Origin of the sequence: Aureimonas sp. Leaf427 (assembly GCF_001425485.1) — a bacterium.
In the GTDB taxonomy this organism is placed as follows: domain Bacteria; phylum Pseudomonadota; class Alphaproteobacteria; order Rhizobiales; family Rhizobiaceae; genus Plantimonas.
This window is the reverse complement of record NZ_LMQW01000051.1, coordinates 112,373-226,852: the sequence shown is the minus strand read 5'-3', so window position 1 is coordinate 226,852 and position 114,480 is coordinate 112,373. Positions and strand designations below refer to the sequence as shown.

Genomic DNA, 114,480 nt, shown 5'->3' with positions numbered 1-114,480 from the left:
GGAAGACATGGGCGCGCTCGCCGAGATCGGCGGCGAGAGCATCGAGCTTCTCGCGGCGCGTGCCGTGCAGGCCGACGGTAGCGCCCGACTGGTGGAGGGCGCGGGCGATGGCCTCGCCAATGCCGCCGGATGCGCCGGTGACGAGGGCCTTGCGGCCGGTCAGGTCGAACATATGGAATCAGCTCCGATGTCTCGTCGGCCTCTCCGGCCGGTTTCGGCGCTCCGGACGGGCGCCGGGGCGATGAAGATCAGGTGGCGGGCGCCAGCGCCGCGTCGAGGTCGGCGGGCGTGCCGATGCTCTGTGCCTTCAAGGACTTGTCGATGCGTTTGGCAAGCCCGGCCAGCACCTTGCCGCTGCCGACCTCGAACAGCGTGTCGACGCCGGCCGAGGCCATGAACTCGACCGATTCGCGCCAACGGACCTGCCCCGTCACCTGCTCGACGAGACGGCGGCGAATCTCGCCGGGATCGGTGATCGGGGCTGCGAGGACATTGGCGACGAGCGGCACGACGGGCGGGCGAATCGTTGCACCCGCCAGCGCCTCGGCCATGCGCTCGGCCGCCGGCTGCATCAGGGCGGAGTGGAAGGGCGCGGAGACGCTGAGGGCAATGGCGCGCTTGGCGCCGCGCTCGGTGGCGAGCGCCATGGCGCGGGCGACGGCGCCGGCCTCGCCGGAAATGACGATCTGCCCGCCGCCATTGTCGTTGGCGGGCTGGCAGGCGCCGCTCCGATCGGACGCATCGGCGGTGACGGCTGCGACCGCCTCGTGATCGAGGCCGAGAATGGCCGCCATCGAGCCGCGCCCGGCCGGAACGGCCGCCTGCATTGCCTCGCCGCGGATGCGCAGGAGCTTCGCCGTCTCGCCGATGCCGAGCGAGCCGGCGGCCGCCAGCGCGGAATATTCGCCGAGCGAATGGCCCGCGACGAAGGCGGCGCGGGCGGAGAGGTCGAATCCGCGGGCTTCCATGGCGCGCAACGCCGCCAACGACACCGCCATGAGGGCGGGCTGGGCATTGGCGGTGAGGGTCAGCTCGTCGTCCGGCCCCTCGAAGATGAGTGTCGAGAGCCGCTCGCCGAGCGCCTCGTCCACCTCGTCGAAGACGCGGCGGCTCTCGGCGAACGCCTCGCTCAGCGCCCGGCCCATGCCGGCGCTCTGGCTGCCCTGACCCGGAAACATCAATGCCAGCGTCATTCCCGCCCCCCGAAATACCAGGCTCGCGGGCCGCGCGAAGTTCGCCGGCCCTGCCTCTTGTCGGGCGTGTTGAAGGCTCAAGCGCCCGGAGCTGTCAAGCGCCCCAAAGCCTCAACTCCGAGCCAAGTCCTTAAAGGAAGATCAACCTTGTCCGACCTAGAGTAGCATCTTCGGATCGTGGACGAGTTGCAAAGACGCAGCCTCCCCGGCGCTTTCGTCCTCGAAGGACCTTCATGACAGACGACGCGCAAAGCGGTTGGCTTGGCGAACTGGCACAGTCCGATCTTCCGCAAGTCGTCGTCGATTCCGACGGCGCTCTGCGGCATGTCGGATTGGCGGCCTTTCGCCAGCTCGGCCGCGCGCCCGGCGATGCGGAGGATCTCGTCGATCTTCTCTTCGCGCGTCTGGGCGGCGGCGGACGCGGGGATCGGCAGAAGGCGATCCAGCTCGTCTGCCGCTCGACCGGCTCGATCGTCCTTGAAGCGGGCGTGACGCGCATCATCCTGCGCGTCCAGGGTCTTCGCGCCGGCCTGAGGACGGTCGAATGGTCGGAGGAGTTCATCGAGGACGCCGACGGCGAACTGACCGACAGCGAACTCCTCGCCGAGGTGCTGAGCCAGGTCGATCACGGCATCATCCTCTACGACCGCGACCCCGAGGGACGCGACGTCGTGCGCCTTCACAACCAGCTTGCCGAAGACCTGCTGGAAGCGCCCGCCGGCTTTCTCCGGCGTGGCCTCCGGCGCGACGAGATCGTCCGCTTCTGCGTGGAGCGCGGGGATTACGGTGCCTACGATGCATCGGACTATCTGAAGAAGGTCGAGACCGGCGACGAGGTCAGGGCGACCGGCCGGCGCCCCTCCGGCCGCTACGTCGAAAGCCGCTCTCGCGCGCGCTCCGAGGGCCGGGGATCGCTGGCGCTGAACTTCGACGTCAGCGAGGACGTCGCGCGTCTGGAGCGGCTGGTAGAAGCCGAAGAGCGCTATCGTCTCATCGCCGAGAATGCGCCGACCGGCATCGTGAAACTCGGTGCGGCCGGGAATGTCGTCTTCGCCAACAAGGCGGCGACGGAACTTCTCGGCCAGCCGATCGAGGCGATCGATCTCTTCCGGCAGCTGATTCCCTCCGACGGCCTCTCCATCGAAGCGCATCTTGCTAAGAGCACGACCTTCGACGCCGAGATCCGGCGCAGCGACGACGTGCTGCACGTCATGGTTTCGATCGCACCGAGCCGGCGCGTGCGGGGCGCGCGAATCGTGACGCTCGCCGATTTCACGGCCCTGCGCGTCGCCAAGCTGCAGATCGAGCACATGGCCCATCACGACCCGCTGACGGGGCTCGGCAACCGCAGCCTTTTTTCGCTTCGCTGGGCAAGGATCGAGGCGCGGGACGTCGAGACCTATCCCGTCCATCTGGTCGCGCTCGACCTCGACCGATTCAAGCTCGTCAACGACGATCACGGCCATCACGTCGGCGACCTTCTCCTCGCGACCGTCGCGGAGCGGTTGAACGCCGCCGTCCGCAATCGCGGCGAGATCTTCCGGCTGGGCGGCGACGAATTCGCCGTCATCGTCAGCGACGATTCGCGCGGCGTTGCGCTCGACATGGCGGAGGAGATCGTCCTGCAGATCGGCAAGCCGTTCACGGTGGACGGCATCGTCGCCTCGATCGGCTGCTCGGCGGGCGTCGCGTCCATGCCGCTGGACGGGACGACCGGCATCGAGGTGCAGCGCGCGGCGGACGCTGCGCTCTACAGCGTCAAGCGCAACGGGCGGAACGGCTTTGCCTGCTACGATCCCTCGCTGGACGAGATGAGCGACGAGCGGCGGCTGGCCGGCGACCTGGCGCTGGCGCTGGCGCACGACGAGTTCGACCTCTATTTCCAGCCCACCTTCGACATCGACACGGGCCGCATCACGCGGATGGAGACGCTGATCCGCTGGTTCAGCCGGCGGATGAACGGCTTCGTCAGTCCAGGCCTCTTCCTGCCGGTGGCCGAGGAGGCGGGCCTGATCGTGCTCATCGATCTCTGGGCGCTCCGGCGGGCCGTGCAGCAGGCGAAGGACTTTCAAAAGGCAGGCATCCGGCGGCCCTGCCTTTCCGTCAACATCTCGCCGACGACCCTCTCGCGCTCCGGCATCGCCGAGCGGATGATCGAAACCCTGCGCAATGCCGAGATCGATCCATCGCTGATCGAGATCGAGATGACGCGAAGTCCCTTGCAGAAGGACATGGCCGCCGTCCGGCAGACGCTCGATGCGATCCGCGCCGGCGGCATGACGGTGGCGCTCGACGATTTCGGCGCGGCCGGCAGCGGACTTGCCATCCTTCAGGCCCTGCCCTTCGACCGGGTGAAGCTGCACGGCTCCATCATCGAGGGGATCGGGCGCGACGAGGATGCCGAGGCGATCGCCTCCGCCGTCCTTTCCATCTGCCGCCGCCTCGGCCGGAAGCTGACGGCCGAGGGCGTCGAGACCGAGCAGCAATATGCCGCGCTGAAATCCATCGGCGGAACGGATGCGCAGGGCTCCCTCCTCGCCCCGCCCGAGCCAGCCGAGGCCGCCCTCGACCGGCTCTTGCGCCAGGACGGGCTCTCGCGGTCGCGGGGCTCGTCCCTGTCCGCCCGCAAGGCCTGACGCCGGACGACGCCGGCTCGGGCCGCTCTTGCGTTTCAGGGCAATTGCGTCTAGGCAACCCTCGTCTCACTGCCCGGCGAACAGCCGGGGGCTGAACGGACTTGTGCCCGAACGACGGACGATCTTCGTCCGAAGCGAGGGCGAAGGCGGCTCGAAGGAGCCGGCGCGTCCCGTGTCCCCGCTCTCGACCAAATCTCGAAGACGCGCCTTTCCGCCAGTGCCCCAGGGCATTTGGAGAGTCGCAGAGGCTTAGCCGCTGTCTCGGGCAGGTTGCGACAACGCAAAATGGAAAGGCGAAAGTGATGGCTCAGTACGAGCATGTCTTTCTCGCCCGCCAGGACATCAGCGGCCAGCAGGTCGACCAACTCGTCGAGCAGTATCGCGGCGTGGTCGAAGCCAATGGCGGCAGTGTCGGGAAGGTCGAGAACTGGGGTCTGAAGACCCTCACCTACCGGATTCGCAAGAACCGGAAGGCCTACTACACCCTCATGAACATCGATGCGCCCGCATCGGCCGTTCAGGAGATGGAGCGCCAGATGCGCTTCAACGAGGACATCCTGCGCTACATCACCATCAAGGTGGAGAAGCATGACGACGCACAGTCCGTCATGATGCAGAAGCGCGACGACCGTCCGCGCCGCGATGGCGACCGCCCGGGCGGCGACCGTCCGCGCCGCGACCGCGACGACCGTCCGCGTCGCGACGACGACGATCGTCCGCGCCGTCCCCGCCCCGTAGATGCGGAGTAAGCCACGATGAGCGACACTTCCTCCTCGACCGTGCGCCGGCCGTTCCATCGCCGCCGCAAGTCCGACCCGTTCGCGGCGAGCGATTCGCCGAAGATCGACTACAAGGACGTCCGTCTCCTGCAGCGCTACATTTCCGAGCGCGGCAAGATCGTCCCGTCCCGCATAACGGCCGTCTCGCAGAAGAACCAGCGCGCCCTCGCCCAGGCGATCAAGCGCGCCCGCTTCCTCGGCCTTCTGCCCTACGTCATCAAGTAAGGCACAAAGGCGGCTCCCAAACGGCCGCCTCCAACCTTCGCGAGCGCCCTTTCCCCTCGGGGACCGGGCGCCCGCATCCCGCCCGGCCAATGGCATGGCCGATCAAAAGCGCGGGCCTTTCCGAACTTCCCGCCGAGTTGGGGCCTGAGCCCCTAACTGCGCTACGACGCAGGACAGCGACCAGGACGACATGAAACCTCAAGCGATCCTCATAGGCCTCGTCGCCGGCGCCGCAGCCGCGCTGCTCTTCGCCGGGCTGATCCTGCAGTCGTCGACCGCGCTCGTCCTCTCGCTCGCCACCCCCATTCCGATCTTCATCGCCAGCCTCGGCTGGGGCAGCGTCGCCGGCGCCATCGCCGCGATCGCGTCGGGCGCCGCGATCACCGCGCTGACCGGTACTTCGTCGAGCGCGCTCATCCTCATGACGACGATGACGCTGCCCGCCGCCCTCATCGGCCATCTGGCGGGCCTCGCCCGGCCGATCGAGCAGGCGCCGCGAAACGTCGCGACATCGTCCGCCACTCCTTCGACGCCTTCCCTAGACTGGTATCCGCTACCGCGCATCCTCCTCGCCATCGCGGCCGTCGCGACCACGGCCTGCCTCTTCGTCGGCTGGCTCGTCAGCTACGACACCGCCGAAATCGGCGCCTCGATCGGCGAAGCGCTGCGCACGCAGCTTGCCGCCAACGGCGCGGACCCCGTGACGCAGGACGAGATCCAGGCGATCGCCCTCGTGATGGTGAAGATCGTGCCCTTCGTGCAGCCGGCGCTTCTGACGATCATCCTCGTCGCCTGCCTGCATCTCTCCGGCCTCGTCACCCGCGCTTCCGGCCGCCTGCCGCGTCCGCGCGACGACATTCCGACGGCGGCAGGTCTGCCGAAGGTCGCGGTCGCGGTTTTCGGAATCGGCATTCTCGGCACGTTCCTTTCCGGCACGGTCGCCACCGTCGCGGCCGTCGTCTGCGGCACGTTCGGCGCGGCGTTCACGCTGGTCGGCCTTGCCAGCTTCCACCGCCGCACGCGCGGACGACCCGCGCGCGGCCTCGTTCTCTTCGCCGCCTATACGGCGATCGTCCTTCTCTCCTTCCCGCTGGTCGCCGCGACGATCCTCGGGCTCACCGAAACCATGCGCAGACCGGTCGAGCCGGCGGCATCGGCCTGATCATTCCACCACCCAACCAAAGGACCACAGCCATGGACGTCATCCTTCTCGAGCGCATCACCCGCCTCGGCCAGATGGGCGACACCGTCCGCGTCAAGGACGGCTTCGCCCGCAACTACCTTCTGCCGACGGGCCGCGCCCTTCGCGCCTCGGAAGCCAACCGCAAGAAGTTCGAATCGCAGAAGGCGGACCTGATCGCCCGCAACGAAGAGAAGAAGAACGAGGCGGCCGCCGTCGCCGAGACGCTGCAGGGCCAGACCTTCACGGTCGTGCGCTCCGCCGGCGAGACCGGCCAGATGTACGGCTCGGTGTCCGCGCGCGACATCTCCGACATCCTCAAGGAGAACGGCTTCAAGGTCGGCCGCAACGAGATTCTGCTCAACCTGCCGATCAAGGCGATCGGCGTGCACTCCGTCTCGATCCAGCTTCATGCCGATGTCGAGGTCTCCATCTCGCTGAACATCGCCCGTTCGCATGAAGAAGCCGAGCGTCAGGCCCGCGGCGAGACCCTCACCTCCGCCGCCGCCATCTACGGCGTCGACGAGGACCCGATCGTCCCCGGCAACGGCGGCGAAGACGAGATCGTGGACGACGAGTCCGAAGAGGCCTGATCCTCTCCGTCTCGGCGTTCCGCTGCGACCCAATCTGGAAAGCCCCGGTCACGCCGGGGCTTTTTTCTTGCGCCGCCTCGGCCCACCGACTCGTCGCGGGGCGCGCCGATCTCTCGACGTCGTAGAGTCAAGGACATCCGTCGCTCGCTCCACAGCGTCGTCCGTCGGCCTGTGGACGGGGCGCTTCCAGACTCCCATCTCTGGAGAGAAGCGACGGGAGCCTGTAGGACGGTCCTTTCGCCCCTCATACGATCTCGGGGCCCCTCTTAAGATCTCGGGAATGACCGCCATGGCCGAACCGGCCCGCAAGTTCGAGGAGGAGACCGCGCTCTACCGCGAGGCTCCCGGCAATATCGAAGCCGAGCAGGCGCTTCTCGGCGCGATCCTCGTGAACAACGACGCCTATTACGTCGTTCACGATTTCCTGAAGCCGGACCATTTCTTCGAATCGCTGCATCGCGACATCTACGCCCGCGCGTCCGAAATGGTGCGCATGGGCAAGATCGCGACGCCCGTGACGATCAAGACCTTCCTTCCCGCCAACGAGAAGGTCGGCGACATCACCGTCGCGCAATATCTCGCCCGACTCGCTGCCGAGGCGACGACGGTCATCAACGCAGGCGACTACGGCCGCGCCATCTACGACCTCGCCATCCGGCGCTCGCTGATCCGGATCGGCGAGGACATGGTCAACATCGCCTTCGACGCGCCGCTCGACATGGAGCCGAAGGCCCAGATCGAGGATGCGGAGCGCCGGCTCTTCGAGCTGGCCGAGACCGGGCGCTACGATGGCGGTTTCCAGTCCTTCACCGATGCGGTGACGCTCGCCGTCGAGATGGCGACCGCCGCCAAGGACCGCGACGGCGGCCTGTCCGGCATTTCCACCGGCATCATCGCGCTCGACCGGCAGCTCGGCGGCTTGCAGCGCTCCGACCTGATCGTGCTGGCCGGCCGTCCCGCCATGGGCAAGACCTCGCTCGTGACCAACCTCGCCTTCAACATCGCGGCCGCCTTCGAGCCGGCCAACCAGTCGGACGGGACCTTCGCGGCGAAGAACGGCGGCGTCGTCGGCTTCTTCAGCCTGGAAATGTCGGCCGAGCAGCTGGCGACGCGCATCATGTCGGAGCAGACGGAAATCTCGTCCTCCAAGATCCGCCGCGGAACGATCAACGAGGCCGAGCTCGTCAAGCTCATCGCCTGTTCCGAGCAGATGCAGAAGCTGCCGCTCTACATCGACCAGACCGGCGGCATCTCGATCGCCCAGCTCGCGGCGCGCGCGCGGCGCCTGAAGCGCCAGCGCGGGCTCGACGTCATGATGATCGACTATATCCAGCTCATGCAGGGCTCGGCGAAGAACTCGCAGAACCGCGTCCAGGAAATCACCGAGATCACGACCGGCCTGAAGGCGCTCGCCAAGGAGCTGAACGTCCCGATCATCGCCCTTTCCCAGCTCTCGCGACAGGTCGAGAACCGCGAGGACAAGCATCCCCAGCTCTCGGATTTGCGTGAATCCGGCTCGATCGAGCAGGACGCCGACGTCGTGCTCTTCGTCTATCGCGAGGAATACTACCTCTCGAACAAGGAGCCCAAGCAGGGCACGCCGGAGCATCTGACCTGGGAGCAGGAGATGAACGAGGCGCGCGGCAAGGCCGAGGTGATCGTCGCCAAACAGCGCCACGGCCCCACCGGCACCGTCCCCCTCGCCTTCCAGGCCGAGTTCACGCGCTTCGCGGACCTGGCCGACGAGGCCTATCTACCGGAGCGGTACGAGTAGGCGGATCGACGATCCCGGCGCTCCCGGCAAGATCGTTGCCATGGAGGCGCCGATCTCGGATCATGGAGACGGCCCATCGGACGAGCGTTATCAGGCGCCCGCCATATCGGAGACAGAGGTCATGACCCGTCTGGACAAGATCGAGCAGGATATTGCCGGCCTTTCGCACGACGAGTTGGCACGATTCCGAGAGTGGTTCGAACAGTTCGAAGCCGACCGCTTCGACCGGACGATCGAAGACGGGATCAAGGCCGGCGAATTGAACGCACTCGCGGATGCAGCCCTCTAGACTGATACGCTACCTCACCTGATCGCCGTGCGTCCGACGTCGGCATTGCGGCCTTCAAAGAGGCAATAGATGGAGCTTGTTTCCTTTTTGTTCTCGTGCGACATGGGGAGCGATCAGGGACTATCGCGACCGACATGGCCAAGACCAAAGCCACCTTCATCTGCCAGAACTGCGGCGCCGTCACCAATCGCTGGCACGGCAAGTGCGAGGCCTGCGGCGAGTGGAACACGATCGTCGAGGAGACGGTCTCCGGCGGGATCGGCGGCGGGCCGAGGCAGAGCGCCCGGCGCGGACGCCCGGCGGCGCTCATGTCGCTCTCCGGCGAGATGGAGGAAGCGCCGCGCATCCTCACGGGCATCGGCGAGCTCGACCGCGCGGCCGGCGGCGGCATCGTGCGCGGATCGGCGATCCTCATCGGCGGCGACCCCGGCATCGGCAAGTCGACGCTTCTGATGCAGGCGGCGGCCGGGCTCAGCCGCGGCGGCCACCGCGTCGTCTACGTGTCCGGCGAAGAGGCGGTGGCGCAGGTCCGGCTCCGGGCGCAGCGCCTGAAGGCCGCCGATACCGACGTGCTCCTCATGGCCGAGACCAATGTCGAAGACATTCTCGCCACGCTCCACGAGGACAAGCGGCCGGACCTCGTCATCATCGATTCGATCCAGACGCTCTGGTCCGACATGGCCGAATCGGCGCCGGGAACGGTGACGCAGGTGCGCACCGGCGTGCAGGCGCTGGTGAAATACGCCAAGTCGAGCGGCGCGGCCGTCATTCTCGTCGGCCATGTCACGAAGGACGGGCAGATCGCGGGGCCGCGCGTCGTTGAGCATATGGTCGACGCGGTCCTCTATTTCGAGGGCGAAGGCGGGCATCACTTCCGCATCCTGCGCACCGTGAAGAACCGCTTCGGGCCGACCGACGAGATCGGCGTCTTCGAGATGGGCGACCAGGGCCTGCGCGAGGTGCAGAACCCGTCGGAGCTGTTTCTGGGCGAGCGAAACGGGAAGTCGCCGGGCGCCGCCGTTTTCGCGGGCATGGAGGGCACGCGGCCCGTTCTCGTGGAAATCCAGGCGCTCGTCGCGCCCTCGACGCTCGGCACGCCACGCCGCTCCGTGCTCGGCTGGGACGGGCCGCGCCTCGCCATGGTGCTGGCGGTGCTGGAGGCCCATTGCGGCGTCCGGCTCGGGCAGCACGACGTCTATCTGAACGTCGCCGGCGGCTTTCGCATTTCGGAGCCGGCGGCCGATCTTGCGGTGGCCGCGGCGCTGGTCTCCTCCCTGTCCGGACTTGCCCTGCCCACGGATTGCGTTTATTTCGGCGAGATCAGCCTGTCGGGCGCGGTGCGTCCGGTGGCGCATGCCGCTCAGCGGTTGAAGGAGGCGGAGAAGCTTGGGTTCGCGCAGGCGGTACTCCCGTCCCTCAGTGCAGACCTTCCGAAGGGTCGGAGCGGCTCGATCAACGAAATCGACAGCCTTCCCCATCTCGTCGCGCGCGTCGCGGCGGGGCGAGCGAGCGAAGACCGATAGAAGACGGGGCGCCGGAACGGGCGTCCGAGCGAAGATGGCAGGGACAGCCGGGTCCAAGGCCGGCGCTCCGGCGCTCGGCGAGCGTTCGGGGCCACAGAGGTGGAAGTCATGACGGTCACACTGCTCGATGCCATCCTCGTCGGCATCATGCTGGTCTCGGCGCTGCTCGCCATGGTGCGCGGCTTCTCGCGCGAGGTCCTGTCGGTCCTGTCCTGGCTCGCGGCGGCGGCGGCGGCCTTCTTCTTCTACAAGCAGCTGACGCCCTACGTGAAGCAGTACGTGGAGAGCGACACGGTGGCGATGGGCCTGTCCGGCCTCGCGATCTTCTTCCTGACGCTGATCATCGTCTCCTTCATCACGCTGCGCATCGCCGACTTCATCATCGACAGCCGCATCGGCGCGCTCGACCGCACGCTCGGCTTCGTCTTCGGCGCGGCCCGTGGGCTCGCCCTCGTCGTCGTCGCCATGCTCTTCTTCAACTGGCTCGCGCCGGAGAACCAGCCGACCTGGATCGCCGAGGCTCGCTCCAAGCCCTTCCTCGACGATCTCGGCGCGCGCCTCGTGGCGGCCGTGCCGGAGCGGCCGGAGGAGCTTCTTCCCGAGCAGATCCGCGAGAAGCTGGATCGCCAGCCGGCGGCCGAGCCGTCCACGATCGAAGGCGCGATCGAGGGCGCCGCTCCCTCCGATACCGGCGCCGCCGACGCTCCGGACGAGGCGCCGGCCAACTGATCGAAGGCCCGAGACGGCGCTTTTGCCGGGGTTTGGGCAAGGATTCGCTGAACAAACCGTTTCGGGTGCAGTTTGTGCGTCGCGAAATCGGTCGGGGACGCCTATATAGACATCGCAGACGGTGCCATCGTCGAACGCCGAGCCTGTCCGAACCTCGTATAGGTTCGGCCGGGCCTTTCGGTATTTCAAAGTTCGTTCGGCGGGTCCGGCTCGGAGACTGCACGCGAGGCATGCCGGCCTAGCCCGGCGGATGGCGAGACGAGACATGGGCGAGACCCCTTTCGGCGATCCGGACGACGACACGCTGCATGAGGAATGCGGTGTCTTCGGCATCTTCAACCGCGCGGATGCCGCTCCGTTCGTGACCTTGGGGCTCCACGCCCTGCAGCATCGCGGACAGGAGGCGGCGGGCATCGTCTCCTTCGACGGAACGCAGTTCCACGTCGAGCGCCATGCCGGGCATATCGGCGACACGTTCACCAAGCAGTCCGTGCTGGAGCGCCTGCCCGGCACCTCGGCGATCGGCCATACGCGCTACTCGACCTCTGGCGGCGGCGGCCTGCGCAACGTGCAGCCCTTCTTCGCGGAGCTTTCCGCCGGCGGCTTCGCGGTCGCCCATAACGGCAACATCACCAATGCGATGACGGTCCAGCGCGAGCTGCAGCGCCGCGGATCGATCTTCTCCTCTACCTCGGACACCGAGACGATCCTCCACCTCGTCGCGACCAGCGCGGCGCGGATGTTCACCGACAAGCTGATCGATGCGCTGTCGCGGCTCGAAGGCGCCTTCTCGCTCGTCGGTCTCTCGCCGAAGAAGATGATCGGCGTGCGCGATCCGCTCGGCATCCGGCCGCTCGTGCTCGGCGACCTCGAAGGCTCGCCGATTCTCGCCTCCGAGACCTGCGCGCTCGACATTATCGGCGCGACCTTCGTGCGCGACATCGCGCCGGGCGAGATGGTGATCGTGACGGAAAGCGGGATCGAATCGATCTTCCCCTTCCAGGCGCGCCGCCCGCGCTTCTGCATCTTCGAATACGTCTACTTCGCCCGCCCCGATTCCAACATCGAGGGCCGCAACGTCTACGACATCCGCAAGCGGATCGGAGCGGAGCTGGCGCGCGAGAGCCACGAACCCGCCGACATCGTCGTGCCGGTGCCCGATTCCGGCGTTCCGGCGGCGATCGGCTACGCGCAGGAGGCGGGCCTGCCCTTCGAGCTCGGCATCATCCGCAACCACTATGTCGGCCGCACCTTCATCCAGCCGACGGACGCGATCCGCCACATGGGCGTGAAGCTGAAGCACAATGCCAACCGCGCGATCCTCGAGGGCCGCCGCGTCGTCCTGGTCGACGATTCGATCGTGCGCGGCACGACCTCGCAGAAGATCGTGCAGATGGTCCGCGATGCCGGCGCCAGCGAGGTGCATATGCGCATCGCCTCGCCGCCGACCCGCTCCAGCTGCTTCTACGGCGTCGACACGCCGGAAAAGGCCAAGCTCCTGGCCTCGCGCATGTCGGTCGAGGAAATGGCCGACTTCATCAAGGTCGACAGCCTCGCCTTCCTCTCCATCGACGGCCTCTACCGCGCCGTGAAGGAGCCTGCGCGCAATCCGCTGCAGCCGCAGTTCTGCGACGCCTGCTTCACCGGCGACTATCCGACCTCTCTGACGGACCATGAAGGGTCCGCCTCCAACGTCCGCCAGCTCTCGATGCTGGGCGGCGCCGGCTGAGACATCAGACGATCGAGCTGCCCGGCCCGATCGCCTCGACCGGAAGCCGAATGCGGCTTCCGCAAGTTTCCCATCTCATCGATCCGCCTGCGGCCGGAACGGCTGCTCGCCTTTCTCCGTGCGGCGTACTATCGGAAAGCCTGCTTCGGTCCGAAGAGGCCCGACGGTTTGGAACGCATGCGGAGTGGCATCCATGGGAAAACTGGACGGGCGGATCGCCCTCGTCACCGGCGCCTCGCGCGGCATCGGCTATAGTCTCGCAAAGCTGCTCGCCGGCGAAGGGGCCCATGTCATCGCCGTCGCGCGGACCGTGGGCGGGCTGGAGGAGCTCGACGACGAGATCCAGGCGGCCGGCGGGGCTGCGACCCTCGTTCCCCTCGACCTCTCCGACATGGCCGGCATCGACCGGCTGGGCGGCGCGATCGCGGAGCGCTGGGGCAAGCTCGACGTGCTCGTCGCCAATGCCGGGGCGCTCGGCGTCCTCGCACCCATCGGCCATATCGAGGCGAAGACCTTCGAGAAGACGATGACGCTGAATGTCACCTCGACCTGGCGTCTCATCCGCTCGACCGATCCGCTGCTGCGCCGCTCCGATGCCGGACGCGCGATCGTTCTCTCCTCGGGCTCCGCCCATTCCGCCAAAGCCTACTGGGGCCTCTATGCTGCGACCAAGGCCGCCGAAGAGGCGCTGGCGCGCTCCTGGGCGAACGAGACCATGAACACGGCCCTTCGCGTCAACTCGGTCAATCCCGGCGGCACGCGCACGGCCATGCGCGCGCTCGCCATGCCCGGCGAGGACCCGCAGACGCTGCCCTCGCCGGCCGAGGTCGCGACGCGCATCCTGCCGCTGGCCTTTCCGGACTGCACGGAAACGGGCCGCATCTTCGACGTGCGCCAGAACCGGTTCACGACCTACCGCATGCCGGACTAAGACCGGAGATATCGAGCCGCGACGATCAGGGAGATCCTCCTTCATGGGTGTCATGTCGCTTCCCGCCGAGGGCGGTTGCCGCTGCGGTGAGATTCGGTTCCGGCTCTCCGCCGCACCGGTCTTCACCGCCGTCTGCCATTGCTCGGGCTGCCAGCGCATGAGCGGCAGCGCCTTCTCGACCACGATCTCCGTCCCATCGGACGGTTTCTCGCTTCTTTGCGGCGCGCCCGTCATCGGCGGGCTCCACGGCCCCCAGGCGCGGCATCACCACTGCCCGCATTGCAAGAGCTGGATCTTCACACGGATCGAGCCTGACATGGGCTTCGTGAACGTTCGCGCGACAGCGCTCGACGATGCCGCCTGGTTCGAACCCTTCCTCCAGACCTATACGAGCGAAGCCCTGCCCTGGGCCCTCGTCGCGGCCCCGCACAGCTATCCGCGCTTTCCTGACATGGCGGATTTTCCGGCGCTCGTCGCCGAATTCGCCGCGACGCAGCGTCTGGCGTAAGCCGCCGCGTCCGGCGCGATTAGAGTTTGTCAGGGATAAGTGGGAACCGATTATCCCGAAAAGACAAACGGCCACAAAAGAATCGAGAGTCTGTCTGGTTCAGTATGAACCTGACAGACTCTCGTCGATAGGCAGTCCCGTCGGCAGGCCGTCGAGGCTTTCGACGTTCTTCTCGCGGCGGTAGGCGACGAGACCCTCCTCGCCCTTGGCCATCGCCCAGCGGTCGAGAACGTTCCGCTCTCCCGCATGGTCGAAGAGGGGGACGCCGTAACCGCAGGAGGTCTGGACGAGGTCCACGTCGAGAAAGACGATCTGGCGGGCGCCGAGCGGCTCGCCGGCCGGACAATGGCGTTCGAGAAAGGCGTCGTAGGCGGGCGAGCCGCGAAAGGCGATGCGGCCTCGCCCGTAAAGGCGCAGGATCAGCGGCGGCCCCTCGAAGGCGCAGAGCATGATCGTCAGCCGACCGCCCGCCTTCACATGGGCTGCGGTCTCCGAGCCGCTGCCGGTGAGGTCGAGATAGGCGACCTCGTTCGGCCCGAGCAGATGGAGATGCTCGGTCGAGCGCGGCGAGAGGTTCACGTGGCTGTCGCCGGCCGAGGAGGCGGTGAAGAAGATCTTCTGCCGCCCGATGAAGGCGGCCTGTTTCTCGTCGATTTCAGGAAACTGCTTGGCCATGGCCGTCCGTCCTCAAAGCGCCGCCGCCTCGCGATCGGCCTTCGCCTGACGCCGGAAGGAGCGGACGGAGAAGATCATCGCGATGAAATAGGCGATCGTCGTGGCGCTCAGCGTCTCCCAGAGGAAGCTGACGAGCAGCGCGACGTAGAGGACGAGGCCGAGGATCACCGGAATAACGAACTCGCGCCGGATCTGAACGCCGATCGTCTTGCCCGACCAGGTCGGAATACGGCTCGCCATGAGAAAGCCGATGACGAGAAGATAGCCCGCCGACAGAAGGGCCGTCGCCTTGGGCGAGCCGAGGTCGATGCCGGTGAAGGAGAGATAGAGCGGCAGCATGGCGAGGCCGGCACCGGCCGGCGCGGGCACGCCGGTGAAGAAGGCGCTCTGCCATTCCGGGCGCTTGGGGCCGTCCAGCATCGTGTTGAATCGCGCCAGACGCAGCGCGCAGGTCGCGGCGAAGAGAAGCGCGGCGATCCAGCCGGCAGAGCCGGCCTCGCGCAGCGAATGCGCGTAAAGCACCATGCCCGGCACGACGCCGAAGTTCACGATGTCGGCGAGCGAATCCATCTCGGCGCCGAACCGGCTCTGGCCCTTGAGAAGGCGCGCGATGCGGCCGTCGATCCCATCCAGAAGCGCCGCCCCGATGACCATGCCGACGGCCAGCTCGAACCGGCCCTCGAAGGCGAGGCGCATGCCGGTCATGCCGGCGCAGATCGAGAGGATCGTGATGAGGTTCGGCACGATGTGACGAAACGGGATGCGGCGGCGAACGGCGACCTCGGCGGTGGCGTCCGAGGCGGCCGCGTCGTCGAGATCGGTCGGGGGCAAGGGCGCGGTCATGGCGGCGTTCCTCTCCTCAATCCCGGCGGAAAGGCCAGGCGGGGCCGGAGCTGCCGAACTCGGCGAGCACGGTCTCGCCGGCCTTGGCGCTCTGCCCTTCCGCGACGCGCGGGCGGGCATCCTCGGGCAGGTAGACGTCGAGGCGCGAGCCGAAGCGGATGAGGCCGAAGCGCTCGCCGGCCTCCAGGCGGTCGCCCGTCGCCGACCAGCAGATGATCCGGCGGGCAACGAGGCCCGCGATCTGCACGACGCCGATCTCGCCGCGCGGCGATTCGATCACGACGGAATTGCGCTCGTTCACCTCGCTCGCCTTGTCGAGCTCGGCATTCTTGAACTGGCCCTCGCGATAGGTGATCCGCGCGATGCGGCCGCGCATCGGGGCGCGGTTCACGTGGCAGTCGAAGACGTTCATGAAGACGGAGATGCGCAGCATGGGCTCGACGCCGAGCTCCAGCTCCGGCGGCGGCACGACATGGCCGACCAGCGAGACATGGCCATCGGCCGGGCTGACGACGAGATGATCGGCGATCGGCGTGACGCGCTCGGGATCGCGGAAGAAATAGGTGCACCAGGCGGTCAGGACGAGGCCGATCCAGAAGAGCGGCTGCCAGAGCAGGCCGAGCAGGATCGCTCCCACGAAGAAGGCCGCAATGAACGGAAACCCTGCCCGATGGATCGGAACGAAGACATTTCGGATCGACTGGATGATGTCCATGACGCTCGGCACCCCTTTTTCGGGGGATGACTACAGCATCGCGGCGGGCGGTGGTATCTCCTTTCCGAACCCGCGGCGGTCACGAAGCCGCGGGTTGGGCCGGGTGGAGAGGCCGAGCGACAAGCGCTTGCAGCGGCGGACGCCGCCCGCACGGCCGGGTCGCGAGGCCTCGCCCACCATGAGCGCTGGCACAGATCGCTGACGGCGGCTCGAGCTTACTGGCTGACGTAGAGCGCCTTGTTGTCCGAGTTGCAGGTCAGGTCGTACTCGAAATCCTTGTAGTTGGTGTCGCCGCCGTCCTCCCAGTGATTCTCCTGGGTCGGCCGGCATTTGCCCACCACCTGCAGGCGTTTCGATGCGTCCGCCGCGTCGCTCCAATAGGTCTTGGTGGAGCCCTTCCGCTGATCCTGAAACTGGTCCCAGACGATCATGCCGACCCCGAACGTGTCGTACGTGCTTCCCAGCACGTAGGTTTCGGATGCCGATTTCAGCGGCGGGACGATGGTCTTCTTGCCGGACACGATGTTGTAGTCGTAGGTGATGACGTCCTTCTTCATCAGGATCTTGCCGTCCTTGTCCTTGGTGAAGACGAAGATCGTCTTCGGATACCAGCCGGACGCGCCCGTCGGCGTGAAGGTGACGCTGATGATCTTGGGCAGGCTGGCCTTGTTCGCGACGTTGAAATCGAGTTTCGGGATCTGCGCGAGCTTCAGGAAGGACGTGGGGGCCGATCCGGAGACGGCACCCGTGATGTCGCCCGTGGTCGTCAGCGTGAAGGTCGGCTTATAGGTCTTGGCATCCGCGCCCATATTGGCCGCGAAGAAGGCGTTCGCGGTCGCGACCTCGTTGCCGGGCGGCGCCTTGGCGCCGGCGAGGATCGCGGCATCGAGACTTCCCAGGACCTTGCGCCGTTCCGCGATCATCTTGGCATAGTCGACGCTGCCGCCGATGCCGATCACGATAGGAACCGTCGCCAAAGCCGCGATGACCGCGAAATTGCCGCGGCGGGACTGAAAGAACGTCTTCAACAGCGACATCTACGCCTCGGATCGGAGCTTCTCGATGCGCCGTCTATACCAAGTGCGCATTGAGTAGATTTTAAGCCTGACCCTAAGTTTGGATTTGCACTCTTTCCCTCTTGTTGACCATGCGCGTGCCGCAGCGCGGTCCCGGTGTCGTTGTCGTAGCCGACTCTACCGATCGGATGGTTCCGGCGCCGTCCGGCGGCGCTCGAGAATGCCGAGTTCGTCGGCCTCGCGTGCCCGGCGCAGGGTCTCCTCGGCCTCCGTCGCCTCGCGCTGCATGCGCCACATCTCGGCGTAGAGGCCTGCCGTCTCCAGAAGTTCGCGATGGGTGCCGCGCTCCACGATCTGGCCGGCGCGCAGGACGATGATCTCGTCGGCGTCGATGATGGTGGAGAGGCGGTGGGCGATGGTGAGCGTGGTCCGCTCCTTGGAGACGAGATCGAGCGCCGACTGGATCTCCTGCTCGGTATGCGTATCCAGCGCGGAGGTCGCCTCGTCGAGGATGAGGATCGGCGGCGCCTTCAGGATGGTGCGGGCGATGGCGACGCGCTGCTTCTCGCCGCCCGAGAGCTTCAGCCCGCGCTCGCCAACCATCGTGGCGAAACCATCGGGCAGGATGTCGATGAAGCCGGCGATCTGCGCGAGTTCGGCGGCATGGCGCATCTCCTCGTCGCTCGCCTCGATCCGCCCGTAGCGGATGTTGTAGGCGATCGTGTCGTTGAAGAGCACGGTGTCCTGCGGGACGATGCCGATGGCGGCGCGCACGCTTGCCTGGGTGACGCGGGAAATGTCCTGCCCGTCGATCAGGATGCGCCCGGAGGCGACGTCGTAGAAGCGGAAAAGCAGACGCGAGATCGTCGACTTGCCCGCGCCGGAGGGTCCGACGATCGCCACGGACTTGCCTGCCGGAACCTCGAAGGAAATGCCCTTCAGAATTTCGCGCTGCGGATCGTAGTGGAAGCGCACGTCCTCGAAGCGGATGGCGCCGTCGGTGACGCGAAGGCTGACCGCGTCCGGCCGGTCCCTGACCTCCTCCTCGACCTCCAGAAGATGGAACATCTCCTCGATGTCGGTGAGGCCCTGACGGATCTCGCGGTAGATGAAGCCGATGAAGTTCAGCGGGATCGACAGCTGCATCAGCATGGCGTTGATGAAGACGAAGTCGCCGAGCGTCTGCGTGCCGGCCTGCACCTCGCGCGCCGACATGATCATGGTGATGCCCATGCCGATCGCGAAGATCACGCCCTGGCCGAAGTTCAGCCAGCCGAGCGAGGTCCAGGTCTCGGTCGCCGCCTTCTCGTAGCGCGCCATGGAGCGGTCGAAACGCTCGGCCTCCATGGCCTCGTTGCCGAAGTACTTCACCGTCTCGAAGTTGAGCAGCGAATCGATCGCCTTGGTGTTCGCCTCCGTGTCGGAATCGTTCATCTCCCGGCGGATCGTGATGCGCCAGTCGCTCGCCTTGATCGTGAACCAGGAATAGACCGCGACCGTGCCGGCAATGACGACGAGATAGGACAGGCCGTAGGAGAAGCCGAAGATCGCGGCCGTCAGCGCGAATTCGAGAACGGTCGGGACGGAGTTCAGGATCGTGAAGCGCACGATCGTCTCGATGCCCTTCGTGCCGCGCTCGATGATGCGGCTGAGACCACCGGTGCGCCGCTCCAGATGGAAGCGGAGCGAGAGCGCATGCATGTGCGTGAAGGTGCGGAAGGCGAGCTTGCGCACGGCATACTGGCCGACGCTGGCGAAGAGCGCATCGCGCAGCTGGTTCAGGGCGACGGAGAGGATGCGCGCGACATTGTAGGCGACGACGAGCGTGATGGCGCCGGTCAGCACGATCGGCAAGACCTTCAGCGCGCTGTTCGTGCCGTTCAGCGCATCGGTCGCCCATTTGTAGAAGTAAGGAATGCCGACCGTCAGGAGCTTGGCGAGCACCAGATAGAACGTCGCCCAGACGACGCGCGCGCGAAGATCGGGCCGGCCGACCGGCCACATGTACGGCCAGAGATTGAGAAGCGTCGAGAAGGTCCGTCCGCGATCGGCGGAGACCGTCTTCGGTGTCGATGAGGGCAAGGGAACCGTCCGATAGGGAGCGCCGGGCGCCCGGATGCCTCAAGGCGAGGCGGCGCGCCGGCTTTCGAACCGTTCTAAAGTCTCGCGGCGCCCGGGGAAAGCCCCTGCCCCGGTCGGCCCGGTCGATCGGCTACTGCGCCGCACCTTCGGGCATGCGGAAGACCTGGCCGGGATAGATGCGGTTGGGGTCGCGGATCTGGTCGCCATTGGCGAGGTAGATCGTCGTGTAGCGCGCGCCCTGGCCATAGGCCTGACGGGAGATGCGCCACAGCGTGTCGCCGCGCCGGATGATCACGCGGGCGCCCGCCGCCTGGAGCGGCGCCTGCCGGGCGGACGCGACATCGCCGTCGCCCGCCGTCTCCGTCGCATCGGCGGTGGAGACGGCGGTCTCCCTGCCCGGAGCGCCGGTCGAGACCGCGCCCGGCTCGGCAGTCGCCGAGGACGCGTCGCCGGCGGGAACGTTTCCGGCCGGCGGCATCGCGCCGTCGGCAGCCAAGGTCTGCGAGGAGGGTTCGCCGGAGCCGGGTGCCGCACCCGGCGCCGGTGCCGCGTCGCCCGTGGGCGCCGCGTTCGACCCGGCGCCGGCGACGGCGGACATGCTGCGACCCTCGGGCTTGACGAAGGGCACTTCGACGCGGGCGAGGACACGGCCGTCGGCCGCGACCTGATCGGCGCGAACCATATGCTGTCCCGGCGCGACGGCCGATCTGGTCGAAACCAGGAAACGGTCGGTCCGGCGGCCGGCATGTTCGGCCAGGAAGACGTTGTCGATATAGACGCGGATCGTCAGGCCTGCAGGCGCCCGGCCCGCGACATAGACCGTGTCGTCCTCGATCTCGACGGCCTCGACCGCGAGTGCGCCGTCTCCGACGAGGTTGGAGGCCGGCGACGGGTCGGAAACCGGCGGGGTCACGCCATCGGCGGCGGCCTCCGTCGTGCCGGAACCGGCGGCGAGCGCCGTCCGACCCGTGGACTCGCTCGCCTTCGGCACGCTGATCAGTCGGGAGGGCTGGTCGGGCGTCTGCACCAGGGCGAGGAGTTCGTCTTCCCGGCCCGGCTCGGGCACGCTGACGATGGCGGTCTCGCGCGAGGTCGCGGCGGCGCCGTCCGCGCCGGTCGCCTCGATGCGGATCTGGTGCTCGCCGACGGGAAGCGGCTTGTCGAGAACGATCGCGAAATCGCCGCCGGGGCCGACCTTGTCCTCGCCGAGGACGGAGGTGCCGTCGGTCAGCCGCACCGTGGAGCCGGCCGCGGCCTTGCCCGCCATGACGGTGGAGCCGTCCGGCTCGACACGAAGGATATCGAACGTGGGGACGGGGGGGCCTAAGTCGGCGGCCGCGGTCGTCGCCGCCGTCTCGCCGGTCGCCGTCGCCGGTGCCGTTTCGGCCGGGCCGGGCTCGGCCTTGGGCTCGGCCGACGCGCCGGCGGAGGCCGACGGTTCGGACGGCGTCTCGCTCGCGACCCGCAGCTTTTCGGTGTTCAGCATATCCCAATAGCCGGCGAAGATCGCGGCCAGCAGGACGAGGCAGAACAGAGCTATGCCCACGATACGACGTTTCATTCCAAAGTCCGTCCCATGCCGCCCACCGAGACTTCGAGGGCCCGCATGGGTCGAAGACTTAACGAACCCTTTACGCGCTCACAAGCGAACAACGAATCATCCTGCCATGCTGGTAAACGGCAATGCCTGCCGTTCCGTCCGAGGGGGCGCCGCAGGCGGTCGTGCGGGTTTCGATGGGATGCGCCATGCCGGACGCGACCGAACGGGCCGACGCACCCGGAGCGCCCTCGCCGACATGACCCGGCGGGAGGGGCACGACACCTATCCAAGGCCGGATACAGGCTCTAGAAGTCGGCTCGACCCTCAAAAGCCCCGCGCCTTCGCGCCGCGCCCGGAAAGGCCGCCCGATGTCCTCCCTCCCGTCCGAACAAAAGACCGGGGCCCGCCGCTTCGAGGTCGGCTCCGTTTCCTTCGGCAACGATCTGCCTTTCGTCCTGATCTCCGGCCCCTGCCAGATCGAAAGCCGCGACCACACGTTCCGCATGGCCGAGGCGCTGTCGGGAATCGCGGCCGAGGCGGGCGTTCCCTTCGTCTTCAAGGCCTCCTACGACAAGGCGAACCGGACCTCGCTGTCGGGCCAGCGCGGCGTCGGCATTGAGGAGGGTCTGAAGATCCTCGCCGACGTGCGCGAGCGCTTCGGCTGCCCGGTCCTCACCGACATCCACGACATCCCGCAGGCCGCCGCCGCCGGCGAGGCGGTGGACATTCTCCAGATTCCGGCCTTCCTCAGCCGGCAGACCGATCTTCTCGTCGCCGCCGCCAAGACGGGACGCTCGATCAACGTGAAGAAGGGCCAGTTCCTGGCGCCCTGGGACATGGCGAACGTGGCGGCCAAGCTGTCGCAGTCGGGCAACGAGCGGATCATGCTCTGCGAGCGCGGGGCCTCCTTCGGCTACAACACGCTCGTCACCGATTTCCGCGCCCTGCCGATCATGGCCGAGACCGGCTATCCCGTCGTCTTCGACGCGACCCATTCGGTGCAGCAGCCGGGCGGCCAGGGCACGAGTTCGGGCGGCGAGCGACGCTTCGCCCCGCCGCTGGCGAGAGCCTCCGTCGCCGTCGGCGTCGCCTCGGTCTTCGTGGAGGCGCACGACGATCCCGACCATGCGCCGAGCGACGGGCCGAACATGCTGCCGCTCGAATGGATGCCCGGCTTCCTCCAGAGCCTGAAGCGCATCGACGAGATCACCAAGGGCTGAGAGCCCTCGCAACCGAAACCCGGGACGCCGCCATGCTGGACAGAGCCGAAGCCCCCTCGCCCAAGCTCGCCGCCGCCATCGACGAGGCGCGGCAGACGATCGAGATCGAGATCGCCGGCCTTCACGCCCTCGCCGCCTCGATCGACGAGCGCTTCGTGACGGTGGCTTCGATGGTGAAGCGCTGCAAGGGCCGGGTCATCGTCACCGGCATCGGCAAGTCCGGCCATATCGGCCAGAAGATCGCGGCGACGCTGGCTTCCACCGGCACGCCCGCCTTCTTCGTCCATGCCGCCGAGGCCGCCCATGGCGATCTCGGCATGGTCGGGGCCGAAGACCTCGTCATCGCCATCTCCAATTCCGGCGAGAGCACGGAGCTTCAGGCGATCATCGAATATTGCCGGCGCTTCCAGGTCGCGCTCGTCGCCATGACGGCGCGGCCGGACTCCGCGCTCGGCCGCAATGCCGATGCGATCCTCCTCCTGCCGGATGCGGCGGAGGCCTGTCCGCTCTCGCTGGCGCCCATGACCTCGACGACCATGTGCCTCGTGATGGGCGACGCGCTGGCGGCGGTGCTGATCCGGGCACGGGACTTCCGGCGCGACGACTTCGCCAAGTTCCACCCGGCGGGCAAGCTCGGCGCCCAGTTGCTGCGGCTCTTCGAAGTGCTCGACCGTCGCCCGCATCTGCGGGACGTGCCGCGCGTCGAGACGACGAGCCCGATGCCGCAGGTGATCTCGGCGATCAGCCAGGGCCAGCGCGGCATCACCGCGGTCTACGACGGCACGCGCTTCGAAGGCGTCGTCACCGATGGCGACCTGCGCCGCGCGATGACGGACCGCACGATCTTCGACAAGACGGCGGCCGACATCATGTCCCGCCATCCCCGCCGCATCGGCGCCGACCGGCTCSCCGTCGACGCGCTCGCGCTCTGCGACGAACACCGCATCTCGGCGGTCTTCGTCATGGATGCGGAAGGCGACGTCGCCGGGCTGGTGCAGCTCAAAGACCTGCTCCAGCTCGGCATCGTGTAGAGTTTGTCAGGGATAAGTGGAAACCGGGTATCCCGAAAAGACAAACGACAACAAGGAACTCGAGAGTTTGTCTGGTTCAGAATGAACCTTACAAACTCTAGGCTTCAGGCGTTCGACACGCGCCAGATGACGTCGCCGACATCGTCGGCGACGAGCAGCGATCCGTCCGCGCCGAGCGTGACGCCGACGGGGCGGCCGTAGGAGACCTTCTCGTCGGGGGCGAGGAAGCCGGTGAGGATGTCGCGCGGCGGGCCGGAGGGGCGGCCGTTCTCGAAGGGCACGAAGGCGACCTTGTAGCCGCTGAGCTTCGAGCGGTTCCACGATCCGTGCTGGCCGATCACCATGCCCTCGCCGAACCCGTTCAGCGTGCCGGCCGGCAGCCAGCAGAGGCCGAGCGAGGCCGTGTGGCCGCCGAGCGCATAATCCGGCGCGATCGCTCCGGCGACGAGGCCCGCGTCCTGCGGCACGCGATCGTCGACCGTCCGGCCCCAATAGCTGTAGGGCCAGCCGTAGAAGCCGCCCTCCCTGACGGATGTCAGGTAGTCCGGCGGAGTCTCGTCACCGAGCCCGTCGCGCTCGTTCACCACGGTCCAGAGCGCGCCGGTATCGGGCTGGATCGCGAGGCCGACCGGATTGCGAAGGCCGGAGGCGAAGACGCGGCTGGTGCCGGAGGCGAGGTCGATCTCGTAGATCATCGCCCGCCCCTCCTCGACCGCCATGCCGCTCTCGGCGATGTTGGAGAGCGAGCCGACGCCGACGAAGAGCTTGGTGCCGTCCGGGCTCTTCAGAAGGCTGCGCGTCCAGTGTCCGTCCGGCTTGTAGGTCGAGATGCGCCGGGGCTGCGCCGAGATGCGCGTCTCCCCTTCCGCATAGGGGAACGCCACGACGCCGTCGGTGTTGCCGACGTAGAACGTGTCGCCGACGAGTGCCATGCCGAAGGGCTGGTTCAGGTTCTCGACGAAGGTGTGGCGCGTCTCGGCCGTGCCGTCCTTGTCGGTATCGCGCAGGAGAATGATCCGGTTCGGGCTCGTGCCGACCGCCGCCGCGCGCTTCATCGTCGCGTACATGGCGAGGTCGAAGGCCGACTTGATGGGTCCGGCAAGGCCGATCGCCTCGGCGACGAGCACGTCGCCATTCGGCAGGACCTCGATCCAGCGAGGATGCTTCAGCCCGCTCGCGAAGGCGTTGACCTTCAGGCCCGGCGCCGCCGTCGGCGCCTGCCCGACCTCCCAGCCCTTGGCCGTCGGCATCTTCAGCGTGGGAACGGCGCCCTGCGGGCGCGCTTCCGGAATCGTCGGCGCCGTGCCGTAGGCCGGCGCGCGAATGGCGTCCTTGCGGTGGCGGACCTTGACGGCGCCGGCGCCGATCAGCGCGACGACCTCGGCGAAGATGCCGGACAGGCTCATGATGGGTTCACTCCCGGAAGGTCCCGCCGACGCGGCGCCAGGGGCGTCGGTTCGCGGTTCGACATATCAGTAGGGCTACGAGGCATAAGGCAGCTCGCGGGCGATGCGAAGCCCCATCGACACAAGCTGGTATCCAAGATCGGTTCGTAAAGGCTCGGCTCCGGCGAAGCTGGTGGCAAGGCAGCGGTTCGGCCCTTTCCCCGGCACGCCCGGCAATTCTATATGCCGGCCTTGCCATCGCCGGGAGCCTGGGCGATGGCGTCATGATCGCGGGTGCGGACGGCGCGCCGGCCTTCGACGGTTTGGGAGAACGGGATGATCACGATCGAGCGGCATGCGGCGACGCTGGCCCTGGCCGAACAGAGCCGGGCGACCCTGGTCGGGCGGGTCTTCCGGCCCGAGCTCGGCGGCCCCTCCGTCGTGCGGATCACGGATGGTCGCGTCTTCGACATATCGGCAAGCTTCGCCACCGTCCGCGATCTCTGCGAGACGGAGGACCCGGCAGGCGCCCTCAGAGCGGCCGTGGGCGAAGATATCGGCGCGGTCGCCGACCTCCTCATTGCAGCGGACCCGCAGGCGCGCGACGGCGAGCGGCCCTATTTTCTCGCGCCCGTCGATCTCCAGGCGCTGAAGGCGGCCGGCGTCACCTTCGTCGCCTCGATGCTGGAGCGCGTGATCGAGGAGCGCATCCGGGGCGATGCGAACGCGGCGGCCGGCGTGCGCGCCACGGTGGAGGGGCTCGTCGGGCGAGACCTCAAGGCGCTGAAGCCGGGCTCGGCGGACGCCGCCAAGCTGAAGACCGCGCTGATCGAGGCGGGCGCCTGGAGCCAGTATCTGGAGGTCGGCATCGGCCCCGATGCGGAGATCTTCACCAAGGGCCAGCCGCTCTCGGCCGTCGGCACGGGCGCCGAGATCGGCGTCCATCCCGCCTCCACCTGGAACAATCCCGAGCCCGAGATCGTGCTCGTCGGGGCGTCCAGCGGCCGCATCGTCGGTGCGACGCTCGGAAACGACGTGAACCTTCGCGACGTCGAGGGCCGCTCCGCCCTTCTCCTCGGCAAGGCGAAGGACAACAACGCGGCCGCCGCGATCGGCCCCTTCGTGCGGCTCTTCGACGAGCACTTCACGCTCGACGACGTGCGCGCCGCGGACCTTTCGCTGACGGTCGACGGACCCGAAGGCTATCGCCTCACCGGCCGGTCCTCCATGCGCGAGATCAGCCGCGATCCCGCCGACATCATGGCTCAGGCGGTGAACGCGCATCATCCTTACCCGGACGGGCTGGTGCTCTATCTCGGCACGATGTTCGCGCCGGTCGAGGATCGCGACGAGCCCGGCCGCGGCTTCACGCACAAGGTCGGCGACATCGTCTCCATCGAAACGCCGGCGCTCGGCGTCCTCGTCAACCGCGTGCAGCCGACGGACAAGGTCGCCGGCTGGTCCATGGGCACCGCCGATCTCATGCGGAATCTGGCGAAGCGCGGCCTTCTCGCGTGAAACGTCAGGCAAAGAAAAACCGGTAGGCCACAGCAGCCTACCGGTTTTCCGGTTTCGCTCGCTCGTCGGGATCGGCGTCAGCGGACGACGCGATTGCCTCGAACGGCCCGCACGATGGCGATCAGGATGCAGGCGCCGATGAAGCCGGCGACGAGATAGCCGATCCACCCGCCGAAGGACACGCCGATCAGGCCAAAGAGGAAGCTTGCGATCGCAGCGCCGACGATGCCGAGAACGATGTTGAGGAGCACGCCCGTGTCGCGGCCCATGAAGCGGTTGGCAGCCCAACCCGCAATGCCGCCGATGATGATGGCCGCGATCCAGCCGACGCCTGCATCGTTCATGTCCTGCTCCTTCTTACGCATAGGGACCCGGCACATGCCGCCCTTGGCCTGCGTAATGGCCGGGGGGCGCCAGAGTTCCCGGCGGACGACGTTATAGGCGCGAAGATCGGGCGGGCATCGGACCGACAGCTCTCGAAGGTCGCCGTCGCGGCCCGGCACGGGAACATGGGCCCGTGCCGAGGCTCCGCCCGCTGACGACCTCGTCCAGGCGGCGATCTTTCGGCAACACTGCGTCACCTCATGGCCTCGTCGGCTTAAGTTGACGTTTTGAGAACACATTCTCATAGTTTCCCATCTTCGCAGACAGATCAGTCTGCCTTACCGAGAGCGGCATTCCGAGCACCGAAACGGAAGGCGAAGCTCGAAAGGTCTCGGCTTCCATGCGTCTTTGTTCCTGCCCTCCGTCCGACGCCGTTCTCGAAGAGGCCGGCCGGAATCGCCGCGACTGGACGGGAACCCCGAAACCACAGCCGACGGGCTGGCTGATCTCGGTCCTCGTTTCGATCCTCGCCGCCGCGGCCCTGGCGCTGTTCCTCCAATATGCGCCGGACGCTTCGACGCTCTTCCGGGAGGACGGGCCGATCGAGACGCTACAGGCGGCCGTGCTCGTCGTCGTCGCCGGTCTCTTCGCCGTCGGCTTCAGGCGCTCGGCGGGATCGCGGGCCTTCTTCTGCCTTCTGGCCGCCTATGCCTGCATCTTTGCGGTGACGCGCGAAATCCCCCGCTGCGGCAGCGCCTTCGTCGGGGGCGAGGTCTGCCTCCCCTCGTCGTGGAAGCGCGCCGTCGTTCTCGGCGCCTCGGCCCTGGCGGTCCTCGCCCTGGTGCTGCGCCCGCTCGACTGGCGCGCCGTGCTGCGGCCGTCCAACATCTTCTGGGTCTGGCCGAGCGCCATCGTTCTGGGCTTTCTCGTCTCGGCCGAAGCCCTGGAGAGCTTGGTCTATTACAGCGCGATCGAGGAGTTTCTCGAACTCGTCGCCTATTTCCATCTCGGCTTCATAGCCGTCTCGATTCTTCGACAACCCGTCCTGCGCTAAATCTCCCCTCCACGAGGCCGGGAGAATCGGCGACCCACGCTCGCACGGCTTCGCCCCAAGGTTGCGGTCAGACGACCGCGGCGGCTACACACGTCCTGCGTGTCCCGAGAAGGCGGTTTTGCGAACCGACTGCAGGCTCGCAACCTATCCCTCTGCCTGCGCTATCGAAATACACGCGTAACCGCAATTCCAAGTTGATCCATGCGTTTTCGATTTGTAGCTATAGGTTGATATTTATCCTCCACTCTATCACTGGTTGATAGAGATGGGGTCGGTGCATGCCGCAGAGGATCGAAGCGTTCATCGCGCGTTGGCAGGGGCGCGAGGGCGGACAGGAGCGCGCCAATTACGGCCTGTTCCTCGCCGAGCTCTGCACCGCCCTGGACCTGCCGCGGCCCGATCCGGCTTCCGTCTCCAATGCGGGGAACGACTACGTCTTCGAGCGGCGGGTTCGCGAGGTGGCGAGAGACGGGAGCGTCTCCCATCGTCGCATCGATCTCTACAAGCGCGACAGTTTCGTGCTGGAGGCCAAGCAATCGCGTTTCTTCGGCGAAAAGAAGCTCGACGACGAACCGGAGCCCGGCGCCGATGCCGGCCGGCGCGGGCGCCGCAGCGCCAATCGCGGCTGGGACGCGCTGATGCTGAACGCGCGCAACCAGGCGGAGGGCTATGTGCGCCTCCTGCCCTCCGATCACGAGCCGCCGCCCTTCGTGCTCGTCTGCGATGTCGGCCATTGCATCGAGGTCTATGCGAACTTCCGGCGGGACGGGAAGGCCTACGATCAGTTTCCCGATCGCCGCTCCTTTCGGATCTATCTGGAGGAGCTGCGCGACCCCGCCGTGCGCGAGCGGCTGCGCCTCGTCTGGTCCGACCCGATGGCGCTCGATCCCGCGCGCCATCGCGCCGAGGTCACGCGCGATATCGCCGCGCGGCTCGCGACCGTCTCGAAGACGCTGGAAAAGGCCGGCCATCCCGCCGAGGAGGTCGCCATGTTCCTCATGCGGCTGCTCTTCACGATGTTCGCGGGCGACGTGGACCTTCTGCCGAAGGACGCGTTCACGGCGCTCCTGCGCGACTGCGAGCGCCAACCGGACATCTTTCCCGCCATGCTGGAGGATCTTTGGGCGGCGATGGACAAGGGCACGTTCACCGCCTCGATCAAGCACAAGGTCAAGCGCTTCAACGGCGAGTTCTTCAAGAACCGCACCGCTCTTCCCCTGTCGCGCGAGGCGATCGGCGAGCTCGTGGCCGCGGCCGACCGGAACTGGCGCGAGGTCGAGCCGGCGATCTTCGGGACGCTGCTCGAACAGGCACTGGAGCCGAGCGACCGCCGGCGCCTGGGCGCACACTACACGCCCGGCCGCTATGTCGAGCGTCTGGTCGTGGCGACCGTCATCGATCCGCTGCGGGCGGAATGGGCGGAGGTTCTCTCCACGGTGGAGCGTCAGAAATCGGCCGGCCGCAACCGCGACGCGATCGCGACCGTCCAGGCGTTTCACGACAAGCTCTGCGAGATGCGGGTGCTCGATCCCGCCTGCGGCACCGGCAACTTTCTCTACATCGCCCTCCTCCTCATGAAGAAGCTCGAGGACGAGGTTCTGGAGGCCGTGGTCGATCTCGGCGGCCAGGAGGCGCTGACGGGCCTTGCCAGTCACAGCGTCGATCCGCACCAGTTCCTGGGGCTCGAACTCAACCCGCGCGCCGCCGCCATCGCCGAACTCGTTCTCTGGATCGGTCATCTCCAGTGGCACATGCGCTCCAAGGGCGGCATTCCGGGAGAGCCGATCCTGCGGGCCTTCCACAACATCCAGGTGATGGACGCCGTGCTGGCCTCGGACGAGGACCGGGCGGACGACGACGTGCCCTATCCGAACCCGCGCCGGCCGGACTGGCCGGCGGCCCATTTCATCGTCGGCAATCCGCCCTTCATCGGCGGCAAGGATCTCAGGGCCCGCCTGACGCCCGACCGGGTCGAAGCGCTCTGGGCCGCGCATCCGCACATGAACGAGAGCGCCGACTTCGTCATGTACTGGTGGGACCGGGCCGCCGAGCTTCTCTTGCGCAAGGGGTCGATCCTCCGGCGCTTCGGCTTTGTCACCACCAATTCCATCAGCCAGGTCTTCCAGCGCCGCGTCATGGAGCGGCATCTCGGCGCCAAGCGCCCCCTGTCGATCGTCATGGCCATTCCCGACCATCCCTGGACGAAGCAGGCGCGCGACAGCGCCGCCGTGCGCATCGCCATGACGGTGGCCGAAGCCGGCTCCGTCGAAGGCGTCCTCGGCGAGGTCGTATCGGAGGACGGGATCGACACGGATTCGCCGGCGATCGTCCTGCGCGAGGTTCGCGGACGGGTGAATTCCGATCTGACGGTCGGCGTGGACGTGAGTTCAGCTCTCCCACTTCTCGCAGGCTCGGGGCTTTGCTCGCGTGGCATGTCGCTTCATGGCGCCGGCTTCATCGTCACCCTGCGGCAGGCGCTCGCGCTCGGCCTGCGCCGGCATCCGGGCCTTCGCGACCATATCCGCGACTATCGAAACGGACGCGACCTCACGGCGCGGCCGCGCGGGGTCATGGTCGTCGATCTCTTCGGGCTCGGCATCGACGACGTCCGCCGTCGGTTTCCCGAAGTCTATCAACACGTCCGGCTGGAGGTGAAGGAGAAGATCGAGATCGTGGACGGGCAGGAGAAGCGAACCGGCCGCGACTGGAACAACCGCCAGAGCTATCGCGACAACTGGTGGATCTTCGGCGAGCCCCGCCGGGAGCTGCGGCCCGCGCTCGAGCCGCTGCAACGCTACATCGTGACGGTGGAAACCGCCAAGCATCGCGTCTTCCACTTCGTCGATCGGGCGATCATACCGGACAACATGCTCGTGGCCGTGGCGGTCGACGATCCGTTCGCGCTCGGTGTCCTGTCCTCGCATGTTCACAAGGCCTGGGCCTTGCGGGCCGGAGGCTGGCTCGGAATCGGCAACGATCCCCGCTACTCGAAATCCCGCTGCTTCGACCCGTTTCCGTTCCCCCTCGCTTCCGGCATCCACGCGCCGACCATCCGCGCCATTGCCGAGGAGCTCGACGCCCATCGAAAGCGTGTCCTCGCCGAGCATGGCCACCTCACCCTGACCGGCCTCTACAACGTCTTCGAACGCCTGCGTGCGGGCGCGAGACCTGCGCAGCTGACGCCGAAGGAGCGGCGCATCTTCGACGACGGCGTCGTTCTCGTCCTGAAGGAGCTTCACGACCGGCTGGATGCGGCGGTCGCCGCGGCCTATGGCTGGCCCGCCGATCTCCCGCAGGAGGACATTCTCGCCGGGCTCGTAGCGCTGAACCGCGAGCGGTCGTCGGAGGAGGCGCGCGGGCTCGTGCGCTGGCTGCGGCCGGACTATCAGGTGCCCCGCTTCGGCACGGAGACCGAGCGGGCGCGCCAGCTGGAAGCCGATTTCGGCGCCGCGGTGGCCGCGACCGCGACGGGGCCCAAGGCCCCCTTCCCGAAGAACGAGCTGGAACAGACCGTCGTCGTCATGGCCGCCCTCGCCGCCGCCGGAAGGCCGCTCGACGCCGCCGGCATCGCGGCGCGGTTCAAAGCCGCCCGCCAAGTTCGCACCGCGGTCGGCGACGTGCTCCATGCCCTGCGCCGCATGGGCCAGGCGTCCACCGAAGACGAAGGCCGCACCTTCGCCCTCAAACGCGCGGCATGACCCTGGGATCGCCGGCCCCAAACCTGTCCGCCTGCCGGCACGCCAACCCGAATTCTCGGGACACCGCCGCCGAAAGCACCGGAAAGGCTTGAAACCTCGGCCCGACTCCTTTAGACGCCCCGATTGGAGAGGTGGCCGAGTGGTCGAAGGCGCGCCCCTGCTAAGGGCGTATACGGGAAACCGTATCGAGGGTTCGAATCCCTTCTTCTCCGCCATCCCGTCGATCTCACATCAAAGCGCGATATTCTGGGCGATGGCTATGCAGTCACCGCCGCGTGGCCGAGAGTTGCGCGCTCGTGCGCTACGCCCAAGGGCGCCGCCACCGGCGCCATCGGACGATTGAGGGCACCGTTATTCGTCCTGTGCGCATGTCCTGCTCGCTCGGCTGATCGGGAGGCGAAGCGTGGTTCCCCAAACCATCAGGGCGACGGCGCTGAAGCTTGCTCCGAGCAACGACACGCCGGACCATCCCGCGCGGGCATAGGCCATCGTCGAGCTGATGGCCCCGATGGCGCTGCCGATGGAGTAGAACACCATGTAGCCCCCGACGAGACGGCTGCTCGCTTCGGGATGGCGGCCGAATATGATGCTCTGATTGGTGACATGGACGGCTTGCACGGCCAGATCGAGCAGGACGACGCCAACGAGAAACAGCGGCAAGGATGCCGGCAGCATCGCGATGAGCGCCCATGAGGCCAATAACAGCGTGAGCGACATTCCCGTGGTCCATTGCCCGAGATCGCGATCGGCGAGCCGGCCCGCGCCTGTCGCCGCCACCGCCCCTGCCATGCCGACGAGGCCGAACAAACCGATCTGCGTATGGGAATACGAGAAGGGCGGGACGCTGAGCGGCAGGACCAGGGCCGTCCAGAACGTGCTGAACGTCGCGAAGACGAACAGGGCCAGGAGACCGCGAACCAGCACTATCCGGTCGCGCAGGAACAGGATGGGGATCGAGCGCAGCGTGGCGGCGTAGCTGTCGATGCTGTCGGGCGAATGCTGGCGCGGCAGGACACGGATCAGCAGTCCGACCATTGCCGCCGTCAGAATGGCCGAGGTCAAATAGACCGAGCGCCAGCCACCGAGATCGGCCAGCAATCCAGCGATGAAGCGGGCGGCGAGGATGCCGATCACGACGCCGCTCGTCACCATGCCGACCGTCTTGCCACGCTCGGCAGGAGTGGCCAGCGTCGCTGCGAACGCCACCAGGGTTTGCACCACGACGGCAAGCAGGCCCATCGCCGCCAGACTGGCGAACAGTATCGCCTCGCTGCCCGCCGTCGCCACGGCAAGCAAGGCAACGACCGACAGGATGCCCTGGCCGAGGATCAGACGGCGGCGGTCTCTCAGATCGCCAAGCGGAACAATGAAGATCAGCCCCAGCGCATAGCCAACCTGCGTCAGCGTCACGACGAGACCGATCGCGGACGGGGAGATGCCGAACTCCCGTGCCATCGAATCGAGCAAGGGTTGGGCGTAGTAGATGTTTGCGACGCTGAGGCCCGCGGCGACGGCGAAGATCAGCGTGGTGATCCTCGACAGTCCCGTGCCTGTCTCGCGCCGCGTGCGGCTTTTGTCTGCGTCCTGCATGGCGGTTCCGCTCGCGACGTTTCATCTAGTCCTATATCAAGACCACTTGAGCGCGCGTCAATCTAGTTCTATTTTGGGACCAGAGTTGACCGATGGAGATCGAAGATCATGGCCAAGCGGGTGAGCCAATGGGATGCGGGATGTCCGGTCGCGCGCGCGCTGGATGTCATCGGCGACTGGTGGTCACTGCTGATTGTCCGCGACGCCTTCGACGGCGTCAGGCGGTTCAGCGATTTTCAGACGGGGCTCGGCATCGCAAAGGGGATGCTGGCGACGCGACTGCGAGACCTGACCGAACGCGGCATTCTAGAGATGGCTCCCGCCTCGGACGGCAGCGCGTACCGGGAATATGTCCTGACGGAGAAGGGGCGTGGTCTTTTCCTCGTCATCGTCGCGTTGCGTCAATGGGGCGAAGGTCATCTCTATCGCCCCGACGAACCGAAATCCTCGCTGGTGGACATCGAAACAGGCGTTCCCGTCGCCCGACTCGAGTTGCGTTCGCAGGACGGGCGGCCCCTGGATTGGAGCGATACAGAAGTGAAGAAAACCGATGGCCGCGGCCCGGATGCCGACGGTGCGGGAAACTCAGCGAGAACCGTGAAGCGTCAGGGACAAGTGGAAACCGGTCATCCCGAAACGACAGACGATGTCACGAGAAGTCGGAGTCTGTCCGGTTCGGAACGAAGCTGACAGACTCCGGCAGGTTGTACGGCTCTGGCGCAATCCGTTGCGAATGGACCGGAAATGCCGTCCCTCGCATATCGGCCTACGGCGCTACGTTGCCGGAGACAGCTGCGAGCCGCCGGCATGACCTCGGTCCGCGGCGAAGAAGCGATCGCCATGGCAATCGAAAGGATCAACGGATGCTGCTCGACGACTTGCAGGAACAGATTCGCTCGGCCGCCCGCGATTTTGCGGTCCATCGTCTCGCTCCCGGCGCGGCCGCCCGAGATCGGGACAGCGCCTTTCCCCATGCCGAGCTCAAGGAGCTGGGAGAGCTCGGCTTCCTCGGCATGCTCGTGACGGAAGAGTATGGCGGCTCCCAGATGGGAACGGTCGCCTACGCCCTGGCGCTGGAGGAGATCGCGGCCGCGGACGGCGCGTGCTCGACGATCGTATCGGTCCATTCCTCGGTCGGCTGCGTGCCGATCCTGCGCTTCGGAACGCCGGAACAGAGGGCACGCTTCCTTCCCCGGATGGCGTCCGGCGAATGGATCGGCGGTTTCGCCCTGACCGAAGCCCAGGCCGGGTCCGATGCCTCGGCCTTGCGCACCCGCGCCCGGCTGGACGGCGATCACTATGTCATCGACGGCTCCAAGCAGTTCATCACCTCCGGCAAGAACGGCAAGGTGATCATTGTCTTCGCCGTGACCGATCCGCAAGCGGGCAAGAAGGGCATCTCCGCCTTCATCGTGCCCACCGACACGCCGGGTTATCAGGTCGTTTCGGTCGAACATAAGCTGGGGCTGCACAGCTCGGACACCTGCTCGCTGGCCTTCGACGACATGCGCATCCCGGTGGAGAACCGCCTGGGCGCGGAGGGCGAGGGCTACAGGATCGCGCTGGCCAATCTGGAGGGCGGACGCATCGGCATCGCGTCGCAGGCGGTGGGCATGGCGCGGGCCGCGTTCGAGGCGGCAACGGCCTATGCCAAGGAGCGCAGGAGCTTCGGCAAGGCGATCATCGAACATCAGGCCGTCGGGTTCAGCCTCGCCGACATGGCGACCCAGATCGAGGCGGCGCGCCAGCTGGTGCTCCATGCGGCGAGCCTGCGCGACGCGGGACGACCGTGCCTGACGGAAGCCTCCATGGCCAAGCTGTTCGCGTCGGAAATGGCGGAGAAGGTCTGTTCGGCGGCCATTCAGGTGCATGGCGGCTACGGCTATCTTGCGGACTATCCGGTCGAGCGAATCTACCGCGACGTGCGGATTTGCCAGATCTACGAGGGCACCAGCGAAGTGCAGCGCCTCGTCATCGCCCGTCAACTGTAGGAAAAGACGATGCCAAACGCGATCGAGATCAGCAGGGAAGGCCGCGTCGCACTGATCCGGCTCAACCGTCCGGCGCAGCTCAATGCGTTGAATTCGCAGATCGCGGCCGAGATGGTTGCGGCGGTGGAAGAGCTGGAGACGGACAAGGATATCGGCGCGCTCGTGGTGACGGGTTCGGACCACGCCTTCGCGGCCGGTGCCGATATCGCCGAAATGGCGGGCAAGAGCGCCGAACAGATGGTCGAGGAAAATTTCTTCGGCATCTGGGACCGCTTTGCGGACAGTCGCCTGCCGAAGATAGCGGCCGTCAACGGCTATGCGCTGGGCGGCGGCTGCGAACTGATGATGATGTGCGATTTCGCCATCGCGGGCGAAAGCGCGAAGTTCGGTCAGCCGGAGATCAAGCTCGGCGTCATCGCGGGCATGGGCGGCACCCAGCGCATGACGAAGCAGATCGGTCGGGCGTTGTCGATGGACCTGCATCTGACGGGGCGGACGATGGCGGCGGACGAGGCCTTGCGCGCCGGTCTCGTGGCCCGCGTCGTGCCCGACGCGGACGTGGTCGCAACCGCGATGGCCGCGGCGACGCAGATCGCCGGCTACTCGCGCCCTGCGGCACGCCTGGCACGCGAGGCCGTGATGAAAGCGGAGGAATTGTCGCTGCGCGAAGGCATTCTCTACGAGCGGGCCCTCTTCCACCGTCTGTTCGGCACCCACGACCAGCGCGAGGGCATGGCCGCCTTCATCGAGAAGCGCCAACCCGACTTTCGAGGGGAGCGCTAGAATGTCCGAGGCGCCGCGAAATGACGTCACGCCACACGACACCGTTCTCATGGCGGTGGAGGGCGCATTGGGGCGCCTTCATCTCAACCGACCGGAGGTTCTGAACAGCCTCGATCTCGATATGGTCCGCAAGATCGCACGAGATGTGGAAGCGCTGGAAGGCAACCCCGCCGTTCGCGCGATCGCGCTGACCGGGGAAGGCCGGGCGCTCTGCGCGGGCGGCGACGTCAAGATGATCTGGCAGTCGGGGCGAAGCGCGCCGGCGAAGGCTCTCGCCTTCTGGGCGGAGGAATACCGGCTGAATGCCCGGATCAGCCACCTCAGCAAGCCCTGGCTCGCCTTGATGGACGGAATCTGCATGGGCGGCGGCGTCGGCCTGTCCGTCCATGGCAGCCACCGCGTCGTGACGGAGCGCACGAAGTTCGCGATGCCGGAAACCGGCATCGGCTACTTCCCCGATGTCGGCGGCACATGGGCGCTGGCGCGCGCGCCGCGGCGCCTCGGGTTCTGGATCGGCCTCACCGGGGCCAGCATCGGCGCGGCCGATACGATCGCCGCCGGTCTCGCCGATATCATGGTTCCGTCCGATGCCATTCCGGCCCTTTTGTCGGATATCGCATCCGGCCGGAGCGTGGATGCGGCTTTGGCGGCCCATGCGGTCGATCCCGGCCGTTCGACGCTGAAGGAGAATGCCGGGCTCATCGACGACATCTTCCGCATCCCGGACATGGGAGGCATTTTCGCGGCCCTGCGCGACGACGGCTCGGACTTCGCCATGGCGACGATGTCCCACCTCGAGCGGAAATCACCCACCAGCCTCGTTCTGACGCTGCATCTCATGCGCGAGGCGCAGAGGTCGGCCTCGCTCGAAATGTGCCTCGACCGCGAATACGCAACCGATGCGGCGATCCTCGGCGGTCACGACTTCTATGAAGGCGTCCGCGCTGCCGTCATCGACAAGGATCGCAATCCGGTCTGGTCTCCGGCCAGACTGGAAGAGATCGATCAGCCGGCCCTTCTCGCGACGATCAAGCCCCTACCCTCCCTGTTTCCGACAGCGGCGTCGGACCACCTTCCATGGAAGCAGAGCTGATCGGAACCGGCCGGTCGCCTTCATCAGCCCCTAAAAGGGCGCTGCGCCATTTCGCTCGTCCGGCAGGGCTCGACCGCGGGAGACCGTCGGCGCGAGGCGACTGCGACCGAACTGGACGCACCCGTTCGACGGAGCGATGATGGGCGCGTGGCAGAACGGGATGGGTCATGAGCTTTACGTTTCGCCAGCTTCGATACTTCGTGGCGGTGGCGGAGGGGGGAACGGTTTCGGGGGCGGCGCAGATCTTGTCGGTGTCCCAGTCGGCCGTGACGGAGGCTGTGAAGGATCTGGAATTCGATCTCGGCGTCCAGCTCTTCGAGCGCCACCGGCGCGGCCTGTCGCTCACCCATAAGGGCCAGCTCTTCCATCGCCATGCGCTGAAAATCCTCGGCGCCGTGTCCGATGCGCGGCAGAGCTTCGCCGAGGAGACGCGGTCGGAGCCCGGCCATCTCAACTTCGGCGTCACGTCGCTCGTCGCGGGCTATGTCCTGTCCGAGATCCTGGCGCGCTACCGCCGCGCGTTCCCCGCCGTCGAGACCCGCGCCATCGAGGACAATGGCGACTATCTCGAACATCTCCTGATCGGCGGGGAGCTCGACGTCGCGGTCATGGTGATCTCGAACCTGCGCGATGGAGTGGCGCTCCAGTCGCAGGTCTTCGAGCGCTCGCCCTACCAGCTCTGGATGCCGAGCGGCCATCCGCTGGCGGCGAACGACGTGGTGGAGGCCGCCAGCATCGGGCGCGAGCCGCTGATCATGCTGACCGTGGACGAGATCGAGGAAAACACCGGCCGGCTTCTCTCCGCGCTCGGCGCCAAGCCGAACGTCGCCTTTCGCACCCGCTCCGTGGAGGCCGTCCGCAGCCTCGTGGCGACCGGTGCCGGCATCGCGCTCCTGCCCGACCTCGTCTATCGGCGCTGGTCGCTGGAAGGCGACCGGATCGAAAGCCGGCCGGTCTCGGGGGACCTGCCGATGGTCGAGGTCGGGGTCGTCTGGCGGCGGGGTTCGGTGCTCGGGCGCGCGGCCAGCGACTTCATCGCCATGGCCGGCGCCGACCACGGGCCCGCGCGGCCGCGCTGACTGATATTCCTCGATCGGCTGGCCACCGGGCTTCTGAGTGGGATCGCCCATCCGCGCGCATCGAAAGGCCGCCTTCGGCGGCAACCTTCAGCTATCGGTTTTTCCGAATTCACGTATCGGGCGAATGCGTTTGCCATGTTCGAACCTGCCGCTAATCTCGCCAGGACGGCTTGCTGCCCAGTTCCTCACCTCGATGGAGAGTCTCGATGAAGCCCATGCTCAGGACATGCATAGCGCTGACGGTCTCGGCGGCATTTTGCGGCCAGGCGCTTGCCCAAAGCGCGATGACGGCGGTGGGCGACGGGGAAGGCGAAGTCCGCATCGTCGCCTGGCCCGGCTATATCGAGCGCGGCGAGACCGACAAGGCCTATGACTGGGTCTCCGAGTTCGAGACGGCGACCGGCTGCAAGGTCTCGGTCAAGACCGCCGCCACCTCCGACGAGATGGTCACGCTGATGAACCAGGGCGGTTTCGACCTCGTGACCGCCTCGGGCGATGCCTCGCTGCGGCTCGTCGCGGGCAAGAAGGTCCAGCCGGTCAACACCAGCCTCATCCCCTCCTTCGCCAAGGTCGACTCCCGCCTCCAGGATGCGCCCTGGTACACGGTGGGCGGCGAGCACTACGGCGTTCCCTATCAGTGGGGGCCGAACGTGCTCCTCTACAGCACCGAGGTCTTCAAGGAGGCGCCGACCAGCTGGGGCGTCGTCTTCGAGCCGCAGGACCTGCCGGACGGCAAGCCCAACCAGGGCCGCGTCCAGGCCTATGACGGCGCGATCTACATCGCCGACGCCGCCAACTACCTGATGACGAAGAAGCCCGAGCTCGGCATCAAGAATCCCTACGAGCTGAACGAGGAGCAGTATGCCGCCGTCCTCGAGCTTCTGAAGGGCCAGCGCGCGCTCGTCGGCCGCTACTGGCACGACGCCGCCGTGCAGGTCGACGACTTCAAGACCGAAGGCGTCGTCGCCTCCTCCTCCTGGCCCTTCCAGGTGAACACGCTCCTCGCCGACAAGCGGCCCGTCGCTTCCACCATCCCGGCCGAGGGCGCCACGGGCTGGGCCGACACGACCATGCTCGCCACCGACGCCGCCCATCCCAACTGCGCCTACAAGTGGATGGAACATTCGCTCTCGCCGAAGGTGCAGGGCGACGTCGCCGCCTGGTTCGGCTCGGTGCCCGTCGTGCCCGACGCCTGCAAGGCCAGCGACCTGCTGGGCGCGGAAGGCTGCGCCACCAACGGGTTCGAGAATTTCGACAAGATCAAGTTCTGGCGCACGCCGACCGCCCAATGCGAAGCCGGCACCTGCGTGCCCTATTCGCGCTGGGTCTCCGACTACATCGCCGTGATGGGCGGCTGATGCCCCGCACGAACGGGACTGGCACCGCAGGGGACGCCGTCCCCTGCAACCCCGCCAAGGGACGTCGTCCCTTGGAACCCGTTCTCGCATGTCTCTCAGGATGGGGCCTCCGGCCTCATCCTGAGAGACACCTGAAAAGAAGGGCCCGGGACTTCGCTCCGCCCGAAGGACGGGCGAGACCAGCGGGCCGCGCAGAGGGTTCAGGGCGCCGGGCTCGGTGCACCAAACGCCAGCGTGCGGCATGAGCGCCGTCGAGCTTCGAGAGATCAGCCGTGTCTTCGGCACCGTGCGGGCGCTGGACAAGATCGATCTCGCGATCGCGGAGGGCGAGTTCTTCGCGATGCTGGGGCCGTCCGGGTCGGGCAAGACGACCTCGCTGCGGCTGATCGCGGGCTTCGAGCAGCCGAGTTCGGGCGCGGTCCGGATCTTCGGAGAGGACGTGACGGGCGTTCCGCCCTATCGGCGGGCCGTGAACACGGTCTTCCAGGACTATGCGCTGTTCCCGCATATGAGCGTCCTCGACAATGTCGCCTATTCGCTGATGCTGCGGAAGGTGGCGGGGCCGGAGCGGCATAGGCGGGCGGAGGCGGCCCTGGAGATGGTGCGGCTCGGCGGCTACGGCGCGCGAAAGCCGGGGCAGCTCTCCGGCGGGCAGCGGCAGCGCGTGGCGCTGGCGCGGGCGATCGTGAACCGGCCGAAGGTCCTGCTTCTCGACGAGCCCCTCGGCGCGCTCGATCTCAAGCTGCGCGAGGAAATGCAGGAGGAGTTAAAAAGCCTCCAGCGCACGCTCGGCATCACCTTCGTCTTCGTCACGCACGACCAGGGCGAGGCGCTGTCCATGGCGGACCGGGTTGCCGTGTTCGACACGGGGCGCGTGGCGCAGGTTGGAACGCCGGAGGAGATCTATCGCCGCCCGGCGAGTCGCTTCGTCGCGAGCTTCGTCGGCTCCTCGAACATCCTGCCGCCGGACTTCACCGAGGCGGTGACGGGCCAGCGGCGCTGGGCGAGCCTCCGGCCCGAGGCGATCACGGTCACGACGCTCGGAGAGGCGCTGCGCGGCCGGATCGTGACGCGCAGCTTTCTCGGCGCGACGACCCGTCTCGGCATCGAGCTTCCCGACGGCACGAAGATTCATGCCAGCGTTCCGGCCGGGCAGTCGTTGCCGGCGGATGGGCAGGTCGGGCTGAACTTTCCGCGCGAGGCGCTGCATCTGATGGAGGCGGCGACGTGAGGGCCGGCCGGACCCATCGATCTCCCCCCTCTGGCAAGGAGACCGAGCCTGCCCCGACCGCTGCGGGGGACGTTCGATGAGCGTCGTCGTTCAGCCGGAATCGGGACGAAAGCCCTCCATCGCGGATGCGCTCTGGCGCCGGCCGACGCTTTTCGCCGCGCTGCTTCTGGCGCTGCCGCTCGGCTGGCTGGTCGTCGTCTATCTCGGCTCGCTGGCCGCTCTCCTCCTGCAGAGCTTCTATTCGCTCGACGACTTTTCCGGGCTCGTCGTGGAGGAGTTCACGCTCTCCACCTATGGCCAGCTCTTTTCCGCCTCGAACCTTCAGATCATCCTGCGCACCGTGGTCATGGCGGCCTCGGTGACGGTCGCGGCGGCGATCGTCGCCTTCCCCATCGCCTATGTCGCCGCACGCCATGCCAAAGGCGCGTGGAAGGCGGCCTTCTATCTGGCGGTCATGCTGCCGCTCTGGTCGAGCTATCTCGTTAAGGTCTATGCCTGGAAACTGATCCTCGCCAAGGAGGGCATTCTCGGCTGGGCCTTCGCGACGCTGCACCTGACACCCGTGCTCGACGCGGTGCTGGCGATCCCCGGCATCGGCGGCAACTCGCTGTCGGTCTCCGCGCTCGGCACCTTCCTCGTCTTTCTCTACGTCTGGCTGCCCTACATGATCCTGCCGCTGCAGGCCTCGCTGGAGCGCGTGCCGAAGACCCTCACCGACGCCTCGTCCGATCTCGGCGGCTCGCCGGCGCAGACCTTTCGCCATGTCACGCTGCCGCTCGCGCTGCCCGGCCTCGTGGCGGGCTCGATCTTCACCTTCTCGCTGACCCTCGGCGACTACATCATCCCGCAGATCGTCGGAACGTCCCGGCTCTTCATCGGGCAGGCCGTCTACACGCAGCAGGGCACGGCCGGCAACATCCCGCTTGCCGCCGCCTTCACGATGGTGCCCATCCTCATCATGGGCCTCTACCTCTGGGCCGCACGGCGCGCGGGAGCCTTCGATGCGCTCTGAGCCCGGCACGCCCTCTGCCCTGAAAGCGGCGGCCGCAGCCGGCCTTCTCTTCCTGCTGGCGCCGCTCGCGCTGATCTTCGTCTATGCCTTCACGACGGAGGAGCGCTCCTTCGTCTGGCCGCCGCCGGGCCTGACGCTGCGCTGGTTCGCCGTCGCCTGGGAGCGGCCGGACATCTGGGCGGCGCTGACCCTGTCCTTGAAGGTCGCGGCGGTCTCGACGCTGCTGGCGCTGATCCTCGGCACGCTCTGCGCCGCCGCGGTCAGCCGCTTCCGCTTCTTCGGGCGGGAGGCGGTGTCGCTTCTCGTCATCCTGCCGATCGCCCTGCCCGGCATCGTCACCGGCATCGCGCTCCGCTCCGCCTTCGGCGCCTTCGAGATCCCCTTCTCCTTCTGGACGATCGTCCTCGGCCACGCGACCTTCTGCATCGTCGTCGTCTACAACAATGCGGTCGCGCGATTCCGCCGCCTCCAGGGGTCGCTGATCGAGGCCTCGATGGATCTCGGCGCCGACGGGTTTCAGACTTTCCGCCACATCGTCCTGCCCAACATCGGCTCGGCGCTTCTGGCCGGCGGAATGCTCGCCTTCGCGCTGTCCTTCGACGAGGTCATCGTCACCACCTTCACCGCCGGCCAGGAGCAGACTTTGCCGCTCTGGATGCTGGAGGAGTTGATCCGGCCAAGGCAGCGCCCCGTCACCAACGTGGTGGCGATGATGGTGGTGCTCGTGACCTTCCTGCCGATCCTCGCCGCCTACTTCCTCACCCGCGACGGCGGCGAGACCGCCGGCGGGGGCAAATGAACGACCACCCGGAGAGCACCCCCATGCACACAGAGATGCTGATCGGCTCGAGCTTCGAAGCGGGCACCGAAGCCGAGGAAACGGTTCTCGATCCGAAGACCGGCGAGACGATCCTGATGCTGCCGGAGGCCTCGGCCTCCCAGATCGACCGCGCCGTGGCCGCCGCCGAGACGGCCTTCAAGAGCTGGTCGCGCACGACGCCGGCCCAGCGCTCGGCCTATCTTCTGAAGATCGCGGACGCGATCGAGCGGGACGCGGAGGCCTATGCGCGCCTGGAGGCGCTGAACTGCGGCAAGCCGATCAATGCCGTCTTGAACGACGAGATCCCGGCGATCGTCGATTGCTACCGCTTCTTCGCGGGCGCCGTGCGCACCGTGCCTGGCCAGGTCGCGGGCGAATACCTGCCGGGCCACACGTCGATGATCCGGCGCGATCCGATCGGCATCGTCGCCTCCATCGCGCCCTGGAACTATCCGCTGATGATGATGGCCTGGAAGCTCGCCCCGGCCATCGCGGGCGGCAACACGGTCGTCTTCAAGCCCTCCGAGCAGACGCCGCTGACGGCGCTGAAATTCGCCCGGCTCCTTGCCGACATCCTGCCCGAAGGCGTCGTCAACATCGTGCTCGGCCAGGGCGGCAGCGTCGGCAACGCGCTGATCAACCATCCGAAGATCGACATGGTGTCGATCACCGGCGATATCGCGACGGGCAAGAAGGTGCTCCAGGCGGCCGCCAAGACGGTGAAGCGGACGCATCTGGAACTCGGCGGCAAGGCGCCCGTCGTCGTCTTCGACGATGCCGATCTCGACGCCGTGGTGAGCGGCCTTCGCGCCTTCGGCTTCTACAATGCCGGGCAGGACTGCACGGCCGCGTGCCGCATCTATGCCGGGCCGAAGATTCACGACAAGCTCGTGGCCGATCTCTCCGCCGCCGTCTCGACCATCCGCTATGCCGAGGCCGACGACACGGTGAACGAGATCGGACCGCTCATCTCCAAGCGCCAGCGCGACCGTGTGTCGAGCTTCGTCGAGCGCGCCGCCGAGTTCTCGCACATGGAGGTGACGGCCGGCGGCAAGACCGCGGGCGATCGCGGCTTCTTCTTCCAGCCGACCGTGATCGCGGGCGCCCGGCAGGACGACGAGATCGTCCGGCGCGAGGTCTTCGGCCCCGTCGTCTCGGTGACGCGCTTTTCCGAGCCCGAGGAGGCCGTCGCCTGGGCCAACGATTCCGACTACGGCCTCGCCTCCTCCATCTGGACGAAGGACATTTCCAAGGCGATGGAGACGGCGGCGCGGATGCGCTACGGCTGCACCTGGATCAACACCCATTTCATGCTCTGCAACGAGATGCCCCATGGCGGCCTAAAGCAGTCCGGCTACGGCAAGGATCTCTCGACCTACGCGCTCGAAGACTACACCGCCGTCCGCCACGTCATGATCGCCCACGGCTGAACCGGCGAGCGCCGTGCGTCGTCGGGGACGCGCGGCGCGGCCTCTCCTCGCAACCGTCAACGAGCGGTTTCGGCTCATTGCAAATGTGAGAGGAGCCGCCATCCGGCAGCGTGCGACGGGTCGCTGCGCGCCTCCACATCGGCCCTTAACCATCTGACCGCGAAAGCGGTTCGGCTGGCATCCGGTCATGTCCTTCGGTACGCAAACCCACATATCCGCGCCTTGCGGACCCGGATATTGTCATTATACCATCGGATGTGCGCGGGGGCGCTCGGGAGACGGCGGGAGAGCCGGAATTGCAATTGGCTCACGGCTTTCAGACCACAGCCGACAATGATCTGGTCTCGGCTATCCTTTTCCCGGACATTCAGCGCATTCTTCGCACGATCCGCGTCCATCTCGGAATGGACATCGCCTTCGTGTCCCATGTCGTCGGAGCCGAACGCGTCTTCCGCTACGTGGAGGGCGCGTCGTCGCTGGTGGAGCTGAAGGTCGGCGACTGCGGACCGCTCGACGAGAGCTACTGCCAGCGGGTCATCGACGGGCGGCTCCCGGAACTCGTGCCCGACACGTCGGCGGTGTCCGAAGCCATGGCGATCCCGGCGACGAGAGAGCTTCCCGTCGGCGCCCATATGAGCGTGCCGCTGCGGTTCTCGGATGGCAGCGTCTACGGCACCTTCTGCTGCTTCAGCCATGCGCCGCGTCCGGCCCTCAACGATCGCGATCTCGACGTGATGCGGGCCTTCGCCGAGATCACGGCTCACCAGATCGAGTCCAGCGAGGCGCAGCAGCGCGAGCGGGACGTGAAGCGCGCCCGGATCGAGGCCGTCCTGGCGGCGGGCGGGCCCTCCATCCTGTTTCAGCCGATCATCCTTCTTTCGGATCGCCGCGTGGTCGGCGTCGAAGCGCTGTCGCGCTTCGAGAGCGAACCGCGGCGCTCGCCCGACCAGTGGTTCGCGGAGGCCGCGGAGGTCGGGCTCTGCACGGCGCTGGAGCTGGCGGCCGTTCGCAACGCCCTGAAGGCCTGGGCGCCGGTCTGGCGCGACATGCCCCTGCAACTCGGCCTCAACTGCTCGCCGAAGCTGATCATCGAGGGCGGGCTGAAAGACGTCCTCGCGGAGGTTCCGGCCGACCGGATCGTTCTGGAGCTGACCGAGCACACCGAGGTCGACGACTATCTGCTCCTGAATGACAGGCTCCAGCCGCTGCGCGATCTCGGCGTGCGGGTGGCAATCGACGATGCGGGCTCGGGTTATGCCAGCATGCGCCATATCCTCACCACGCGCCCCGACATCATCAAGCTCGACATCAGCCTGACCCGGCGGATCGACAGCGATCCGATGCGCCGGGCGCTGGCCCAGGCGCTCATCGGCTTTGCCGCCGGCTTCGACGGGCGGATCGTCGCCGAAGGCGTCGAGACGGAACAGGAACTGGCTGCCCTGCACGAGCTCGGCGTCCACGCCGCTCAGGGCTATTTCATCGCCCGGCCGATGACCGTCGAGGCCTTCCGGCAGTTCCTCTCCCACCGCTAAGCCGGCGGAGCACCGGCTCGGTGCCTTCGACAAGGCCGATGCCCCGTATCTCCCCCCAAACGAAAAAGAGGCCCTGGCGGCCCCTTCTTATCGTCGATCGATCGGGCGAACCGCCGTCAGAACTCCGCCCACTCGTCCGCGGCAGCACGCGGAGCGGCGCCGCCATGTCCCGTGGCCCGCATCTGCGGGACGGGGCCCCTCGGGGCGGCAGCGGCGGGCCTGGACGGAGCAGACCTTGCGGCGGCCGGCGCGGCGGAGCGCGTGCGGAAGGTCTCGACCAGCTGCGCCAGTTCGTTGGTTTCGGCGGTCAGCGTCTGCGCGGCGGCGGTGGTTTCCTCCACCATCGCGGCATTCTGCTGCGTGACCTTGTCCATGTGGTCGGCGGCCGTCGAGACCTCCTTGAGGCTCGTCGACTGCGCCTTTGCGCTCTGCGCGATCTCGGAGATGACGCGGTTCATCTCGGAGACGCCGGAGAGAATGTCCCCCAGCGAGCGGCCGGAGGCGGAGACGAGTTCGACCCCTCGCCCGACCTGCGCGGCCGAAGCCGAGATCAGCGTCTTGATCTCCTTGGCGGCTTCCGCCGAGCGCTGGGCAAGACCACGGACTTCCTGCGCGACGACCGCGAAGCCGCGACCGGCTTCGCCGGCGCGGGCCGCCTCGACGCCCGCGTTCAGGGCGAGAAGGTTCGTCTGGAAGGCGATCTCGTCGATGACGCCGATGATCTGGCCGATCTTGTCCGAGGACTGTTCGATCTGGCTCATGGCCTCGATGGCGCGGCCGACGATCTCACTGCCTTTTTCCGCGTTCTTCTGCGCCGTGGCGACGGTCGCCTGCGCCTCGCCGGCATTGCCGGCCGTCTCGTCGATGCCGCGCGCGACGTCGGACAGGGCGGCGACCGTCTCCTCCAGATTGGCCGCCTGCTGCTCGGTGCGCTGCGAGAGATCGTTCGACGCGGTCGAGATCTCGCCGAGGCCGACGCGGATCGAGCCGATGGAGCCGACGACCGAGCCGATGGCGGTTTCGAGCGAGGCGACGGCGGAGTTGAAGAGATCGCAGATCGCCTGGTACTCCGCCGCGACCGGCCGATCCAAGCGAACGGTGAGGTCGCCCTTGGCCAGCGCGCCGAAGCCCGTGGCGATGTCGTCGACGAAACCGGTCAGAGCGCGGGCCTTGGCCAGTTCCACCTCGGCCTGACGATCCGCCTCGCTGCGATTAGCCTCGCGCGTCGCCTCGGCCTCGCGCTCCAGGCGCAGCTTCTCGATCGCGGCGTCCTTGAAGGTCTGCACGGTGGCGGCCATCTCGCCGATCTCGTCGCGCCGCCCGGCATGGGGCACCTCCGCTTCGCGGTCGCCGGCCGCAAGGCGGCGCATGGCGGCGGTGATCGCCGCCAACGGGCCGGCGATGCTGCGGGCGATGGGCAGCGCGCTGGCGCAGAGGACGATCAGAATGAGAGCCATCCAGCCGAGCGACTGGTAGAGCTGGTTCTCGAACTCCGCCTGCAGGTCGTCGATGTAGACGCCGGTGCCGACCGTCCAGTTCCAGGGGGCGAAGAGCTGCGAATAGGAGAGCTTGGGCAGCGCCTCGGTCTCGCCCGCCCGCGCCCGGTAATAGGTGGTGAAGCCGCCGGCCTTGCCGGTCTCGATCAGCTTGCGGACATGATAGAGGCCGGTCGCGTCCTTGTCGTCCCAGCCGCTCTTGCCCTCGAGCTTGCGGTCGCCATGGATGACGCGGGTGCCGTCGGGCTGGAAGGCGAAGATATAGTCGCCCTTGCCGTAGCGCATGGAGCTGACGGCATCTCGCGCGGCCAGCTGCGCCTGCTCCAGCGTCAGCGAGCCGTCCGCGGCCTTGTCGGCATAGAATTGCAGCGCGGAGACGGCCGACTGGACCTGCGCCTTCAGAAGCGTTTCGCGGCCCTCCCAGATCATGCCCTTCATGGCGACGAGCTGAACCGTCATGGCGGACAGACAGATCACGGCCGACACCGCGATCAGCAGCATCAGCTTACGCCAGATTGTAAAACGCATCGAAAGCCCCGATCCCAAACCCCGTGACGGACAGTTCTAGCGTTAAATTTATAAGGAACTCTTGTGCCGCCGCTTCATAATGCCACTGCTACGCTTTCATCGCAGCACAGCACACGCGAGCACATATCCACCGATCGCATTCCAGTTCATTCGACTGTCGAACGAGCTGAACCCAAGACGCTCGACCGAGCATGGCTCTGGGCCCATCGAGCGCCGATCTGTTCATGTCCCGATGCGGCAAAGAAGGCGCGCCCTCACCCGGAGAGGATCGCGGGTTTCTATTATCCGATGGCGGGCTTGCCGGGCCTTTTGAAACGAAGCACGGGGCACGCGCCGTTCCCCCCCCCTCCCAGCGTGGACTGCTCTCGAAGGCATCATGTCCACGAGAACCGCCAGCCCGGCCGGATGACGAGCATCGACGTGGATCGTCTCGATCGCGCCGGCACATCCCGACAGAACGGCGGCACTATGCCGGCCGAAAGGCCGTCAGCCGCCGGCACGATGACTGTCTCGTCTACCCTACCGAAGGAGACCGTCTCTCGACGGTGCCTCAGTGTTAAAACTTGTCTTGAAGATTTTCAGCGAAGATAATGGTGGGTGTGCACAGGTTCGAACTGTGGACCCGCTGATTAAGAGTCAGCTGCTCTACCAACTGAGCTACACACCCATCATGCGGCCGAGGCCAGCACCGCGCCGCCGGGGCAGCGCGTTCGGTTCCGAAGAACCGATGGCGGCTCTATAGCCAGAGTCGCCGGTCGTGTCCACCATCCAAAGGCGCGAGGTGCATCTTTTTTGGCGGGTGGCTCCCCTTTTGCCCTCACGCCCAGGGAAAACGCCGGGTCAGCGCGGCCGGAAGCGTCTCCGGCACGATGCGGCGGATGTGGCCGGCGGCGTGGGAGGCCTCGGAGCCTGGCGAGGAGGCGCGGTCGTTGAATGGATCGCCGGGGCCAAAATCGGACTGGTCGGAGCCCGAAGGCTTGGCGTCGAAGCCATGCGCCGCCTGTTCCTCTTCCTCCGAGACGACGTCGAGAAAGCGGATGCCCGCGAGCATGCCTCGGCGATAGACGAGCTTGGCCGGCCGCTCGGGGTCGTCGCCGATCCGAACCTCGAAGGTCTTCGGAAGATGGGCGGCTTCGTCGATGGTCAGGAGGGCGCCGGTCGCGGAAATGTTGCGGACGATGCAGTCGTAGGTCGAAAAGCGGTTGTTGAAGAGGATCTTCGCGCGCTTCAGCGTGCGGGTTCGCGGGGCGACACGACGCTCGGAGCCATCGGGTTCCTCGTGGGTCACGGCGCTCACGGCGGCCTCCATCGGGTTTCGATCGATAGCCGACCATATGCGATCAGACTTAAAGCTTTACCAAGATAACCCGGCGGAAGCATGCGCTTCCCCGGCTCGAAGGCCGGGGAAGAATGGTCGTCGGCGGCAAAAGCCCGGGTCCGGATGATCGCGGTCGCGACAGGCCGGACACGGGCCGCGGCCGGGGCTCCTGCCGGATCTCGTCCGGCGGGAGCACCCGTGCCGCTTTCTTGCCGAAGGCTTAGTTGCGGGCCTTGTCGACCAGCGCGTTGGACTTGATCCACGGCATCATGCCGCGCAGCTTCTCGCCGACGGCCTCGATCTGGTGGCTGTCGTTGTTGCGGCGGATGCCCTTGAAGCGTGCGCCGCCCGAGCGGTATTCCTGCATCCAGTCGGAGGTGAACTTGCCGGTCTGGATGTCCTTCAGGACCCGCTTCATCTCGGCCTTGGTCTCTTCCGTGATGATGCGCGGGCCGGTGACGTACTCGCCCCACTCGGCGGTGTTGGAGATCGAGTAGTTCATGTTGGCGATGCCGCCCTCGTAGATGAGATCGACGATGAGCTTCACCTCGTGCAGGCACTCGAAATAGGCCATTTCCTCGGCATAGCCGGCTTCCACCAGCGTCTCGAAGCCGGCGCGGATCAGCTCGACCAGACCGCCGCAGAGCACGACCTGCTCGCCGAAGAGATCGGTCTCGCACTCTTCGCGGAAGTTGGTCTCGATGATGCCCGAACGGCCGCCGCCGACGCCGCAGGCGTAGGAGAGCGCCAGTTCCAGCGCGTTGCCCGAGGCGTTCTGGTGAACGGCGACGAGGCAGGGCACGCCGCCGCCCTTCTGGTATTCGCCGCGAACGGTGTGGCCGGGGCCCTTCGGCGCGATCATGATGACGTCGACGGAGGTCTTGGGCTCGATCAGGCCGAAATGGACGTTGAGGCCGTGGGCGAAGGCGATGGCGGCGCCGTCGCGGATGTTCGGCGCGATGTCGGCCTTGTAGATGTCGGCCTGCAGCTCGTCCGGCGTGGCCATCATCATGAGGTCGGCCCAGGCGGCGGCCTCGGCGACGGTCATGACCTTGAAGCCGTCGGCCTCGGCCTTCTTGGCGGTCGGAGAGCCGGACTTCAGCGCGATGGCGACGTTGCCGGCGCCGGAATCCTTGAGGTTCAGCGCGTGGGCGCGGCCCTGGCTGCCATAGCCGATGATGGCGACCTTCTTGGACTTGACGAGGTTGAGATCGGCATCCCGGTCGTAATAAACGCGCATCGCTTCGTTTCCTTCGTTTCTGACGTGGTTGGTGCTGGTAGAGCGGCGAGACGGCCACATTGCTCGATCACCGGCGGCTAGGGCCGCGCTCGGCGTTGGGGATCGGCGCCCGATCCCGGCCTTGCCCCGTGAAGGGCGAAGAACTGCTCGGTCGCCCGCCGCGCATTCTGCGCGATCTCGTCCGGCGTCGGCGCGAGCTGCTCGCCGAGGAGAAGACGGATCTGCACGTCGCGCACGACGAGACCGAAGAAGGTGGCGAAGGCTTCGTCCGCGTCGTCGAAGACGATCAGCCCGGCGGCGCGACCGGCCTCGATCATCGGACGAAGGCGGCGGCGCATGGCGGAGGGCCCGTTTTCCAGCACGATCGAGCCGAGCGCGACCGAAGCCGCCTCCCCGCCCCGATCGGCGACGGCCTCGCCCACCGCAAGCCGGTTCAGCGCGACGGAGGTCCGCCCGGTGATCACGGTCAGCCAATCGCGCGCAAAGCCCTCGAGGCTCTCGAAAAGCGCGTCCCGATCGAGCCCGCCGGCCGGCACGGGCGGCATGCGGACCTTGGCCGCCTGCCACTGCACGGTGGCGGTCAGAAGACCGTCGCGGCCGCCGAACCACTTGTAGAGCGTTTCCTTGGAGCAGCTCGCCCGCTGCGCGACCGCGCTCATGGTCAGCGATTCCCCGGCATCGACGAGGAGGCCGAGGGCGGCATCGAGCACCTCGCGCTGACGCGTCGTCAGCGGCCGGCCTTCGATTTCGGCATCCTCGATGTCCAAGTTCCTGCCGCTCCGCCTGAAGTACCGTACGTTACGGTACGGCTCTCTAGCGGGCTTCGATGCGCGCCGCAAGAGGTCCTCGCGGCGATCGCCGGCGAGACGGTGCGGCTCGGCCTGCGCAGGCGGCCGGGCGCCGGCTAGATCCTTCGTCGCGCATGACGTTCTGGCCTGGTGCGGGTAAAGCAGCTTTGGAAAGCGCGGGCGCGTGCGGAGGATCGTTCGCGATCGGGGCATGCGCGGATGCGTGATGAACTCTCTGCGACGGGAGCATGGCGGCAGTTGACAGGCCCGACCCAGGCCTGTTCCCTGCCAGCGCCGCGGAGAACGGCTGGAGGATGCAATGGGAAGTTCAAGATTCGTGCCGCTCGTGATCGCCGGATTCATCGGCCTTCTCGTCGGCTGGCTGCTCGGACCCGACGTCGATGACGTCGAGGAGGCGCTCGGCGACCGGCTGACGCAGATCGAGGCGAAGGTCGATGCCGTGCAGGCGCCGCTCGGCGCGCTCCAGACGGGCTTCAAGGGCGTCGACGAGCGAATCACGCAGATCGCGACGCAGGTCCAGGCCGTCGGCACGCCGACGACGGATGCCGTCACCGCGCTCTCCGCGAAGCTCGACGAGGCCAATGCAGCGACGAAGGCCGCGACCGACGCGCTCGCGCAGAAGCTCGACGCGATCGCCGCGGCACCGGCTCCCGCAGCGTCCGCCGGCGGCGGCGAGTTCGCGGCGCTGGCCTCCGGGCTCGGCAATAGCGGCGCCATCCTCCTTGCCGGCCAGTCCGCGATCTTCGGATCGCAGACGCTGACGGTCGCCAGCGTCGCCGACGGCAAGGCCTCGCTGGCCCCGCAGGGCGGCACGCCGAGCGAAGTCGCATCCGGCGCATCGGTCGATCTCGGCAATGGCTGCTCGGTCACGCTGAAGGGCGTCGCCGGTCCCGCCGCGCTGCTCGCACCCGCCGGCTGCGGCGCTCCCGCCTCCGGCGCCGCCGCTCCGGCAGCGGCTCCTGCACCGGCGGCCCCGGCAGCGGCTCCTGCGCCCGCAGCGGCCCCTGCTCCTGCTGCCGCTGCTCCGGCCGCAGCCGCGGCTCCGGCCGCCGGAAACGGCTCGCTGGTGATCGGCCAGACCGCCGTGTTCGGCGAGAAGAAGGCCTTCCTGTCGCGCATCGACGCCGGCGCCCAGACCGCCCACTTCTTCGTGCCCGGCAAGGGTCAGGTTCCCGGCAAGGCCGGCGAAGCCGTCGATCTCGGCGATGGCTGCAGCCTGACGGTCGCCAGCGTCGAGGCGACCTCCGTCTCGGTCCAGCCGACCGGCTGCGGCGAGGCGCCCGCCGGCGCAGCGCCCGCAGCACCCGCCCCGGCAGAGGCAGCGGCACCGGCGGCGCCGGCCCCGGCCCCGGCCACAGCGCCCGTCGCCCCTGCCGAACCCGCCGCTGCACCGGCGGCGGCCCCCGCGGCCGCTCCCGCCGGCGCGGCCGGTGCCGGCGCACCGATCGGCATCGGACAGACCGCGACCTTCGGCGAGAAGCGCATCTTCCTGTCCCGCCTGACGCCGGATGCCGCCTACATCGTCGTGATCGGCTCCGGCCCGCAGGAAGTGAAGACCGGCGCATCGGCCGATCTCGGCGGCGGCTGCACGGCCAAGCTCGACAAGATCGATGCCGCCACCGCGAGCTTCACGCCCGCCGGCTGCTGACCCCAGGGAACGACCAGCGCAAGACGGCGGCGGAGCGATCCGCCGCAGTTTTCATTTGAGCGCAACGAAAAACGCGACGCGCGAGGGAATTCGTCGGTCGGGAGGCCAGCTCGGTATTGGGCCGCTCTCACAGCGGGTGGAAGCCCAGCCTTCCGGACTGCCTTCAGCGGACGATCGTCAGCTTCTCCGCCGCGCGCGTGATCGCGGTGTAGAGCCAGCGATCCCGGGTCTCCTTGAAGGCCCAGCTCTCGTCGAAGAGCATAACGTCGTTCCACTGCGAGCCCTGCGCCTTGTGGACGGTCAGGGCGTAGCCGTAGTCGAAGTCGTCGTAGCGCTTCTTCGTCGCCCAGGGCACTTCCTCGTCCGGCGCCTCGAAGGCCTGTTTCAGGAGCTTGATCTTCGCCGCGCCCTGATCGACATCGTCGTCGTCGGGCTTCACGATGAGATTGACGCCGGGCTTGGTGGATTCCGGCGAGGCCGTCATGACCTGCCAGAGAGAGCCGTTCAGGAGGCCCTTGGCGGGATCGTTGCGTAGGCAGACGAGCTTGTCGCCGGAATAGGGCAAGGCGCCCTGGAAGCCCTTCAGCTCCCGCAGCCGCGCATTGTAGCGCCGCCGCGTCCGGTTGGTGCCGACGAGAACCTGATCGGCGGCGAGCACGCGCTCGCGATCCACGTCCTCCTTGCCGATCACCTGCGCCGATCCGTAGTCGCCCTTCATCAGGGGGCGTCCCTCTCGCACGGTGAGCGCGAGGTCGATGATCGGATTGTCGCGGGCCTGACGATGGATTTCGGTCAGCAGGAAGTCCGGCTCGGCTTCGGTGAAGAAGCCGCCGCCCGAGACGGGCGGGAGCTGTCCGGGATCGCCGAGCACGAGGACGGGCGTTCCGAAGGACAGGAGATCGCGCCCGAGCGCCTCGTCCACCATGGAGCACTCGTCGACGATGATGAGCTTGGCCTTGGCGACCGGGCTCTGGCGGTTCAGCGAGAAGGTCGGCGACATGCGCGAAGAGCCCTTCTCCTCGTCCGTCACCGTCTCCTCCCCCCGGGGGCGATAAATCAGCGAATGAAGCGTCCGCGCGCTCTTGGCGCCCTTCGAGCGCAGGACCTGCGCGGCTTTGCCCGTGAAGGCGGCGAACTGGACGGACCCGTCGATGCCTTCGGCGAAATGCCGGGCGAGCGTCGTCTTTCCGGTTCCGGCATAGCCGAAAAGGCGGAAGAGCGGCTTGTCGCCGGCTGCCAACCAATCGGCGACCTCTTTCAGGGCCTGATCCTGCTGGGGTGAGAATTTCATATCCCGTCAGTGACAGGATTCGGCGGCCAAGGGCAAGGCGATCAGCCGGCGGAGAACCGATAGTCGACATCGGCGAAACTGTCGGTCGGGAAGACGTAGAGAAAGCGCACGGGCGCACGGCCCTCGTTGCGGATGCCGTGCTCGGCATTGCCGGGAATGAAGACGCAGGCGCCCGCCCCGACCTGCGTCTCGACACCCTCGACGGTGACGATCGCCACGCCCTCCGTCAGAAAGTAGAGCTCGGCTGGATCGTGCCGGTGCAGCGCCAGATGCCCGCCGGGTTCCAGATGCGCGATGCCGGCGGTGAGCCCGGCCGTCGGCGTGCGGTCGGCGGAGAGAAGCGTCTGCCAGCCGACGACGCCGCGCCCCTTCGGCTCGCTCCACCCCTCGCTCGCCAGCCCGGTATCCTCGACGATGAAGGGCTGGACCGGCATGGCTGGAACTCCGCGCTTTAGAGAAGGATGGGAACGATCGACAGGAGAAGCGCCAGACCCATCGCCCCGTTGAAGATCCGCAGGCGGCGGGGATGGGCAAGGAAGCCGCGAAGCGCGACGCCGAAGCCGGCCCAGACGGAGACGCTCGGAAAGTTCACCAGCGCGAAGGCGGTGCCGACGAGCACGACCGAGAGCGCGGGATGCTCCGCATTCGTGTAGGCGCCCATCGCGACCAGCGCCATGGCCCAAGCCTTGGGGTTCACCCATTGGAAGGAAGCGGCCTGGAGGAAGGTCAAGGGGCTGGACGAAGCCGCACCCTCCCCAATCGAGCGCGAGGTCGCGACCTTCCAGGCGAGCCAGACCATGTAGACGACACTCGCGATCTTCAGCGCGGTCTGTGCGAGGGGAAAGGCGAGCAGCAGCGCGCCCAGCCCGAAACCGACCGCCAGAAGCAGCGCGAAGAAGCCGAGCGCGATGCCTAGCATATGGGGAATGGTCCGCCTGAAACCGAAATTCACGCCGGATGCCATGAGCATCATGTTGTTCGGGCCCGGCGTCACCGAGGTGACGAAGGCATAGACGACCAGCGCGAAGAAGGTTTCGAGCGGCATCGCCTCACGTCTCGAACTTGCCGCGCGTGAGAGCAGCGACGCCGGTGCGGCAGACCTCGACGAGACCCAGAGGCGCCATGATGGCGATGAACTGATCGATCTCCGAGACGCGGCCGGTGATCTCGAAGATGAAATGCTCGATGGAGGCATCGACGATGGTGGCGCGGAAGGCATCCGCCAGACGAAGCGCCTCGACGCGGCTGTCGCCGGTGCCGGCGACCTTGACCACGGCAAGCTCGCGCTCGATCGGGCCGTCATGCCCGTTCTGCCGGGCCGCGACCGTGAGGTCGAGCACGCGGTGGACGGGCACGATCCGGTCGAGCTGGCTCTTCAGCTGCTCGATGACATGCGGCGCGCCGCGCGTGACGACGGTGATGCGCGAGAGATGCTTGGCATGCTCGGTCTCGGAGACGGTCAGGCTCTCGATGTTGTAGCCGCGGCCGGAGAAGAGCCCGATGACGCGGGCGAGAACGCCCGGCTCGTTGTCGACGACGAGCGCGAGCGTGCGCGTCTCCACCTGCTCCTTCTCGTCAGTGATGAAATAGGCGGAAGCAGGCGGCTGGACGGGACGGTTCACGTTGGTCTTTCGAATACAGTTGAGGGAGTCACAAAAGGTGCACGGGAATGTCGAGCCACAGACGCTGGGCACTTTTGGCGAGCGCGCGGTCGAAGGTCACGAAGTCGTCCCGCGGTCCCGATCCGAGGATGTGTAGCGCATCGGCGAAATCCATTCCGCCTTCATGCAGGGCGATAGCGGACCCGACGCGGGTCGGGTCGATGAAGCGTAGGTTCGGATGATCGAAGAGCTTTCGCAGTAGATTGCTCACCGACGATCGTCCGAGGCGATAGGCGCTTCGCAGAACCCATTCGGTCTCGAGGATGACGGTGGTCTCGACATGCAGCACATGCCGGGACAGGAGTTCCAGCGCGCGGTCGGACTGCTCGGCATCGTCGATGACGGAGAGGCGGACGAGAATGTTCGTATCAACGATTCTTCGCATGCCAGCGCCGCGCAGCCTCGTCTAGAACCGTGGCGTCCATCATCTCCTGCGTCACAGGCGGGCCCGTGTAACGGATTCTGGCCGCCAGGAAGGCTTCGATGGCCGCCTTCTTCTCCTCGTCGGAGCGCTCGGACGGGTCGTCGGCCGGAACAGGTCGCAGGACAACCTTCTCGCCCTCGCTGAGGACTTCGAACTCGGTGCCCGCCTCCCACCGATGCGCATCGCGCACGTCCTTCGGGATCGCGATCTCACCCGTCTCCGACAGTCTCACCCGGATCGTCACGGCCCTCTCCTTCTCGCCCGAACCCTCCGCGCCCCATACGAGGCGCGGAGGGTTGGATCGACCTTACACCAAAGCCTTGCCCTTGGCGTCGATCGCGTTGGCGACGGCCTCGTCGGTGGCCTCGTCGGGCAGCATGATCTCGTTATGCGCCTTGCCGGACGGGATCATCGGGAAGCAGTTGGCGAGCTGGGCGACGTGGCAGTCGAAGATGACCGGGCGGCGGACGTTGATCATCTCCTGGATCGCGCCGTCGAGATCCTCCGGCTTGTCGCAGCGCAGGCCGACGCCGCCATAGGCTTCGGCCAGCTTCACGAAGTCCGGCATCGCCTCCGAGTAGGAGTTGGACAAGCGGTTGCCGTGGAGCAGCTGCTGCCACTGGCGGACCATGCCCATGTACTGGTTGTTTAGGATGAAGATCTTGATCGGCGCGTCGAACTGGACGGCCGTCGACATTTCCTGCGTCATCATCTGGATCGAGGCGTCGCCCGCAATGTCGATGACGAGCGAGTCCGGGTGGGCGATCTGGACGCCGAGCGCGGCGGGCAGGCCGTAGCCCATGGTGCCGAGGCCGCCGGAGGTCATCCAGCGGTTGGGCTCCTCGAAGCCGTAGAACTGCGCGGCCCACATCTGATGCTGGCCGACCTCGGTCGTGATGTAGGTGTCGCGGTCCTTCGTCGCCTCGTAGAGACGCTGGATCGCATATTGCGGCATGATGATCTTGTCATCTTGGCTGTAGGCGAGGCAGTTGCGCGCGCGCCAGCCTTCGATGGTCGCCCACCAGGCCTTCAGAGCATCGCCGTCGGCCTTGCGCCCCGCGCCCTTCCAGGCCGCGACGATATCGCCGAGGACATGGGCGACGTCGCCGATGATGGGCAGTTCGACATGGACGTTCTTGTTGATCGACGAGGGGTCGATGTCGATATGGATCTTCTTGGAGTTGGGCGAGAAGGCATTCAGCCGGCCCGTGATGCGGTCGTCGAAGCGCGCGCCGATGCAGAGCATGACGTCGCAGTCGTGCATCGCCAGATTGGCCTCGTAGGTGCCGTGCATGCCGAGCATGCCGAGCCAGTTTTCGCCCGAAGCCGGATAGGCGCCGAGGCCCATCAGCGTCGAGGTGATGGGAAAGCCGGTCAGGCCGACGAGCTCGCGCAGCAGCTGGCTCGCCGCGGGGCCGGAATTGATGACGCCGCCGCCGGAATAGATGACCGGCTTCTTCGCCGAGGCCAGCATCTCGACGGCCGCGCGGATGCGGCCCTCGTCCGTGTCCATGCGCGGGCGATAGCTCTGGTGGCTCTCGATGGGCGCCGGCGGCGTATAGGTGCCGGTCGCGAACTGGACGTCCTTCGGAACGTCGACGACGACCGGGCCGGGTCGTCCCGACGTCGCGACGTGGAAGGCCTCGTGCAGGACGCGCGCGAGATCGTTGACGTCCTTGACCAGCCAATTGTGCTTGGTGCAAGGCCGCGTGATGCCGACCGTGTCGCATTCCTGGAAGGCGTCCGAGCCGATCAGCGTCGTCGGGACCTGGCCGGTGATGCAGACGAGCGGAATGCTGTCCATCAGCGCGTCCTGCAGCGGCGTGACGGCATTTGTCGCGCCGGGGCCGGAGGTGACGAGCATGACGCCCGGCTTGCCGGTGGAGCGGGCATAGCCTTCCGCGGCGTGCCCCGCGCCCTGCTCGTGGCGGACGAGGATGTGCTTGACGTCCGACTGCTGGAACAGGACGTCGTAGATCGGCAGGACGGCGCCGCCGGGATAGCCGAAGAGGTGCTCGACCCCGTGGTCCTTCATCGCCTGGACGACCATCTGGGCGCCCGTCATCTGTCGTGTACCGGCCTGCATCTCGTCTCTCCCCGCTCCGGGCTCGTTGTGCGACCGATCTCGCTGTCCCCCTGGGGGATGAGCCGGCCTTTCGTCTCGTGTCTGCTGGTTTTAGGTCTGAATTCCGAGCAATAAAAAAGGGCCCTCGAAGGGGCCCTCAGCGCACACGCGGCTTTCGCCGGACGATCCTCAGATCGTCACGCGTGTGCGCCCCATAAGTACGAGAATCATCTTGCTCATGGGAAACACCGTAAACACCCGCCGCTTCAGCGTCAAGTTGGCGTGATGGCGCTCAGCCCAGCTGGATGCGCCGATAGCGGGCCTCGGTGAAGGCATAGCCGCCGAAGGCGATGAGGCCGATGCCCGTGGCGGCCAGGAAGAGCCAGCCGAAGGGCCAGGCGGACATGGCGTCGAGCGCGGTTTCGAGGCCCGGCGTATGGCCGTCGCGGTAGGACGCGGCGCCCGTGCCGAGGAGCCAGGCGAGGAGAAGATAGGTGAAGCCGCGCGCGAGCAGGCCGAACTGGCAGACCGGCTTCACCCAGGCCTTCTTGTCCGCCGGGATCGTCATGTACTTCTCGAAACCCGCGCTGACGGCCTTGAACACATGCGCGCCGCCGACGACGACCATCAGCGCGGCCACGGCATAGGTGAAGGTCTGGCCCCAGCCGGCCTCGTAGGCCATGGCGATCCATTCCTTGGTCGTGCCGCCGGAGGAGGACGATCCCGCGCCCCAGGCCAGCGCGCCGGCAAAGAAGGCGAGCGCGGCGTAGGAAATGCCGCTGCCGACGAGCCCGGCCCGAACGGCGACGCCTTTGGCGCCCGTTCCGTGGCGGTCGACGTCCCGGATCGCCTGCAGGAAGCGCCATGCGGCAAAGGCTGCGAGCGCCGCGACCAGCGCGACGAGCAGCACCTTGCCCCCGACCGTTCCGAAGACGAAGCTGACGGCGTCCTTGGAATCCATGGTCTGGCCGGTCGAATAGGCGGCCTTGAAGGCGAAGTAGCCGATGATGACGAAGACGATGCCGCGCGCGACGTAGCCCGCCCGCGCCGCCTTTTCGATACGGTCACTGTGGCGGCGGATGACCTCGGTCGCAGACATGGCTCAGTTTCCTCTTCCGCCGTCACCGCATGTTGACGCCACCGTGAACGGCAGTCGGGCAAGGGAGTTCCGCCGGCGGCTAGGGCCGATCGCTCGTTACGTCCCCAGCTCCTGCAGGAGCCGCGGAAGGTCGATCTCCGCTGGATCGTCGAAGCGGCGCCAGTCGGCCCCGAACTGGTGGCGAAACCAGGTGTCCTGGCGCTTGGCATATTGACGGCTGCGCGTGACCGCGCGCTCGACGGCGGCCGCCAGCGTCAGCTCGCCGGCCAGATGAGCGCCGAGTTCGGGAAGGCCGATCGCCTTGGCGGCAAGGCCCTCCCTCGCCGTCGGCCGCGCGAGAAAGGCGCGCGCCTCCTCCAGCGCGCCGCCCGCCATCATCTGGTCGAAGCGCCTGGCAATGCGCTCGCGCAGGAGGTCGCGCGGCGGGGTGAGGACGATCTTCACCGCCCGCGCCGCGTCGACGACGGCTTCGCCCTGCCGGCGCTGGAGATCGGCAAGCGGCGCGCCGGTCGTCTCGCCGAGCTCCAGCGCCCGGAGGATGCGCTGCGCATCGCCCGGGCGAATGCGGGCGGCAGCTTCGGGATCGCGCAGCGCGAGTTCGGCGTGAAGCCGCGCCGGCCCTTCTTCGGCCATGCGCCCGCGCCAGCGCTCCCGAACCTGTGGCTCCACCGCCGGCATGTCGTCGAGGCCGCCGAGCAGCGCGCGGAAGTAGAGCCCCGTTCCGCCGCAGACGATCGGCAGGCATCCGCGCCCTCCGATCTCGGCGAGAACCGCCGCCGCATCTCGGACATAGGCGCCGGTCGAATAGGGCGATTCCGGCGAGACGTGGCCGTAGAGCCGGTGCTCGGCCCGCGCCAGATCCTCGTCGGAGGGCCGTGCGGTGAGGATGCGCAGGCCCTCGTAGACCTGCATGGAATCGGCGTTGACGACGACGCCGCCGAGCCGTTCCGCGATGGCGACGGCCAGGGCCGACTTGCCGCTCGCGGTCGGCCCGGCTATCAGCACGGCTGTCGCCTTTTCCCCGCCAGAGACCCGTCCTGTCATGATCGTCGTCACGCTGATCTCCGCGCGCGGTCGCGCCGGTCTCTCCAAGGATGTCGCCGAAGGCGCCGCCGCGCTGCTCGGCTCCGCCGCGCCGGACTGGCTGGAGGCCGGCGTCGCCTGCGACCTTCGCCTCGACGCCGCACCGTCCGACGAGACGATCGCCGAGCTGCGGCGGCGGCTCGCCGAGGCTCGGCTCGACGTCGTGGTGCAGGAGGAGGCCACCCGGCGCAAGCGGATTCTGATCGCCGACATGGACTCCACCATGATCGGCGAGGAGTGCATCGACGAGCTCGCCGCCATGGTCGGCATCAAGGACGAGGTCGCCACGATCACCGCGCGCGCGATGAACGGCGAGATCGCCTTCGAGCCCGCCCTCGTCGAGCGCGTCGCGCTTCTGAAGGGCCTCGACGAGAGCGTCATCGGCGAGGTCATCCGGACCCGCATCACCCTTGCCGCGGGCGGACCTGCGCTCGTCGCCACGATGCGCGCGAACGGCGCCCGCACGGCGCTCGTCTCCGGCGGCTTCACCGCCTTCACCTCGGTGATCTCCGAGCGGCTCGGCTTCCACGAGAACCGCGCCAACCGCCTCGTCATCGCCGACGGGAAGCTCACCGGCGAGGTCGAACGCCCGATCCTCGGCCGCGAGGCGAAGGTCGAGGCGCTCGAAGCCATCGCCGCCGAACTCGGCCTCACCACGGCGGACGCGATCGCGGTCGGCGACGGCGCCAACGATCTCGGCATGATCGGCATCGCCGGCTCCGGCGTCGCCGTCCACGCCAAACCCTCCGTCGCGTCAGCCGCCCCGCATCGGATCGACCATGCGGACCTGACGGCGCTGTTGTTCATGCAAGGCTATCGGGGCGAGGAAATCGTCGAGGGCTGAGGACCATCGATGCAGCCGATGGCTGCTTCTATCCGACCGAAGGACGGCGCGCGGGCCAATAGGCGGCCAGAATGGCGGAAGCCGGCTTGGAGACGAGGCTCGCGGCCGTCTCCCCTTCGTGAGCCGTCAGATACGCGTCCACGACCAGCCGGCCGAGCGCGTAGCCTGACCATCGCGGAAGACCGTCTCCGCCGAAGAACCAATCGGCGTGATCGTAGTCGTCGCGATCGAGCATGCCCGCCGCTCTTTCTATGACCGCATCGGACAGATCGTCGACCCGAGCCCAGATCGGAGTCCGGCAGCCCGTCACTTCCATCGCAAACCGGTCTGCCAAACCTTCCGAGACCACCGCTTCGCCGAGCGTGGCGCCGTAGCCGCAGGCGGCATGGCGCAGGGCATGGTGCAGTTCGTGGGCGAGGATCATGCCGAAGGCTCCCTCCCCGACACTGCGCTCGAAGGTCTCCGATCCCGGCGCAACCGCGATCGTCAACGCGCTTTGCTCGTAGCAGGCACCCCCGAGACCCAGTTCCGGAATGATCATCATCGAGTCGTGGCGAACCACGACATCCAAGGCATGACGGCGATCCTGTTCCGCGACGAGTGCATCGGTCCGGCGGGACACGGCATCGGCTTCGATCCCCATCCGCACCTTCCAGCGCTCCAGCGATCCCGCAGCTTCGAGCATATGCAGCCGAAGATCCAACGCCCCCCTCCCAAGAAGCCCAAAAGCCGTCAGCCTCGCCTCAAGCACCGCTTCTTCGCCCCTCCGGGGAGAAGTGCCCGGCAGGGCGATGAGGGGAATTCGGCGCAATTTTTGGCCTTCGGCCACCCCCTCATCCGCCTGCCGGCTCCTTTTCCCCGCCGGGGCGAAGAACGCAGCTCGACCCTTCAGCTCTATTCGATCGGCACCACCACGAAGCGCAGCTCGCCGCTGGCGGAGGCCAGCAGGAACAGGGCGTTCTTGCGGCCCTCGCCCTTCAGCTTGGCGACCTTGGCGGCGACGTCCTTGGCGGTCTTCACCGTTTCCTGCGCGACCTCGCGGATGACCGCGCCGGCCTCGATGCCCTTCTCGGCGGCGCTGGAACTCGGCTGGACGGCGGTGACGACGACGCCGGCGGCGTCCTTGGCGAGGTCGAACTCGGTACGCGTCTTGTCGTCGATATCGGCAAGGGTCATGCCGAGCGTCTCGACCGCGGAGACGATCGCATCGCCGGTTTCCACCGGCTCCGGCTTGGCGTCGTCCTCGGCCATCAGCTTTTCGGCGTCCTCCAGGCGGCCGAGCGTGATCTCGACCGTGATCTCCTCGCTCGGATCGCTCGTCAGCGCCTTCTTGCGCAGGAGCTTGACCGGCACCTTCCGGCCGATCGCCGTCTCGGCGACGATGCGCGGCAGGTCGCGCGAGGAGGTGATGGGCTTGCCGTCGAATTCGGTGATGACGTCGCCGACCTTCAGGAGCCCGTTGTCGGACGGGCCTCCCGCGACGATGCCCATGACGAGCGCGCCCTTGGCGTCGGCGAGATTCAGGCCCTTGGCGATCTCGTCCGTCACCTCCTGGAAGCGCACGCCCAGCCAGCCGCGCCGCGTTTCGCCGAACTCGCGAAGCTGGCTGACAACATTGGCGGCGAGGACGGAGGGGATGGAGAAGCCGATGCCGATCGAGCCGCCGGTCGGCGAGATGATCGCCGTGTTGATGCCGACGACATCGCCATACATGTCGAAGAGCGGGCCGCCGGAATTGCCGCGATTGATGGCGGCGTCCGTCTGAATGAAGTTGTCGTAGGCACCCGCATTGATGTTGCGCCCGCGCGCGGAAACGATGCCGACGCTGACGGAGCCGCCGAGGCCGAAGGGATTGCCGACGGCCATAACCCAGTCGCCGATCCGCAGCGTCTCGGAATTGCCGAACTTCACCGCCTTCAACGGCCTCTTGGCGTCCACTTTCAGGACTGCGAGATCGGTCTTGGTGTCCACGCCGACGATCGTCGCGTCGAGCTTGGTGCCGTCGGTGAAGTTGACGCTGATCTCGTCGGCGTCGGCGATCACGTGATTGTTGGTGACGATGATGCCGGACGGGTCGATGACGAAACCGGAACCCATGGATTCCGCCTTGCGCGCGACGCCGTCGCCATCCTTGTTCAGGTCCTCGAAGAACTCCTGAAGGGGCGAGCCTTCCGGTGCCTTCGGCGTCGGAATGCCGCGCCCGGCATCCTCCATCGTCTGCGAGGTCGCGATGTTGACGACCGCGTCGAGCAGCGGTTCGGCTACATCCGCGACCGAAGCCGGGCCGTGGCTCGTCGGGCGGGAGGCCGGCGGCGCGGCGGGCGTGACGCCTGGCGCGGCGGGCCTCAGCGTATCGGCGACGGGCGGCTGCGGGGCGATGGCCTGTCCTTCGGCGGGCGGCGAGATGACCCCTTGCGCCAGCGCCGAACCCTGGCCGAAAACGGCGAGAGCACCGAGCGCCGCGCCGGCGGCGGCGCCGCGAAGCAGGAGAGTTGTCGATCCGGCCATGAAGAATCCCGCTCGTCGCCGGCCGTCTCGATCCTCCCGGCGAGGACCCGATCACGCGCTGCGACTCGAGCCGTCAGGCAAACCGAAAAAAGCGTCTGAATCAAGGGAATTGCCGGTAACGTGAGCGGCGGTGAACAGCCCGACGCAAAACGGCCCGCCCCGATGATCGGGACGGGCCGCCTGTATCTAAGGGCCTCTGGACCTCGCGGCCGGCCTCAGGGCGTCGTCGTCGCAGGCGCCGGCGAGAGGTCGGCGGACGCCGGAGGCGTCTCTGCCGGGACGGCGGCCGGAGCGGGCTCCACCGCACCCGTCGTCGTCGGCTCGGAGGCCTCCGGCGCCGGTGCAGCCTCGGCGGCCGGCGCTGCGGACGGCGTCGCCGGCGCCGCGGGAGCGCCGTTCGAAGCGACCGGGGCGCCCGGCTCGTTGAAGTAGCGGAAGAACTCGGAATTGGGCGACAAGACCATCGTCGTTCCGGTGTTCTGCAGCGCCGTCTCGTAGGCCTTCATCGAGCGGTAGAACTCGAAGAACTCCTCGTTGGCGCCGAAGGCCGTCGCGAAGATGCCGTTTCGCTCGGCTTCGCCCTGACCCTGCAGGATCTCGGCGTCGCGCCGGGCGCCCGCCACCGTCTCGACGACCTCGCGGTCGGCGCCGGCGCGGATCGTGCGGGCGGAGACCTGACCACGCGCCCGAAGAAGCTCGGCTTCCGCCAGACGCTCGGCCTTCATGCGCTCGTAGGTCTGCTGCGAGACCTCCTGCGTGAGGTCCGTGCGGCGGATGCGCACGTCGAGCAGTTTGAGGCCCAGCGAAGCCGCATCCGGCCGGATCTGCTCGGCGACCTGCTGCATCATCTCGCCGCGCTCCTCGGAGAGCGCCGCCTCGAAGCCGCGCTGGCCGTAGACCGTGCGCAGGGCGGAGTCGAAGCGCGTGCGCAGCCGCTGCTCGGCCTGCGGCACGGAGGCCGAGACCGTTCGCCGGAAGAGCGCCGCATCCTCGATGCGATAGGCGAGGAAGGCGTCGACCTCGTAGAACTTGCCGCCGGAGACCTGGACGCGGATGTTGTCGAGGTCGAAGCGCTTGGTCTGGTCCGAGAGCTTCTGCACGGTGTCGGCGCCGGAGAAGCCGAAGGGCAGCTTGAAGTAGAGGCCGGGCTCCTCGACGACGCGGCGGATCTCGCCGAAGCGCAGGACGATCGCCTGCTCCTTTTCCGTGACGATGAAGAGGGAGTTCCAGAGGACGAAGACGGCCGCGAGCGCGACGACGAGAATGCCGGTGAAACGGGTGCTCATCAGTTGCCTCCCTGCGGGGCCGAGAGGCCGGCGCGGGGCGCCGCCGCCGGGGCCGCGCCATTGATGCCGCCGGCGCCCTGGAGCTGGTTCAGCGGCAGATAGGGCACGACGCCCTGTGCGCCCGACGTGCCGGGCTCCATGATGACCTTGGAGGAGCCCTTCATCACGCCTTCCATCGTCTCCAGGAAGAGGCGCTTGCGCGTCACTTCGGGCGCCTTCTCGTATTCGGCGAGGATCGAGGAGAAGCGCTGCGCCTCGCCCTCGGCCTCCTGCACGACGCGGTTCTTGTAGGCGGCGGCGTCTTCGCGGATCTGCGCGGCCTCGCCTCGGGAGGCGCCGACCTGCTCGTTGCGATAGCGGTTGGCCTCTTCGACGAAGCGGTCCTCGTCCTGCTCGGCGCGCTGGACCTCGTCGAAGGCATCGGCGACCTGCGTCGGAGGAGCGGCGTCCTCGATGGCGATCGCGTTGATGCGAAGGCCGGCATTGTACTCGTTGAGCGTGCCCTGCGCGATGGCGCGGACCTCCTCGGCGATCCCGGCGCGGTCGTCGCGGAAGACGGCCTGCACGGGACGACGGCCGACGACCTCGCGCATGGCGCTTTCAGCGACCTGCTGGAGCATGGCCTGCGGATCTTCCACATTGTAGAGGAAGTTCTTGGGGTTATCGACCTGGTAGAGAACCGCGAACTGGACGTCGACGATGTTCTGGTCGCCCGAGAGCATCAGGCCCGACGTGTCGCGCGACTGGGCGCTGCCGATGGTGATCTGGCTTTCGACGACCGGCACGGTCTCGACCGTCTCGACCGGCCAGAAGGCGAAGTGCAGGCCGGGCTCGGAGAGCTCTTCCTTCGGCTTTCCGAAAACGGACTCGACGCCCACCTCGTCCGGCTGGACCGTATAGACCGAATTGAACAGCCAGAGCGCCGCGACGCCCGCAAGCAGGATCGCGCCGAAGGCGAGGTTGCCGCCGGAGCCGCCCCCACCGCCGCCGCCGCCCCCGCCGGGGATCGCCCGACGAAGCCGATCCTGGCCGCGGCGCAGGATGTCCTCGAGGTCGGGCGAATTGTTGCCGTTGCCGCCGGGGCGCGGGTTCTGCGGGCCTTGTCCCCAAGGGCCGCCATTGTTGCCGCCGCCCTTCCAGCCGCCGCCACCACCCGTCTGATTGCTCCAGGGCATCGATATCCTTTCGGCCGATAAATGAAGCGCGGGGTCCTGCCCCGCGCGACGTCAACATCAAAGCTCTTATAGGAACTGCCAAATCCGCTTTCAACGCGAGCGCGACTTTTTAGGCCGGAAGGATGAGGCTTCGCGCGGGAATGCTGAACGAGGCCTTCCGGCCCGCATGCCGTTGTTTCGATGGCGCTCGGAGGCTCTTTCGAGGGCCGCGGGGCTCCTACATAAAGCTTAACGATGCCCGGCGTTCGTAGACCGAATATCTCGTCGGCGAACTGTCGTCCGGGCCGGCCTCGGCCGGCTCGTCGTGGATCAGCGCCCAGACGGCCGGGTCGATCGGCGGGAAGACGGCGTCGCCCTCCGGCTCCGCCTCGACATGCGTCACATGAAGCCGCGTCAGGCGATCGAGAAACAGACGGTAGATCTCGGCACCGCCGGCGACGACGATCTCGGATGAACCGCGCGCTGCCGCGAGACGCTCGGCGAGCGCCAAGGCCTCGTCCGGCTTTCCCGCACGATACGCGCCCTCGAAGGGCAGTTCCCCGCCGCGCGTCAGCACCACGGAATCGCGCCCGTCGAGAACGCGGCCGATCGAGACCAGAGTCTTGCGGCCCATGATCATGGGCTTTCCCATCGTCAGCCGGCGATAGCGCTTCAGGTCGCTCTTCAGCCGCCAGGGCATCTCGCCCTCGCGGCCGATCACGCCGTTGCGGGCCATGGCGACGACCGCGACGAGGGGAAGCCTCTCCACCGGATCAGACCGCGACGGGCGCGGCGATATGGCCATGCGCCTCGTAGCCTTCGATGGCGATGTCGTCGAAGATGAAGGCGAAAAGATCGGTGATCGCCGGGTTCAGCCTCAGCGTCGGCAAAGGCAGAGGCTCGCGCGAAAGCTGCAGCCGCGCCTGCTCGAAATGGTTCGCATAGAGATGGGCGTCGCCCAGCGTATGGATGAACTCGCCCGGCTTCAGCCCCGTCACCTGCGCCACCATCGCGGTGAGCAGCGCATAGGAGGCGATGTTGAACGGCACGCCGAGGAAGACGTCGCCCGAGCGCTGGTAAAGCTGGCACGAGAGCCTGCCGTCCGCGACGTAGAACTGGAACAGGCAGTGGCAGGGCGGCAGAGCCATGTCGTCCACCATGGCCGGGTTCCAGGCGGAGACGATCAGGCGCCGCGAGTTCGGGTTGCGCCGGATTTCGCTCACGACACCGGCGATCTGGTCGATCGAGCCGCCCTTCCCGTCCGGCCAGGAGCGCCATTGCGAGCCGTAGACGGGACCGAGATCGCCGTTCTCGTCGGCCCACTCGTCCCAGATGCGCACGCCGTTCGCCTTGAGATAGGCGATGTTGGTCTCGCCGCGCAGGAACCAGAGAAGCTCGTGCACGATCGAGCGCAGATGCAGCTTCTTGGTCGTCACCAGCGGAAAGCCGTCGGCGAGATCGAAGCGCATCTGGTGGCCGAAGACCGAGCGCGTGCCCGTGCCGGTTCGATCGCCCTTCACGGTGCCTTGGGAGAGGACGCGGTCGAGAAGATCGAGATACTGGCGCATGGAAAGCTCCGCTCCGGTGCCGTGCGGCCCACCTTCGGCCCCGCTCGCGGACGGGTCGTCCCTCGGAACATCGACAGACATCGGCAAAACCGCCGCCGGTGTCCAGACTGGGATCGCAGGGGAGCACGGTTCTCCCCCGGGAAATGGAGGCGCAGGCGGCGATCCCGGAAACCGCAGCGGGGCCGTCCGGCTCCGTTGCGGACGGCGGCGGACGCAGACCTTGTCCGCGCGACGTGTTCGCGGCCTCGCTCTCCGATGTCGTTTAACGCTTGTTCAGAGACGCGGGAGAAAAGCCGGTCGCGCAAGACGCCCGTCGACGCTTTCGGCCTTTCCAGACGCGGGCGTTGTGCCTATATTCCTCGGTGCCGGTGAAAGCCGGCTATGGCGATAAACTGACGGTGTAATAAACCATTCGGACCCGGGGGCGGTACCCGGCGCCTCCACCGGAAGCTCTCTCCTCATCCCGCCGACAGGCGGCGACGAGGGATCGGAGAGCTTGCGGCGGGGGCGAAATAGGATCGACGAGGGTGTAAAGATCGGACTTTCGCTCGGCATTGTACCGCCGTTATCGGGCTATTTTTATAGTTGCCAACGACAACTATGCGGAAGTCCGTCTCGCTGCTTAAGGCAGCGCGATAGCTTCGAATCAAGCCCTGGGGGTTCGCACTTCTAGGCGGGGTCCGGAGGCACCTGGCAACAGAAGCCTCTACTTGATTTTGTCCGGCACCCGCGCTGACCGCCGGTTCCCCGGTCGACGACATGCTGTGCGAGACGCCATTATGGGCCAGGACCTGATCCGCTACGACATCCTTGCGCAGGACGCGCTTCGCGGCGTCATCCGGAAGGTGCTGAGCGAGGTGATCAAGACCGGATTGCCCGGCGAGCACCACTTTTTCATCACCTTCCTGACCTCGGCCCCCGGCGTGCGCATTTCCTCGCGGCTGCGGGAGAAGTATCCGGAGCTGATGACGATCGTCATCCAGCACCAGTATTGGGACCTCGCCGTCACCGACACGACCTTCGAGGTCGGCCTGTCCTTTTCCGACATTCCCGAGCGCCTGCTGATCCCGTTCGCGGCGATCCGCGGCTTTTACGATCCGGCCGTGAACTTCGAGCTGGAATTCGACGTGCGCGATGTCGAGGCCGCCAACGGGTCGTCCGACGAGACCCCGCTGCCGCTGGCCCCGCCCTCCTCCGCGAAGCTGCCGCGCATGCCCGCTTCCGCGCCGTCCAAGCTGCCGGCGAAGATGGCCTCCAAGGATGCCGCCGGATCGGCCTCCGAAGCCGAGGACGCCGAGGAGACGGGCGAGAAGAAGCCCGCCGAGGTCGTCTCGCTCGACGCCTTCCGCAAGAAGACCTGATCGGCCTTGGGCGAGGTCGTCAACCTTCGCCTCCAGCGTAAGCGTGCCGCCCGGCGCGCGGCGGACGCTGCGGCGGACGAGAACCGGATCGCGCATGGATTGCCGAAAGCGGTCCGCGAGATCGCCGGACGCCGGACGGCCCAGGACATGGCCCGGCTCGACGGCCGCCGCCTGACATCCAAGAGTAATGTGGCGAAGACGGCCGTTTCCGCCGATGCGACCCCGTCGGTCGTGTCCGACCGGGACGACGACCACTGAGCGAGCCGCGCGCCTCGGCCGGCGTCGTCAAACGCTCGCTCACCATTCGCGGGCACCGCACCTCCATCAGCCTCGAAGACCCGTTCTGGCGCGAGCTTCAGTCGATCGCCAGCGCGAAGGGCCTTTCCCTTGCCCGCCTCGTCGCCGACCTCGACGCCAACCGCCCCGACGGCACGAACCTCTCGTCGCTCCTGCGCGTCTACGTGCTGGAAGAGGCCCTCTGCCGAACGGCGCTGTAGGCGGCGGACGAGCGCGAAGTTTTCCGTATCGTGTGCCGATAGCGGTTCGATCGAAAGCGTCGGCGGTCTGCCGTGGTTCGCTCCTGGGCGAGGCTCGGCCACGACCATCCGATCAGTCACGAACGCAGCCACCCACCTCGGCGAACGACCGTTGCCGCTGCCGATCCCGTGCGGCTGCTTTCTAAAACTTCAAAGGGTCGTTCACGCCGGGCAGCGACGGGAAGGGTTCGGACGGGGTCGGAGGAGCCGGGGCCGGCGCGATCGGGGGCGTGAGGTCGAGTTGGCGCGGGAGCGCGGGACGGGTCTCGGCGCGGGGTTGGTTTCGCGGAGCGGCAGGGGATGCGGCTTCCGGCGCGGGCGTCGGCGCCGGGACGACCGGGGCCGGCGGCGGGTTCGCTTCCATCTGGCGGCGAGCGGCCTCGACGGCTTCGCGGCGCCTGATCTCCTCGTCCTGCGGCGTCTCGGTCTGTGCAGGCTCCGGTGCCTGCGTCGCCGCGCGGGCCTCTTCGCTCCGTCGGCGCGCCTCTTCGGCCGCCGCGGCGGCCTCGGCGCGCGCGGTGCGCTCGGCCTCGCGGGCCCGGTCAAAGCGCGCCTCGCGGCGAAGGCGCAGACGCTCCTGCAGCTGCTCCTGGATGGCCTGCACCCGCGCCTCCTCACGCTCGATCGCGCGCGCGGCGAGATAGGCCGCAAGCGGCTGCGCGTCCGTCCTGAAGACGGGCGCGCTCAAGGGGCCGTCCAGCGTGTAGGCGACGGCGGGATCGGCGCCCGCGACGGCCTCCTCCCCCGCCTGGAGAGCGAGGCGCAGGCCGGCGTCGATCGTCTCGCGCCGCAGATCGACCGTCCCGGACAGCGTCAGGGCCTCTCCCGTTGTCTCGGCCGTGATCGGCGAGATGCGGGCGACGCCGCCGGCGATCGCGATCTCCGTCTCGGCCAAGCCGATCGGATAGCTCGCGCCCTTCGCTGCCTCCGCGACCAGCCCCGCGACGCGGCCGGCCTGCGGCTCGAAGCCCTCAGCATCCGCCGATGTCAGCACCTTCGGCAGAAGGCCGGTCGGGATGCCCGCGATCGATCCGCTGTCGATGCTGGCCCGCCCGGCTCCCGCGAGAGACGCGATGAGCGCGGGATAGGACTGGCCGGAGGCTTCGAGCTTCAAGGTCGCGTCGAGCGTGCCGGCGGCGGGCGCGTCCGCGACCTCAGCGCCGCTCGACACGTCCTCGGCGTCGCCATCCGGCGCCTGCTCGGCAGGATCGGCTCCCTCCGGCGTCCCCGCGCTCGAAGGGTCGGCGGCATCGGGCCACGGCTCCTGCCCGGCGCCGTCGGTCCCCGCATCGGCAGCATCCGAGGGCGCGGTGCCGGGGATCGTCACGCCGCTGTCGCGGAAGATCGCCCGCAGCTCCGCGTCGGTCAGCCCTTCCGTCGCACCTCCGCCGCGGGACAGAATGTTGCCGATGTCGAGGCCGGAAAAGTCCATGTCGGCGGAGAGGCCCGCGACGCCGTTGGCATTCTGGAGGCTGACGCCGCCGCGCAGATAGCCGCCGGCGATCGAACCCGAGATGTTCTCCAGCGCGATGCGGGCCGGGCCGGTTTCGAGCGCGGCGGCGGCATCCGCGACGACCGCGCCGCGACCGAGGTCGAGGGCGCCGACATTCAGATCGAGCGCCGTCTCGATCGGCGGCAGCAGCGGGGTGCCGAACCCCTCGGCCGCCCAGGGCGAGGCTCCGTCCGAACGTTCCGGCGAGCGGCCCGTCACCAGCGTCGCGAGCCAGGGCACCGAAAGCGACGTCGCCTCGATCCGCCCTGTCACCGGGCCGTCCGTCGTCTTCCGAAGCTCGCCTCTCAGCGCGCTGTCGGCGATCTCGGCGGTCAGCCCCTTCAGCGTCCAGTCGCCTTGGAACCAGGAGAGATGGCCATCGAGCGAGAATGGCAGCGCTTCCGTGCGCGACTGGCCGGCCTCGATGGCGAGCGCGGTGAGCCAGGGCGAGAGGTCCTCGCTCTTGGCGCCGACGCCGAACTCGGCCGAGGCGATGCCGGCCGTCGTCACGTCGAACGTGCCCTCCGCCGCCGCGCTGGAACCGGGCGCGTCGAGCGAGGCGCTGGCGGCGACGGGCCCGGTCGCGCCGGCGGAAAGCTGGAGCTTCAGGCCGAGCGGCGCGGGCGGGCCGGTGGCGATGGTGTCGAGGCCGAGCTGGCCGAGGAGCGCGGCCGGATCGGGGCTCGAAAGCCCCGCCTCCAGGCCGAACCGCCCGCTCGTGCCCTTGGCGTAGATGCCGTTGCCGAGCGCCACCTGAAGCGTCACGTCCGTCGCGGCGGCCTTGCCGTCCAGCTGGATGCGCAGCGTCGGCTTCTCGCCGGGGGCCTCGGTCACGGTCGCGACCGTGCCGCGGATCGCGAGCGGCGCCAGCGTCGAGGCATGCTCTTCCAGAACCGCGAGCGCGGGGCTCTGCGGCAGGCGCGTGCGCAGAAAGGCCGTGAGCCGCGTCGGGTCGGCGGTGGAGAGGTTCACCGAAAGACTGCCGCCGGCCTCCGTGTCGAGGCCGGTCAAGGTGCCGGACACGGCGAAGTCGGCGCCGGCGAGATCGGCGACCGCCATCCGGTTCACCGCCAGCGTGTGGCCGTCGAAGGAGAGGTCCGCATCGATCCGCTCGGCGGCAGCGCCGGAAGAGCGGACGGGCCCGGCGCCGAGCTTCAGCGCGAAGCGGCTGGTGGGGCTGAAGCCGGCCGTGTTCGGCTGCGAGAAGAGGCGGGAGAGCGCGAGGAGCGCGTCGAGATCGACGCCGCCGGCAGAGAGATCGGCGGTCAGCCCGTCCGCTCCCCGATCGAGGCGCCCCGTCACTGTCTCGCCGCCGATGTCGAGTTCGAGATCGTCGAAGCTCTGCCGCTCCGCCGTCAGCGCGACCTTGGCGGAGAGCCCGGCCTGACCGAGGCGGCGAAGCGCGGGGTCCACGCCGCCGGTCAACCAGTCGGAAAAGCCGCTCGGCTGGCGCGAGGCGAGAAGGAGATCGCCGGAAAAGTTCAAAGGCTCCAGGCCGAGCGTGCCGGTCGCCTCGAGGCGCGTGCGCCCGGGCAGCTCGGCGCTCAGCCCCTCCACGCGCCAGCCGTCCGGCGCGGGCGTCGCGCCGAAGGCGACGTCGCGGATGGTCGTATCGCCGACGAGGACGATAGGCAGCGAGAGCTTGACCGTTCCGGGAATGGTGGGCCGGGGTACGGCGCTGAGAACGCGGCGGGCCGCCTCAAGCCGCTGCTCGAAGCTCGTCGCCTGACGGACGGAATTGCCAAGCCCGGGCTCCGTGCCGTTGGCGACGGCGTCCACATCGACCTGCTCGCCTTCGAGCGCCAGATCGAAACGCGGGGCGGCGCCGAGGGCGAGCCGGCCGCCGCCGGTGAGGATATAGGGCCGATCGCGACCGCCGGTCGCGATGCGCGTGTCCTCGAAGCTCACGGCCGACGGGCTCGCCACGAGCTTGGAGGTCAGCACCATCGGCGGCAGGATCGAGGCGGGAGACCCCGTCGCGGGCTTCGGCGCAGCGCCCGTGTTCGGCGGCGGCGGCAGCGGGCTCGAAAGGCGGATCGTGCCCTCGAAGCGGGGCGAGGCGGGATCGCCATGCGCGGTTCCGTCGAGAACGATCTCGGCATCGAGCGTCTTGGCGTCCAGCGTCAGGCGCAGCGGCAGGCCGCCCTCCGGCTGCACGGCGCCGCTGGACAGGAGAACCTCGTAGGGCGCCCCTCCCATCTGGAATGTGCCGGTGCCGGCGAAGGGTCCGGCGAGCGAGCGGGCGGAGAGCTCGGCGTTCAGCCCGTTGAGATCCTGCGTGCGGCCGGCGGCACGATCCTCGATCGTGACGCGCCCCTCCTCGATCGCGACCTTTTCGAGGATGACGGTCGCCCTTCCGGCCAGACCCGCCGTGCCGCCGAGCGCGGGGATGCGGCCGGACGTCTCGATGGGAACTGTCAGATGCGGGCGCTGCAGCTCCATGGAGAAGATGCGGATTTCGCCGGAGAGGTAGGGCGCGAGTTCGGCATCCATGCGGAAGTGGTCGACGGCGAGAAGCGGCGCGTCCTCGGGGCGGGCGCCGACGACGACCACATCGGTGAAGGTGACGCTCGGAAAAGGCAGAAGGCGCGCCGAGGCCTCGCCCCGCACGGTGACCTGGCGCCCGAGGATGCTGCCGGCCTCGCGCTCGAAATCGGTGCGATAGGCGGTCCAGTCGATGAAGAGCGGCGCGATAAGCGCACCGAGAAGCGCGACCACGAGAAGCCCGCCGATCGCGACGAAAGCCTTGACCAGAACCCTGTTCCTTCAACCTATGCGCAGATCCGCACGGGCTAAGCTTACGCCAGAACACGGCGCTTTTGTCGATGCGGCCCGGTCTACAGGTTCGGGAAAATCTTGCCGGGGTTCAGAATGTTTCCGGGATCGAGCACGGCCTTGATCTGCCGCATGACGTCCACGGCCTCGCCGAGTTCGTCGTCGAGATAGGCCCGCTTGCCCTGCCCGATGCCATGCTCGCCCGTGCAGGTGCCGTCGAGATCGAGCGCGCGTCGGCTCAGCCGCCCGATGAAGCCCTCCGCCCGGTCGATCTCGGCGGGATCGTCGGTGTCGATCAGCAGCGTGACGTGGAAGTTGCCGTCGCCGACATGGCCGACGATCGGCGCGATCAGCCCGGCCTCGTCGGCGTCGGCCTGCGTGTCGGCGATGCAGACCGCCAGCTTGGAAATGGGCACGCAGACATCGGTCGCGATGGCTTTGGCGCCGGGGCGAAGGGTGAGGCTCGCCCAGTAGAAATCGTGCCGCGCCTTCCAGAGCTTCGCCCGCTCCTCCGCCTTCGTCGCGACGGCCAGCGGTCCGCCGCCGTTCTCGGCCGCGATGAGGCCGAAGAACTCCGCCTGTTCGGCGACGCCCGCCTGCGACCCGTGCAACTCGACGAAGAGGCAGGGCGAGTGCGGCAGGTCGATCTTGGAATAGGAGATGGCCGCGGAGATGGCGAGCGCATCGAGAAGCTCGATCCGCGCAACGGGAATGCCCGCCTGGATGGTCTGGATCACCGTGCGGCAGGCGCTCTCGACGTCGGGAAAGGGGCAGACGCCCGACAGAATCGCCTCGGGAATGCCGTAGAGCCGCAGGTTCAGCTTGGTGATGATGCCGAGCGTGCCCTCCGAGCCGACGAGAAGCCGCGTCAGGTCGTAGCCTGCCGCCGTCTTCTTCGCCCGCCGCGCGGTGCGCACGATGCGCCCGTCCGCCAGCACGGCGGTGAGGCCGATGACGTTCTCGCGCATCGTGCCGTAGCGGACGGCGTTGGTGCCGGAAGCGCGCGTCGCCGCCATGCCGCCAAGGCTCGCATTGGCGCCGGGATCGATCGGGAAGAAGAGGCCGGTGTCGCGCAGCTGCGCGTTCAGCGCCTCGCGCGTGATGCCCGGCTCCACGGTGCAGTCGAAATCCTCGGCATCGACCTTCAACAGCCTGTCCATGCGCGACAGATCGAGCGAGATGCCGCCCTCCGGCGCGTTGACATGACCCTCCAGCGAGGAGCCGACGCCGAAGGCGACGAGCGGAGCGCCATGCGCGGCACAGGCGAGCACGACCGCCTGCACCTCCTCCTCGCTCGTCGCATGGATCACGGCGTCCGGCATCTGGTTCGAGATGTAGGTCGTGGTGTGACCATGGGCGCGGCGCACGTCCTCGCCGGTCAGAAGCCTCGCGCCGAACCGGGCGCGCAGCGCCTCGATGGCGGCCGGGGTGCCGGCGCGGGGCCGGGGATCGTCGCGTCTCAGATCTGCAAGGGTCATCGTATCCGCTCGATGGTCATGGCATCAGCCGCAATGGTCATGGCATAGGCAACAGGAGCCGCAAACCTGGAACGAGAGGACCGAGAGCCATGAGCCCAACCCCGACGGAGGCCGCCGCCGGTTCCCGCTCCCGCCCCTTGACGGTCCGGCCGGAGTGGATCGATCTCAACGGTCATCTGAACCTTGCCTACTATCACGTTCTCTTCGACGAGGCGGCCGCCGACGAGCTCGATGCGCTCGGCCTCCTGCGCGAGGAGGTGGCGACGACCAAGCGCTCGACCTTCGTGGCGGAAAGCCATGTCGTCTACATCCGCGAGCTGCACGAGGGCGCGCGCGTCTTCGTCACCACGCGGATCATCGATTTCGACGAGAAGCGCATGCACATCTTCCAAGAACTCCATCACGAGGACGGCTGGTTGGCCGCGACCGTCGAGGCCATGGTTCTCTCCATCGATCTCAACGGTCCGAACGTCGCGCCCTGGCCGCCCGTCGTCTTCGAGAACATCAGAGCCGGGGCCGCGTCGACCGCCGCCCTGCCCCGCCCGCCCGGCGTCGGGCGGCGCGTCGGCATCGTGCGCAAGGCGCCCCCCGTCGCCTGAGCCTCACTCGCCGCCGAGCTTGTCCTTCAGGAACGCCGTCGTGCGGCCCCAGGCGAGATCGGCGGCCGCCTTGTCATAGCGGGCGGCGGAGGTGTCGTTGTTGAAGGCATGGTTCACGCCGTCGTAGACGAAGACCTCGTAGTCTGTGCCCGCCGCCTTCAGGGCCGCCTCGAAGGCCGGAATGCCCGCATTGATGCGCTCGTCGAGCCCGGCATAGTGCAGCATCAGGGCCGCCTTGATCTTCGGCACGTCCTCGGCCGGGGCCTGCCGCCCGTAATAGGCGACACCGGCCGCGAGATCCGGCTGGACGGTGGCGAGCGTGTTGACGAGCCCGCCGCCCCAGCAGAAGCCGACAGCGCCGACGCGCCCGTTCGAGCCCTCCGCCGTCTTCAGCCACTCGACCGTGGCCGCCGCCTCCCTGGCGGTCTTCGCCGCATCAAGGGCGCCGATCATCTCGCGCGCCTTGTCCTCGTCCGGCGGCGTGCCGCCCGCGGAGGACAGGAAGTCCGGCGCGAGAGCCAGGAAGCCCTCGGTCGCGAAATGGCGCGCGACATCCTGGATATGCGCGTTGAGGCCGCGGTTCTCGTGGATCACGATGACGGCCGGAAAGGGCCCCTCCCCCTTGGAGGGCTTGGCGAGATAGGCCTTCATCTCCGTGCCGGCGGCATCGTAGGTGGCCCAGACCGCGTCGATGGCGGGATCTGTTTCGGCGATCATCGCGGCCTTGGCCTTGGAGGCGCCTAAGAGCGGCGCGATGGCGGCGGCCGCCGTCGCGGAGCCCGCGAGCGCGGTCAGCTTCGACATGAATCCGCGCCGGTCGAGCGTCAGATGGGTGTATTCGTCGTAAGCGTCGATCATCGCCTGCGTGACCGCTTGTGTCGGTTCGTCGTTCCTGCCCGCCATCGTCGATCCTCGCCAATTCTTCTCTCCTCGGATAATAAGGGCGCCAGAGTCCTGCGGCAATGCGCAGACCGGCCAAGGGACGGGCGCGGCGGGGCGAAACGACGCGACGGCCTTCGGCCCCTCGCGCGAACGTTCCCCTAGTGTTCCCCGATCTTTCCGTGAGATAGAGCGGCATGAGCGATTCAGACGACAGGCTCCCATCCGCACCGTTCCCGGCCGCGCCGTCCGGCGGCATCGCCGCGCGGGCATTGGCCGCGCGCGGCCGCAGCGCACCGGATTATCTGACCGGCCTCAACGACGAGCAGCGCCTCGCGGTGGAGACCACGGAAGGGCCCGTGCTCGTTCTGGCGGGCGCGGGCACCGGCAAGACGCGCGTCCTGACGACGCGCATCGCGCATATCCTCCAGACGAACCGCGCCTATCCAGGGCAGATCCTCGCCGTGACCTTCACCAACAAGGCCGCGCGCGAGATGAAGACGCGCATCGGACTTCTGGTCGGCGGACAGGTCGAGGGCATGCCCTGGCTCGGCACGTTCCACGCGATCGGCGTGAAGATGCTGCGCAAGCATGCCGAACTGGCGGGGCTGAAGTCCAACTTCACCATCCTCGACACCGACGACCAGATCCGGCTGATCAAGCAGCTGATCCAGGCCGAGAATCTCGACGACAAGCGCTGGCCGGCCCGCACCTTCGCCCAGCTCATCGACGGCTGGAAGAACAAGGGCCTGACGCCGAAGGACATTCCCGAAGGCGACGCCCGCGCCTTCGCCAACGGGCGCGGCCGCGAACTCTACCAAGCCTATCAGGACCGGCTGAAGGCCCTGAACGCCGCCGATTTCGGCGATCTCCTGATGCACCCGATCGCGATCCTGCGCACCCACCCGGACATTCTCGCCGACTACCACCGCCGCTTCCGCTACATCCTGGTCGACGAGTATCAGGACACGAACACGGCGCAGTATCTGTGGCTGCGCCTGCTCGCGCAGCGGCCGAAGACGCGGGCACCTCAAGCACAGCCATCTCAGGCACAGCCGATCTCCCACCTTGAGGGGGAGATCGGCTCGTCTCCGCCGCCCGTCAACATCTGCTGCGTCGGCGACGACGATCAGTCGATCTATGGCTGGCGCGGGGCGGAGGTGGACAACATCCTGCGCTTCGAGCGCGATTTCCCCGGCGCGACCGTGATCAAGCTGGAGCGCAACTATCGCTCCACCGAGCATATTCTCGGCGCCGCCGCCCATCTCATCGCCCATAACGAGGACCGGCTCGGCAAGACGCTCTTCACCGATCTCGACGATCCAGAGCACGAGAAGGTCGCGGTCCATGCGGGCTGGGATTCGGAGGAGGAGGCGCGGGCCGTCGGCGAGGAGATCGAGCAGCTTCAGCGCAAGGGCCACAAGCTCAACGACATGGCGATCCTCGTTCGCGCCTCCTTCCAGATGCGCGAGTTCGAAGACCGCTTCGTCACGATGGGCCTGAACTACCGCGTCATCGGCGGCCCGCGCTTCTACGAGCGCCAAGAGATCCGCGACGCCCTCGCCTATTTCCGGGGCGTCGTGCAGCCGGCCGACGACCTCGCCTTCGAGCGCATCCTGAACACGCCCAAGCGCGGCATCGGCGACGCGACGATCCGCCAGCTCCGCGACTATGCGCGCGCCAAGGGCATTCCGCTGATCGCGGCGGTCGAGGAGATGGTGGCGACGCAGGAGCTGACCGCCAAGCCCCGCAAGTCGCTGACCGAGGTCGTCGGCAATTTCCGGCGCTGGTCGCAGCTCCTGCCGACGACCAAGCACACCGACTTGGCCGAAATGATCCTGGAGGAATCCGGCTATACCGAGATGTGGCAGAACGACCGCTCGGCGGACGCACCCGGCCGGCTGGACAATCTGAAGGAACTGATCCGCTCGATGGATCTCTACGAAAGCCTGCCAGGCTTTCTGGAGCATGTCGCGCTCGTCATGGACGTCGACAAGAACCCGGACGCCGACGCGATCTCGCTGATGACGCTCCATTCCGCCAAGGGGCTCGAATTCGAGACGGTCTTCCTGCCCGGCTGGGAGGAAGGGCTTTTCCCCCACCAACGCGCGCTCGACGAGGGCGGGCGCTCCGCGCTGGAGGAAGAGCGGCGCCTCGCCTATGTCGGCATCACGCGCGGCAAGAAGCGGGTGAAGATCTGGTTCGTCTCCAACCGGCGGATTCACGGGCTTTGGCAGTCCACCATTCCGTCGCGCTTTCTCGACGAACTGCCGGAGGCCCATGTCGAGGTCATGGAGGCCAGCGCCTCCTATGGCGGATATGGCGGGGGCGGCACGGGCGGCTACGGCGCCAGTCGCTGGGACGCCGACGCCTTTTCCACCACGTCCTATCAGACGCCGGGCTGGCGCCGGGCCCAGGCCGCCCGCGCGGGCCAGGGCCAGCCGGACACGGCCTGGGGCTCGCGCTCCGGCCCGAAGGACCGCACCATCACCTATGGCGAGGACGGCGCGAGCGGACCGAACCTTCGCGAGCGCTCGCCCTCCGCGGGCAAGGACAATCTCTCCGCCAAGGCCGACCGCTACGCGGCGGAAAGCGCCCGCCGCGCCGGAATGGATGAGGGAGCGCCGAAGAGTTCGGGCTTCGCGGGCCGCATGGGCGGCGCCCAGCCGGCCCCGACGCGCGGCCACAACCAGCCGCCGCGCAAGGGCGCCGGGCTCTACTCCTCGGCCCGGGCGGGCGGTCCGCGCGAGATCGAGGGCACGCTCGTCGCCAAGTCCGTGGCGACGGAGGAGAGCCGCTTTGCGATCGGCGACCGCGTCTTCCACCAGAAGTTCGGCCCCGGCTCGGTCTCCGTCATCGAGGGGAACAAGCTCACCGTCGATTTCGACAAGGCCGGGCAGAAGCGCGTGCTCGACGGGTTCGTGCAGCCGGCGGCTTGAGTTCCCTCGTCCCACCATCCCGGAACGAGAGCCGGTCAGTCGCATGGCGCCGGGCCGCGTCGATAGGTTCAAGGACCGGATCGAGACGCCGAGCTATTCTTTCTGCCAAGGATATTGCTTGTCGATAAAAGACAGGCACATTCCGGCGTCGCCTGACTGAGGTGGATGCGACGCATAGGCTATTGCCTCGATCATCTCGCGAGCCCGGTTAGGCTCCGCATGCAGTACGGCTTTCGCTGCACTGAGCTTAACCTGCATACTCGGGTAGGCGAAGAGACCGAGCAACGCTGCAGTGCCATCAGCACCACGAGCCAGGATTTCGTCGCGGATCTCCCAGCCCCAGTAAATTTCCCGGCTGATAGCCTCGATATCGTCCTCGTTCTCGAATTCGGCATCATCTTGGAGTTCCGCCTGTCGAACGGCAGACTCGGTGAACTCGGATATCAGAACATTGAGGCTGGCAGTCTTGAGTTCGGTGGACGTTATCATTTCAGAACTCCATACCTTCGCCCGCTATCGCTCGCTCGACGGCCGTGGCAACACGTTCCAGCTCTAAAGCGGACCGCGCCTCAGTCCTGCCGCAAAGGCTCATGCGCCGCTCTGGTAGGACCGGAAGGCAGGGCCGGCTTCCAAAGCACGACGAGCGCGAGCGGATCGAAATCCAGCCCCCCGCGCACCCTTGGGAAACCGCTCGGTCGAGATGGCGATCATGACATTCGGAACCAATGTGAAGGAGCGGCACATCTCCTGCGTCCTCGTGCCGATCGCACGGTCGAATGATGTCCGTCGTGCCGTCCTGATATTACGCGCCGGAATCGACAAGGAACAGCTCGCCCGGCCCGAGCTTGCGGTCGGTGTCGCGATTGACGCGGTAGTGGAGAATGGCGCGGTTCGGGCCGGAGCCAGCGATCTCGGCCGCGCAAAGCACTTGCTCGACCGGGACGGAAAGAACGACGGCGACCTCGAGCCTTCGCTAATGGTTCGAAGGCTTTGTGATCAGGGAGCCATATGGCTCTTACCGGCGTTGACGGGGCGGATACGAAGGAGAGCCCCATGAGCGACATGACGCTGCACGCCTTGGCCAAGGCCATGAAGGACATCGATTTCTGCATGCTCTCGACGAGAGCCGCCAGCGGCGACATCGCGGCCCGGCCGATGAGCAACAATGGCGATGTCGAGTATGACGGCGACAGCTATTTCTTCACCTACGAGGAGGCTCACACCGTCGCCGACATCGAGCGCGACCGGAAGGTCGGCCTCGGCTTCCAGGGCTCGAAGGGTCTGCTCGGCAAGCCCCCGCTCTTCATCTCGGTCGAGGGCGAAGCCGAACTGATCCGGGACAAGGCCGCCTTCGAGGCCCATTGGACCTCCGATCTCGACTATTGGTTCAAGGACGGGATCGATACGCCCGGCATCGTGCTGATCAAGGTTCATGCGACGCGCGTACACTATTGGGACGGGAAGCACGAAGGCGAGATCAAGATCTGAATTCGGTTCCCCTCGGACGGCGACAGGTCCGATACGAGTCTCGTCGGCTGAAATCTCCGGCCGACGAGCCAGTGACGCGTCTCGTCCGTCGCCTTCTCATGATGGCGTGATCCTCGGCCTCGCGCAGACATTGCAGCCCGAGCCTGCCTTCCACACTTCTCACCTATATGCCAATATTATAATACTTAGATACTGTTGCGAAGACGAACGTTTATCGTTGAGTTTTGAGTCTCGATTTCGCTGTTTAGTTGCGATTTCGCGTTCCGCGCTACTGTCCAGTGGCAATAGGTCGGCCGTAAATCCTGCGGTAATTCTACACGAAGCCAACCATTCTTTTTCTGGAGGTAGCCTCCACGGCCCCAACAGCCGATAAAATTTCAAACTTCCCGTCACACCTACCGTTCTGAACGAATTCTCTACTTCTTCGCCTTAGATTCTGACGCAAGGTCGGGGCGTGCATCTGGGTGCAGTTTCCGGTCGGCCCCGGTTTCAACGATGGCGCACGTCTGTACGTGCACCATCCGCCCTGTCAGGTGATGTCATGCCCCATCCCAACATAAAACTCGCCATGAGCGTGATCTTCGGCGTGATCGCGCTGGTGATCGTGATGCTGTCCTGGCTTACGCTGGGCGGCCTGCGGTCGTTGAACTCCGGGACGATCGACGTCGCGGACAACTGGCTCCCGAGAACGGTGGCCTCCGGCCGGATCGAGACCGCGCTCAACGATCTGCGCGTGGCCTACGGCCAGCATCTCGTCGAGGTCAACATCCACCGGATGAAGGACGCCCTCGCCGTCGCGCACGAGAAGGAAGCGGCGCTCAAGGCTTCGCTGGCCACCTACGAGGCCATGATCTCGACGGACGAGGAGCGGCGCATCTTCGCGGCGATCCCGACGGCCGTCGCCGAATACATCCAGCATGGCGCCTACATGCTGGAAATGTCCGAGGGCAATGCCAAGGATCTCGGGGGCTATCTCTTCGGCCACGCCATGGGCGATGCGGCCGCCATCGTCGAGAAGGCGACCTCAGCCCTCGTCGCCTACGATTCGGAAGGCGCCGCCGCCTCGAAGGCCGAAAGCGGCGCAACCTACGATGCCGTGATGGCGAAGATCTTCGGGGCCGTCCTGTTCGTCGCCGCCGTCCTCGCCGCGGCCGCCGTCTATGTCCTGCGCGGCATCGCCCGCCCCGTCGAGGGGATCACGCAATCCATGATCCGTCTGGCCGAGGGCAATACCGCCGCCACGATCCCCTATGCCAACCGCCCCGACGAGATCGGCCAGATGGCCGGCGCGGTCGAGATCTTCCGGCAGGCCGCCATCGTCAAGGCGCGCCTGGAGGGCGAGGCCGAGGCAAACCGGCTCCGCACGGAGGGCGAGCGCGGAAAGCTGATCGAGGAGGCGAACCGGCTCGCCCAGAAGCGCCTGCAGGAAGCGACCGCGGATCTGGCGGCGGGCCTCAGGCGCATGGCGAGCGGCGAGCTGCGCTTCCAGCTCGACGTGCCGCTCTCTCCCGAATTCGAGAGCCTGCGCCACGACCTCAACTCGGCCGTCCTGCAGCTCGGCGAGACGCTGACCGCGGTCGTCACCTCGGCCTCCGAGATCGACGGCCGCTCCTGGGAGATCAGCCAGGCGTCGGACGATCTGGCCCGCCGCACCGAGCAGCAGGCCGCATCTCTGGAAGAGACGGCCGCCGCCCTCTCGACCATCACGCTGAACGTCACCAATTCCAACAAGCAGGTCGAAGAGGCGCGCGCCATCTCCGCCCGCGCCAACCAGAGCGCGGTCCGCTCCGGCGAGATCGTCGCCGGCGCGGTCGCGGCCATGGGACGGATCGAGGAATCCTCGGGCAAGATCGCGAGCATCATCACCGTCATCGACGAGATCGCCTTCCAGACGAACCTTCTGGCGCTGAACGCCGGCGTCGAGGCGGCGCGCGCGGGCGAAGCCGGCCGGGGCTTCGCGGTCGTCGCGCAGGAGGTCCGGGGCCTTGCCCAGCGCTCGGCCCAGGCCGCCAAGGAGATCAAGAGCCTGATCGACCAGTCGAGCCACGAGGTCGAATGCGGCGTCCAGCTCGTCAGCGAAACCGGCTCCTCGCTGAAGGACATCGTCGAGCACGTCGTCTCCATCGACACGTCCATGGATGCGATCGCCTCCTCGACCAAGGAACAGACGCTCGGCCTGCGCGAGGTGAACCTCTCCATTCTCCAGATGGACAAAGTCACGCAGCAGAATGCGGCCATGGTCGAGGAGACCAATGCCGCCAGTGCGACGCTCGCGCGAGAGGCCGCACAGTTGAAGCAGCTGATGACGCAGTTCGAACTTCCGCGCGCCGCCGCGCCCGCGCGCCGGGATCAGCCGAAGGCCCAGCGCAGCCCGACCCGCGCCGCCGCCTGATCCGGCGACAGACAAAAGACGACAGAGAAAGGCCTCCCCGGCTGTCATAGCCAGGGAGGCCTTTGTCGTTTTGGACCATCGTCGTCTGCGACACATCTGCACAAAGCCGCGCCATGCAGCCCATGAAACCGCCATTCAGGAACCGTTCAGGCAAAAGACAGTTAGATCCTTCAATCAGAACTGTTTTCGCACGGAGGCGTAGATGCGCATTTTGAAGACAATTGGAGCGAAGGTGATCGCGGCCGCCGTTGCGCTGTCCGTCGCGCCCCTGGCGATCCCGGCCAGCGTGCCCGTCGTCGGTATCTCGCAGGCGCAGGCGCAGTACTATGGCGAAGGCCGCCACTGGCGCGGCGACCGCGACTTCTACCGCGGCGATCGTGACTTCTACCGCGGCGACCGCGGGTACTATCGCGGCGATCGCGGCTATTACAGGGGCGACCGTGGCTACCGCCATCGCAACAACAACGGCGCGGCCATCGCCGCCGGCGTGATCGGCCTCGGTCTCGGCGCGGCCATCGCGAGCGCGGCCCAGCCTCGCTACGTCTATCGCGACGCGCCGGTCTACTACCGCGACGCGCCGGTTCGGTATCGCCCGGCCCCGCGGGCTGTCTATGCCGGCGGGCGCTACGAGCCCTGGAGCCGCGCCTGGTACAACTACTGCTCGGCCCGCTACCGCTCGTTCGACGGCCGCAGCGGCACGTTCCAGCCCTATAACGGACCGCGCCAGTTCTGCCGTTGATCTAGGCCGACAGTCCGACGAGACGGAAAGGCAGGAGCCGTAAGCTCCTGCCTTTTCTCGTTACGGCTCAGCCGCCGATCGGTCGGGTCATCTCGGCCAGCCATCCGGCCGCCGGATGATCGGCCAGGACCGGCGAGAGACGATCGGCGACGCGGGCGTGATAGGCGTCGAGCCAGCCCCGCTCCTCGCCGGTGAGAAGAGCCGGGTCGATCAGGCGGCGGTCGATCGGCGCGAAGGTCAGCGTCTCGAATCCCAGCATCGGCTGCTCGCCGCCCTCGATCGCCTCCGGCGCCAGCGTCAGCACGAGATTCTCGATGCGGATGCCGAAGGCGCCTTCCCGATAGTAGCCGGGCTCGTTGGAGAGCATCATCCCGGGCTCGATCACCGCCGCCCCGCGCCGCGAGATCGACTGCGGTCCCTCGTGCACAGCGAGATAGGAGCCGACGCCGTGGCCGGTGCCATGCGCATAGTCGAGGCCGGCCTTCCAGAGGGCGATGCGCGCAAGCGGATCGAGGTCGAGCCCTCGCGTGCCCTTGGGAAAGCGAGCGGTCGAGATGGCGATCATACCCTTCAGGACCAGGGTGAAGGCGCGGCGCATCTCGTCGGTCGGCGCGCCGATCGGCACGGTCCGGGTGATGTCCGTCGTGCCGTCCAGATATTGCGCGCCGGAATCGATCAGGAACAGCTCGCCCTGCCCGAGCTTGCGGTCTGTGTCGCGATTGACGCGGTAGTGGACGATGGCGCCGTTCGGGCCGGAACCCGCGATCGTGTCGAAGGAAATGTCGCGCAGCGCCATGCCGTCGGCCTCGCCGAACTCGGCGCGGAAGGCCTCCAGCTTCTGCGCCGCCTCGATCTCCCCGACGCTGCCGGGCGCGGTGCCGTCGAGCCAGTGCAGGAAGGCCGTGACCGCCGCGCCGTCGCGCAGGTGCGCGGCGCGCGAGCCCGCGATCTCGGCCTCGTTCTTGATCGCGCGCGGCAGCCGCGCAGGGTCGGCGCCCTTGACCACACGCCCGCCGGCAGCCTCGACGAGCGTCGCGATCCGCGCGGCGGCAAGGCCGGGATCGAGCATCACGGCCGTCTCGCCAAGCGCCTTCAGCGCGGGCTCGAAGGCCTCCGGCGCCTCGATCGCGGCGAGCGGCTCCAGATGCGCGCGCGCCTCCGGGCCGAGCTTGTCGGCGTCGATGAAGAGCTGCGCGGTCCGGCCGCGGTGGAGGATCGCGAAGGCGAGCGGCAGCGGCGTGTGCGCGACGTCGGCACCGCGAATGTTGAAGGTCCAGGCGATCGAGGACGGATCGGTCAGGACCGTCGCATCGGCGCCCGCTTTTTCGATCGCAGCCTCGATGTCGCGCAGCTTGTCGGCGGCCGCGCGGCCGGAATAGCGCTCGGGATGGACGGAGACGGCGCCCTTCGGCGGGGTCGGGCGATCGTTCCAGGCACGATCGATCGGATTGGCGCCGAGCTCCACCAGCGAGCCGCCGCCGGCCTCCAGCGCCGTGCGCAACGCCGCGACCTCGCCGAGCGTGTGGAGCCAGGGATCGACCGCGATGCGCAGGCCCTTCGCCTCGACGCCGAGAAACTCGACGAGCGGCGTCTCCACGGAGCTTCTCGGCTCGAAGACGGAGAGATCGACCTGATCGCGCACCTGCACCGTGTAGCGCCCGTCGACGAGCACGAAGGCTTTCGACGCGAGCACGACCGCGACGCCGGCCGAGCCGGTGAAGCCGGTGAGCCATGCGAGACGCGCCGCGGAGGGCGGGATGTACTCGCCCTGGTGCTCGTCGGCGCGCGGCACGACGAAGCCGTCCAGCCCCTCGTCGGCGAGGAGGCGCCTGAGATGCTCGACGCGCCGCGCGCTTTGGCTGAAATCGACGGTCTCATCGAAGGTCTGGAACATGGCTCTCGTCTCCGGCTCGTCTTTCGTCGCGAGAGCAGAGGGTTACAACAGCGGCGCAGGGCTGGGAACAGCCGGATCCGCTGGGTCGGGCCGGCTCAGGATTCGGAGCCCGCACGACATGATGAACGAAAAATGACCGTTCGCTCTGTTTGCATTGCAACATACGCGGGGGACCTATGCCTTTCCCGCCATGGTCGTGAGGCGCCGGCGCGGGCATATTGCGAAGGGAGGAGGACGGATTCGAACATAAGGCAGAGACCCATGATCACGACCCAGCTTGCAGACCTCCGGGGTCGCCATCGCATCCGCCAGAGCGCCATCGCCCGCTCCCCGTTCGAGACCGTCATGCAGGTGCGCGACCGCCGTCTGCGCCGCACGACCGCCTCCGTCATGATCTTCGACGGCGGCGAGCGCCTCGACCTCTCCCAGATCGAACGCCGGTCCTTCTTCGACCACGCCGCGCCCGAGCGCTGCTGAATCTCTGCCGCGAGGTCGCCTGGTTCCGGGCGACGCAAGCCGCGCGATCAGCGGCTGAGGTGCAGCGTCACCCATTCGCCGCGCAGCAGCGTCTCGCGGTGGTAGAGGCCCTGAAGCCGATAGGCCGATAGAACGGCCCGGCGCTGGCGCTCCAGAATGCCGGACAGGATGACGTTGCCGCCTTCGGCGAGATGCGCCTGAAGCTTCGGCGCGAGGTCCATCAGCGGACGCGCCAGGATGTTGGCGACGATGAGGTCGTAGGGCGCCCGGTCGCCGATGGCCCGCGCCTCGAAACCCACCGCGACGGCGGCCTCCACGAAGCCCTGCACGCGGTTGGCCCGGATGTTCTCCCGCGCCACCGCGACCGCGACCGGATCGATATCCGTCGCGAGAACCGGAATGCGCGCGAGCCGGGCGAGCGCGATGGCGAGAACCGCGCTTCCGGTGCCCAGATCCAGCGCATGGCCCGGCCGGCGACGGCGCACGATCCGGTCGATCATGGTGAGGCAGCCCGAGGTCGTGCCGTGATGGCCGGTGCCGAAGGCCTGGCCCGCCTCGATCTCGATGGCGAGATCGTTGGCGCGCACCCGATGCCGGTCATGCGCGCCGTGGACGACGAAGCGCCCGGCCCGCACGGGCTGCAGCCCCTCCAGCACCGACTTCATCCAGTCGGTCTCCGGAATATGCTCGACCTCGACCGACACGCCCTCGACACTGGAAACCGCCGCCTCCACGGCGCCGAGCATCGAGGCGCCGCCGGCCTCGTCGTCGAAATAGACGGAGACCTCGTAGAGGTCGGCCGCCTCGTCGAGTTCGAAGACGCCGACGGGCGCGCCCTCGTCCTCGAACGCGATCTCCCAGAGCGACGAGATGCGGTCCGCGACGGTGCGTCCGGCGCGGGTGAAGTAGCGGGTCTGCGTCACGGGATGGCGTCCTGTCTTCGAATCGGGCGGCGGATACGCTGCACTTTAGAGATTGGCGAGCCGCTCGAGCTTCTCTGTGGTGGTCTTCGGGTTCTCGCCCCAGGCGATCGTGCCGGCGAAGCGGCCGGCGGAATCGAGGAGGAAGGTCGAGGCCGTGTGGTCCATCGTGTAGTCCGCGCCCTCCCCCACCTTCTCGGCATGGACGCCCCAGCCTTTCAGCATCTCCGCGATCTTCGCGGGCTCGCCGGTGATGGCGACGATCTCGGGCGAGACGGCGCCGACATAGTCCTTGAGGACGGCGGGCGTGTCGCGCTCGGGATCAACGGTGACGAAGACGACGTTGAGGTCCTTGCCCTTGGCCTTCAGCGCGGCCTTCTCGGCGGAGAGTTCGGCCAGCGTCGTCGGGCAGACGTCCGGGCAATGGGTGAAGCCGAAGAAGACGGCCGAAGGCTTGCCGCGCAGCGCGGCCTCCGTGATCTCGGCGCCGTTCTGGTCGACGAGCCGGAAGGGCGAGCCGTAGGCGGCCTCGGCCGATGTCGGCGCCGTCGTGCTCTGCGAGAGATAGACGGCCAGCGTCGCGCCACAGACGAGGGCGACGATCGCCCAAAGGCCGATGCGGAAGATCTGCGCGCCGCTCATTCGGTCATCCTTGAAGGGAAACGGGCCCCGTTCGGGACCACCATGGACCGCGATATAGCGTTCCCGCCCGCCGGCGCAAAGCGCGCGGCGCCGGAAGCGGTCGATCGGCCATCGTCACGAGGCCGGACCTCGAACGTCTACGCCGCCGAGACCGTCGCGGGCGCCCGGCGCTCCGTCGCGAGGTAGAGGAGCGCGGCGGTCGGAAAGCCGAGGCCGAGCGCGCAGAGCCCGGGCCAGCCGAAGGCCTGGAGCACCGGGCTTGTCAGCGCCGAGCCGAGCGCGCCGCCGCAGAAGAAGGTCGCCATGTAGACCGCGTTCATCCGGTTTCGCAGCGCGGGGTTCAGCCCCAGGATCTCGCGCTGCCCGATAACGAGATTGGCCTGGACGCCGAGATCGACGAGGACGCCGGCAACGACCAGCGCCACCAGCGAATGCGCGCCGAGAAAGGCCGAAGCGAAGCCCGCCGCGACCGCCAGCATGGCGACGATCGTTCCGATGCGCTGATAGCCGCGATCGGCCAGCCGCCCCGCGACGGGCGCGGCGAAGACGCCGGACAAAGCGAAGAGCGCGACGCCGGCCGCCGAGAAGCGGTAGGCCTCGCCGAAGAGAAGCAGCGGCGCGCCGGTCCAGAAGAGGGAGAAGGCGGCAAAGAGCGCGGCATGATAGAGCGCACGCCGCCGCAGCACGGGCACGGTGAGGAAGAGCCGGCCGAGCGAGCCGATCAGCTCGGGATAGCGCTCGCCGCCCTCGGGCCTGCGGCTGGGAAAGAGCGCCGCGCCGGCCAGGAGCAGCGCGAAGACGAGGCCGGCCGAGGCCGCGAAGACGCCGCGCCAGCCGAGGATCTCGGCCAGAAAGCCCGAGAGCGGGCGCGCCATGAGAATGCCCGCGAGAAGCCCCGTCACGACATTGCCGACGACGCGTCCGCGCGCCTCCGGCGGCGCCATGGAGGCGGCGAGCGGCACCAGCATCTGCGCGGCCGAGGAGGTGAGGCCGACGACGAGCATCAACGCGAAAAGGGCGGGCAAGCCGGGCGTCAGCGACAGGCCGACGAGCGCCGCGACGTTCGCCGCCATGGTGGCGAGGATGACGCGACGGTTCTCGAAGACGTCGCCGAGCGGCACGAGCAGCACGAGGCCGAGGCCGTAGCCGATCTGGGCCGCCGTCACGAGCCAGCTTTCGGCCGAAGGCGCCAGGCCCATCCCCTCCCCGATCAGCGCCACCAGCGGCTGCGCGTAGTAGAGATTGGCCGCGAGCGCCCCGCAGGTGAAGGCGAAGAGAAGGGTGAGGCCGGGGCCGAGGGACGCCGGCGCGCGAAGGGGTGATGTCATGGCGTTCGGCCGTCTTCGCCGTCCCGGCCGCCGGGAGGCTCGCTCGCAGCCGGCATAGCATTGCGCCGCATCGCCCCCAAGCGGTCTTGTGCGGTGCGGCCATGGCTTGCTCGCGGACGGCAGGGCCTTATGCTGCGGGGGGACTTCAGGAGGAACGGACCCCATGCGCTTTTCCGGCACGGACGCCTATGTCGCGGGCAAGGACCTGATGGTGGCGGTGAACGCGGCCATCGCGCTCGAGCGCCCGCTTCTCGTCAAGGGCGAGCCGGGCACGGGCAAGACCGAGCTTGCCGTCCAGATCGCGACCTCGCTCGGCCTGCGGCTCATCGAGTGGAACGTGAAGTCCACGACCAAGGCGAGCCAGGGCCTCTACGAGTACGACGCGGTCTCCCGGCTGCGGGACAGCCAGCTCGGGGATGCCCGCGTCGCCGACATCGGCAACTACATCCGCCGGGGCAAGCTTTGGGAGGCGTTCGACTCCGACGAGCGCGTGGTGCTTCTGATCGACGAGATCGACAAGGCCGACATCGAGTTTCCGAACGACCTCCTGCAGGAGCTCGATCGCATGGAGTTCTACGTCTACGAGACCGACCGGACGGTGCGCGCCAAGCGTCGGCCGATCGTCGTCATCACGTCGAACAACGAGAAGGAACTGCCCGACGCCTTCCTGCGCCGCTGCTTCTTTCACTACATCCGCTTTCCCGACGCCGAGACGCTGGAGCGGATCGTGGAGGTGCACCATCCCGGCATCCGTCCCGATCTCCTGCGGGCCGCGCTGACGCAGTTCTACGAGATCCGCGATCAGCCCGGCTTGAAGAAAAAACCCTCGACCTCCGAAGCCCTCGACTGGATTCGCCTTCTCGTCGCCGACGACGTGGCCCCGGAAGACCTACGCGAAAGCCCGACCAAGATGCTGCCCAAGCTGCACGGCGCCCTCCTGAAGAACGAACAGGACGTCCACCTCTTCGAACGGCTGGCCTTTCTGGCCCGGGGGCGCGGCTGATGTCTAAGATCGTCATCCGCCCCATCGTGGCCTCCGACGAGGCCGAGTGGCGCCGGCTCTGGACCGCCTATCTCACCTTCTACAAGGCCAGCGTCTCCGAAGAGGTCTATGCGACGAGCTTCAAGCGGCTGCTCTCCGGCGCCGACAACGAGTTCCGCGGGCTCATCGCCCTGCAGGACGGGCGCCCCGTCGGCCTCGCGCACTATCTCTTCCATCGGCACGGCTGGCGCGTGGAGAATGTCTGCTACCTCCAGGACCTCTATGCCGATCCCGACGTGCGCGGAACCGGCATCGGCCGCCGCCTGATCGAGGCGGTCTATGCGGCGGCGGACGCCGAGGGCTGCCCGCAGGTCTACTGGACGACGCAGCATTTCAACGAGGTGGCGCGCACGCTCTACGACCGGATCGGCGAGCTGACGCCCTTCATCAAGTACCAGCGGAAGGTCTAGCATCGTGAAGGACACGCTGAGACTGTATCAGGTCGATGCCTTCACCGACCGGCTCTTCGGCGGCAATCCGGCGGCCGTGGTGCCGCTGGACGCCTGGCTGCCGGACGACGTTCTCCAGCGGATCGCGATGGAGAACAACCTGTCGGAGACGGCCTATCTCGTGCCGGAAGGACCAGCCCGCTGGGCGCTGCGCTGGTTCACGCCGACGATCGAAGTGCCGCTCTGCGGGCATGCGACCCTGGCGAGCGCCTTCGTGCTGGCGCAGGTTCTGGGCGAAGAGGCGGAGGTCCTGACCTTCTCGACCATCTGGTCCGGCGATCTCGCGGTGACGCGGGACGGGCAGCGCTTCTCGATGCGCCTGCCCCGCCGCAACGCGAGCGGACCCGGCGATCTCGATGCCCTCGCCGATGTGCTGCGGGCGCGGCCGTCGGAGGTCGTCGTCGTTCCGGCCGTGCAGGACGACACGTTCCTCGCCGTCTTCGAGACGGAGGCGGAGGTGCGGGCCCTCGCTCCCGATTTCCGGGCCATGGCGGCGCTTCCCGCGCGCAACGTCATCGCGACGGCGCCGGGCGAGACGTCCGACTTCGTCTCCCGTTTCTTCGCGCCGAAGGGCGGCATCGACGAGGACCCGGTGACGGGTTCGGCCCATTGCGGGCTGGTGCCCTACTGGCACGGGCGCATGGGCAAGACCGAGTTCCACGCAAGGCAGGTCTCGTCACGCGGCGGCGAGCTGTTCTGCCGGCTGGAAGAGGACGCGGTGATCGTCGCCGGTCAGGCCGTTCTCTACATGACCGGCGACTTTCGCCTCTAACCGACAGGGCGTTCAACCCGATGTTCCTGCCCTTCTTTCTCAAGCTGAAAGCTGCGGGCGTGCCGGTGACGCTGCGCGAGCATCTGGCGTTTCTGGAGGCGCTCTCCGCCGATCTCGTCACCTACGACGTCGAGGGCTTCTACTATCTCGCCCGCTCCTGCCTCGTGAAGGACGAGCGGCATATCGACCGCTTCGACCGCGTGTTCTCGGAGGCCTTCAAAGGGCTGGAGGCGCTGTCCGGGGAGGCCGGCACGGAGGCGCGCGAGCTTCCCGAAGACTGGCTCCGCAGCCTTGCCGAGCGCCATTTCACCGAGGAGGAGAAGGCGCTCGTGGAAAGCCTCGGCGGTTTCGACAAGATCATGGAAGCGCTGAAGGAGCGGCTGGCGGAGCAGGACAGCCGCCACCAGGGCGGCTCGAAATGGATCGGGACGGGCGGCACCTCGCCGTTCGGCGCCGAAGGCTACAACCCGGAAGGCGTGCGCATCGGCCAGGAGACGAGCCGGCACCGGCGGGCGGTGAAGGTCTGGGACCGCCGCGAGTTCAGGAACTTCGACGACGGCGTCGAACTCGGCACGCGCAACCTGAAGATCGCGCTGCGCCGCCTGCGACGCTGGGTGCGCGAGGGGGCCGAGGACGAACTCGACCTCACCGGCACGATCCGGGCGACGGCCGAACACGGCTATCTCGACGTCGTGACGCGGCCCGAGCGGCGCAACGCCGTGAAGGTCCTCTTGTTTCTGGATTCCGGCGGCTCGATGGACGACCATGTCCGCGAGGCCGAGACGCTCTTCTCCGCCGCGCGCTCGGAGTTCAAGCATCTCGAGGTCTTCTACTTCCACAACTGCCCCTACGAGCGGCTCTGGACGGACAACCGGCGGCGCCACGAGGCGACGCTCGGCACGCTCGACGTGATGCGCACCTACGGCGCGGACTATCGCGCGATCTTCGTCGGCGACGCCTCGATGAGCCCCTACGAGATCGCCGTTCCCGGCGGCTCGGTCGAGCACTGGAACGAGGAGGCCGGCGCGGTCTGGCTGTCGCGGCTGACGGCGAAATGGCCGAAATCCATTTGGCTCAATCCGATCGCCGAGACGCATTGGAACTGGACGCAATCGATCGGCCTCGTGCGCCGCGCCTTCGAGGAGCGGATGTTCCCGATGACGCTGAAGGGCGTGGAACAGGCCATCGCCGTCCTCGCGCGATAGAAAAACACGGGCGGGCGCCTGAAAATCGCAACCTCCGCTTCCTACATGAGGCAATAGAGATCACAGGGGAGAATTCCGCATGCTTTCGTCTCGAACCTTTCGGTTCGCCAGCCTGTTCGCCGGCCTCGTCATGGCCTTCTCCATGGTCGCCATCGACCATGCCGATGCGCGTCGGGGCGGAAGCTTCGGTAGCCGCGGCTCGCGCACCTTCCAGTCCGCGCCGGCGACGACCACCGCCCCTCGCCCGGCCGCACCCGTCGAGCGCTCGATGACGCCGGCCACCGCCGCGCCTTCGACGGCCGCAGCCGGCCGCAACGCGGCCGGTGCCCAGCGCCCCGGCTTCATGAACGGCTTCGGCGGTTCGCTCCTGCGCGGCCTCGCCATCGGCGGCCTCTTCGGCCTGCTCATGGGCAGCGGCTTCGGCGGCATGGCCGGCATGTTCGGCCTTCTCTTCCAGATCCTCCTCATCGGCGGCGGCATCTGGCTGGTCATGCGTCTCCTGCGCTCGCGCAAGGCTTCGCAGCCCGCCATGGCGGGCATGGGCGGCATGAACCGTTCGGCCTACGACCAGAACGGCCCCCGCGCTCCGCAGGGCGGCGGTCTTAGCGGTCTCGGAAGCAGCCTCGGCGGCATGGGCGCCGGCCTCGGCGCGCGCAACGCGAAGGCCAAGCCCTCGAACCCGGACGAGCTCGCCGTCAGCTCGCAGGATCTCGACACGTTCGAGAAGATGCTGACCGAGATCCAGAGCGCCTACGGGCGCGAGGATTACGGCACGCTGCGCCGCGTGACGACGCCGGAGATGATGTCCTATCTCTCCGAGGAACTCGGCTCCAACGCCTCGCGGGGCCTTCGCAACGACGTGTCCGACGTCCGCCTTCTCCAGGGCGACATCGCGGAGAGCTGGCGCGACGCGAACCGCGACTATGCCACGGTCGCCATGCGCTATTCGTCGATCGACGCGACGGTGGAACGCGAATCGGGTCGCGTGGTCGAGGGCAGCACCACGGAAGCGACCGAGAGCACGGAGGTCTGGACCTTTATGCGCGAGAACCGCGGCGCCTGGCAGTTGTCGGCGATTCAGGAAGCCTGATCGCTTCGCATCACTGTCGAACTTCGAAACGGGCGCCTTCGGGCGCCCGTTTTCGTTTGGCGAACGTCTTGGCGTCAGTAGCCCAGAGCGCGCGCCGCGACGACGAAGCCCGTGCCGATGGCGATCGTCACCAGCATCGGCAGTCGCAGCGATAGGACGGCGGCCAGCAGAATGCCGATGCGCTCGGGCCATGCGCCGGAGACGAGCGTGGGCACGACGATCGTGGTGAGCACCGCCGCCGGCACGGCGTTCAGCGCCGCCTCCAGGCGCGACGGAATGCGCTCCATGCGCGCCAGCAGAAGATGCCCGCCGAAGCGGGTCGCATAGGTGAGGAGGCCGCCGAAGAGGGCGACCCACCAGATCTCGTTCATGCCGGCACCTCGACCGCTTCGGGCGCCGGCGTCTCGGGCGTGTCGGGCGTGTCGGGCGTCTTCAGCACGGCGTAGAGAATGCCGCCGAAGGCGCCGAGCGTGATGTGCCAGGGCGCGCCGAGGGTCACGTAGATCGCGGCCGACGCGATGCCGCTGGCGAGCACGACGGGCAGGAAATTCGCCCGCGCGCGAAAGGCCATCAGCAGCGACAGGAAATAGATCGGCAGCACGAAGTCGAGACCGACCGCATAGGGGTCCTTGATGAGCCCGCCGAAGATCGCACCGACCGCGGAGGAGGCGCACCAGTTGAGATAGAGAAGGATGTTGTAGGTGAAGTAGAAGGTCTTGGTCAGCGGCGTCTCGGCCGCGCGCGCCTCGGCCGAGCCGAAGGACGGGTCGGTCAGGAGAAAGAAGGCGGCGGCCTTCTGGAGCGGCGAGAAACGCTGGAGATGCCGGCCGATCGAGGCGGAATAGAGCACATGGCGGAAGTTCAGCGCGAAGACGGAGACGACGACGACCCAGAGCGGCGAGCCGAGGCCGATCATCTGAATGGCCGCCAGCTGGCTCGCGCCCGCGAAGATCGTGGCGGAGAGGCCGAGCGTCTCGGCCAACGTCAGCCCCTGCCCCGCCGCGACCGTGCCGTAGACCGCGCCGAAGGGCGTGGTCACGACGAGAACGGGCAGGATCTGCCGAAGCGCGGCGCGGGCTTCGCTGGACGCGGACATGACGGGCCTTGCTGCAGGACGGGACGGACCTTCGCGTCTTAGAAGGCAAGGGGCTCGAAGCCAAGCGGCGTCAGCGCGCCCCGACCTTGGAAAACAGGGCCACGACCTCGCGAAGCTGCGCCTCGTCGCCGGACAGGATCTGAGCCCGGTCGCCGGCCATCAGCCCCTTCACATGCCGGCAGAGATTGCCGAAGCGGCCCGCCGTGCAGGAACAGCGAAGCGCAGGCACGCCGCCTTTGGAGACGAGCTGCACGTCGTAGGGCGTGCCGGTGCTGCCGCGAACGACGAAGCGGCCGGAGGGCGCGGCGGGGCGCGGCCGCCGCTGCTCGAGCGCGCGCGCCGCGATGCCGCCGGGCCTTGCAGCCGGGGCCGCCTCATCCGCCGCATGGGCGCGGCGCAGGCTGGTGAAGCGGGCGAGATGCTCGATGTCGCGGACTTCCGCCTTGCGCACGCCCTCGATGGCGATGGCGGCGCAGGCGAAGGCGTCCTCCCCCGCATGATGATGGCGGAAGGTGACGCCGAACCGGCGGGCGAGCGTGGAGAGCTTGTGGTCGGGCGCCTCCGGCCAGAGCCGCCGGCCGAGCTGCACCGTGCAGAGCGAGGCGAGCGCCGGGCGCGGCAGTCCGTAGAGGGCGAGCGTCTGGCCGAGCACGGCCAGATCGAAGCTCGCATTGTGGGCGAGGATCAGGGCGCCGTCGATCTCGTGCCGGAAGGTCTCGTAGATGTCGGGAAACTCCGGCGCATCGCGCACGTCCTCGGGCCGGATGCCGTGGACGCGGATATTGCCGGCATCGAAGCGCATCTCCGGCGGCCGCAGCAGATGGTAGGCCCGCCGGGTGACGGAGCCGCCTTCGACGAAGGCGAGACCGATCGCGCAGGCGCTGGCGCGCGAGGCGTTGGCGGTCTCGAAATCGATGGCGACGATGGTCATGTCCGGTCGGTTCCTCGGCGCCCTCGGATCAGCCGGCGCCATCCTTCGCGGTGGATCAGGCGGGCGCGATCATGTCCAGCCATTCGTCCTCGGTTATGACCTTCACGCCATTCTCCCGGGCCTTGTCGAGCTTGGAGCCGGCGCCGGGTCCGGCGACCACGAGATCGGTCTTCTTCGACACGGAGCCCGCGACCTTCGCGCCCAGCCCCTCGGCGGTCGCCTTGGCCTCGTCGCGGGTCATCTTCTCCAGCGAGCCGGTGAAGACGACCGTGAGGCCGGCGACGGGCGAGCCCTCCACCTTCGGCCGCGCGATCGCCTCGGTGGAGACGCCGGCCGCGAGCAGGGCCTCGACGGCCTCTCGATTGTGCGCCTCGCCGAAAAAGTCGATCAGCGAGAGCGTCGCGACCTCGCCGATATCGCCGTCCCGCGCCAGCGCGAGGAAGGGCTCCTTCGGCCGATGGTGCTGCGCTTGGGCGATGGCCTTGCCGAACGCCGCGCCGTCCTCGCCGTAGCGCTCGCGCAGCGCGACGCGCTGGTTGGATTTCAGTGCGAGCGCGGGGTCGCGAAGCGGGTTCCAGGCGGGGTCGGCGAGCTTTTCGGGCTCCACAGCCATCAGCTTCTCGAACGTGCCGCCGCCGATCGTGCGCAGGGCGAAGAGCTCCGCCCAGTCCTCGCCGGGGCGGGAGGCGGCGGCATCGGCGATGCCCGCCATCAGGGCGGGGATATCGGCGAAGTGGCGCGCGAGAGCCTTGGCCGTGGTCTCGCCGATATCGGGAATGCCGAGAGCGAAAATGAAACGGTCGAGCGCGACGGTGCGCCGGGCTTCGATCCCGGCGAGAAGATTCTCGATCGCTTTCGTGGTCTCGGCCTTCTTCGGTGCCTTTTCCGGCGCGGCCTTGCCGTCGGCGAGCCGGCGCGCCTCGGAGATCGCCTGCCGCCGCGCCTCGATCGCATCGCGCAGCGGCTCGAACTCCAGCCTGAAGATATCAGCGGGCTGGCGCAGAAGGCCTGCGTCGAACAGCGTCTCGATATAGGTCTCGCCGAAGCCCTCGATATCGAAGGCGCCGCGCGAGACGAAGTGCTTCAGCCCCTCCTTCGCCTGCGCCGGGCAGGTGAGGCCCGCCGTGCAGACGCGAACGGAATCGGTGCGCCCGGTGCGCGGGTTGATCTCGCGAACGGCGTTGGAATGGCAGACGGGGCAGTGATCGGGAAAGCGGAACGGCTCGGCCCCCTCCGGGCGCTTTTCCAGGACGACATCCACCACCTGCGGAATTACGTCGCCCGCGCGCTGGATGACGACGGTGTCGCCGATGCGCACGTCGCGGCCGCCGCGAATCGGCTGCCCGTCGGCATCGCGGCCGGCAATGTAGTCCTCGTTGTGGAGCGTCACGTTGGAGACGACGACGCCGCCGACGGTGACAGGCGTCAACCGCGCGAGCGGCGCGAGCTTGCCGGTGCGCCCGACATTGATGTCGATCGCCTCCACCACCGTCATCGCCTTCTCGGCGGAGAACTTGTGCGCGATGGCCCAGCGCGGGGAACGGGAGACGAAGCCGAGTTCGTCCTGAAGCGCGAGATCGTCGACCTTGTAGACGACGCCGTCGATGTCGTAGCCGAGCCCGGCCCGGTCCGCCTCGATCGCGTGATAATGGGCAAGCAGCCCCTCCACCGTGTCGAAGCGCTGCATCAGCGGGTTGACGGCAAAGCCCATGGCGCCGAGCGCCGTCACGACCTCGGTCTGCGTGGCGCCCGGCACCTCGCTCGCTTCGCCCCAGGCATAGGCGAAGAAGTGCAGCGGCCGCGAGCGGGTGACGGACGGGTCCTTCTGGCGCAGCGAGCCGGCGGCCGCGTTGCGCGGATTGGCGAACTGGCGGATTTTCCGGCCGGATACCTCGGGCGCGCCGCTTGTCTCGGCGGACTCGGACACCGCCTCATCCGAAGGCTCGATCTCCTCCGCGGCACCGGCCTCCTCGGCTCCCCCGCCCTCCCCGGCCGCGCCGCCGGCCAGGCGGGCGTTCAAGGCGGCGAAATCGTCGTGGCGCATATAGACTTCGCCGCGCACCTCGAAGACGTCGGGCCTGCGCCCGGACAGCCGATGCGGAATGTCTGCAATAGTCAGGGCGTTGCGCGTGACATCCTCGCCGACCGCGCCGTCGCCGCGCGTCGCGGCCGTGACGAGTTCGCCCTTCTCGTAGCGGAGCGACAGGGAGAGGCCGTCGATCTTCGGCTCGGCGGTGATCGCCAGCGGATCGCTTTCCTTCAGGCCGAGAAAGCGGCGCACGCGTCGGGCGAAATCGGCGACGTCCTCGTCGGAAAAGGCGTTGTCCAGCGAGAGCATCGGCCGGGCATGCGTCACCTTCGCAAATTTCGCGGATGGAGCGGCGCCGACACGGTGCGAGGGCGAGTCCTCGCGCAGGAGATGGGGAAAGCGGCGCTCGATCGCGCTGTTGCGGCGGCGCAGGGCGTCGTAGTCGGCATCCGTGACGGTGGGGTCGTCGTCCGCGTAGTAGCGCCGGTCGTGCTCGGCCATCTCGGCGGCAAGGCGCTTCAGCTCGGCTGCGGCCTCGTCTTCGCTCAAGGCTTCGACGGGCGTCGGATCGGACGAGGGCTTGGACATGGGGATCGGCCGTTCGAAGAAAGGGCGGGTCGGACCCGCCTCTACCAGACCGGCCTTTCCCTCACCATGACAAGTTGCCGAAGCGCCTCCGTTCCGCGCGTCAGGCGCCGTGCCCGATCAGCCGCGCGGCAGCGGCGCGGGCCTCGGCGGTGACGCTTTCGCCGGCCAGCATGCGGGCGATCTCCTCGGTGCGGATGTCGTCCTCGATGCGCACGACGCGGGTCGCCAGACGCTCGTCGCCCGGGCGCGATTCGGCCTTCGAGATCAGAAGATGCGTCGTCGCGCGGGCCGCGACCTGGGGCGCGTGGGTGACGGAGAGAACCTGGACGCGCGTCGCGAGGCGCGCAAGACGGCGGCCGATCGCATCCGCGACCGCGCCGCCGACGCCCGTGTCGATCTCGTCGAAGACCAGCGTCGGCGCCGAGCCCTTGTCGGCGAGCGCGACCTTCAGCGCGAGCAGGAAGCGCGAGAGTTCGCCGCCGGAGGCGACCTTCATCATCGGCCCCGCCCGTGTGCCCGGGTTGGTGCGCACCCAGAACTCCACCGTGTCGATGCCGGCGGCGGACGGGCTTTCAGCATCCGAGGAAAGCTCCACGATGAAGGCGGCGCGCTCCAGCTTCATGTCGGGAAGCTCGGCCATGACGGCGGCTTCGAGAAGGCGCGCGACGACGAGGCGCTTGGCGGAAAGGTCCTGCGCCTGCGCATCGAAGCGTGCGCGATGCTCCTTGGCTTCGCCCTCCAGCCGCGTCAGCCGCTCCTCGCCGGCATCGAGATCGGCGAGGTCGCCGATCATCTGGGCGGCGAGATCGGGCAGCGCATCGACGGCGCGCGAGTACTTCCGGCCGGCGGCGCGGAGGGCGAAGAGCCGCTCCTCGCACTCCTCCAGCGCGCGCGGATCGAACTCCAGGCTGCGCAGGGCGGCCTGAAGGCTCATCTGCGCATCCGACAGCGCATCCAGCGCCGCGTCCAGCCGCTCGATCGGCGCGTCCAGCAGGCCGGGAAGCTCGTCCTTCTTGCGATCGAGGCGCTTCAGGAGGCCGGCAAGCGCGGGGATCGGCGAGGCATGGCCGGACAGTTCCTCATGCGCGTCGTTGACATCCGTCGCGATCTTCTCCGAGCGCATCATCACCTGACGCCGCGCGGCTAGCTCCTCCTCCTCCCCCACGATCGGGGCAAGTTCGGAGAGTTCCTCCACGGCGGCGCGCAGATAGTCCGCCTCGCGGGCGGCGGCTTCGACCTTGGCGCGGTGGCGCACGAGCTCGCCCTCCGCCTTCTTCCAGGCGGCATGGGAGGCGGCGACCGTCTCGGCCTCGGTGCGAAGGCCGCCATATTCGTCGAGAAGCCGGCGGTGCGCCTCGGCGTCCACCAGGGCGCGGTCGTCGTGCTGGCCGTGGATCTCGACCAGCGTCGCGCCGATCTCGCGCATGAGCGAGACGCTGGAGGGTCGGTCGTTGATGAAGACGCGGCTGCGGCCGTCCGCGCTCTGGATGCGCCGCAGGATCAGATCGCCGTCGTCGTCGAAGCCGTTCTCGGCCAGCGCCCGGCGGGCGGGATGGGCGGCGGGCAGATCGAAGACGGCCGAGATCTCGCCCTGCTTGGCGCCATGGCGCACCAGCCCGCCATCGCCGCGACCGCCGAGGGCGAGCGACAGCGCGTCGAGCAGGATCGACTTGCCCGCACCCGTCTCGCCCGTCAGCACGGACAGGCCGTCATGGAGATCGAGATCGAGCCGTTCGATGAGGACGATGTCGCGGATCGAGAGATGGACGAGCATGAAGGATCGCTATCGGAGCCGGACGATCCGGCGCGGTTCGCAACACATAGGGTCTTCCCCGCCGATACGCGAGAGGCCTTTCACCACAGACGGTGCCGATGCGGCACGTCGGATGCTCTTGGACAGCCGTATCGGCGGGTGGCCGAAAACGCGAAAGGCCGGCGCGCTGTCGCACCGGCCCTCGTCTCGTCGCAGGCGTCGGGCGCTCAGGCGCCGCCGGTGATCGCCTTGGTCGCGTTGGCGAACCAGGACGTGGCCCCGCCCGCGCGCGGCTCCAGGCCGTTCGTCTGAAGCAGGGAGTAGGAGTCCTTGTACCACTGCGAGTCCGGGAAGTTCTGGCCGAGCACGGAGGCTGAGGCCTGCGCCTCCTGCGTCAGGCCCATGGCGTAGTAGGACTCGGTCAGGCGCGCGAGCGCCTCCTCGACATGGCGCGTGTTCGGATAGGTGTCCACGACGGTCTTGAAGCGGTTGATCGCGGCCAGATACTCGCGGCGCTCCAGATAGTAGCGACCGACCTGCATCTCCTTGCCGGCCAGCTGGTCGCGCGTCACGCGGATCTTGGAACGGGCGTCCTCGGCATATTCGGACTCGGGATAGCGGTCGACGACCTCCTGCATGGCCGCGGAGGCGCGCGCGGTTTCCTTCTGGTCGCGCGTCACGTCCGGGATCTGGCGGAAGTAGGAAAGGCCGATGATGTACTGCGCGTAGGGCGCCTCGTCCGTGCCCGGATAGGTCGCCAGATAGCGCCGCGAGGAGGTCACGGCCTCTTCGTAGTCGCCGTTGCGATAGCTGGTGAAGGCGCGCATCACCAGCGCCTTGCGGGCCCATTCGGAATAGGGATGCTGGCGGTCGATCGCCTCGAACTTCTTGGCGGCTTCGCCGAGACGTCCGCCTTCGAGATTGGCGAGGCCCTGGTTGTAGAGAACGTCGGCCGGCTCGGTCTCTGCGGCGAGCGCCAGAACGTCGGCGGAGTCGTCGTCCTTGCCGAAGGACAGGCAGCCGCCGAGAGACAGCGAGCCCGCGACGAGCGCGAGGCAGGCGGCGCCCCGCAGCAGCGTGGAACCACGGGCGAACGACCTTTCGGCGCGCAGGAACGGCATGTGACGCATGAAGACGTTTCCCCTCGGACCCCCGACGTCCGGGCTGTCTAGATCAGACCACCGAGGCCTGCAACGCGCAGAAGGGGATTCAACAAGCCTTTTTTAAGGCGATGGTGCATCGGACCATAGGCCGGGCCAAGAGACGCCAAGTCTAACGCCGCAGCCGACGCGGCTCAACGCCGCCGAGCGCAAGCTTAGCGCGCGCCTGTTTCTTGGCGGCGCCAGAAACCCGGCGGCCCGGAGCGGAAATACTCCGCCCGGCAGAAGCCTGTGGATCAGAGCGTCTGCGGGCCGTAGGCGGGCGCGGCGACGGCGGCGGTGATCAGCGGCGAGTGACGGGCGATGTCGCGACGACGGGTCGGGACCTCGACGATCTCGTAGGCCGTGTGGTCGGCGAGCAGCGCCTGGAGCGCGAGCGCGTTGACCTTGTGGCCGCCGCGATAGGAGCGGTAGCAGCCCAGAATGCGCGCGCCGCCGAGAGCCTGATCGCCCACGGCGTCGAGCGCCTTGTGGCGGACGAACTCGTCGACGAAGCGCAGGCCGTCGGAATTGATGATGCGGTCGTCATGGCCGATCACGACGGAATTCTCGAGCGAGGAGCCGAGCGCATGGCCCGAGGCCCAGAGACGCTCGACATCCTTCATGAAGCCGAAGGTGCGGGCGCGGGCGAGCTCGTCGCGGAAGAGAGCGGGCGAAAGATCGCCCGCGAAGACCTGCCGGCCGATGGTCGGCGAGGCGAAGTCGATCTCGACCTCGAAGCGCGTGCCCTCGTGCGGACGATACTCGGCATAGGCATGGCCGACCTCGACGCGAACCGGCTTCAGCACGCGGATGTAGCGGCGCTTGGCGGACTGGCGGGACAGGCCGACGGACTCGATGGCCTCGACGAAGGCGGCCGAGCAGCCGTCCATGATCGGGACTTCGTTGGAATCGATCTCGACGATGACGTTGTCGACGCCCATCGCGTAGAGGGCGGCCATCAGATGCTCGATCGTCGCCACATGAACGCCACGCAGATCGCCGACGATGGTCGACAGGTCCGTCGCGGGCACGTTGGACGAGAGCGCCTTGATCTCGTGCGGCAGGGTGCGGCCGGCCGTGAAAACGTGAAAGATGACACCCGTTCCAGCTTCGGCGGGGACGAGGGAAAGCTGCACGGGGTTGCCGCTGTGGACGCCGACGCCGTTGAAATCGATCCGCGCGCCGATCGTCTGCTGATGCATCAACACGATGGGAAGTCCTCTCTAACCGACCTTATGCGCGGCGGCATCCGCTGAACTGACTAGCGTTTCCGCCCCGCCGGTTAGGCTTTCGACCTCTTGCATCAGCCCCCTCCCCAGGGTCGACCGAAGCGTCGATACGCCCGTCTTTCACTACGCCATGAAACTAGGTGGATGAAGCCTTTCCGCCAAATCACGGATTCTTACCCGTTGTTACCGGGACACGGGTCCGCACGCGGAATTTCGGCATATAATCCAGTTCGTTAACAAAAGAGCCCGCCGTCTTGCAACGGCGGGCTCTGTGTCATGACTGCAACGCTCGTCGTGCGCTCAGTTCGTCTGGCGGCGCAGGAAAGCCGGGATCTCCAGCTGATCGTCCTCGGCGGAGGGACGAACCTGCGAAACCGGGCGGGCCGCGGAGTCCGCCGCCTGACGGCGCGGCGCATAGGGGTTCTGCTCGACGACGGCGCGGCGGGCTTCCGGCGCACGCGGCGCGCTCTTGGTCTCGGCGGACAGACCCTCTTCCTCGTCGCGGCGCGAGAGGCCGGTCGTGAGGCGGCGCAGGAGACCCATCGGGCCCTTGTCGTCGGCGTTCATGTCGAGAGCCGAGGAACGGCGCTCCATCTCGGCCTGGACGACCGGGGGGAAGTCCTCGACGCGGGGCATGCGCGAGGCAGGAGCGGCCGTCTCGCGGCGGGTCTCGGCGACCGGCGCGCGGTGCTGGACCTGTGCGATCTCGGCCTGAAGGGCGGCGGAGAAGTCGTCCTCCATGTCCTGCGTGTCCATCGCGGGAGCCGCTTCCATCTCCGGCTCGTAGACGGGCGCGGCGGCGACCGGTGCCGCGGCGCGGGGCGCCTCGACGGGAGCGGCATAGGCCATGGCGGGCATCGCGGCCTGCTGGACGGGGGCTGCGGGCGCCGCGGCGGCCGGGCGCGGCATCATCGGCGCGTGGCGAACCTCGATCGGGCGGTTGTAGGCTTCCTGCGCCGTCTTATCGATGCCGGTCGCGACGACCGACACGCGGATGACGCCTTCCAGGCTCTCGTCGAAGGTCGCGCCGAGGATGATGTTGGCGTCGCTGTCGACCTCCTCGCGGATGCGGGTCGCCGCCTCGTCCACCTCGAAGAGGGTGAGGTCGCGGCCGCCGGTGATCGAGATGAGGAGGCCCTTGGCGCCCTTCATCGAGGTCTCGTCGAGAAGCGGGTTGGCGATCGCGGCCTCGGCGGCGGCCATCGCGCGGCCCTCGCCGGACGCCTCGCCCGTGCCCATCATGGCCTTGCCCATCTCGCGCATCACGGAGCGCACGTCCGCGAAGTCGAGGTTGATCAGGCCTTCCTTGACCATGAGGTCGGTGATGCAGGCGACGCCGGAATAGAGGACCTGATCGGCCATGCCGAAGGCATCGGCGAAGGTCGTCTTGTCGTTGGCGATGCGGAAGAGGTTCTGGTTCGGAATGACGATCAGCGTGTCGACGTTCTTCTGCAGATCCTCGATGCCCTGCTCGGCAATGCGCAGGCGACGCTGGCCCTCGAAGTGGAAGGGCTTGGTCACGACGCCGACGGTGAGAATGCCCTTCTCGCGCGCCGCGCGGGCGACGACGGGGGCAGCGCCCGTGCCGGTGCCGCCGCCCATGCCGGCGGTGACGAAGCACATGTGCGAGCCGAGGAGATGATCGCAGATCTCGTCGAGCGACTCTTCGGCGGCCGCGCGGCCGACTTCCGGCTGCGAACCCGCGCCGAGGCCTTCGGTGACGGCGACACCCATCTGGATGACGCGCTCGGCGCGCGAGGAGCGCAGCGCCTGGGCATCGGTGTTGGCGATGACGAACTCGACGCCCTCGAGGCCCGCGTTGATCATGTTGTTGACCGCATTGCAGCCGCCGCCGCCGACACCGAACACGGTGATCCGGGGCTTCAGTTCCGTGATGTCGGGCTTCGCCAGGTTGATGGCCATGTTCTTCATCCTCTTTGCGATAGTGGCCGTGTCGCCGCGCCGGCCTGTCAGTTTAGGTGGGTCGAACAAGACGCGCGGCGCGCGCTTCTCTGGAGGGACCGGGCCGATCCGTGGCCCCGATCCCCGATCGGTTAGAAACTCTTCCGCACCCAGGAGCCGAAGCGCCCTAGTGTGGTGCCCTCGTCGAAGGCGAAACTGGCGGCGCCCGATTCGGCGAAGTGCTCGCTCGGCGCGATCTGCGGGTAGATCAGGAGACCGACCGCCGTGGCGAAGGCCGGGCTCTTGTTGGCCGCGCTGAGGCCGGCGACGCCGACCGGGCGCCCCAGGCGCACGTTGCGCTGCATGATGGAGCGCGCGGCATCGCCGAGACCGGCGAGCTGGCTGGCGCCGCCCGTCAGCACCACGCGCTTGCCGATGACATGGCCGAGGCCGGAGGCCGCCAGCCGGTCGCGGATCAGCTCGAACGTCTCCTCGACGCGGGGCCGGATGATCCGCGCGACCAGCGAGCGGGCGACGTTGACGGGCGCCTCGAAGCCTTCCTCGCCGAGCGGAGCGACCTCGATCGTCTCGGAATCGGCCATCAGCTCGCTCATGGCGGAGCCGTGCATGACCTTCAGACGCTCGGCATGTTCGGGCCGAATGGACAGGCCACGCGCCAGATCCATCGTGATGTGATGACCGCCGAGCGCGACGCTGTCGGCATAGACGAAGCGGCCGTTCTGGAAGATCGCGATCGTCGTCGCGCCGCCGCCCATGTCGATGCAGGCCGAACCCATGTCGGCCTCGTCGTCGACGAGCGTCGACAGGCCGGAGGCGAAGGGCGTGGCGACGAAAGCTTCGACCACAAGATGCGCGCGGTTGATCGCAGCCTCCAGATTGCGCAGCGGCGTCTCTTCGGCGGACAGGACGTGCATGTCCGCGCCGAGCCGGCGACCGACCATGCCCTGCGGATTTTCGAGCCCGGACTCGCCGTCGAGCGAGACATCGAACGGAATGGAGTGCAGCACGACGCGGCCGGGCTCGATCGGCGCGCGGGCGGCAAGGCCGAGCACGCGCTTGAGATCGGAGGCCTGGACCTCGCCGCCGTCAACGCCGAGCTCGCCGCGACCGCGCAGGCTCTTCAGCCGGCCGGCGGTGAGCGAGACGATGAGGCTCTCGATCGTCAGGCCCGCCTGACGCTCGGCGGCGTCCACGCAGAAGCGGATCGACTTCTCGGCCGCCTCCAGATCGACCACGACGCCCGACTTGATGCCGCGCGAGCGCTGGTGCCCGATGCCGATGACCTCGATCTCGTGCGTCCGGTTCGGCAGGATCTCGCTCTCGCCCTTCGGCTTCAGCCGGGCGATGAGGCACGTCACCTTGGTCGTTCCGATGTCGAGAACGGAAATGATGCGGGTCTTGCGCGAGGAAACCGACTTCACGCGCGGGAGCTTGCCGCCGCGACGGGACAGGAGCGTCATACCGGCTTCTCCTTGGAGGATTGCTTGATGACCTTTTCGCGCGCCTTCAAAGCGGCGTCGCGGCGCACGAGGGCGTCCGGCGTCAGTTTGACGACCATGCGATCGGAGATGCGCATGTCGACGGCGAGAATGTCACGCGACAGCAAGCCCACGTCCCTATCCATTTTGGAGACCGCGGCAGCTGCCTCGATCGCCCCCTCCTCGGGAAGTCTGATGGTCACGCCGTTCTCGAGACGAAGATCCCAACGGCGTTCCCCGACGCGAATGTAGGCCTTCACCCTTGCGCGAAGCTCGGGAAGCACGTCGAGCTCGCTCAAAAGAGCCGCCGCGTTCTTGCCTGCGCCCGCGCCGACGAAGAAGGGCAGGTTCGCGAAGCGCGCCGCGCCGTACGGCATGATCTCGCCGCCGTCCCGGTCGATGATGAAGAGCTCCCGCCCCTTCTGCCAGACGGCGAAGGGCGCGCGCTCGACGAGCTTGATCTCGACGCGGTCGGGATAGGTCTTGGAGACCGAGGCGTGCTCGATCCAGGGCATGGCTTCCAGCGCCACGCGTGCCGCCTCGGGATCGAGCGAGGGAAGGCTCTGCGCGCCCGTTCCCCAGAGCGTCTGAAGAACGTCGATCTCGGAGGTCTCGCCATTGCCGGCGACGTCGATCTTGTCGATCGCAAAGCCGAGCGGCTGCGCGATCGTGTCGATGACGGTCGTCGTATGGCCACCCAGCGACATGCCGTAGAGGGCGGTCGAGGAGAGGAGAACGGCCGCGATCGTGCCGAAGCGCGGCGCGCGCAGACGCGACAGGTTCTCGCCGAGGGCCGCGAGGCGGCGTCCCGCGATGGACAGGCGGAAGGCGAGCTTGAAGCCCTTGCCGTGATCGAAGGTCGGCTCGCGCTGGAAGCTCGGCTCCCGGCGGGAGCTGCGGTTCACCGCCGGCATGACGCGTCCTCCACCATCCAGGTCAGGAGCTCGCCGAAGGAATGGCCTGCGGCACGCGCGATATCGGGAACGAGCGAGGTCGGCGTCATGCCGGGCTGCGTGTTGATCTCCAGCCAGACCAGCTCGCCATCCTCGCCGAACCGGTCGTCGTAGCGGAAATCGGAGCGCGAGACGCCGCGGCAGCCGACCGCGCGATGCGCGGCGAGCGCCGCCGCCTGGACGCGGTTGGCGATGCGGGCCGGGATCGGCGCCGGGATCTCGTGGCGCGAGCCGCCCGGCATGTACTTGGAATCGTAGTCGTAGAAGGCGTGGCCTTCGGTCGTGATCTCGCAGACGCCGAGCGCGACATCGCCCATGACGGCGCAGGTCAGCTCCCGCCCATGGACGAAGCGCTCGACCATCACGCTCTCGCCGAAGGTCCAGTCGGTGCCGTGGAGCTGCTGGGGCGGATGGGCCTGATCCTCGCGCACGATGAGCACGCCAAAGCTCGACCCTTCCGCGATCGGCTTCACGACATAGGGCGTCGGCATGACATGGGCCTTGGCCACGTCGCGGCGGTCGAGCACCTTGTGGTCGATCACGGGCACGCCCGCCGCCTTCGCCACGGTCTTCGCCTTGACCTTGTTCATGGCCAGCGCGGAGGCGAGCACGCCGGAATGGGTGTAGGGAATTTCCAGGAATTCGAGGACGCCCTGGATCGTGCCGTCCTCGCCGAAGGGGCCGTGAAGCGCGTTGAAGCAGACGTCCGGCTTCAGCTCGGACAGAACGGTCATCACGTCGCGGCCGACATCGATGCGCGTGATCCGAAAGCCCTCGGCCTCCAGCGCATCGGCGCAGGCGGCGCCGGAGGACAGGCTCACCGGCCTCTCGCTCGACCATCCCCCCATCAGTACCGCGACATGCCTCGTCATCGAACGCCCATTCCCATCCCTAGCCAGGGTTCGAGCCCTCCAAGGGCCCGGTTCCTATTCATGGCGTGGCGATGGTTAAGCAGGCGTTAAGGCCGATCGGGCGTCGAAAGAAAATCGTAAGGGCGATGGAAGAAAGGCTCCCCGCGACTGCCACATAGGCATTTCCTGTTACGCTGGAGCCACATAGGCGATCCCGGTTTCGCCAACGGCATCCATCTGTACCCGTTGCCGGATGTCCCATGGAGCGGTACAATGGTTTCATGATGGTGAGACCATGATCGTCAGCTTTCGCGACGCGGCCCTGCAGGTGTTCTTCACGGACGACATTCGCTCGCGAACCATTCCGGCAGATCTGGAAGCAAGACTCTTTCGGAAACTCCAGATGATCGACGACGCCATGACGGATCAGGATCTACGTGTGCCCCCCAGCAATCATTTCGAGAAGCTGAGCGGCACGCTCGAGGGCCATCACTCGATCCGCGTGAACAAGCAATGGCGCCTGATCTTCAAATGGGACGGTGATCGAGGCGAAGCTTCCGATGTCCGTCTCGACGATCACAGCTATCGGTGAGGTGATTCATGCTCATGACGAAGCGCAAGCCGGCCACGGTCGCTGAAATTCTCGTCGAGGAGTTCATGCAGCCGATGGAATTGACCCAGGCGGCCCTGGCGGACGCGATGGGCGTTCCCCGCAAGCACGTCAACGAGCTCTGCAACGACCGCCGGGGCATCACGGCAGCGACCGCGCTGATCCTCGCGCGCGTCTTCGGCAACAGCCCGGACTTCTGGCTGAACGTGCAGCGTCGAAACGACCTTTGGCAGGTTCTGAACTCTCCGGAAGGATTGGCGCGGATCGATCGGGCGAAACCGCTGCCGACCGCTGCCTGATCGTCGCGGCGGCGCGGCTCCACCGACGCCGCCTAAGCCGCCTTGAACGCCCGCACCTCGTGGCCCGGCACGAAGGCGCCGAGGCGCTTGATCTCCCAGTGGAGGTCGATGCCGGAGGTGGCGTGGACGCGGGCGCGGACGGTTTCGCCGAGCGACTCCAGATCGTGGCCCGTCGCCGAGCCGGTGTTGATCATGAAGTTGCAATGAAGCTGCGACATCTCGGCGCCGCCGACCGCAAAGCCCCGGCAACCCGCGCGGTCGATCTCCTTCCAGGCCGATGTGCCTTCGGGGTTCTTGAAGGTCGAGCCGCCCGTCTTCTCGCGCACGGGCTGGACCGTCTCGCGATGGTGCTGGACCTCGTCCATTCGGGCGCGAATCTCGCCGCGCTCCGTCGGCACGCCCTCGAAAAGCGCGCCGGTGAAGATGAGATCGCCCGGCGCGCCGGAATGGCGATAGGCGTAGCCCATATCGGCCCTGGACAGGATTCGGAGATCGCCCCTGCGGTCGATCGCGCGGACCTCGACGACGCGCTCGCAAGTCTCGGTGCCGTTGGCGCCGGCGTTCATGCGCAGGGCGCCACCGATCGAGCCGGGAATGCCGTGGTAGAAATGAAAGCCGCCGAGCCCGGCTTCGAGCGCGACCGCCGCCAGGCGCTTGTCGGGCGCGGCCGAGCCGGCGCGGATCGCGCTGTCGCCCGCCGTCGCGACGTTGCCGAAGCCCTTGGCCGAGAGGCGGATGACGGCGCCCGAAATGCCGCCGTCGCGCACCAGCAGGTTGGAGCCGATGCCGACGATCGTCACCGGAACCTCTTCCGGCAGGGCGCGCAGGAAGGCGGACAGGTCCTCTTCGTCGGCCGGCTGGAACAGAAGTTCGGCAGGTCCGCCCGCGCGGAACCAAGTGATCTTGTCCATGCCGGCGTCGGGCGTCAGCCGGCCGCGCAGGCCCGCGAAGCGGTCGCCGAGGCGCGCGAGCAGCCCTGCCCCGTCGACCATCAGGCGCGGCCCGCCCGAAGCGCCGCCAAATCCTTCGGCAGCGCATAGGCCCACTGGGTGATGGAGCCGGCGCCAAGGAAGACGACGATGTCGTTCGGCTCGACGAGGCGATCGAGAAGCGGCGCGAGTTCCTCGGGGCCGTCGATCAGCTTGGCGTCGCGATGGCCGCCGAGCTTCAGCCGCTCGACCAGCATTTCCGAGTTCACGAACTCGATCGGCTCCTCGCCCGCCGAATAGACGGGCGCGAGGATGACGGTGTCGGCATCGTTGAAGCAGGCCGCGAAGTCGGCGAAAAGGCTCTGGAGGCGCGTGTAGCGATGGGGCTGCACGACGGCGACGACGCGACCCTTGGCCGAGGAGCGCGCGGCGGCGAGCACGGCGCGGATCTCGACGGGATGATGGCCGTAATCGTCGTAGAAGTCGGCGCCGTGGACCGTGCCCGTATGCGTGAAGCGCCGCTTGACGCCGCCGAAGGCGGCAAGACCGGTGCGGATCGCCTCGGCCGAGATGCCGATCCGATGCGCGACGGCGATGGCGGCGGTGGCATTGGAGACGTTGTGGCGGCCGGGCATGGGCAGCGTGATCTCGCGGATCTCGTCCTGCCGGCCGGTGACGCGGTCGCGGATCGTCACGTCGAAGATCGAGCGCGAGCCCTCGGCGCGCAGGTTCTCGAAGCGCACGTCGGCCTGGAGATTCTCGCCGTAGGTGATGATGCGGCGGTCCTCGATCTCGGCGACGAGGGTCTGCACCTCGGGATGGTCGAGGCACATGACGGCGAAGCCGTAGAAGGGCACGTTCTCGACGAAGGCGCGGAAGGCGGCGCGGACCTTGTCGAACGTGCCGTAATGGTCGAGGTGCTCGGGATCGATGTTGGTCACGACCGCGATATCGGCGGGCAGACGCAGGAACGTGCCGTCGGACTCGTCGGCCTCCACCACCATCCAGTTGCCGTCGCCCATGCGCGCATTCGTGCCGTAGGCGTTGATGATGCCGCCGTTGACGACGGTCGGGTCGAGGCCGCCGGCATCGAGCAGGGTCGCGACCATCGAGGTCGTCGTCGTCTTGCCGTGCGTGCCGCCGATGGCGATCGCCTGGCGGAAGCGCATGAGTTCGGCCAGCATTTCGGCGCGGCGCACGATCGGTAGCAGGCGCTCGCGGGCGGCGGCCAGTTCCGGGTTGGAGCGCTTGATCGCCGTCGAGACCACCACGATCTCGGCCGCCCCGAGATTTTCCGCGGCATGGCCGATCATGACCTTGATGCCCTTGGCGCGAAGGCGCTGCACGTTGGCGCTGTCGCCCTGGTCGGAGCCCTGGACGGTGTAGCCGAGATTGGCCAGCACCTCGGCGATGCCGCTCATGCCGATGCCGCCGATGCCGATGAAATGCACCGGGCCGATATTGGGCGGCATCTTCATGAAAAGGCTCCGAGATACGAAAAGGTCAGCGTGTCGAAGCCGCGGACATAGCCTCAACCACATCGGCGAGCAACCGCGCGGCATCGGGAATGCCGGTGGCGCGGGCGGCCGAGGCCATGACCATGGCCTTGGCGGGATCGTTGGCGATGCCCTCGATCAGGCCGGCGAGACGGATGGCGGACAGATCGGACTGGCGCGCCACGATCGCGCCGCCCGCGGCCTCCAGCTTGGCGGCATTGGCCGCCTGATCGTGGTCGAGCGCATAGGGGTACGGCACGAGGATCGAGGGACGGCCGATCACCGAGATTTCCGACACGGTGGAGGCGCCCGAGCGGCTGACGATGAGATGCGCGCGTCCGATGCGCTTGGCCATGTCGGTGAAGAAGGGGGAGACCTCCGCCTCGATCCCCTCGGCCTCGTAGAAGGCGCGCACGCGCTCCTGCTGCTCGGGCCGGGCCTGCTGCGTGACGTGGAGGCGGCGCAGGATCTCGATCGGCAGAAGCCGAACGGCTTCCGGCATGACGTCGGAGAAGAACTGCGCGCCCTGGCTGCCGCCGAAGACGACGAGCCGGAAGGGCTGGCCCGGGCCGCTCGGCTTGTAGGCATAGGCGGCCGATTCCAGCACGGCCGGGCGCACGGGATTGCCCGTCACGACGAGCTTGCCGGCGATCTCGGGTGCGAGGCCTTCCTGCGGAATGCCGGCGGCGATCCGCGTCACGCGCTTGGCGAGAAACTTGTTGGCCCGGCCCATCACGGCGTTCTGCTCGTGGATGAGCGTCGGACGGCCGGCCTGCGAGGCGGCCAGCATCGGCGGGACCGTCGGATAGCCGCCGAAGCCGACGACGACCGCCGGCCTGATCCGCCGGATCAGCGCGCCGGCGGCGCGAAAGCCGCGCCAGAGCTTCAGAAGCGAGCGCGCGACATGGAGCGGGTTCTTCGAGCCGAAGGTGGCGGAGGGAACGACATGGATCGCCTCCACCGGAAAGCGCTCGGCATATTTTCCGGCCCGCTCGTCGGTCGCCAGATGCACGACATGGCCTCGATCGACCAGCTCATGCGCCAGCGCCTCGGCCGGAAAGAGATGGCCGCCGGTGCCGCCGGCAGAGAGAAGGATGGGGCCGTTCATGGGGGAGCGCTTCGTCCAGATGAGATGCGTGACATTCGCAGGAATCGAACCCGAAACGCCGCGCCGCGGAAAATCGGCCGTCTAGAACTGCCTCGCCGAAAGGCCTAATCGCCCGAAGCTACTCGACTCCAGTTCCGATCGCATTCCCCGGCCGACCCGAATGTCAGCCGACAGCGCCGCTCTTTCGCTCGAAGCGTTCGCGCCGACTGCGTTCGAGTTCACGGTCCAGGGACCAGCCAGCGTAGTAGGTCACGAGAAGCGTTCCGATCGGCAGCAAAGCCAGACCGAGAATGTAGAACAGCGTCGTACTCATCCGTCCAACCTCCTCAACCACTGCTTCGCTCTCATATGAATATAGGGACTAAGGCCAAAACTGAAGAGGCTGACGCAGGCTGCGAAGATCTGTTCGTGGCCGGCAGTGGCGTTGAGCGCGATGCTCGACGGAATGGACAGCCCACCGACGAGCGCCAATCCGACCGCGATCCCGTTCATATAGGTCGCAGTCAGCTTGATCTGCTCCTTGCCTGCATCGCTGGGAAGGCGCGGCGACACGGTCGGGTCGTTGCCGCCATCGATCGGATCGCGCATCGAGATCTCACGTTCCCGACAGCGCCATCGTCCGATCCATCAGCCGATCCGTCTGCGAGGAGTTCTCGGGCTTCTTGCGGGTGAGCGCCAGGATGAAGCCGGCGGAGATGGCGATGGCGAGCATCGAGGAGCCACCATAGGAGATGAAGGGCAGCGTCATGCCCTTGGCGGGCATCAGCTGCAGATTCACCGACATGTTGATGATCGACTGGAGGCCGAAGAGGAAGACGAGGCCGGAAATCGCCAGCCGCGCGAAGGGATCGCGCTGCGCGAAGGCGACCGACAAGCCGCGGATCACGATGAAGCAGAAGATCGAGGCGAGCAGCATGCAGGTGACGATGCCGAACTCCTCCGCGATGACGGAGAAGGCGAAGTCGGTGTGGCTGTCCGGCAGAAGGCGCTTGACGGTGCCCTCGCCCGGGCCCTGGCCGAGCCAGCCACCACGCATGATGGCTTCGCGCGCCGTGTCGGTCTGGAACGTGTCGCCCTCGCCGGTGAGGAAGCGGTCGATGCGCGAGGCGACGTGCGGGAAGACGAAATAGGCGGAGAGGAAGCCGACCGTGCCGATGGAGCCGAGGACGGCGATCCAGAGCCAGGGCATGCCGGCCATGAAGAAGAGGCCGCTCCAGGCGCCGGCCGTCAGCATGGTCTGGCCGAGATCGGGCTGCGCCACGAGAAGCGCTGTGACGACGAAGAGGAGGATGATGGCGAAGAGATTGCCCGGAATATCGGCGCGGCGCTGCTTCTCGGCGAAGAGCCAGGCGCAGACGACGACGAAGGCCGGCTTCATGAACTCGGACGGCTGGATCGTCATCGGACCGATCTCGATCCAGCGGCGGGCGCCCTTCACTTCCATGCCGAAGAACAAGGCGCCGATCATCAGAACGATCGAGCCGGCCAGGAGAATGATCGAGGCGCGGCGGATGCCGCGTGCCGTCAGCATCGAGGTCGCGATCATCGCGGCGATCGAAGGCAGAAGGAAGACGCCGTGACGCTTGACGAAGTGGAATGGGTCGAGCCCGAGCTTCTCGGCGACGGGCGGGCTGGCGGCGAAGGAGAGCACGAGGCCGCCGATCATCAGCGTCAGAAAGGCGGCCAGGAACCAGCGGTCGACGCTCCACCACCAGTCGGTGATCAGGGCTCGTTTGGCGCGTGTGCTCATGCTCCACCCTTTCGGAAAAGCTCGATGCCGGGAAGGCGCGCCACGGCGTCGCGGAAGGCCGCCCCGCGCACTTCAAAATTGCGGAACTGGTCGAAGCTCGCACAGGCCGGCGAGAGGAGCACGACCGGCTCGCCCTCCCCCGTCGATCGCGCGGCATCGCGCGCGGCATGGGCGACAGCGATGTCGAGCGTGCCGGAAATCTCGAAGGGCACGCTCTCGCCGAGCGTCGCGGCGAAGGCCGGCGCGGCCTCGCCGATCAGATAGGCCTTGGCGACGTGGGGAAAGAGCGGCGCAAGGCTGGCGATGCCGCCTTCCTTGGGCAGGCCGCCCGCGATCCAGTGGATGGTCCGGAACGAGCCGAGCGCGGGAGCCGCGGCATCCGCATTGGTGGCCTTGGAATCGTTGACGAAGAGGACGGAGCCGATCCGGCCGATCTCTTCCATGCGATGGGCGAGGCCCGGAAAGCTTGTCAGCCCAACCAGAATCTCCTCGGCGGAGAGGCCCGCCGCGAGGAGCGCCGCGACGGCGGCCGCCGCGTTCTGCCCGTTGTGGCGCCCGCGCAGGGAGCCGATCCCGGCCAGCGAAAGGCTCGCGACGGGCGCCCCGGCCTCGGCGACGACGACGCTCGCGCCGTCGAAGAAGACGCCGTCCGCGAGGGTCTGCGACTGCGAGATGCGCACGACCTTG

Annotated in this window: 101 protein-coding genes, 2 tRNA genes, 1 other RNA gene and 2 pseudogenes (2 of these 106 only partly in view); 48 read left to right on the top strand and 58 right to left on the bottom strand. The window is 67.7% G+C overall.

Features of this window, described 5'->3' with window-relative positions; translation table 11 throughout:
- Positions 1-172, bottom strand: the start of a protein-coding gene (gene fabG / locus ASG62_RS21810; protein WP_056690350.1) for a 3-oxoacyl-[acyl-carrier-protein] reductase. 566 nt of this gene lie to the left of the window's left edge; the window shows 172 of its 738 coding nt (coding positions 1-172); its start codon is at positions 170-172; its stop codon lies beyond the left edge, outside the window.
- A 76-nt stretch (positions 173-248) separates the two neighbouring features.
- Complete coding sequence (gene fabD / locus ASG62_RS21805; RefSeq protein ID WP_056690347.1) at positions 249-1,193, bottom strand: ACP S-malonyltransferase; 945 nt, start codon at positions 1,191-1,193, stop codon at positions 249-251.
- Positions 1,194-1,426: 233 nt separating this feature from the next.
- Here fabD and ASG62_RS21800 point away from each other — a divergent pair, with 233 nt between their 5' ends.
- From ASG62_RS21800 to ASG62_RS21745, 12 genes are all read left to right on the top strand, one after another.
- Positions 1,427-3,829, top strand: a complete 2,403-nt coding sequence (locus tag ASG62_RS21800) for a putative bifunctional diguanylate cyclase/phosphodiesterase (protein WP_056690344.1) — start codon at positions 1,427-1,429, stop codon at positions 3,827-3,829.
- 302 nt (positions 3,830-4,131) lie between these two features.
- A complete protein-coding gene (gene rpsF / locus ASG62_RS21795) occupies positions 4,132-4,578 on the top strand; it encodes a 30S ribosomal protein S6 (protein ID WP_056690341.1) in 447 nt (148 codons plus the stop codon).
- 6 nt (positions 4,579-4,584) lie between these two features.
- A complete protein-coding gene (gene rpsR / locus ASG62_RS21790) occupies positions 4,585-4,833 on the top strand; it encodes a 30S ribosomal protein S18 (RefSeq protein ID WP_056503817.1) in 249 nt (82 codons plus the stop codon).
- Between the two features lie 190 nt (positions 4,834-5,023).
- Positions 5,024-5,995, top strand: a complete 972-nt coding sequence (locus tag ASG62_RS21785; RefSeq protein WP_056690338.1) for a hypothetical protein — start codon at positions 5,024-5,026, stop codon at positions 5,993-5,995.
- A gap of 32 nt (positions 5,996-6,027) precedes the next feature.
- Positions 6,028-6,606, top strand: coding sequence for a 50S ribosomal protein L9 (gene rplI / locus ASG62_RS21780; RefSeq protein WP_056690335.1), 579 nt, complete (start codon positions 6,028-6,030; stop codon positions 6,604-6,606).
- 289 nt (positions 6,607-6,895) lie between these two features.
- Complete coding sequence (locus tag ASG62_RS21775; RefSeq protein ID WP_056690794.1) at positions 6,896-8,380, top strand: replicative DNA helicase; 1,485 nt, start codon at positions 6,896-6,898, stop codon at positions 8,378-8,380.
- 40 nt (positions 8,381-8,420) lie between these two features.
- Positions 8,421-8,669 carry a hypothetical protein gene (locus tag ASG62_RS21770; RefSeq protein ID WP_056690332.1) on the top strand — a complete coding sequence of 83 codons (249 nt, stop codon included), beginning with the start codon at positions 8,421-8,423 and terminating at the stop codon, positions 8,667-8,669.
- A gap of 134 nt (positions 8,670-8,803) precedes the next feature.
- The gene (radA, locus tag ASG62_RS21765; protein WP_056690329.1) at positions 8,804-10,192 is read left to right on the top strand and encodes a DNA repair protein RadA; all 1,389 of its coding nucleotides are present in this window, start codon (positions 8,804-8,806) and stop codon (positions 10,190-10,192) included.
- Between the two features lie 108 nt (positions 10,193-10,300).
- A complete protein-coding gene (locus tag ASG62_RS21760; RefSeq protein WP_056690326.1) occupies positions 10,301-10,921 on the top strand; it encodes a CvpA family protein in 621 nt (206 codons plus the stop codon).
- 265 nt (positions 10,922-11,186) lie between these two features.
- A complete protein-coding gene (gene purF / locus ASG62_RS21755) occupies positions 11,187-12,650 on the top strand; it encodes an amidophosphoribosyltransferase (RefSeq protein WP_156382300.1) in 1,464 nt (487 codons plus the stop codon).
- Positions 12,651-12,843: 193 nt separating this feature from the next.
- The gene (locus ASG62_RS21750) at positions 12,844-13,581 is read left to right on the top strand and encodes an SDR family NAD(P)-dependent oxidoreductase (protein WP_056690321.1); all 738 of its coding nucleotides are present in this window, start codon (positions 12,844-12,846) and stop codon (positions 13,579-13,581) included.
- A 43-nt stretch (positions 13,582-13,624) separates the two neighbouring features.
- Entirely contained in the window at positions 13,625-14,089 is a 465-nt protein-coding gene (locus ASG62_RS21745; protein ID WP_056690318.1) for a GFA family protein, read from the top strand.
- A 99-nt stretch (positions 14,090-14,188) separates the two neighbouring features.
- Here ASG62_RS21745 and ASG62_RS21740 read toward each other — a convergent pair whose 3' ends face one another.
- From ASG62_RS21740 to ASG62_RS21715, 6 genes are all read right to left on the bottom strand, one after another.
- A complete protein-coding gene (locus ASG62_RS21740) occupies positions 14,189-14,764 on the bottom strand; it encodes a pyridoxamine 5'-phosphate oxidase family protein (RefSeq protein ID WP_056690314.1) in 576 nt (191 codons plus the stop codon).
- A 12-nt stretch (positions 14,765-14,776) separates the two neighbouring features.
- A complete protein-coding gene (locus tag ASG62_RS21735; protein ID WP_056690311.1) occupies positions 14,777-15,607 on the bottom strand; it encodes a CDP-alcohol phosphatidyltransferase family protein in 831 nt (276 codons plus the stop codon).
- A gap of 16 nt (positions 15,608-15,623) precedes the next feature.
- Entirely contained in the window at positions 15,624-16,322 is a 699-nt protein-coding gene (locus ASG62_RS21730) for a phosphatidylserine decarboxylase (RefSeq protein WP_056690307.1), read from the bottom strand.
- Between the two features lie 215 nt (positions 16,323-16,537).
- On the bottom strand, positions 16,538-17,350 hold the full coding sequence (locus tag ASG62_RS21725; RefSeq protein WP_162247018.1) for a TadE/TadG family type IV pilus assembly protein: 813 nt from the start codon (positions 17,348-17,350) through the stop codon (positions 16,538-16,540).
- A 165-nt stretch (positions 17,351-17,515) separates the two neighbouring features.
- Positions 17,516-19,420: an ABCB family ABC transporter ATP-binding protein/permease gene (locus tag ASG62_RS21720; RefSeq protein WP_056690300.1), complete on the bottom strand. Its 1,905-nt coding sequence runs from the start codon at positions 19,418-19,420 to the stop codon at positions 17,516-17,518.
- 130 nt (positions 19,421-19,550) lie between these two features.
- Positions 19,551-20,981, bottom strand: a complete 1,431-nt coding sequence (locus tag ASG62_RS21715) for a LysM peptidoglycan-binding domain-containing protein (protein WP_056690298.1) — start codon at positions 20,979-20,981, stop codon at positions 19,551-19,553.
- A 347-nt stretch (positions 20,982-21,328) separates the two neighbouring features.
- On the opposite strand from ASG62_RS21715, the gene kdsA reads away from it, so the two are divergent.
- Together kdsA and ASG62_RS21705 are read left to right on the top strand one after the other, a co-directional pair.
- Entirely contained in the window at positions 21,329-22,180 is an 852-nt protein-coding gene (gene kdsA / locus ASG62_RS21710) for a 3-deoxy-8-phosphooctulonate synthase (protein ID WP_056690295.1), read from the top strand.
- Between the two features lie 32 nt (positions 22,181-22,212).
- Positions 22,213-23,211 (top strand): KpsF/GutQ family sugar-phosphate isomerase, encoded by a 999-nt coding sequence (locus ASG62_RS21705; protein WP_057180586.1) that lies wholly within the window; start codon positions 22,213-22,215, stop codon positions 23,209-23,211.
- Positions 23,212-23,315: 104 nt separating this feature from the next.
- Here ASG62_RS21705 and ASG62_RS21700 read toward each other — a convergent pair whose 3' ends face one another.
- A complete protein-coding gene (locus ASG62_RS21700; RefSeq protein ID WP_056690290.1) occupies positions 23,316-24,617 on the bottom strand; it encodes a PQQ-dependent sugar dehydrogenase in 1,302 nt (433 codons plus the stop codon).
- A gap of 315 nt (positions 24,618-24,932) precedes the next feature.
- Here ASG62_RS21700 and ASG62_RS21695 point away from each other — a divergent pair, with 315 nt between their 5' ends.
- Entirely contained in the window at positions 24,933-26,114 is a 1,182-nt protein-coding gene (locus ASG62_RS21695; RefSeq protein WP_056690287.1) for a fumarylacetoacetate hydrolase family protein, read from the top strand.
- 77 nt (positions 26,115-26,191) lie between these two features.
- Here ASG62_RS21695 and ASG62_RS21690 read toward each other — a convergent pair whose 3' ends face one another.
- Positions 26,192-26,458: a GlsB/YeaQ/YmgE family stress response membrane protein gene (locus tag ASG62_RS21690; protein WP_056690284.1), complete on the bottom strand. Its 267-nt coding sequence runs from the start codon at positions 26,456-26,458 to the stop codon at positions 26,192-26,194.
- 380 nt (positions 26,459-26,838) lie between these two features.
- Between ASG62_RS21690 and ASG62_RS21685 the strand changes: the two genes are divergently transcribed.
- The 3 genes from ASG62_RS21685 (at position 26,839) to ASG62_RS21675 (ending at position 31,405) form a co-directional block, all read left to right on the top strand.
- Positions 26,839-27,492, top strand: coding sequence for a hypothetical protein (locus ASG62_RS21685; protein WP_056690281.1), 654 nt, complete (start codon positions 26,839-26,841; stop codon positions 27,490-27,492).
- A 278-nt stretch (positions 27,493-27,770) separates the two neighbouring features.
- Entirely contained in the window at positions 27,771-31,190 is a 3,420-nt protein-coding gene (locus ASG62_RS21680) for a class I SAM-dependent DNA methyltransferase (RefSeq protein WP_056690278.1), read from the top strand.
- A 125-nt stretch (positions 31,191-31,315) separates the two neighbouring features.
- Positions 31,316-31,405 (top strand) — tRNA-Ser (locus tag ASG62_RS21675).
- A gap of 136 nt (positions 31,406-31,541) precedes the next feature.
- On the opposite strand, the gene ASG62_RS21670 is transcribed toward ASG62_RS21675, so the two are convergent.
- Positions 31,542-32,780: an MFS transporter gene (locus ASG62_RS21670; RefSeq protein WP_056690274.1), complete on the bottom strand. Its 1,239-nt coding sequence runs from the start codon at positions 32,778-32,780 to the stop codon at positions 31,542-31,544.
- A 108-nt stretch (positions 32,781-32,888) separates the two neighbouring features.
- Here ASG62_RS21670 and ASG62_RS21665 point away from each other — a divergent pair.
- From ASG62_RS21665 to ASG62_RS21615, 11 genes and pseudogenes are all read left to right on the top strand, one after another.
- Positions 32,889-33,329 (top strand): annotated as a pseudogene (locus ASG62_RS21665) (winged helix-turn-helix transcriptional regulator); the annotation flags it as partial.
- Between the two features lie 314 nt (positions 33,330-33,643).
- Positions 33,644-34,771: an acyl-CoA dehydrogenase family protein gene (locus tag ASG62_RS21660; RefSeq protein ID WP_056690271.1), complete on the top strand. Its 1,128-nt coding sequence runs from the start codon at positions 33,644-33,646 to the stop codon at positions 34,769-34,771.
- Between the two features lie 9 nt (positions 34,772-34,780).
- Complete coding sequence (locus ASG62_RS21655; RefSeq protein ID WP_056690268.1) at positions 34,781-35,554, top strand: enoyl-CoA hydratase-related protein; 774 nt, start codon at positions 34,781-34,783, stop codon at positions 35,552-35,554.
- A 1-nt stretch (position 35,555) separates the two neighbouring features.
- Positions 35,556-36,647, top strand: a complete 1,092-nt coding sequence (locus ASG62_RS21650; protein WP_056690264.1) for an enoyl-CoA hydratase/isomerase family protein — start codon at positions 35,556-35,558, stop codon at positions 36,645-36,647.
- 167 nt (positions 36,648-36,814) lie between these two features.
- Positions 36,815-37,726 (top strand): LysR substrate-binding domain-containing protein, encoded by a 912-nt coding sequence (locus tag ASG62_RS21645; RefSeq protein WP_056690261.1) that lies wholly within the window; start codon positions 36,815-36,817, stop codon positions 37,724-37,726.
- A gap of 206 nt (positions 37,727-37,932) precedes the next feature.
- The gene (locus ASG62_RS21640; protein WP_056690258.1) at positions 37,933-39,084 is read left to right on the top strand and encodes an ABC transporter substrate-binding protein; all 1,152 of its coding nucleotides are present in this window, start codon (positions 37,933-37,935) and stop codon (positions 39,082-39,084) included.
- Between the two features lie 241 nt (positions 39,085-39,325).
- A complete protein-coding gene (locus ASG62_RS21635) occupies positions 39,326-40,315 on the top strand; it encodes an ABC transporter ATP-binding protein (protein WP_056690253.1) in 990 nt (329 codons plus the stop codon).
- A gap of 76 nt (positions 40,316-40,391) precedes the next feature.
- On the top strand, positions 40,392-41,327 hold the full coding sequence (locus tag ASG62_RS21630; protein WP_056690250.1) for an ABC transporter permease: 936 nt from the start codon (positions 40,392-40,394) through the stop codon (positions 41,325-41,327).
- Complete coding sequence (locus tag ASG62_RS21625) at positions 41,317-42,126, top strand: ABC transporter permease (protein ID WP_056690247.1); 810 nt, start codon at positions 41,317-41,319, stop codon at positions 42,124-42,126. Before ASG62_RS21630 ends, ASG62_RS21625 begins: the two co-directional genes overlap by 11 nt.
- Before the next feature lie 23 nt (positions 42,127-42,149).
- Entirely contained in the window at positions 42,150-43,577 is a 1,428-nt protein-coding gene (locus ASG62_RS21620) for a gamma-aminobutyraldehyde dehydrogenase (RefSeq protein WP_056690244.1), read from the top strand.
- Positions 43,578-43,879: 302 nt separating this feature from the next.
- Positions 43,880-45,109: an EAL domain-containing protein gene (locus ASG62_RS21615; RefSeq protein ID WP_156382298.1), complete on the top strand. Its 1,230-nt coding sequence runs from the start codon at positions 43,880-43,882 to the stop codon at positions 45,107-45,109.
- 116 nt (positions 45,110-45,225) lie between these two features.
- On the opposite strand, the gene ASG62_RS21610 is transcribed toward ASG62_RS21615, so the two are convergent.
- The 5 genes from ASG62_RS21610 to ASG62_RS21590 form a co-directional block, all read right to left on the bottom strand.
- Positions 45,226-47,133, bottom strand: a complete 1,908-nt coding sequence (locus ASG62_RS21610; protein WP_082536986.1) for a methyl-accepting chemotaxis protein — start codon at positions 47,131-47,133, stop codon at positions 45,226-45,228.
- Between the two features lie 591 nt (positions 47,134-47,724).
- Positions 47,725-47,800, bottom strand: a tRNA-Lys gene (locus tag ASG62_RS21605).
- 150 nt (positions 47,801-47,950) lie between these two features.
- Entirely contained in the window at positions 47,951-48,430 is a 480-nt protein-coding gene (locus ASG62_RS21600) for a PilZ domain-containing protein (RefSeq protein ID WP_162245989.1), read from the bottom strand.
- Positions 48,431-48,671: 241 nt separating this feature from the next.
- Positions 48,672-49,691: a ketol-acid reductoisomerase gene (gene ilvC / locus ASG62_RS21595; protein ID WP_056690235.1), complete on the bottom strand. Its 1,020-nt coding sequence runs from the start codon at positions 49,689-49,691 to the stop codon at positions 48,672-48,674.
- A gap of 77 nt (positions 49,692-49,768) precedes the next feature.
- Positions 49,769-50,458, bottom strand: coding sequence for a TetR/AcrR family transcriptional regulator C-terminal domain-containing protein (locus ASG62_RS21590; RefSeq protein ID WP_244487468.1), 690 nt, complete (start codon positions 50,456-50,458; stop codon positions 49,769-49,771).
- Positions 50,459-50,798: 340 nt separating this feature from the next.
- Between ASG62_RS21590 and ASG62_RS26785 the strand changes: the two genes are divergently transcribed.
- Positions 50,799-52,148, top strand: a complete 1,350-nt coding sequence (locus ASG62_RS26785; RefSeq protein ID WP_156382297.1) for a hypothetical protein — start codon at positions 50,799-50,801, stop codon at positions 52,146-52,148.
- A 163-nt stretch (positions 52,149-52,311) separates the two neighbouring features.
- Here ASG62_RS26785 and ASG62_RS21580 read toward each other — a convergent pair whose 3' ends face one another.
- From ASG62_RS21580 to miaA, 9 genes are all read right to left on the bottom strand, one after another.
- Positions 52,312-53,439, bottom strand: coding sequence for an ATP-dependent DNA helicase (locus ASG62_RS21580; RefSeq protein ID WP_056690229.1), 1,128 nt, complete (start codon positions 53,437-53,439; stop codon positions 52,312-52,314).
- Between the two features lie 41 nt (positions 53,440-53,480).
- Positions 53,481-53,873 carry a cupin domain-containing protein gene (locus tag ASG62_RS21575; RefSeq protein WP_056690225.1) on the bottom strand — a complete coding sequence of 131 codons (393 nt, stop codon included), beginning with the start codon at positions 53,871-53,873 and terminating at the stop codon, positions 53,481-53,483.
- Positions 53,874-53,890: 17 nt separating this feature from the next.
- The gene (locus ASG62_RS21570) at positions 53,891-54,484 is read right to left on the bottom strand and encodes a LysE family translocator (RefSeq protein WP_056690222.1); all 594 of its coding nucleotides are present in this window, start codon (positions 54,482-54,484) and stop codon (positions 53,891-53,893) included.
- A gap of 4 nt (positions 54,485-54,488) precedes the next feature.
- Positions 54,489-55,061: an acetolactate synthase small subunit gene (ilvN, locus tag ASG62_RS21565; RefSeq protein ID WP_056690219.1), complete on the bottom strand. Its 573-nt coding sequence runs from the start codon at positions 55,059-55,061 to the stop codon at positions 54,489-54,491.
- A gap of 28 nt (positions 55,062-55,089) precedes the next feature.
- Positions 55,090-55,485, bottom strand: coding sequence for a type II toxin-antitoxin system VapC family toxin (locus ASG62_RS21560; RefSeq protein ID WP_056690217.1), 396 nt, complete (start codon positions 55,483-55,485; stop codon positions 55,090-55,092).
- Positions 55,469-55,768 carry an AbrB/MazE/SpoVT family DNA-binding domain-containing protein gene (locus ASG62_RS21555; RefSeq protein WP_056690214.1) on the bottom strand — a complete coding sequence of 100 codons (300 nt, stop codon included), beginning with the start codon at positions 55,766-55,768 and terminating at the stop codon, positions 55,469-55,471. The genes ASG62_RS21560 and ASG62_RS21555 overlap by 17 nt, the downstream gene beginning before the upstream one ends.
- Before the next feature lie 63 nt (positions 55,769-55,831).
- The gene (locus ASG62_RS21550; protein WP_082536984.1) at positions 55,832-57,610 is read right to left on the bottom strand and encodes an acetolactate synthase 3 large subunit; all 1,779 of its coding nucleotides are present in this window, start codon (positions 57,608-57,610) and stop codon (positions 55,832-55,834) included.
- A 271-nt stretch (positions 57,611-57,881) separates the two neighbouring features.
- Positions 57,882-58,688, bottom strand: a complete 807-nt coding sequence (locus ASG62_RS21545) for a DUF1206 domain-containing protein (RefSeq protein WP_056690208.1) — start codon at positions 58,686-58,688, stop codon at positions 57,882-57,884.
- A gap of 96 nt (positions 58,689-58,784) precedes the next feature.
- Positions 58,785-59,732 (bottom strand): tRNA (adenosine(37)-N6)-dimethylallyltransferase MiaA, encoded by a 948-nt coding sequence (miaA, locus tag ASG62_RS21540; RefSeq protein ID WP_056690785.1) that lies wholly within the window; start codon positions 59,730-59,732, stop codon positions 58,785-58,787.
- Here miaA and serB point away from each other — a divergent pair.
- Positions 59,731-60,615 (top strand): phosphoserine phosphatase SerB, encoded by an 885-nt coding sequence (gene serB / locus ASG62_RS21535; RefSeq protein ID WP_164470465.1) that lies wholly within the window; start codon positions 59,731-59,733, stop codon positions 60,613-60,615. The genes miaA and serB overlap by 2 nt on opposite strands.
- A gap of 28 nt (positions 60,616-60,643) precedes the next feature.
- On the opposite strand, the gene ASG62_RS21530 is transcribed toward serB, so the two are convergent.
- The 6 genes from ASG62_RS21530 to ASG62_RS21505 form a co-directional block, all read right to left on the bottom strand.
- Positions 60,644-61,444, bottom strand: a complete 801-nt coding sequence (locus ASG62_RS21530; RefSeq protein WP_156382296.1) for a DUF2268 domain-containing putative Zn-dependent protease — start codon at positions 61,442-61,444, stop codon at positions 60,644-60,646.
- Positions 61,445-61,509: 65 nt separating this feature from the next.
- Positions 61,510-63,123 (bottom strand): Do family serine endopeptidase, encoded by a 1,614-nt coding sequence (locus tag ASG62_RS21525; protein WP_082536981.1) that lies wholly within the window; start codon positions 63,121-63,123, stop codon positions 61,510-61,512.
- 215 nt (positions 63,124-63,338) lie between these two features.
- A complete protein-coding gene (hflC, locus tag ASG62_RS21520) occupies positions 63,339-64,409 on the bottom strand; it encodes a protease modulator HflC (RefSeq protein ID WP_056690201.1) in 1,071 nt (356 codons plus the stop codon).
- Positions 64,409-65,584, bottom strand: a complete 1,176-nt coding sequence (gene hflK, locus ASG62_RS21515; RefSeq protein WP_082536980.1) for an FtsH protease activity modulator HflK — start codon at positions 65,582-65,584, stop codon at positions 64,409-64,411. The genes hflC and hflK overlap by 1 nt, the downstream gene beginning before the upstream one ends.
- A 217-nt stretch (positions 65,585-65,801) precedes the next feature.
- Positions 65,802-66,332 (bottom strand): dihydrofolate reductase, encoded by a 531-nt coding sequence (locus tag ASG62_RS21510; protein WP_320409394.1) that lies wholly within the window; start codon positions 66,330-66,332, stop codon positions 65,802-65,804.
- Between the two features lie 4 nt (positions 66,333-66,336).
- On the bottom strand, positions 66,337-67,131 hold the full coding sequence (locus ASG62_RS21505) for a thymidylate synthase (protein ID WP_056690194.1): 795 nt from the start codon (positions 67,129-67,131) through the stop codon (positions 66,337-66,339).
- A 324-nt stretch (positions 67,132-67,455) separates the two neighbouring features.
- Between ASG62_RS21505 and ssrA the strand changes: the two genes are divergently transcribed.
- The 4 genes from ssrA (at position 67,456) to ASG62_RS25975 (ending at position 68,989) form a co-directional block, all read left to right on the top strand.
- Positions 67,456-67,842, top strand: a transfer-messenger RNA (tmRNA) gene (ssrA, locus tag ASG62_RS25980).
- 68 nt (positions 67,843-67,910) lie between these two features.
- Positions 67,911-68,492 carry an SspB family protein gene (locus ASG62_RS21500; protein WP_056690192.1) on the top strand — a complete coding sequence of 194 codons (582 nt, stop codon included), beginning with the start codon at positions 67,911-67,913 and terminating at the stop codon, positions 68,490-68,492.
- 6 nt (positions 68,493-68,498) lie between these two features.
- Complete coding sequence (locus ASG62_RS21495) at positions 68,499-68,750, top strand: DUF4169 family protein (RefSeq protein WP_056690189.1); 252 nt, start codon at positions 68,499-68,501, stop codon at positions 68,748-68,750.
- Positions 68,747-68,989, top strand: a complete 243-nt coding sequence (locus ASG62_RS25975) for a ribbon-helix-helix domain-containing protein (RefSeq protein WP_082537007.1) — start codon at positions 68,747-68,749, stop codon at positions 68,987-68,989. Before ASG62_RS21495 ends, ASG62_RS25975 begins: the two co-directional genes overlap by 4 nt.
- A 181-nt stretch (positions 68,990-69,170) precedes the next feature.
- Here ASG62_RS25975 and ASG62_RS21490 read toward each other — a convergent pair whose 3' ends face one another.
- Both ASG62_RS21490 and ASG62_RS21485 read right to left on the bottom strand, forming a co-directional pair.
- Entirely contained in the window at positions 69,171-73,238 is a 4,068-nt protein-coding gene (locus ASG62_RS21490; protein WP_056690186.1) for an AsmA-like C-terminal region-containing protein, read from the bottom strand.
- A gap of 119 nt (positions 73,239-73,357) precedes the next feature.
- Entirely contained in the window at positions 73,358-74,773 is a 1,416-nt protein-coding gene (locus tag ASG62_RS21485; protein ID WP_056690182.1) for an FAD-binding oxidoreductase, read from the bottom strand.
- Positions 74,774-74,862: 89 nt separating this feature from the next.
- Here ASG62_RS21485 and ASG62_RS21480 point away from each other — a divergent pair, with 89 nt between their 5' ends.
- Positions 74,863-75,372 carry a thioesterase family protein gene (locus ASG62_RS21480; protein WP_056690179.1) on the top strand — a complete coding sequence of 170 codons (510 nt, stop codon included), beginning with the start codon at positions 74,863-74,865 and terminating at the stop codon, positions 75,370-75,372.
- A 3-nt stretch (positions 75,373-75,375) separates the two neighbouring features.
- On the opposite strand, the gene ASG62_RS21475 is transcribed toward ASG62_RS21480, so the two are convergent.
- Positions 75,376-76,275 carry a dienelactone hydrolase family protein gene (locus tag ASG62_RS21475; RefSeq protein WP_056690177.1) on the bottom strand — a complete coding sequence of 300 codons (900 nt, stop codon included), beginning with the start codon at positions 76,273-76,275 and terminating at the stop codon, positions 75,376-75,378.
- 173 nt (positions 76,276-76,448) lie between these two features.
- On the opposite strand from ASG62_RS21475, the gene ASG62_RS21470 reads away from it, so the two are divergent.
- Positions 76,449-79,190, top strand: a complete 2,742-nt coding sequence (locus ASG62_RS21470; RefSeq protein ID WP_056690174.1) for a UvrD-helicase domain-containing protein — start codon at positions 76,449-76,451, stop codon at positions 79,188-79,190.
- Positions 79,191-79,283: 93 nt separating this feature from the next.
- Here ASG62_RS21470 and ASG62_RS21465 read toward each other — a convergent pair whose 3' ends face one another.
- On the bottom strand, positions 79,284-79,679 hold the full coding sequence (locus ASG62_RS21465) for a DUF2019 domain-containing protein (protein WP_056690171.1): 396 nt from the start codon (positions 79,677-79,679) through the stop codon (positions 79,284-79,286).
- A gap of 137 nt (positions 79,680-79,816) precedes the next feature.
- Positions 79,817-80,100 (bottom strand): annotated as a pseudogene (locus ASG62_RS27745) (M24 family metallopeptidase); the annotation flags it as partial.
- A gap of 143 nt (positions 80,101-80,243) precedes the next feature.
- On the opposite strand from ASG62_RS27745, the gene ASG62_RS21460 reads away from it, so the two are divergent.
- From ASG62_RS21460 to ASG62_RS21450, 3 genes are all read left to right on the top strand, one after another.
- Positions 80,244-80,678, top strand: coding sequence for a pyridoxamine 5'-phosphate oxidase family protein (locus ASG62_RS21460; protein ID WP_056690168.1), 435 nt, complete (start codon positions 80,244-80,246; stop codon positions 80,676-80,678).
- Positions 80,679-81,246: 568 nt separating this feature from the next.
- Positions 81,247-83,070, top strand: coding sequence for a methyl-accepting chemotaxis protein (locus tag ASG62_RS21455; RefSeq protein ID WP_244487467.1), 1,824 nt, complete (start codon positions 81,247-81,249; stop codon positions 83,068-83,070).
- A 202-nt stretch (positions 83,071-83,272) separates the two neighbouring features.
- Positions 83,273-83,809 carry a BA14K family protein gene (locus tag ASG62_RS21450; RefSeq protein ID WP_057180582.1) on the top strand — a complete coding sequence of 179 codons (537 nt, stop codon included), beginning with the start codon at positions 83,273-83,275 and terminating at the stop codon, positions 83,807-83,809.
- A gap of 67 nt (positions 83,810-83,876) precedes the next feature.
- On the opposite strand, the gene ASG62_RS21445 is transcribed toward ASG62_RS21450, so the two are convergent.
- Positions 83,877-85,703, bottom strand: coding sequence for an aminopeptidase P family protein (locus ASG62_RS21445; protein ID WP_056690161.1), 1,827 nt, complete (start codon positions 85,701-85,703; stop codon positions 83,877-83,879).
- A gap of 261 nt (positions 85,704-85,964) precedes the next feature.
- Here ASG62_RS21445 and ASG62_RS21440 point away from each other — a divergent pair, with 261 nt between their 5' ends.
- The gene (locus tag ASG62_RS21440; protein ID WP_056690158.1) at positions 85,965-86,180 is read left to right on the top strand and encodes a hypothetical protein; all 216 of its coding nucleotides are present in this window, start codon (positions 85,965-85,967) and stop codon (positions 86,178-86,180) included.
- Between the two features lie 47 nt (positions 86,181-86,227).
- Here the strand turns inward: ASG62_RS21440 and ASG62_RS21435 are convergent, their stop codons facing one another.
- From ASG62_RS21435 to ASG62_RS21425, 3 genes are all read right to left on the bottom strand, one after another.
- On the bottom strand, positions 86,228-87,103 hold the full coding sequence (locus ASG62_RS21435) for a 50S ribosomal protein L11 methyltransferase (RefSeq protein ID WP_056690156.1): 876 nt from the start codon (positions 87,101-87,103) through the stop codon (positions 86,228-86,230).
- Between the two features lie 45 nt (positions 87,104-87,148).
- A complete protein-coding gene (locus tag ASG62_RS21430) occupies positions 87,149-87,742 on the bottom strand; it encodes an SCO family protein (RefSeq protein WP_056690152.1) in 594 nt (197 codons plus the stop codon).
- 137 nt (positions 87,743-87,879) lie between these two features.
- Complete coding sequence (locus tag ASG62_RS21425; RefSeq protein WP_056690150.1) at positions 87,880-89,070, bottom strand: MFS transporter; 1,191 nt, start codon at positions 89,068-89,070, stop codon at positions 87,880-87,882.
- Positions 89,071-89,233: 163 nt separating this feature from the next.
- Here ASG62_RS21425 and ASG62_RS21420 point away from each other — a divergent pair, with 163 nt between their 5' ends.
- The 5 genes from ASG62_RS21420 to ASG62_RS21400 all read left to right on the top strand — a co-directional run bounded on the left by ASG62_RS21420 (position 89,234) and on the right by ASG62_RS21400 (position 93,628).
- Positions 89,234-90,073: an AAA family ATPase gene (locus ASG62_RS21420; RefSeq protein WP_056690145.1), complete on the top strand. Its 840-nt coding sequence runs from the start codon at positions 89,234-89,236 to the stop codon at positions 90,071-90,073.
- Positions 90,073-90,522, top strand: a complete 450-nt coding sequence (locus tag ASG62_RS21415; protein WP_056690142.1) for a GNAT family N-acetyltransferase — start codon at positions 90,073-90,075, stop codon at positions 90,520-90,522. The genes ASG62_RS21420 and ASG62_RS21415 overlap by 1 nt, the downstream gene beginning before the upstream one ends.
- 4 nt (positions 90,523-90,526) lie before the next feature.
- Positions 90,527-91,333, top strand: coding sequence for a PhzF family phenazine biosynthesis protein (locus ASG62_RS21410; RefSeq protein ID WP_200944641.1), 807 nt, complete (start codon positions 90,527-90,529; stop codon positions 91,331-91,333).
- A 20-nt stretch (positions 91,334-91,353) separates the two neighbouring features.
- Complete coding sequence (locus ASG62_RS21405; protein WP_056690139.1) at positions 91,354-92,538, top strand: vWA domain-containing protein; 1,185 nt, start codon at positions 91,354-91,356, stop codon at positions 92,536-92,538.
- A gap of 79 nt (positions 92,539-92,617) precedes the next feature.
- Positions 92,618-93,628: a Tim44 domain-containing protein gene (locus ASG62_RS21400; protein WP_056690136.1), complete on the top strand. Its 1,011-nt coding sequence runs from the start codon at positions 92,618-92,620 to the stop codon at positions 93,626-93,628.
- Between the two features lie 74 nt (positions 93,629-93,702).
- Here the strand turns inward: ASG62_RS21400 and ASG62_RS21395 are convergent, their stop codons facing one another.
- From ASG62_RS21395 to ASG62_RS21345, 11 genes are all read right to left on the bottom strand, one after another.
- Positions 93,703-93,999: an AzlD family protein gene (locus ASG62_RS21395; RefSeq protein ID WP_056690133.1), complete on the bottom strand. Its 297-nt coding sequence runs from the start codon at positions 93,997-93,999 to the stop codon at positions 93,703-93,705.
- Positions 93,996-94,724 (bottom strand): AzlC family ABC transporter permease, encoded by a 729-nt coding sequence (locus tag ASG62_RS21390; protein ID WP_056690127.1) that lies wholly within the window; start codon positions 94,722-94,724, stop codon positions 93,996-93,998. The genes ASG62_RS21395 and ASG62_RS21390 overlap by 4 nt, the downstream gene beginning before the upstream one ends.
- Positions 94,725-94,794: 70 nt before the next feature.
- Complete coding sequence (locus ASG62_RS21385) at positions 94,795-95,655, bottom strand: 3'-5' exonuclease (protein WP_056690126.1); 861 nt, start codon at positions 95,653-95,655, stop codon at positions 94,795-94,797.
- 55 nt (positions 95,656-95,710) lie between these two features.
- Positions 95,711-98,272: an NAD-dependent DNA ligase LigA gene (ligA, locus tag ASG62_RS21380; RefSeq protein ID WP_056690120.1), complete on the bottom strand. Its 2,562-nt coding sequence runs from the start codon at positions 98,270-98,272 to the stop codon at positions 95,711-95,713.
- Between the two features lie 100 nt (positions 98,273-98,372).
- Positions 98,373-100,046, bottom strand: coding sequence for a DNA repair protein RecN (gene recN, locus ASG62_RS21375; protein ID WP_056690118.1), 1,674 nt, complete (start codon positions 100,044-100,046; stop codon positions 98,373-98,375).
- 206 nt (positions 100,047-100,252) lie between these two features.
- A complete protein-coding gene (locus ASG62_RS21370; RefSeq protein WP_056690115.1) occupies positions 100,253-101,146 on the bottom strand; it encodes an outer membrane protein assembly factor BamD in 894 nt (297 codons plus the stop codon).
- Between the two features lie 275 nt (positions 101,147-101,421).
- Positions 101,422-102,369 (bottom strand): UDP-3-O-acyl-N-acetylglucosamine deacetylase, encoded by a 948-nt coding sequence (lpxC, locus tag ASG62_RS21365; RefSeq protein ID WP_156382317.1) that lies wholly within the window; start codon positions 102,367-102,369, stop codon positions 101,422-101,424.
- Positions 102,370-102,696: 327 nt separating this feature from the next.
- A complete protein-coding gene (ftsZ, locus tag ASG62_RS21360) occupies positions 102,697-104,319 on the bottom strand; it encodes a cell division protein FtsZ (protein ID WP_056690773.1) in 1,623 nt (540 codons plus the stop codon).
- Positions 104,320-104,450: 131 nt separating this feature from the next.
- Entirely contained in the window at positions 104,451-105,770 is a 1,320-nt protein-coding gene (gene ftsA, locus ASG62_RS21355; RefSeq protein ID WP_413814228.1) for a cell division protein FtsA, read from the bottom strand.
- A gap of 5 nt (positions 105,771-105,775) precedes the next feature.
- Positions 105,776-106,711 carry a cell division protein FtsQ/DivIB gene (locus ASG62_RS21350; RefSeq protein ID WP_082536978.1) on the bottom strand — a complete coding sequence of 312 codons (936 nt, stop codon included), beginning with the start codon at positions 106,709-106,711 and terminating at the stop codon, positions 105,776-105,778.
- Positions 106,699-107,622: a D-alanine--D-alanine ligase gene (locus ASG62_RS21345; protein ID WP_056690106.1), complete on the bottom strand. Its 924-nt coding sequence runs from the start codon at positions 107,620-107,622 to the stop codon at positions 106,699-106,701. The genes ASG62_RS21350 and ASG62_RS21345 overlap by 13 nt, the downstream gene beginning before the upstream one ends.
- Before the next feature lie 274 nt (positions 107,623-107,896).
- On the opposite strand from ASG62_RS21345, the gene ASG62_RS21340 reads away from it, so the two are divergent.
- Complete coding sequence (locus ASG62_RS21340) at positions 107,897-108,193, top strand: type II toxin-antitoxin system RelE/ParE family toxin (RefSeq protein ID WP_056690103.1); 297 nt, start codon at positions 107,897-107,899, stop codon at positions 108,191-108,193.
- Between the two features lie 8 nt (positions 108,194-108,201).
- On the top strand, positions 108,202-108,510 hold the full coding sequence (locus tag ASG62_RS21335) for a HigA family addiction module antitoxin (RefSeq protein ID WP_056690101.1): 309 nt from the start codon (positions 108,202-108,204) through the stop codon (positions 108,508-108,510).
- 32 nt (positions 108,511-108,542) lie between these two features.
- Here ASG62_RS21335 and murB read toward each other — a convergent pair whose 3' ends face one another.
- The 7 genes from murB to murD all read right to left on the bottom strand — a co-directional run.
- Entirely contained in the window at positions 108,543-109,502 is a 960-nt protein-coding gene (gene murB / locus ASG62_RS21330) for a UDP-N-acetylmuramate dehydrogenase (RefSeq protein ID WP_156382294.1), read from the bottom strand.
- Positions 109,502-110,917 carry a UDP-N-acetylmuramate--L-alanine ligase gene (murC, locus tag ASG62_RS21325; protein WP_056690098.1) on the bottom strand — a complete coding sequence of 472 codons (1,416 nt, stop codon included), beginning with the start codon at positions 110,915-110,917 and terminating at the stop codon, positions 109,502-109,504. Before murC ends, murB begins: the two co-directional genes overlap by 1 nt.
- 25 nt (positions 110,918-110,942) lie before the next feature.
- Entirely contained in the window at positions 110,943-112,043 is a 1,101-nt protein-coding gene (gene murG / locus ASG62_RS21320; protein ID WP_056690095.1) for an undecaprenyldiphospho-muramoylpentapeptide beta-N-acetylglucosaminyltransferase, read from the bottom strand.
- Positions 112,044-112,206: 163 nt separating this feature from the next.
- Entirely contained in the window at positions 112,207-112,356 is a 150-nt protein-coding gene (locus ASG62_RS26775; RefSeq protein ID WP_156382293.1) for a hypothetical protein, read from the bottom strand.
- Positions 112,353-112,631, bottom strand: coding sequence for a hypothetical protein (locus tag ASG62_RS21315; RefSeq protein WP_056690092.1), 279 nt, complete (start codon positions 112,629-112,631; stop codon positions 112,353-112,355). The genes ASG62_RS26775 and ASG62_RS21315 overlap by 4 nt, the downstream gene beginning before the upstream one ends.
- 7 nt (positions 112,632-112,638) lie before the next feature.
- Positions 112,639-113,793 (bottom strand): putative lipid II flippase FtsW, encoded by a 1,155-nt coding sequence (gene ftsW, locus ASG62_RS21310; RefSeq protein WP_056690089.1) that lies wholly within the window; start codon positions 113,791-113,793, stop codon positions 112,639-112,641.
- A protein-coding gene (gene murD / locus ASG62_RS21305) for a UDP-N-acetylmuramoyl-L-alanine--D-glutamate ligase (RefSeq protein WP_056690086.1) crosses the window boundary here: on the bottom strand, positions 113,790-114,480 show its 3' portion. The gene runs 716 nt beyond the window's last position; the window shows 691 of its 1,407 coding nt (coding positions 717-1,407); its start codon lies off the right edge, out of view; the stop codon is at positions 113,790-113,792. Before murD ends, ftsW begins: the two co-directional genes overlap by 4 nt.

Coding starts and splice junctions, on each gene's coding strand:
- fabD (WP_056690347.1), bottom strand. CDS start 1,193: ATGACGCTGGCATTGATGTTTCCGGGTCAGGGCAGCCAGAGCGCCGGC.
- ASG62_RS21800 (WP_056690344.1), top strand. CDS start 1,427: ATGACAGACGACGCGCAAAGCGGTTGGCTTGGCGAACTGGCACAGTCC.
- rpsF (WP_056690341.1), top strand. CDS start 4,132: ATGGCTCAGTACGAGCATGTCTTTCTCGCCCGCCAGGACATCAGCGGC.
- rpsR (WP_056503817.1), top strand. CDS start 4,585: ATGAGCGACACTTCCTCCTCGACCGTGCGCCGGCCGTTCCATCGCCGC.
- ASG62_RS21785 (WP_056690338.1), top strand. CDS start 5,024: ATGAAACCTCAAGCGATCCTCATAGGCCTCGTCGCCGGCGCCGCAGCC.
- rplI (WP_056690335.1), top strand. CDS start 6,028: ATGGACGTCATCCTTCTCGAGCGCATCACCCGCCTCGGCCAGATGGGC.
- ASG62_RS21775 (WP_056690794.1), top strand. CDS start 6,896: ATGGCCGAACCGGCCCGCAAGTTCGAGGAGGAGACCGCGCTCTACCGC.
- ASG62_RS21770 (WP_056690332.1), top strand. CDS start 8,421: ATGGAGGCGCCGATCTCGGATCATGGAGACGGCCCATCGGACGAGCGT.
- radA (WP_056690329.1), top strand. CDS start 8,804: ATGGCCAAGACCAAAGCCACCTTCATCTGCCAGAACTGCGGCGCCGTC.
- ASG62_RS21760 (WP_056690326.1), top strand. CDS start 10,301: ATGACGGTCACACTGCTCGATGCCATCCTCGTCGGCATCATGCTGGTC.
- purF (WP_156382300.1), top strand. CDS start 11,187: ATGGGCGAGACCCCTTTCGGCGATCCGGACGACGACACGCTGCATGAG.
- ASG62_RS21750 (WP_056690321.1), top strand. CDS start 12,844: ATGGGAAAACTGGACGGGCGGATCGCCCTCGTCACCGGCGCCTCGCGC.
- ASG62_RS21745 (WP_056690318.1), top strand. CDS start 13,625: ATGGGTGTCATGTCGCTTCCCGCCGAGGGCGGTTGCCGCTGCGGTGAG.
- ASG62_RS21740 (WP_056690314.1), bottom strand. CDS start 14,764: ATGGCCAAGCAGTTTCCTGAAATCGACGAGAAACAGGCCGCCTTCATC.
- ASG62_RS21735 (WP_056690311.1), bottom strand. CDS start 15,607: ATGACCGCGCCCTTGCCCCCGACCGATCTCGACGACGCGGCCGCCTCG.
- ASG62_RS21730 (WP_056690307.1), bottom strand. CDS start 16,322: ATGGACATCATCCAGTCGATCCGAAATGTCTTCGTTCCGATCCATCGG.
- ASG62_RS21715 (WP_056690298.1), bottom strand. CDS start 20,981: ATGAAACGTCGTATCGTGGGCATAGCTCTGTTCTGCCTCGTCCTGCTG.
- kdsA (WP_056690295.1), top strand. CDS start 21,329: ATGTCCTCCCTCCCGTCCGAACAAAAGACCGGGGCCCGCCGCTTCGAG.
- ASG62_RS21700 (WP_056690290.1), bottom strand. CDS start 24,617: ATGAGCCTGTCCGGCATCTTCGCCGAGGTCGTCGCGCTGATCGGCGCC.
- ASG62_RS21695 (WP_056690287.1), top strand. CDS start 24,933: ATGATCACGATCGAGCGGCATGCGGCGACGCTGGCCCTGGCCGAACAG.
- ASG62_RS21690 (WP_056690284.1), bottom strand. CDS start 26,458: ATGAACGATGCAGGCGTCGGCTGGATCGCGGCCATCATCATCGGCGGC.
- ASG62_RS21685 (WP_056690281.1), top strand. CDS start 26,839: ATGCGTCTTTGTTCCTGCCCTCCGTCCGACGCCGTTCTCGAAGAGGCC.
- ASG62_RS21680 (WP_056690278.1), top strand. CDS start 27,771: ATGCCGCAGAGGATCGAAGCGTTCATCGCGCGTTGGCAGGGGCGCGAG.
- ASG62_RS21670 (WP_056690274.1), bottom strand. CDS start 32,780: ATGCAGGACGCAGACAAAAGCCGCACGCGGCGCGAGACAGGCACGGGA.
- ASG62_RS21660 (WP_056690271.1), top strand. CDS start 33,644: ATGCTGCTCGACGACTTGCAGGAACAGATTCGCTCGGCCGCCCGCGAT.
- ASG62_RS21655 (WP_056690268.1), top strand. CDS start 34,781: ATGCCAAACGCGATCGAGATCAGCAGGGAAGGCCGCGTCGCACTGATC.
- ASG62_RS21650 (WP_056690264.1), top strand. CDS start 35,556: ATGTCCGAGGCGCCGCGAAATGACGTCACGCCACACGACACCGTTCTC.
- ASG62_RS21645 (WP_056690261.1), top strand. CDS start 36,815: ATGAGCTTTACGTTTCGCCAGCTTCGATACTTCGTGGCGGTGGCGGAG.
- ASG62_RS21640 (WP_056690258.1), top strand. CDS start 37,933: ATGAAGCCCATGCTCAGGACATGCATAGCGCTGACGGTCTCGGCGGCA.
- ASG62_RS21635 (WP_056690253.1), top strand. CDS start 39,326: ATGAGCGCCGTCGAGCTTCGAGAGATCAGCCGTGTCTTCGGCACCGTG.
- ASG62_RS21630 (WP_056690250.1), top strand. CDS start 40,392: ATGAGCGTCGTCGTTCAGCCGGAATCGGGACGAAAGCCCTCCATCGCG.
- ASG62_RS21625 (WP_056690247.1), top strand. CDS start 41,317: ATGCGCTCTGAGCCCGGCACGCCCTCTGCCCTGAAAGCGGCGGCCGCA.
- ASG62_RS21620 (WP_056690244.1), top strand. CDS start 42,150: ATGCACACAGAGATGCTGATCGGCTCGAGCTTCGAAGCGGGCACCGAA.
- ASG62_RS21610 (WP_082536986.1), bottom strand. CDS start 47,133: ATGCGTTTTACAATCTGGCGTAAGCTGATGCTGCTGATCGCGGTGTCG.
- ilvC (WP_056690235.1), bottom strand. CDS start 49,691: ATGCGCGTTTATTACGACCGGGATGCCGATCTCAACCTCGTCAAGTCC.
- ASG62_RS26785 (WP_156382297.1), top strand. CDS start 50,799: ATGGGAAGTTCAAGATTCGTGCCGCTCGTGATCGCCGGATTCATCGGC.
- ASG62_RS21580 (WP_056690229.1), bottom strand. CDS start 53,439: ATGAAATTCTCACCCCAGCAGGATCAGGCCCTGAAAGAGGTCGCCGAT.
- ASG62_RS21575 (WP_056690225.1), bottom strand. CDS start 53,873: ATGCCGGTCCAGCCCTTCATCGTCGAGGATACCGGGCTGGCGAGCGAG.
- ASG62_RS21570 (WP_056690222.1), bottom strand. CDS start 54,484: ATGCCGCTCGAAACCTTCTTCGCGCTGGTCGTCTATGCCTTCGTCACC.
- ASG62_RS21560 (WP_056690217.1), bottom strand. CDS start 55,485: ATGCGAAGAATCGTTGATACGAACATTCTCGTCCGCCTCTCCGTCATC.
- ASG62_RS21550 (WP_082536984.1), bottom strand. CDS start 57,610: ATGCAGGCCGGTACACGACAGATGACGGGCGCCCAGATGGTCGTCCAG.
- ASG62_RS21545 (WP_056690208.1), bottom strand. CDS start 58,688: ATGTCTGCGACCGAGGTCATCCGCCGCCACAGTGACCGTATCGAAAAG.
- serB (WP_164470465.1), top strand. CDS start 59,731: ATGATCGTCGTCACGCTGATCTCCGCGCGCGGTCGCGCCGGTCTCTCC.
- miaA (WP_056690785.1), bottom strand. CDS start 59,732: ATGACAGGACGGGTCTCTGGCGGGGAAAAGGCGACAGCCGTGCTGATA.
- ASG62_RS21525 (WP_082536981.1), bottom strand. CDS start 63,123: ATGGCCGGATCGACAACTCTCCTGCTTCGCGGCGCCGCCGCCGGCGCG.
- hflC (WP_056690201.1), bottom strand. CDS start 64,409: ATGAGCACCCGTTTCACCGGCATTCTCGTCGTCGCGCTCGCGGCCGTC.
- hflK (WP_082536980.1), bottom strand. CDS start 65,584: ATGCCCTGGAGCAATCAGACGGGTGGTGGCGGCGGCTGGAAGGGCGGC.
- ASG62_RS21505 (WP_056690194.1), bottom strand. CDS start 67,131: ATGCGCCAGTATCTCGATCTTCTCGACCGCGTCCTCTCCCAAGGCACC.
- ASG62_RS21500 (WP_056690192.1), top strand. CDS start 67,911: ATGGGCCAGGACCTGATCCGCTACGACATCCTTGCGCAGGACGCGCTT.
- ASG62_RS21485 (WP_056690182.1), bottom strand. CDS start 74,773: ATGACCCTTGCAGATCTGAGACGCGACGATCCCCGGCCCCGCGCCGGC.
- ASG62_RS21480 (WP_056690179.1), top strand. CDS start 74,863: ATGAGCCCAACCCCGACGGAGGCCGCCGCCGGTTCCCGCTCCCGCCCC.
- ASG62_RS21475 (WP_056690177.1), bottom strand. CDS start 76,275: ATGGCGGGCAGGAACGACGAACCGACACAAGCGGTCACGCAGGCGATG.
- ASG62_RS21470 (WP_056690174.1), top strand. CDS start 76,449: ATGAGCGATTCAGACGACAGGCTCCCATCCGCACCGTTCCCGGCCGCG.
- ASG62_RS21465 (WP_056690171.1), bottom strand. CDS start 79,679: ATGATAACGTCCACCGAACTCAAGACTGCCAGCCTCAATGTTCTGATA.
- ASG62_RS21460 (WP_056690168.1), top strand. CDS start 80,244: ATGAGCGACATGACGCTGCACGCCTTGGCCAAGGCCATGAAGGACATC.
- ASG62_RS21455 (WP_244487467.1), top strand. CDS start 81,247: ATGAGCGTGATCTTCGGCGTGATCGCGCTGGTGATCGTGATGCTGTCC.
- ASG62_RS21450 (WP_057180582.1), top strand. CDS start 83,273: ATGCGCATTTTGAAGACAATTGGAGCGAAGGTGATCGCGGCCGCCGTT.
- ASG62_RS21445 (WP_056690161.1), bottom strand. CDS start 85,703: ATGTTCCAGACCTTCGATGAGACCGTCGATTTCAGCCAAAGCGCGCGG.
- ASG62_RS21440 (WP_056690158.1), top strand. CDS start 85,965: ATGATCACGACCCAGCTTGCAGACCTCCGGGGTCGCCATCGCATCCGC.
- ASG62_RS21430 (WP_056690152.1), bottom strand. CDS start 87,742: ATGAGCGGCGCGCAGATCTTCCGCATCGGCCTTTGGGCGATCGTCGCC.
- ASG62_RS21425 (WP_056690150.1), bottom strand. CDS start 89,070: ATGACATCACCCCTTCGCGCGCCGGCGTCCCTCGGCCCCGGCCTCACC.
- ASG62_RS21420 (WP_056690145.1), top strand. CDS start 89,234: ATGCGCTTTTCCGGCACGGACGCCTATGTCGCGGGCAAGGACCTGATG.
- ASG62_RS21415 (WP_056690142.1), top strand. CDS start 90,073: ATGTCTAAGATCGTCATCCGCCCCATCGTGGCCTCCGACGAGGCCGAG.
- ASG62_RS21405 (WP_056690139.1), top strand. CDS start 91,354: ATGTTCCTGCCCTTCTTTCTCAAGCTGAAAGCTGCGGGCGTGCCGGTG.
- ASG62_RS21400 (WP_056690136.1), top strand. CDS start 92,618: ATGCTTTCGTCTCGAACCTTTCGGTTCGCCAGCCTGTTCGCCGGCCTC.
- ASG62_RS21395 (WP_056690133.1), bottom strand. CDS start 93,999: ATGAACGAGATCTGGTGGGTCGCCCTCTTCGGCGGCCTCCTCACCTAT.
- ASG62_RS21390 (WP_056690127.1), bottom strand. CDS start 94,724: ATGTCCGCGTCCAGCGAAGCCCGCGCCGCGCTTCGGCAGATCCTGCCC.
- ASG62_RS21385 (WP_056690126.1), bottom strand. CDS start 95,655: ATGACCATCGTCGCCATCGATTTCGAGACCGCCAACGCCTCGCGCGCC.
- ligA (WP_056690120.1), bottom strand. CDS start 98,272: ATGTCCAAGCCCTCGTCCGATCCGACGCCCGTCGAAGCCTTGAGCGAA.
- recN (WP_056690118.1), bottom strand. CDS start 100,046: ATGCTCGTCCATCTCTCGATCCGCGACATCGTCCTCATCGAACGGCTC.
- ASG62_RS21370 (WP_056690115.1), bottom strand. CDS start 101,146: ATGCCGTTCCTGCGCGCCGAAAGGTCGTTCGCCCGTGGTTCCACGCTG.
- lpxC (WP_156382317.1), bottom strand. CDS start 102,369: ATGCATCAGCAGACGATCGGCGCGCGGATCGATTTCAACGGCGTCGGC.
- ftsZ (WP_056690773.1), bottom strand. CDS start 104,319: ATGGCCATCAACCTGGCGAAGCCCGACATCACGGAACTGAAGCCCCGG.
- ASG62_RS21350 (WP_082536978.1), bottom strand. CDS start 106,711: ATGCCGGCGGTGAACCGCAGCTCCCGCCGGGAGCCGAGCTTCCAGCGC.
- ASG62_RS21345 (WP_056690106.1), bottom strand. CDS start 107,622: ATGACGAGGCATGTCGCGGTACTGATGGGGGGATGGTCGAGCGAGAGG.
- ASG62_RS21340 (WP_056690103.1), top strand. CDS start 107,897: ATGATCGTCAGCTTTCGCGACGCGGCCCTGCAGGTGTTCTTCACGGAC.
- ASG62_RS21335 (WP_056690101.1), top strand. CDS start 108,202: ATGCTCATGACGAAGCGCAAGCCGGCCACGGTCGCTGAAATTCTCGTC.
- murB (WP_156382294.1), bottom strand. CDS start 109,502: ATGGTCGACGGGGCAGGGCTGCTCGCGCGCCTCGGCGACCGCTTCGCG.
- murC (WP_056690098.1), bottom strand. CDS start 110,917: ATGAAGATGCCGCCCAATATCGGCCCGGTGCATTTCATCGGCATCGGC.
- murG (WP_056690095.1), bottom strand. CDS start 112,043: ATGAACGGCCCCATCCTTCTCTCTGCCGGCGGCACCGGCGGCCATCTC.
- ASG62_RS26775 (WP_156382293.1), bottom strand. CDS start 112,356: ATGAGTACGACGCTGTTCTACATTCTCGGTCTGGCTTTGCTGCCGATC.
- ASG62_RS21315 (WP_056690092.1), bottom strand. CDS start 112,631: ATGCGCGATCCGATCGATGGCGGCAACGACCCGACCGTGTCGCCGCGC.
- ftsW (WP_056690089.1), bottom strand. CDS start 113,793: ATGAGCACACGCGCCAAACGAGCCCTGATCACCGACTGGTGGTGGAGC.